At 70.4% G+C, this 115343-nt stretch carries 101 protein-coding genes and 1 pseudogene (2 of these 102 only partly in view); 48 read left to right on the top strand and 54 right to left on the bottom strand.

All coding sequences use genetic code 11. The annotated features are described in order from the left end of the window. Positions 1-90, bottom strand: the 5' portion of a protein-coding gene (gene mshB / locus ACH4SI_RS09490; RefSeq protein ID WP_398294483.1) for an N-acetyl-1-D-myo-inositol-2-amino-2-deoxy-alpha-D-glucopyranoside deacetylase. The gene continues 801 nt to the left of window position 1, outside the view; the window shows 90 of its 891 coding nt (coding positions 1-90); it begins with the start codon at positions 88-90; the stop codon falls past the left edge of the window. Positions 91-153: 63 nt separating this feature from the next. After that, positions 154-348 (bottom strand): hypothetical protein, encoded by a 195-nt coding sequence (locus ACH4SI_RS09485; protein ID WP_055548098.1) that lies wholly within the window; start codon positions 346-348, stop codon positions 154-156. Between the two features lie 320 nt (positions 349-668). Between ACH4SI_RS09485 and ACH4SI_RS09480 the strand changes: the two genes are divergently transcribed. Further along, positions 669-2837, top strand: a complete 2169-nt coding sequence (locus ACH4SI_RS09480; RefSeq protein WP_398294481.1) for a prolyl oligopeptidase family serine peptidase — start codon at positions 669-671, stop codon at positions 2835-2837. Positions 2838-2847: 10 nt separating this feature from the next. Here ACH4SI_RS09480 and ACH4SI_RS09475 read toward each other — a convergent pair whose 3' ends face one another. Beyond that, positions 2848-3888: a hypothetical protein gene (locus ACH4SI_RS09475; RefSeq protein WP_398294479.1), complete on the bottom strand. Its 1041-nt coding sequence runs from the start codon at positions 3886-3888 to the stop codon at positions 2848-2850. Between the two features lie 526 nt (positions 3889-4414). Between ACH4SI_RS09475 and ACH4SI_RS09470 the strand changes: the two genes are divergently transcribed. The 10 genes from ACH4SI_RS09470 to gap all read left to right on the top strand — a co-directional run bounded on the left by ACH4SI_RS09470 (position 4415) and on the right by gap (position 14833). Continuing rightward, positions 4415-5428: an ABC transporter permease gene (locus ACH4SI_RS09470; protein WP_398294477.1), complete on the top strand. Its 1014-nt coding sequence runs from the start codon at positions 4415-4417 to the stop codon at positions 5426-5428. Between the two features lie 54 nt (positions 5429-5482). Further along, complete coding sequence (locus tag ACH4SI_RS09465; RefSeq protein WP_398294475.1) at positions 5483-7270, top strand: ABC transporter substrate-binding protein; 1788 nt, start codon at positions 5483-5485, stop codon at positions 7268-7270. 106 nt (positions 7271-7376) lie between these two features. Beyond that, complete coding sequence (locus ACH4SI_RS09460; protein ID WP_398294473.1) at positions 7377-8354, top strand: ABC transporter permease; 978 nt, start codon at positions 7377-7379, stop codon at positions 8352-8354. A gap of 13 nt (positions 8355-8367) precedes the next feature. After that, positions 8368-9405, top strand: a complete 1038-nt coding sequence (locus tag ACH4SI_RS09455; protein WP_398294471.1) for an ABC transporter ATP-binding protein — start codon at positions 8368-8370, stop codon at positions 9403-9405. 13 nt (positions 9406-9418) lie between these two features. Next, complete coding sequence (locus ACH4SI_RS09450) at positions 9419-10498, top strand: ABC transporter ATP-binding protein (protein ID WP_398294469.1); 1080 nt, start codon at positions 9419-9421, stop codon at positions 10496-10498. A 138-nt stretch (positions 10499-10636) separates the two neighbouring features. Then, positions 10637-11650, top strand: coding sequence for a hypothetical protein (locus tag ACH4SI_RS09445; RefSeq protein WP_398294467.1), 1014 nt, complete (start codon positions 10637-10639; stop codon positions 11648-11650). Positions 11651-11810: 160 nt separating this feature from the next. Continuing rightward, on the top strand, positions 11811-12257 hold the full coding sequence (locus ACH4SI_RS09440; RefSeq protein WP_398294465.1) for a hypothetical protein: 447 nt from the start codon (positions 11811-11813) through the stop codon (positions 12255-12257). After that, positions 12245-12787: a hypothetical protein gene (locus ACH4SI_RS09435; protein ID WP_398294463.1), complete on the top strand. Its 543-nt coding sequence runs from the start codon at positions 12245-12247 to the stop codon at positions 12785-12787. Before ACH4SI_RS09440 ends, ACH4SI_RS09435 begins: the two co-directional genes overlap by 13 nt. A 16-nt stretch (positions 12788-12803) precedes the next feature. Then, entirely contained in the window at positions 12804-13760 is a 957-nt protein-coding gene (locus ACH4SI_RS09430) for a GlxA family transcriptional regulator (RefSeq protein ID WP_398294461.1), read from the top strand. A gap of 74 nt (positions 13761-13834) precedes the next feature. After that, complete coding sequence (gap, locus tag ACH4SI_RS09425) at positions 13835-14833, top strand: type I glyceraldehyde-3-phosphate dehydrogenase (protein WP_398294459.1); 999 nt, start codon at positions 13835-13837, stop codon at positions 14831-14833. A 16-nt stretch (positions 14834-14849) separates the two neighbouring features. Here the strand turns inward: gap and ACH4SI_RS09420 are convergent, their stop codons facing one another. Genes ACH4SI_RS09420 through ACH4SI_RS09395 form a run of 6 tightly spaced genes read right to left on the bottom strand, consistent with a single transcriptional unit; the run spans position 14850 to position 21371 of the window. Next, positions 14850-15641, bottom strand: a complete 792-nt coding sequence (locus ACH4SI_RS09420; RefSeq protein ID WP_398294457.1) for a GNAT family N-acetyltransferase — start codon at positions 15639-15641, stop codon at positions 14850-14852. A 29-nt stretch (positions 15642-15670) separates the two neighbouring features. Continuing rightward, positions 15671-16747 (bottom strand): ABC transporter ATP-binding protein, encoded by a 1077-nt coding sequence (locus ACH4SI_RS09415; RefSeq protein WP_398294455.1) that lies wholly within the window; start codon positions 16745-16747, stop codon positions 15671-15673. After that, positions 16686-17756: an ABC transporter ATP-binding protein gene (locus ACH4SI_RS09410; RefSeq protein ID WP_398294453.1), complete on the bottom strand. Its 1071-nt coding sequence runs from the start codon at positions 17754-17756 to the stop codon at positions 16686-16688. The genes ACH4SI_RS09415 and ACH4SI_RS09410 overlap by 62 nt, the downstream gene beginning before the upstream one ends. Positions 17757-17758: 2 nt before the next feature. Continuing rightward, the gene (locus ACH4SI_RS09405; RefSeq protein ID WP_398294451.1) at positions 17759-18820 is read right to left on the bottom strand and encodes an ABC transporter permease; all 1062 of its coding nucleotides are present in this window, start codon (positions 18818-18820) and stop codon (positions 17759-17761) included. Then, positions 18813-19736 carry an ABC transporter permease gene (locus ACH4SI_RS09400; RefSeq protein WP_398294449.1) on the bottom strand — a complete coding sequence of 308 codons (924 nt, stop codon included), beginning with the start codon at positions 19734-19736 and terminating at the stop codon, positions 18813-18815. The genes ACH4SI_RS09405 and ACH4SI_RS09400 overlap by 8 nt, the downstream gene beginning before the upstream one ends. Positions 19737-19739: 3 nt before the next feature. Then, positions 19740-21371: an ABC transporter substrate-binding protein gene (locus ACH4SI_RS09395; protein ID WP_398294447.1), complete on the bottom strand. Its 1632-nt coding sequence runs from the start codon at positions 21369-21371 to the stop codon at positions 19740-19742. A 367-nt stretch (positions 21372-21738) separates the two neighbouring features. Here ACH4SI_RS09395 and ACH4SI_RS09390 point away from each other — a divergent pair, with 367 nt between their 5' ends. Continuing rightward, positions 21739-21951, top strand: a complete 213-nt coding sequence (locus tag ACH4SI_RS09390) for a hypothetical protein (RefSeq protein ID WP_398294445.1) — start codon at positions 21739-21741, stop codon at positions 21949-21951. Between the two features lie 103 nt (positions 21952-22054). Here ACH4SI_RS09390 and ACH4SI_RS09385 read toward each other — a convergent pair whose 3' ends face one another. The 7 genes from ACH4SI_RS09385 to ACH4SI_RS09355 form a co-directional block, all read right to left on the bottom strand. Continuing rightward, positions 22055-23212, bottom strand: a complete 1158-nt coding sequence (locus ACH4SI_RS09385; protein ID WP_398294443.1) for an ABC transporter ATP-binding protein — start codon at positions 23210-23212, stop codon at positions 22055-22057. Then, positions 23205-24263, bottom strand: a complete 1059-nt coding sequence (locus tag ACH4SI_RS09380; RefSeq protein WP_398294441.1) for an ABC transporter ATP-binding protein — start codon at positions 24261-24263, stop codon at positions 23205-23207. The genes ACH4SI_RS09385 and ACH4SI_RS09380 overlap by 8 nt, the downstream gene beginning before the upstream one ends. A gap of 11 nt (positions 24264-24274) precedes the next feature. Further along, positions 24275-25222, bottom strand: a complete 948-nt coding sequence (locus ACH4SI_RS09375; protein WP_398294439.1) for an ABC transporter permease — start codon at positions 25220-25222, stop codon at positions 24275-24277. After that, entirely contained in the window at positions 25215-26141 is a 927-nt protein-coding gene (locus ACH4SI_RS09370; RefSeq protein ID WP_398294437.1) for an ABC transporter permease, read from the bottom strand. The genes ACH4SI_RS09375 and ACH4SI_RS09370 overlap by 8 nt, the downstream gene beginning before the upstream one ends. 89 nt (positions 26142-26230) lie before the next feature. After that, positions 26231-27856: an ABC transporter substrate-binding protein gene (locus ACH4SI_RS09365; RefSeq protein WP_398294435.1), complete on the bottom strand. Its 1626-nt coding sequence runs from the start codon at positions 27854-27856 to the stop codon at positions 26231-26233. Positions 27857-28283: 427 nt separating this feature from the next. Further along, positions 28284-30149: a translational GTPase TypA gene (typA, locus tag ACH4SI_RS09360; RefSeq protein ID WP_398294433.1), complete on the bottom strand. Its 1866-nt coding sequence runs from the start codon at positions 30147-30149 to the stop codon at positions 28284-28286. Positions 30150-30330: 181 nt separating this feature from the next. Beyond that, entirely contained in the window at positions 30331-32325 is a 1995-nt protein-coding gene (locus ACH4SI_RS09355) for an ABC transporter family substrate-binding protein (protein ID WP_398294431.1), read from the bottom strand. A gap of 301 nt (positions 32326-32626) precedes the next feature. On the opposite strand from ACH4SI_RS09355, the gene ACH4SI_RS09350 reads away from it, so the two are divergent. The 4 genes from ACH4SI_RS09350 (at position 32627) to ACH4SI_RS09335 (ending at position 36606) form a co-directional block, all read left to right on the top strand. Continuing rightward, positions 32627-32914: a hypothetical protein gene (locus ACH4SI_RS09350; protein WP_398294429.1), complete on the top strand. Its 288-nt coding sequence runs from the start codon at positions 32627-32629 to the stop codon at positions 32912-32914. Between the two features lie 79 nt (positions 32915-32993). Next, positions 32994-33842, top strand: a complete 849-nt coding sequence (locus tag ACH4SI_RS09345) for a hypothetical protein (protein WP_398294427.1) — start codon at positions 32994-32996, stop codon at positions 33840-33842. Positions 33843-33859: 17 nt separating this feature from the next. Next, positions 33860-35839, top strand: coding sequence for a fumarate reductase/succinate dehydrogenase flavoprotein subunit (locus tag ACH4SI_RS09340; protein WP_398294425.1), 1980 nt, complete (start codon positions 33860-33862; stop codon positions 35837-35839). Beyond that, entirely contained in the window at positions 35836-36606 is a 771-nt protein-coding gene (locus ACH4SI_RS09335; protein ID WP_398294423.1) for a succinate dehydrogenase/fumarate reductase iron-sulfur subunit, read from the top strand. Before ACH4SI_RS09340 ends, ACH4SI_RS09335 begins: the two co-directional genes overlap by 4 nt. A gap of 44 nt (positions 36607-36650) precedes the next feature. On the opposite strand, the gene ACH4SI_RS09330 is transcribed toward ACH4SI_RS09335, so the two are convergent. The 6 genes from ACH4SI_RS09330 to ACH4SI_RS09305 form a co-directional block, all read right to left on the bottom strand. Further along, a complete protein-coding gene (locus tag ACH4SI_RS09330; protein WP_398294421.1) occupies positions 36651-39326 on the bottom strand; it encodes a SpoIIE family protein phosphatase in 2676 nt (891 codons plus the stop codon). Between the two features lie 373 nt (positions 39327-39699). Further along, positions 39700-40119, bottom strand: a complete 420-nt coding sequence (locus ACH4SI_RS09325) for a (deoxy)nucleoside triphosphate pyrophosphohydrolase (protein ID WP_398294419.1) — start codon at positions 40117-40119, stop codon at positions 39700-39702. Positions 40120-40271: 152 nt separating this feature from the next. Further along, positions 40272-40457: an SPOR domain-containing protein gene (locus ACH4SI_RS09320; RefSeq protein WP_398294417.1), complete on the bottom strand. Its 186-nt coding sequence runs from the start codon at positions 40455-40457 to the stop codon at positions 40272-40274. Between the two features lie 148 nt (positions 40458-40605). Beyond that, positions 40606-42258, bottom strand: coding sequence for an APC family permease (locus ACH4SI_RS09315; protein WP_398294415.1), 1653 nt, complete (start codon positions 42256-42258; stop codon positions 40606-40608). A 389-nt stretch (positions 42259-42647) separates the two neighbouring features. Then, positions 42648-44372 carry a purine-cytosine permease family protein gene (locus ACH4SI_RS09310; RefSeq protein WP_398294413.1) on the bottom strand — a complete coding sequence of 575 codons (1725 nt, stop codon included), beginning with the start codon at positions 44370-44372 and terminating at the stop codon, positions 42648-42650. A 159-nt stretch (positions 44373-44531) separates the two neighbouring features. Continuing rightward, a complete protein-coding gene (locus ACH4SI_RS09305) occupies positions 44532-45284 on the bottom strand; it encodes a GntR family transcriptional regulator (protein ID WP_398294411.1) in 753 nt (250 codons plus the stop codon). 201 nt (positions 45285-45485) lie between these two features. On the opposite strand from ACH4SI_RS09305, the gene ACH4SI_RS09300 reads away from it, so the two are divergent. Next, the gene (locus ACH4SI_RS09300; RefSeq protein ID WP_398294408.1) at positions 45486-46874 is read left to right on the top strand and encodes a M1 family metallopeptidase; all 1389 of its coding nucleotides are present in this window, start codon (positions 45486-45488) and stop codon (positions 46872-46874) included. Here ACH4SI_RS09300 and ACH4SI_RS09295 read toward each other — a convergent pair. Then, positions 46831-47199, bottom strand: coding sequence for a hypothetical protein (locus ACH4SI_RS09295; RefSeq protein WP_398294406.1), 369 nt, complete (start codon positions 47197-47199; stop codon positions 46831-46833). The two genes, ACH4SI_RS09300 and ACH4SI_RS09295, sit on opposite strands and share 44 nt — an antisense overlap. Positions 47200-48337: 1138 nt before the next feature. On the opposite strand from ACH4SI_RS09295, the gene ACH4SI_RS09290 reads away from it, so the two are divergent. Both ACH4SI_RS09290 and ACH4SI_RS09285 read left to right on the top strand, forming a co-directional pair. Further along, complete coding sequence (locus ACH4SI_RS09290) at positions 48338-49357, top strand: arylsulfotransferase family protein (RefSeq protein ID WP_398294404.1); 1020 nt, start codon at positions 48338-48340, stop codon at positions 49355-49357. A gap of 30 nt (positions 49358-49387) precedes the next feature. Continuing rightward, a complete protein-coding gene (locus ACH4SI_RS09285; RefSeq protein ID WP_398294402.1) occupies positions 49388-49564 on the top strand; it encodes a hypothetical protein in 177 nt (58 codons plus the stop codon). On the opposite strand, the gene ACH4SI_RS09280 is transcribed toward ACH4SI_RS09285, so the two are convergent. Next, on the bottom strand, positions 49561-50586 hold the full coding sequence (locus tag ACH4SI_RS09280) for an asparaginase (protein WP_398294400.1): 1026 nt from the start codon (positions 50584-50586) through the stop codon (positions 49561-49563). The genes ACH4SI_RS09285 and ACH4SI_RS09280 overlap by 4 nt on opposite strands. A 982-nt stretch (positions 50587-51568) precedes the next feature. On the opposite strand from ACH4SI_RS09280, the gene hsdR reads away from it, so the two are divergent. The 6 genes from hsdR to ACH4SI_RS09250 all read left to right on the top strand — a co-directional run bounded on the left by hsdR (position 51569) and on the right by ACH4SI_RS09250 (position 58399). Further along, complete coding sequence (hsdR, locus tag ACH4SI_RS09275) at positions 51569-54091, top strand: EcoAI/FtnUII family type I restriction enzme subunit R (RefSeq protein ID WP_398295206.1); 2523 nt, start codon at positions 51569-51571, stop codon at positions 54089-54091. A gap of 103 nt (positions 54092-54194) precedes the next feature. After that, entirely contained in the window at positions 54195-54794 is a 600-nt protein-coding gene (locus ACH4SI_RS09270; protein ID WP_398294398.1) for a hypothetical protein, read from the top strand. Next, positions 54791-55447, top strand: coding sequence for a nucleotidyl transferase AbiEii/AbiGii toxin family protein (locus ACH4SI_RS09265; RefSeq protein WP_398294396.1), 657 nt, complete (start codon positions 54791-54793; stop codon positions 55445-55447). Before ACH4SI_RS09270 ends, ACH4SI_RS09265 begins: the two co-directional genes overlap by 4 nt. Positions 55448-55483: 36 nt before the next feature. After that, entirely contained in the window at positions 55484-55732 is a 249-nt protein-coding gene (locus ACH4SI_RS09260; RefSeq protein ID WP_398294394.1) for a hypothetical protein, read from the top strand. A gap of 1 nt (position 55733) precedes the next feature. Next, a complete protein-coding gene (locus tag ACH4SI_RS09255) occupies positions 55734-57248 on the top strand; it encodes an N-6 DNA methylase (protein ID WP_398294392.1) in 1515 nt (504 codons plus the stop codon). Then, complete coding sequence (locus ACH4SI_RS09250; protein WP_398294390.1) at positions 57245-58399, top strand: hypothetical protein; 1155 nt, start codon at positions 57245-57247, stop codon at positions 58397-58399. The genes ACH4SI_RS09255 and ACH4SI_RS09250 overlap by 4 nt, the downstream gene beginning before the upstream one ends. 5 nt (positions 58400-58404) lie before the next feature. Here ACH4SI_RS09250 and ACH4SI_RS09245 read toward each other — a convergent pair whose 3' ends face one another. The 3 genes from ACH4SI_RS09245 to ychF all read right to left on the bottom strand — a co-directional run bounded on the left by ACH4SI_RS09245 (position 58405) and on the right by ychF (position 62216). Continuing rightward, complete coding sequence (locus ACH4SI_RS09245) at positions 58405-59067, bottom strand: RadC family protein (RefSeq protein WP_398294388.1); 663 nt, start codon at positions 59065-59067, stop codon at positions 58405-58407. Between the two features lie 22 nt (positions 59068-59089). Continuing rightward, on the bottom strand, positions 59090-60733 hold the full coding sequence (locus ACH4SI_RS09240; protein ID WP_398294386.1) for a DUF262 domain-containing protein: 1644 nt from the start codon (positions 60731-60733) through the stop codon (positions 59090-59092). A 394-nt stretch (positions 60734-61127) separates the two neighbouring features. After that, positions 61128-62216 carry a redox-regulated ATPase YchF gene (gene ychF / locus ACH4SI_RS09235; RefSeq protein ID WP_398294384.1) on the bottom strand — a complete coding sequence of 363 codons (1089 nt, stop codon included), beginning with the start codon at positions 62214-62216 and terminating at the stop codon, positions 61128-61130. 220 nt (positions 62217-62436) lie between these two features. On the opposite strand from ychF, the gene ACH4SI_RS09230 reads away from it, so the two are divergent. After that, positions 62437-63111: a DUF6542 domain-containing protein gene (locus ACH4SI_RS09230; RefSeq protein WP_398294382.1), complete on the top strand. Its 675-nt coding sequence runs from the start codon at positions 62437-62439 to the stop codon at positions 63109-63111. Here the strand turns inward: ACH4SI_RS09230 and ppgK are convergent. Both ppgK and ACH4SI_RS09220 read right to left on the bottom strand, forming a co-directional pair. Beyond that, positions 63002-63802 (bottom strand): polyphosphate--glucose phosphotransferase, encoded by an 801-nt coding sequence (gene ppgK, locus ACH4SI_RS09225; RefSeq protein ID WP_398294380.1) that lies wholly within the window; start codon positions 63800-63802, stop codon positions 63002-63004. The two genes, ACH4SI_RS09230 and ppgK, sit on opposite strands and share 110 nt — an antisense overlap. After that, positions 63799-64818 (bottom strand): 4-hydroxy-3-methylbut-2-enyl diphosphate reductase, encoded by a 1020-nt coding sequence (locus ACH4SI_RS09220; protein ID WP_398294378.1) that lies wholly within the window; start codon positions 64816-64818, stop codon positions 63799-63801. Before ACH4SI_RS09220 ends, ppgK begins: the two co-directional genes overlap by 4 nt. 53 nt (positions 64819-64871) lie before the next feature. Here ACH4SI_RS09220 and xseA point away from each other — a divergent pair, with 53 nt between their 5' ends. The 3 genes from xseA to ACH4SI_RS09205 all read left to right on the top strand — a co-directional run bounded on the left by xseA (position 64872) and on the right by ACH4SI_RS09205 (position 67240). Continuing rightward, positions 64872-66092, top strand: a complete 1221-nt coding sequence (xseA, locus tag ACH4SI_RS09215; protein ID WP_398294375.1) for an exodeoxyribonuclease VII large subunit — start codon at positions 64872-64874, stop codon at positions 66090-66092. Positions 66093-66102: 10 nt separating this feature from the next. Beyond that, positions 66103-66390: an exodeoxyribonuclease VII small subunit gene (locus ACH4SI_RS09210; RefSeq protein ID WP_398294373.1), complete on the top strand. Its 288-nt coding sequence runs from the start codon at positions 66103-66105 to the stop codon at positions 66388-66390. Positions 66391-66649: 259 nt separating this feature from the next. Further along, positions 66650-67240: a malonic semialdehyde reductase gene (locus ACH4SI_RS09205; RefSeq protein ID WP_398294371.1), complete on the top strand. Its 591-nt coding sequence runs from the start codon at positions 66650-66652 to the stop codon at positions 67238-67240. Between the two features lie 84 nt (positions 67241-67324). Here the strand turns inward: ACH4SI_RS09205 and ACH4SI_RS09200 are convergent, their stop codons facing one another. Further along, positions 67325-67885 carry a DUF4245 domain-containing protein gene (locus ACH4SI_RS09200; RefSeq protein WP_398295204.1) on the bottom strand — a complete coding sequence of 187 codons (561 nt, stop codon included), beginning with the start codon at positions 67883-67885 and terminating at the stop codon, positions 67325-67327. 158 nt (positions 67886-68043) lie between these two features. Here ACH4SI_RS09200 and glpX point away from each other — a divergent pair, with 158 nt between their 5' ends. Beyond that, entirely contained in the window at positions 68044-69075 is a 1032-nt protein-coding gene (gene glpX, locus ACH4SI_RS09195) for a class II fructose-bisphosphatase (RefSeq protein ID WP_398294369.1), read from the top strand. Between the two features lie 84 nt (positions 69076-69159). On the opposite strand, the gene ACH4SI_RS09190 is transcribed toward glpX, so the two are convergent. Together ACH4SI_RS09190 and ACH4SI_RS09185 are read right to left on the bottom strand one after the other, a co-directional pair. Continuing rightward, on the bottom strand, positions 69160-69516 hold the full coding sequence (locus ACH4SI_RS09190; RefSeq protein WP_398294367.1) for a WhiB family transcriptional regulator: 357 nt from the start codon (positions 69514-69516) through the stop codon (positions 69160-69162). Positions 69517-69694: 178 nt separating this feature from the next. Next, positions 69695-70375, bottom strand: coding sequence for a DUF1707 domain-containing protein (locus ACH4SI_RS09185; RefSeq protein ID WP_398295202.1), 681 nt, complete (start codon positions 70373-70375; stop codon positions 69695-69697). Positions 70376-70569: 194 nt separating this feature from the next. Between ACH4SI_RS09185 and ACH4SI_RS09180 the strand changes: the two genes are divergently transcribed. After that, positions 70570-72255 carry a fumarate hydratase gene (locus ACH4SI_RS09180; protein WP_398294364.1) on the top strand — a complete coding sequence of 562 codons (1686 nt, stop codon included), beginning with the start codon at positions 70570-70572 and terminating at the stop codon, positions 72253-72255. 271 nt (positions 72256-72526) lie between these two features. On the opposite strand, the gene ACH4SI_RS09175 is transcribed toward ACH4SI_RS09180, so the two are convergent. Beyond that, positions 72527-73585, bottom strand: a complete 1059-nt coding sequence (locus tag ACH4SI_RS09175; RefSeq protein ID WP_398294362.1) for a chitinase — start codon at positions 73583-73585, stop codon at positions 72527-72529. Positions 73586-73780: 195 nt separating this feature from the next. On the opposite strand from ACH4SI_RS09175, the gene ACH4SI_RS09170 reads away from it, so the two are divergent. The 6 genes from ACH4SI_RS09170 to ACH4SI_RS09145 all read left to right on the top strand — a co-directional run bounded on the left by ACH4SI_RS09170 (position 73781) and on the right by ACH4SI_RS09145 (position 82150). After that, positions 73781-74455, top strand: a complete 675-nt coding sequence (locus ACH4SI_RS09170; RefSeq protein WP_398294360.1) for a hypothetical protein — start codon at positions 73781-73783, stop codon at positions 74453-74455. Further along, complete coding sequence (locus ACH4SI_RS09165) at positions 74452-76683, top strand: bifunctional polysaccharide deacetylase/glycosyltransferase family 2 protein (RefSeq protein WP_398294358.1); 2232 nt, start codon at positions 74452-74454, stop codon at positions 76681-76683. Before ACH4SI_RS09170 ends, ACH4SI_RS09165 begins: the two co-directional genes overlap by 4 nt. 78 nt (positions 76684-76761) lie before the next feature. Next, the gene (locus ACH4SI_RS09160; RefSeq protein WP_398294356.1) at positions 76762-78153 is read left to right on the top strand and encodes a class II fumarate hydratase; all 1392 of its coding nucleotides are present in this window, start codon (positions 76762-76764) and stop codon (positions 78151-78153) included. A 68-nt stretch (positions 78154-78221) separates the two neighbouring features. Then, a complete protein-coding gene (locus tag ACH4SI_RS09155; protein ID WP_398294354.1) occupies positions 78222-78923 on the top strand; it encodes a DUF402 domain-containing protein in 702 nt (233 codons plus the stop codon). A gap of 134 nt (positions 78924-79057) precedes the next feature. Beyond that, positions 79058-79777, top strand: coding sequence for a class I SAM-dependent methyltransferase (locus ACH4SI_RS09150; RefSeq protein ID WP_398294352.1), 720 nt, complete (start codon positions 79058-79060; stop codon positions 79775-79777). 60 nt (positions 79778-79837) lie between these two features. Continuing rightward, complete coding sequence (locus tag ACH4SI_RS09145) at positions 79838-82150, top strand: SpoIIE family protein phosphatase (RefSeq protein ID WP_398294350.1); 2313 nt, start codon at positions 79838-79840, stop codon at positions 82148-82150. A 71-nt stretch (positions 82151-82221) separates the two neighbouring features. On the opposite strand, the gene ACH4SI_RS09140 is transcribed toward ACH4SI_RS09145, so the two are convergent. Continuing rightward, positions 82222-84462, bottom strand: a complete 2241-nt coding sequence (locus ACH4SI_RS09140; RefSeq protein WP_398294348.1) for a transglycosylase domain-containing protein — start codon at positions 84460-84462, stop codon at positions 82222-82224. Between the two features lie 221 nt (positions 84463-84683). Here ACH4SI_RS09140 and ACH4SI_RS09135 point away from each other — a divergent pair, with 221 nt between their 5' ends. The 5 genes from ACH4SI_RS09135 to ACH4SI_RS09115 all read left to right on the top strand — a co-directional run bounded on the left by ACH4SI_RS09135 (position 84684) and on the right by ACH4SI_RS09115 (position 89663). Then, the gene (locus ACH4SI_RS09135) at positions 84684-85625 is read left to right on the top strand and encodes an SPFH domain-containing protein (RefSeq protein ID WP_398294346.1); all 942 of its coding nucleotides are present in this window, start codon (positions 84684-84686) and stop codon (positions 85623-85625) included. Beyond that, complete coding sequence (locus tag ACH4SI_RS09130) at positions 85622-85918, top strand: hypothetical protein (RefSeq protein WP_398294344.1); 297 nt, start codon at positions 85622-85624, stop codon at positions 85916-85918. Before ACH4SI_RS09135 ends, ACH4SI_RS09130 begins: the two co-directional genes overlap by 4 nt. A gap of 75 nt (positions 85919-85993) precedes the next feature. Beyond that, positions 85994-86518, top strand: a complete 525-nt coding sequence (locus ACH4SI_RS09125) for a PadR family transcriptional regulator (RefSeq protein ID WP_398294342.1) — start codon at positions 85994-85996, stop codon at positions 86516-86518. Beyond that, positions 86515-87201, top strand: a complete 687-nt coding sequence (locus ACH4SI_RS09120; RefSeq protein ID WP_398294340.1) for an ABC transporter ATP-binding protein — start codon at positions 86515-86517, stop codon at positions 87199-87201. Before ACH4SI_RS09125 ends, ACH4SI_RS09120 begins: the two co-directional genes overlap by 4 nt. Next, positions 87198-89663 (top strand): ABC transporter permease, encoded by a 2466-nt coding sequence (locus ACH4SI_RS09115; RefSeq protein ID WP_398294338.1) that lies wholly within the window; start codon positions 87198-87200, stop codon positions 89661-89663. Before ACH4SI_RS09120 ends, ACH4SI_RS09115 begins: the two co-directional genes overlap by 4 nt. A gap of 142 nt (positions 89664-89805) precedes the next feature. On the opposite strand, the gene ACH4SI_RS09110 is transcribed toward ACH4SI_RS09115, so the two are convergent. Then, positions 89806-90762, bottom strand: coding sequence for a hydrogen peroxide-inducible genes activator (locus ACH4SI_RS09110; RefSeq protein ID WP_398294336.1), 957 nt, complete (start codon positions 90760-90762; stop codon positions 89806-89808). 136 nt (positions 90763-90898) lie between these two features. Here ACH4SI_RS09110 and ACH4SI_RS09105 point away from each other — a divergent pair, with 136 nt between their 5' ends. Beyond that, positions 90899-91453: a peroxiredoxin gene (locus tag ACH4SI_RS09105; protein WP_398294334.1), complete on the top strand. Its 555-nt coding sequence runs from the start codon at positions 90899-90901 to the stop codon at positions 91451-91453. 11 nt (positions 91454-91464) lie between these two features. After that, positions 91465-92004 (top strand): alkyl hydroperoxide reductase, encoded by a 540-nt coding sequence (locus tag ACH4SI_RS09100; protein ID WP_398294332.1) that lies wholly within the window; start codon positions 91465-91467, stop codon positions 92002-92004. A 78-nt stretch (positions 92005-92082) separates the two neighbouring features. Here ACH4SI_RS09100 and ACH4SI_RS09095 read toward each other — a convergent pair whose 3' ends face one another. The 5 genes from ACH4SI_RS09095 to ACH4SI_RS09075 form a co-directional block, all read right to left on the bottom strand. Continuing rightward, the gene (locus tag ACH4SI_RS09095) at positions 92083-93549 is read right to left on the bottom strand and encodes an AI-2E family transporter (protein WP_398294330.1); all 1467 of its coding nucleotides are present in this window, start codon (positions 93547-93549) and stop codon (positions 92083-92085) included. A 132-nt stretch (positions 93550-93681) separates the two neighbouring features. Beyond that, complete coding sequence (locus ACH4SI_RS09090; protein WP_398294328.1) at positions 93682-94395, bottom strand: lytic transglycosylase domain-containing protein; 714 nt, start codon at positions 94393-94395, stop codon at positions 93682-93684. 432 nt (positions 94396-94827) lie between these two features. Then, positions 94828-96165, bottom strand: coding sequence for a PhoH family protein (locus ACH4SI_RS09085; protein ID WP_398294326.1), 1338 nt, complete (start codon positions 96163-96165; stop codon positions 94828-94830). Positions 96166-96561: 396 nt separating this feature from the next. After that, positions 96562-97323: an isoprenyl transferase gene (locus ACH4SI_RS09080; protein WP_398295200.1), complete on the bottom strand. Its 762-nt coding sequence runs from the start codon at positions 97321-97323 to the stop codon at positions 96562-96564. Positions 97324-97681: 358 nt separating this feature from the next. Further along, the gene (locus ACH4SI_RS09075) at positions 97682-98452 is read right to left on the bottom strand and encodes a prepilin peptidase (RefSeq protein WP_398294324.1); all 771 of its coding nucleotides are present in this window, start codon (positions 98450-98452) and stop codon (positions 97682-97684) included. 90 nt (positions 98453-98542) lie between these two features. Between ACH4SI_RS09075 and ACH4SI_RS09070 the strand changes: the two genes are divergently transcribed. Together ACH4SI_RS09070 and ACH4SI_RS09065 are read left to right on the top strand one after the other, a co-directional pair. Beyond that, entirely contained in the window at positions 98543-98932 is a 390-nt protein-coding gene (locus ACH4SI_RS09070; RefSeq protein ID WP_398294322.1) for a DUF192 domain-containing protein, read from the top strand. A gap of 53 nt (positions 98933-98985) precedes the next feature. Beyond that, on the top strand, positions 98986-99396 hold the full coding sequence (locus ACH4SI_RS09065) for a cold shock domain-containing protein (protein ID WP_398294320.1): 411 nt from the start codon (positions 98986-98988) through the stop codon (positions 99394-99396). A gap of 14 nt (positions 99397-99410) precedes the next feature. Here the strand turns inward: ACH4SI_RS09065 and ACH4SI_RS09060 are convergent, their stop codons facing one another. The 13 genes from ACH4SI_RS09060 to ACH4SI_RS09000 all read right to left on the bottom strand — a co-directional run bounded on the left by ACH4SI_RS09060 (position 99411) and on the right by ACH4SI_RS09000 (position 111356). Beyond that, positions 99411-99899, bottom strand: coding sequence for a universal stress protein (locus ACH4SI_RS09060; protein WP_398294318.1), 489 nt, complete (start codon positions 99897-99899; stop codon positions 99411-99413). A gap of 7 nt (positions 99900-99906) precedes the next feature. Next, the gene (locus ACH4SI_RS09055) at positions 99907-101163 is read right to left on the bottom strand and encodes an SLC13 family permease (RefSeq protein WP_398295198.1); all 1257 of its coding nucleotides are present in this window, start codon (positions 101161-101163) and stop codon (positions 99907-99909) included. Between the two features lie 626 nt (positions 101164-101789). After that, complete coding sequence (locus tag ACH4SI_RS09050; protein ID WP_398294316.1) at positions 101790-102419, bottom strand: OmpA family protein; 630 nt, start codon at positions 102417-102419, stop codon at positions 101790-101792. An 8-nt stretch (positions 102420-102427) separates the two neighbouring features. Then, positions 102428-103024: a hypothetical protein gene (locus ACH4SI_RS09045; RefSeq protein WP_398294314.1), complete on the bottom strand. Its 597-nt coding sequence runs from the start codon at positions 103022-103024 to the stop codon at positions 102428-102430. Positions 103025-103045: 21 nt separating this feature from the next. Next, positions 103046-103729: a pilus assembly protein TadG-related protein gene (locus ACH4SI_RS09040; protein ID WP_398294312.1), complete on the bottom strand. Its 684-nt coding sequence runs from the start codon at positions 103727-103729 to the stop codon at positions 103046-103048. 8 nt (positions 103730-103737) lie between these two features. Then, positions 103738-103887 carry a hypothetical protein gene (locus ACH4SI_RS09035; RefSeq protein ID WP_398295255.1) on the bottom strand — a complete coding sequence of 50 codons (150 nt, stop codon included), beginning with the start codon at positions 103885-103887 and terminating at the stop codon, positions 103738-103740. A gap of 288 nt (positions 103888-104175) precedes the next feature. Continuing rightward, the gene (locus ACH4SI_RS09030) at positions 104176-105069 is read right to left on the bottom strand and encodes a DUF5936 domain-containing protein (RefSeq protein ID WP_398294310.1); all 894 of its coding nucleotides are present in this window, start codon (positions 105067-105069) and stop codon (positions 104176-104178) included. 22 nt (positions 105070-105091) lie between these two features. Further along, the gene (locus ACH4SI_RS09025; protein ID WP_398294308.1) at positions 105092-106030 is read right to left on the bottom strand and encodes a type II secretion system F family protein; all 939 of its coding nucleotides are present in this window, start codon (positions 106028-106030) and stop codon (positions 105092-105094) included. 5 nt (positions 106031-106035) lie between these two features. Further along, positions 106036-107409, bottom strand: a complete 1374-nt coding sequence (locus tag ACH4SI_RS09020; RefSeq protein ID WP_398294306.1) for a CpaF family protein — start codon at positions 107407-107409, stop codon at positions 106036-106038. Further along, a complete protein-coding gene (locus ACH4SI_RS09015; RefSeq protein ID WP_398294304.1) occupies positions 107406-107912 on the bottom strand; it encodes a TadE/TadG family type IV pilus assembly protein in 507 nt (168 codons plus the stop codon). Before ACH4SI_RS09015 ends, ACH4SI_RS09020 begins: the two co-directional genes overlap by 4 nt. A 14-nt stretch (positions 107913-107926) precedes the next feature. Further along, positions 107927-109687 carry a CpaE family protein gene (locus tag ACH4SI_RS09010; RefSeq protein ID WP_398294302.1) on the bottom strand — a complete coding sequence of 587 codons (1761 nt, stop codon included), beginning with the start codon at positions 109685-109687 and terminating at the stop codon, positions 107927-107929. Positions 109688-109721: 34 nt separating this feature from the next. Continuing rightward, positions 109722-110426: a Flp pilus assembly protein CpaB gene (gene cpaB / locus ACH4SI_RS09005; protein WP_398294300.1), complete on the bottom strand. Its 705-nt coding sequence runs from the start codon at positions 110424-110426 to the stop codon at positions 109722-109724. Between the two features lie 27 nt (positions 110427-110453). Then, entirely contained in the window at positions 110454-111356 is a 903-nt protein-coding gene (locus ACH4SI_RS09000; protein WP_398294298.1) for a hypothetical protein, read from the bottom strand. 396 nt (positions 111357-111752) lie between these two features. Between ACH4SI_RS09000 and ACH4SI_RS08995 the strand changes: the two are divergent. Next, a pseudogene (locus tag ACH4SI_RS08995) lies at positions 111753-112370 on the top strand (glycosyl hydrolase family 18 protein); the annotation flags it as partial. 1151 nt (positions 112371-113521) lie between these two features. Here the strand turns inward: ACH4SI_RS08995 and ACH4SI_RS08990 are convergent. Beyond that, positions 113522-114367 carry a serine protease gene (locus tag ACH4SI_RS08990; protein WP_398294296.1) on the bottom strand — a complete coding sequence of 282 codons (846 nt, stop codon included), beginning with the start codon at positions 114365-114367 and terminating at the stop codon, positions 113522-113524. Positions 114368-114492: 125 nt separating this feature from the next. On the opposite strand from ACH4SI_RS08990, the gene ACH4SI_RS08985 reads away from it, so the two are divergent. Beyond that, positions 114493-115343: the 5' portion of a M14 family metallopeptidase gene (locus ACH4SI_RS08985; RefSeq protein WP_398294294.1), read on the top strand. It continues 508 nt past the right edge of the window; the window shows 851 of its 1359 coding nt (coding positions 1-851); the start codon lies at positions 114493-114495; its stop codon lies beyond the right edge, outside the window.

The raw sequence follows: 115343 nt of genomic DNA, 5'->3' as shown, positions 1-115343 counted from the left end.
GTACTTGGCCATGGTCGCGCCGTTGTTGATCGACTCGTCATCCGGATGCGCGTGCACCAGGAGCAGACGACGGGCGGGAAGAACGGTCATGGCCACAGCCTACGATTCGCCCACCGGTGCCCGCGGACCGCGGGCCGGGGGACTCCCCGTGGGTCAGAGCTTCACATCACCGATCATGTTCGCCACGTTGGTGGTGAGGTCGTCGATGGTCGGTGCGACCGACGAGCTGGCCAGGTAGAAGCCGAGCAGCACACAGATGAGCGCGTGCGCGGTTTTCAGCCCGGCTTTGTTGACGAGCATGAATACGATGATCAGCAGCAGCACAGACAACGAGATCGAGAGCGCCACAGCGACTCACCTCCAGGAACACGCGCTCGGACAGACAACATATTGATGCCACACGGGGCCTACCCACTATGCGCAATCGATCATAACTATCGGCGCGTGCGCACGAGTCGGTGCACGGGAGCATGACAGGGGCGCATGCCTGATCGCACCAACTGGCGCTTGGCCAGGGCGTCTTTTCGCTGGTTATCCGCCATCTCACCGACTGAGAAGCTGGCTTGTTCTGGCCGCCGGACGGCCGGACCGTGCCCCTGGCAATGCCCCTCGACGCGTGTACCGATCAGTACGCCTCTCGTGATCTTCCGGACCCGTACGCTCGCCCTATGACCGGACAGCTCTCCTTCCCTCGGCAGCACGCGCGCACCCAGCGCTTCACGCTCGGAGCGCCCCGGGCCTTCGGCGTGGCCCCCGACGACTCCCGCGTGGTCTTCCTGCGGTCCCGCGGCGGCACCGACCGGGCGGGCCTGCTGTGGGTGTACGACGTCGCCGGGCAGCGGGAGTACCCGGCCGCCGATCCGGTGGCCCTGCTCGGCGGCGCGGACGAGGAACTGTCCGCCGAGGAGCGGGCGCGCCGCGAGCGCAGCCGCGAGGGGTCGGCCGGGGTGGTCGGCTACGCGGTGGACCAGGCCGTCGAGACGGCGGCCTTCGCCCTCTCCGGGCGGCTGTTCGTCTCCGACCTGATCGGCGGCGAGGCCCGCGAGCTGCCCGTTCCGGGCCCCGTCGTGGACCCCCGCCCCTCCCCCGACGGCCGCCAGGTCGCCTATGTGGCGGGCGGCGCGCTGCGCGTCACGGGCGTCGGCGGCGAGGACGACCGGGCGCTCGCCGAGCCGGAGGACGGCACCGTCACCTACGGTCTCGCGGAGTTCATCGCGGCCGAGGAGATGGACCGCACGCGCGGCTTCTGGTGGTCCCCGGACAGCGACACCCTGCTGGTCGCCCGCGCCGACGACGCCCCCGTACGCCGCTGGTGGATCGCCGACCCCGCCCACCCCGGCCAGGCGCCCGCCGAGGTCGCCTACCCGGCCGCCGGCACCGCCGACGCCGAGGTGCGGCTCGTCCTGCTGGGCCTGGACGGCTCCCGTACGGAGGTCGAGTGGGACCGGCAGCGCTACCCGTACCTCGCCCGGGTGCACTGGTCGGCCTACGGTCCGCCGCTGCTCCTCGTCCAGGCCCGGGACCAGCGCAGCCAGCTCTACCTGGCCGTGGACACCGCAACCGGACGGACCAGCACCGTGCACGCCGACGAGGACGCGGTATGGCTGGATCTTTTCCCCGGCGTGCCCGCCTGGACCCCCGACGGACGGCTCGTCCGGATCGCGGACGAGGGCGGCGCCCGGGTCCTGATGGTCGGCGACCGCAAGCTCACCTCCGGCGCCCTCCAGGTGCGCGCCGTCCTCTCCGTCGGCGAGGACGACGTGCTGTTCTCCGCCTCCCCCGGCGCCGAGGCCGCGCTGCCCGACCGGCCCGGCGAGATCGACGTCCACCGTGCCTGGTTCCGCGGGAGCGGCGACCAGGGCGGCTGGGTGCCGGTCGGCAAGCGGCCCTTCCCCGCCGTCCACTCCGCCGTGCGCGGCGACCGGCTCATCGCGCTCGCCTACGCCGGGACGGACCGGCCCGGCGCCCGGGCGGAGCTGCTGCGGGCCGCGGACCACGGCGCCGCGGAGACGGTCGCCGAGATCGCCTCGTACGCCGAGACCCCCGTCATCACCGCACGCCCGCAGCTCACCTTCGCGGGCAAGCACGACATCCCCTGCGCGGTGCTCCTGCCGACCGGGTACACCGAGGGCGACGGGCCGCTGCCGGTCCTGATGGACCCGTACGGCGGACCGCACGGCCAGCGCGTGGTCGCCACGCACAACGCGTACGTCACCTCGCAGTGGTTCGCCGACCAGGGCTTCGCGGTGGTCGTCGCCGACGGGCGCGGCACCCCCGGGCGCTCCCCCGCCTGGGAGAAGGCCGTCCGCGACGACCTCGCGGGCGTCACCCTGGAGGACCAGGTCGAGGCGCTCACCGCGCTCGCCGGGCGCTACCCGCTGGACCTCGGCCGGGTCGGCATCCGCGGCTGGTCCTACGGCGGCTACCTCGCCGGGCTCGCCGCGCTGCGGCGGCCCGACGTCTTCCACGCGGCGGTGGTGGGCGCGCCGGTCACCGACTGGCGCCTGTACGACACCCACTACACGGAGCGCTACCTGGGCCACCCCGACGAGCAGCCCGCGGTGTACGCGGCGAACTCGCTGGTGACGGACGAGGGACTGTCCGGCGCGGCGGAGGGCCCGGCCCGCCCGATGATGATCATCCACGGGCTGGCGGACGACAACGTGGTCGTCGCCCACTCGCTGCGCCTCTCCTCGGCGCTGTTGGCCGCCGGCCGCCCGCACGAGGTGCTGCCGCTGTCCGGGGTGACCCACATGACCCCGCAGGAGCAGGTCGCCGAGAACCTGCTCCTGCTCCAGGTCGACTTCCTGAAGCGGTCGCTCGGGCTCCCCGGCTGAGCCCGCCGGTTCACCAGCCCGGCGGCGGGGACGGCGGAGGCGGCGGGGCCGTGGGCGGTCCGGCCGGCGGAGGCGGGGCGTAGCCCGGCGGAGCGGCGGGCGGCGGGGCATATCCGGCGCCGCCCGCCTCGCCGTAGCCGCCGTACGCCCCGGAGCCGTACGCCCCCGCCCCGTACGCCGGGGCCGGGGCGTCCGCCTCGCCGCGCCGGGCCAGCGCGAGGAGCGCGACCAGGCCCACCAGCAGCTCGAAGAAGGCGGTCAGCACCGACAGCACCCCGGCCGTCGGCAGATCGTCGAGGTGCTCGACGTACTTCATCTTGCTGTAGAGCGAGACCTCGCTCGCCCCGGTCGCCAGCACCAGCACCGCGGCCACCATCCCCAGCGGCCGCGACAGCGGCGCCCGCCCCAGCGCGGCCGCGGCGGCCACCAGGCAGAGCGCGACGAGGGCCCAGACCTCCCAGGCGGCGGGCGGCGAGAGCAGCGTGACCAGGGTGTGCTTGCCGGTCAGCTGGTACTTGTAGATGTCCCAGTCCGCCTTCTGCGCCCAGTAGATCTGCCAGGCCCCGAGGACGGCCGCGGCCGCCCCCAGCAGCAGCGCCCCCGTCACCGCGGCGCCCGGTCCCGGCCGCGCGGGCGGCTCGGCGGGCGGGGCGCCCGGCCCGGCGGGATACCCGTCGGCGGGTCGCCGGGCCGCGGCGACGGTGGCCAGCAGCAGCGCCGCGAGCACCACCCCGGCCCAGGCGCTCAGCGTGGCCCGCGTCTTGAGGTCGTCGGGGATGCCCTGCATCCAGTCCGCGTTCAGGTTCCACAGGCTCGGCAGCCGCAGGACCAGGGTCACTGCCGCGACCGCACCGAGCGCCCCCGCGGCGGCCGGTGAGCGCAGCGCGGAGATCCCGACCACGACGCAGAGCACGAGCAGGACCAGATCGAAGAGGGACGAGCCGAAGAGGCTCCCCGAGGCCCGGAACGGCATTCCGGACCATGTCCACCACAGATGGCTCGCCTCGTCCGCCTTGTCCAGGTCCCGGACGATCCACGCCAGCGAGATCATTCCGAGCACCGCGCAGACGAGTGCGCCGAAAACACGCGCTCCGCGTGTGAGTATCCGTCCCTGCCCCATAGCCGTAGGTTTCCCCCACCGCACACCCCGGGCAATCGTCGCGAGGCGAAGAAGCACAAAGAAATCTGAAGAAGTGCGCGGATCGTGACCAACCGGATGCCGGCCGGGGCGACATGGCGCGCCCCGGCCGGTTTACGGCACCCGCACGGCCGTACGCAGCTCAGCTTGGCGCGTCCGTATATCGGTATGACGTCGGTCGAGTTGCCTGTGCGTTAACGCGATTTCTCCACAGTGGTCACGCTTTGTGGCCACTTCGCGATCACTGTCAAGCACGCCCGGACCTCGATCTGCCAAATGTTCGCTCAAGACTCCGAAGCCGGGCACATCCGCCCTTGCCCGCCCCTTGACCCGGCTGTGAATCCGTTGCGAAAGTCCGCTCAACCCGCCACAAGGCGGGTAGATAAACCGAGTTGACGGTTCGTGCGACGGGGCGGATCACCATGGGGGGCGCTACGCGATGACGACTCCATCCCAGCTCACCGTGGCCGGGAAGACCGCGCCGGCCGGGGAGGGCGGGCAGGGCGGACAGCCGGACGGCTTAAGCCCCCGTCAGCTGATGTGGCGGCGCTTCAAGCGCGACCGGACGGGCGTGGTCTCCGCCTGGATCGTGCTCTTCTTCTTCGTCGTCGCCGTGCTGGCCCCGGTGATCTCCTCGCTGTACGGCAAGGACCCGTACACGACGTACGGCCTCGACCGGCCCGAGCTGCTGGATCCGCTCACCGGCTATCCGATGAAGCCCAACGGCGGCATGGACGGGGAGTTCTGGTTCGGCATCGAGCCCAAGCTCGGCCGGGACGTGCTGACGCAGCTGGTGTACGGCATCCGCACCTCGCTGCTGATCGGGCTGGCCGCGACGCTGCTCTCGACGCTCACCGGCATCGTCGTCGGCGTCGTCGCGGGCTATCTGGGCGGGCGCACGGACTACTTCCTGGGGCGGCTGATCGATCTGCTGCTGTCCTTTCCGCAGCAGCTGTTCTTCGTCGCCTTCATGCCGGTGGTGACCGCGCTGTTCGTCAGCCCGCAGAAGGAGACCCCGACCTATTTCCGGGTGACGGCCCTGGTCACGGTGTTGTGGCTGCTGGGCTGGATGCAGTTGGCGCGGCTGCTGCGCGGTCAGGTGCTGTCCCTGCGGGAGCGCGAGTTCGTCGAGGCCGCGAAGGTGACGGGGGCCTCGCCGTGGCGGATCGTCCGCAAGGAGCTGCTGCCCAATCTGGGCACGCCGATCCTGGTGCAGTCCACCCTGATGCTGCCGAACTTCGTGACGACGGAGGCGGCCCTGTCGTTCCTCGGTGTCGGCGTGGTCGAGCCGACCCCCGACTGGGGCCGGATGTTCGCCAAGGGCGCCAACTTCTACGAGGGCGACATCACCTACATGTTCTTCCCCGGCATCGCCATGGTGATCTTCGTCGTCGCCTTCAACCTGCTCGGGGACTCGGTCCGGGACGCCATGGACCCGAAGACCACGCGTTGACCAGCACCACCCTTCCGTCCGACGAGGTCCAGCGAGGCAGGTGCATTCACCACCATGACGTTCAACAGCAGGCGCAGAGCACGTACCTACGCCGTCGCCCTGGCCGCCGGCGCGCTGGCGCTCTCGGCGTGCAGCAGCGGGGGCGGCTCGGGGACCGATGACTCCAAGGAGCCGAAGATGAAGGCCCAGGGGATCACCCTGGGCAGCGCCGCCGACTCCACCGGGCCCGCCGAGGACCTGGCGGGCGCGAAGAAGGGCGGCACGGTGTCGGTGCTCCAGCGCGACGCCTTCGAGCATCTGGATCCCGGCCAGATCTATGTCAGCGATGAGCTGATCATGCAGACCCTCTACAACCGGACGCTGACGAACTACCGGATCGACGACAAGACCGGGAAGGTCACGCTGGTCGGCGATCTGGCGACCGATACCGGCAAGTCCTCCGACGGCGGCCGTACGTGGACGTACACGCTCAAGGACGGGCTGAAGTTCGAGGACGGCTCGCCGATCACCTCCAAGGACGTCCGGCACGCCGTCGAGCGGCTCTACGCACCGTTCGAGACCAGCGGCCCGACGTACCTTCAGCAGTGGCTGTCGGGCGAGGGCCAGAAGTTCCGCAAGGCGCTGCCGGACGGCCCGTACAAGGGCAAGCACCTGCCGAAGTCGGTGCTGGACACGCCGGACGAGAAGACGGTCGTCTTCCACTTCGACCAGCCGCGCGCGGAGGTGCCGTTCGCCGTGGCGATGCCCAACATCGGCGCGGTGCCCGCGGCCAAGGACACCAAGGAGAAGTACGACAAGGCGCCGGTGGCCAGCGGCCCGTACAAGATCAAGAACTTTAAGCCGGGCAAGGGCATCCAGTTCGTCAAGAACGATCAATGGGACCCCAAGACCGATCCGATACGCCATCAGTACGTGAACACCTTCGATGTCTCCTTCGGCCATCAGTGGGTGGACTCCACCCGCCGGCTGGTGGCCGACAAGGGCGCCGACAAGACCGGCATGAGCTGGACCAACGCGGTCGACCCCTCGCAGATCTCGGCGGTCCTCAAGAACAAGGACGCGATGGCCCGGTCGATGACCGAGACCCAGCCGTATGTGGACGTCGTCTCGATCAATACGGACCGGGTCAAGAACAAGAAGGTGCGCGAGGCGATCGCCTGGGCCTTCCCCAGCGGTCAGTACCTCCAGCAGTTCGGCGGCCCGAAAGCCGGTGAGATCGCGGGCGGTCTGGTCGGCCCGACGCTCAAGGGCTACAACCCCGACTTCGATCCGTTCCAGAAGAAGAAGTACCCCGGCGGCAACGCCAAGAAGGCCAAGGAGCTGCTGAAGGAGGCCGGCGAGGAGGGCTACGAGCTGGTCTACGCGTACGGCAACGGCGACACCCACCAGGACGCCTCGGTCGTCGTCCAGCAGGCTCTGCAACGGGCCGGATTCAAGGTCCAGAAGAAGGAGATCGACCAGACCACCTACTACACCCAGATCGGCAAGGTGAACAACAAGTACGACCTCTACCGGTCCTCCTGGTCCGCAGACTGGCCCTCCGCCTCGACCGTCGTCCCTCCGATCTACGGCGGAAAGAACGTCTACGACGACTCGGCGAACTACAGCCATCTGAACGTCCCGGCGATCAACAAGGAGATCGACCGGGTCGCCAAGGTCGGCGACCTCAACAAGGCCACCGCGGAGTGGATGAAGCTCAGCGAGAAGGTCCTCACCGACGAGGTACCGGCGGTCCCCACCTTCTACAACCGGCTGTTCACCCTCTGGGGCTCCGGCCTCGACGGGATCAAGTGGAACCCGATCTACGGGGCCGTGGACCCGACGGCCGTCTTCGTCAAGTAGCCGCTGGTCCCAGCTCGATCAGGAGCCCGGCCGCGCCGCACGCCGCCGTAACGTCCGGCGCCGCGGCGCGGCCGGTACCCGCCCCGACCGGAAGATCCATGACGCCATGTTGAGATTCCTCGCCCGCCGGTCCCTCGGCGCGATCGTGATCCTCCTGCTGATCAGCGCGATCACGTTCTTCCTCTTCTTCGCCCTGCCCGCCGAGCCCGCCCGGCTCGCCTGCGGCAAGAGCTGCGACCCCACCTCGCTCGCGATCATCAACAAGAACCTCGGCCTGGACCAGCCGGTCCCGGTGCAGTACGCGAAGTTCATGGCCGGGATCGTCGCCGGGCGCGACTTCGCGGTCGGGCACTGCTCCGCGCCCTGCTTCGGCTACTCCTTCGTCAGCCAGGAGCCGGTGTGGGGCACCATCGTCGACCGCTTCCCCACCACCCTCTCGCTCGCCCTCGGCGGCGCCGCGGTGTTCCTGGTCGGCGGGATCGGCATCGGGATGGTCGCGGCCTGGCGGCGCGGCACCTGGATCGACAAGGTCTTCAGCTCGCTGTCGCTGCTGGGCGCGTCCCTGCAGATCTACTTCGTCGGCGTGCTGTGCCTGGCCTGGTTCGTCAGCGGCCTGGGAATCATGGAGCAGCCCACCTACCACCCCTTCACCGACAATCCGGCGAGGTGGTTCAGCGGGATGCTGCTGCCCTGGCTGGTGCTGTCGCTGATCTTCATGGCCAACTACAGCCGGATGACCCGCTCCCAGATGGTCGAGCAGTTGCAGGAGGACCACGTCCGCACGGCCAGGGCCAAGGGGCTGTCCAGCCGGACGGTCTTCTTCCGCTACGCCTGGCGCGGTGCCATCGCCCCCATCGTCACCATCTTCGGCATCGACCTCGGCTCGCTCTTCGGCGGGGCGATGGTGACCGAGTACACCTTCACCCTGCACGGCATCGGGCGGCTCGCCGTGGAGTCCGTCCAGCTGACCGATCTGCCGATGCTGATGGGCGTGATGCTGGTCAGCGCCGCGGCCATCGTGGTGTTCAACATCCTCGTCGACGCCGCCTACGCCGTCATCGACCCGCGCGTACGCCTCGCCTAGAAGGACGTCCGAAGTGACCCCATCGACCAAGCCCGACGGCGCCTTTCTGTCGGTGCGCGACCTGCACGTCCACTTCGCCACCGAGGACGGCACCGTCAAGGCCGTGGACGGCCTCTCCTTCGACCTCGAACGCGGCCGGACGCTCGGCATCGTCGGCGAGTCCGGCTCCGGCAAGTCCGTCACCAACCTCACCGTGCTCGGCCTCCACGACCCGCGCACCACCACGGTCACCGGCGAGATCCACCTCGACGGGCGGCGGCTGACGGGCGCGCCCGAACGCACCCTGGAGAAGCTGCGCGGCAACACCATGGCGATGATCTTCCAGGATCCGCTGACCGCCCTCTCCCCGTACTACACGGTCGGCCGCCAGATCGCCGAGCCGTACCGCAAGCACACCGGCGCCTCCCAGCGGGACGCCCGGCTGCGCGCGATCGAGATGCTGGAGAAGGTCGGCATCCCCAACGCGCGGCTGCGGGTGGACGACTATCCGCACCAGTTCTCCGGCGGGATGCGACAGCGCGCCATGATCGCCATGGCGCTGGTCTGCGACCCCGATCTGCTGATCGCCGACGAGCCGACCACCGCGCTCGACGTCACCGTCCAGGCGCAGATCCTGGACCTCCTCAAGGAGCTCCAGCAGGAGTTCGGCTCCGCGATCATCCTCATCACCCACGATCTGGGCGTGGTCGCCAACACCGCCGACGACCTGCTGGTGATGTACGCGGGCCGGGCCGTCGAGCGCGGTACGGTCCGCGAGGTGCTGCGGGCGCCCCAGCACCCGTACACCTGGGGGCTGCTGGGCTCCATGCCACGGCTGTCCTCCGCCCTCGACGAACCGCTCAGCCCCATCCCCGGCACCCCGCCGAGCCTCCTCGCCCCGCCGCCCGGCTGCCCCTTCCACCCACGGTGCGGCTACACGGGCGAGGTGGACGGCGAACGGTGCGGTCGCGAGCGGCCCGCGCTCCCGGACGGCCGGGGCGCCGCCTGCCACCTCGCGGCCGAGCGGAAGCAGACCCTCTTCACCGAGCAGATCAAGCCCCGGCTGGTCTAAGGAGCGGCTTCAGATGAGCATCGAGTCGGGCACCCCCGAACCCCTCCTGGTCGCCGAGAAGCTGACCAAGCACTTTCCGATCATGGGCGGCTTCCCCTTCCGGCGGAAGGTGGGCGCCGTCCAAGCCGTCGACGGCATCGACCTGACCGTGCACGCGGGCGAGAGCTTCGGGCTGGTCGGCGAGTCGGGCTGCGGCAAGTCCACCACCGGACGGCTGCTGACCCGGCTGCTGGAGCCCACCGCCGGGCGGATCACCTACCGGGGGCGGGACATCACCCACGCGGACCGCAAGCAGCTCGCCCCGGTCCGCTCCGAGATCCAGATGATCTTCCAGGATCCGTACTCGTCGCTGAACCCCCGGCAGACCGTCGGCACCATCATCTCCGGGCCGATGGAGATCAACGGCATCCGCCCGCCCGGCGGCCACGAGGCCCGGGTGCGGGAGCTGCTGGAGACCGTCGGCCTCAACCCCGAGCACTACAACCGCTTCCCGCACGAGTTCTCCGGCGGCCAGCGCCAGCGCATCGGGGTCGCCCGCGCCCTCGCCCTCGAACCCCGGCTGATCGTCGCCGACGAGCCGGTCTCGGCGCTCGACGTCTCGATCCAGGCCCAGGTCGTCAACCTGCTCCAGCGACTCCAGCGCGAGCTGGGCATCGCCTTCCTCTTCATCGCCCACGACCTCGCCGTCGTACGGCACTTCTCGCAGCGCGTCGCGGTCATGTACCTCGGGAAGATCGTCGAGGTCGGCGACCGCGACTCCCTCTACCGCCGCCCCCGCCACCCGTACACCCACGCCCTGCTGTCCGCCGTCCCGGACGCGGCCGTGGTGATGGCCGACGACGAAGCGTCCTCCGGCCCGGGCCGCGAACGCATCCGCCTCGCCGGCGACGTCCCCTCCCCCATCGCCCCGCCCTCCGGCTGCCGCTTCCGCACCCGCTGCTGGAAGGCCCAGGATCTCTGCGCCCAGCAGGAGCCCCCGCTGCTGCGCATCGAGGGCAACCGCGAGGGCCACCTGTCCGCCTGCCACTTCCCCGAGGCCCCCACCACCGAGGCCCGCGACCAGGACATCGTCCTGGACCCGGCGCTGTCCTAGGAGGTGCCCAAAGCCGGAATCCCCTACAACTGCCCCCAGGGGACCGTGAGTTTCTTGACGTGAACGCGAGGCCGCGCATCTAATGAGCTGCCCGCTGCAGGACGTATGCGGGGCGGCTCTCAGGAATACGGTGGGAAGTTGACTGTCGGCAAGCACGACGCGTCCGGCGCGGGAGACGCGGCCGCCGCGGCGGCGGAGCCCGCCGCGCGGGAGGCCCCGGCCGCCCCCGCGCCCCGGGAGGCCGAGGCCGAGCCCGTGGCGGACAAGGGTGCCGAATCCGCCCCGGCTCCGGCTCCGGCAACGGCAACGGCATCCGCTCCGGAAGCTTCCCGCGTCTCACGTACCGAGGAGCACGAGGGCGCGAACATCGCGGAGACCGCCACCGCGGGCGGCCCGGGACCGTCGGCCGGGACACCGGGGCCGGCGCGGCCGCCGGGCGGTCCGCGACGGCCGGTGCTCGCGGGGGCCGCGATCGTCGGGGCGCTCTTGCTGGCCGTGCCGCTGCTCGTGGTGGCGGGGAAGCTCGGCTCCTCGGAGAAGGACGGCCGGGACGACTCGAAGGCGGCGACGAAGGTACTCGAACACGAAGGCGCGCGTGCCGGGGAGTACGAGGCGGCCTCCCCGGAACCCAGCCGGAGCCCCCAGGAGAAGCCGAAGTCCAAGGAGTCCACGGCGAGCGCGCGGCCCCCTGCGGCCCGCTCCCCGCTCCCGTCCAAGGGCCCGAAGTCCGCCAAGCCGACCAACGCCGCACACAAACCGTCCCCCCAGCGGACGTCCGCGAAGCCCAAGGACAACAAGAGCGTCGCGGGGAGCACGGGAGACGCTGCCTGGGGACCGAACAGCGAACTCTGCATGGGTGCGAGCTGGCCCTCGCGCGACGGGCGTACCGAGCTGCGGATGCAACAGGACGGCAACCTGGTCGTGTACCGGGACGGGCAGCCCGTCTGGGCCGCTCCGGACGCCCTGGGCCGCGGCAACTGCGCCACCTTGCAGACCGACGGAAACTTCGTGCTCTACGACCGCGACCACAACGCTGTCTGGGCGACGGGGAGGGATCTGCACGCCACAAGCGTGAAAATCCAGAACGACGGCAACTTCTGCCTGTACAACGACGCGGGCGCCCCGGTGTGGGCGAGCCGCACACAGCGCTGATCCATGCGGCTTCCACAGCGGATGGGTCTTCCCCACGTCCTCGACCCCACTCACCGACTACGTCCCCGGCGCCCGGCCACACCACGACGGGACGGTCTGGGACAAGGATCCGTACGGCTTCGGGGGCGCGGCGCCGGGCACTCTCAGGCTGAACCTCACCGTGTCGGGGAGAAACGGCCACGCCATCGTCCTCAAGGCTTTCACCGTGCGCATCATCAAGCGCGCCGAGCCCATGAAGGGCGCAGTGCTCGACCCGTCGAAGCCGACCGAGGGATGTGGCGGCGGGGGCGACTCGCTCGACCTCTGGTACGGCAAGAAGGATCTCGACGCCAACCCGCCCCACTGGGTTCCGCACGCCAAGAGCGCGGAAGGGAACGAAACGGGCAGCCTGCGGTTCCCCTACAAGGTGACGGCCTCGTCCCCCGTGCAGCTCGAAATCGATGTCTCGACACGTCACTGCGACTGCACCTGGGTCGGCCGGCTGGACTGGTCGGACGGAGCCACCTCCGGCACTTCGACGCTCACGGACAAGGGTCGCCCCTTCCGTACCACTCCCACAGCCGGTCTGCCCAGTTACCGGTGGGACGGCCACACATGGCGAAAATGATCAGGGCGGGCCGTCTGGGACTGGTCATGGCCTGCGTTCTCTCGGCGGTCATCGGCTACGCCATGGTGCGGCTCTGGCCGTTCGGCGCGGACGGTGGGGGACGTCCCGCCGGAGCGGCGAGCACCGCGGTTCCCTTACCGCGGAAGACGGCACCCGGCCCGAAGGAGTGGACCTTCAACGCCTCCGTCCATTGGGTGGCACACAGCGGTGGCCTGACCGTGCGCGGGGACCGTACGTTCGAGATCGACGCGCGCACGTACCGCGACTGCGCGGAGGACAGCCGACCTCCCTGCGACGACCTCAGGGGCGGGAAAATGGGCATCGTGGTGCACGGCGTCATCACCCAGGTCTCCGGCGTACGGGCGACCGGGCGCATCACCCGCACCACCGCCCCCACGCGGTACCCCCTCGGCCCCATCACCTTCACTCTCGATCCGCCCCACGACGCCGTCAGCGCCCAGCCGCGCCACGTTCAGGGGGTGGCCAACTTCTGCGGGCCGACGGCGCCACCGATGTGGTGCGGTGCCTGACCCGTAGCCTGGTCCCGTGCCAGCCTCCCGCCTGCGTCGCGTAGCCGTCCTCGTGCTCGACGGCGCCAAGCCGCTCGACGTCGGCATTCCCGCGCAGGTGTTCACGACCCGGGCGAGCATGCCGTACGAGGTGCGGGTGTGCGGCGCGGCGCCCGGGCTGGTGACCGGGGGCGACGGGCTGTCGTACCACGTCGCCCAGGGGCTCGACGCGCTCGCGTGGGCCGACATCGTGTTCATCCCGGGCTACCGGTTCCCGGACCGCGACGATCCGCCGCGGGCCGTCGTCGACGCGCTGGTGGCCGCCCACGACCGGGGCGCGCGGCTCGCCGCCATCTCGACGGGGGCCTTCGCGCTCGCCGCCACGGGCCTGCTCGACGGCAGGCGCGCCACGACGCACTGGCACTACACGCGGGCGCTCGCGGCGAAGCATCCCCTCGTCCAGGTCGACGAGAACGTTCTGTTCGTCGACGAGGGCAGCGTACTGACGTCGGCCGGTGCGGCCTCGGGGATCGACCTGTGTCTGCACATCCTGCGCGGCGACCTCGGGGTGGCCGCGTCGAACCACGCGGCCCGGCGGCTCGTCGCGGCCCCCTACCGCAGCGGCGGTCAGGCGCAGTACGTGCCGCGCAGCGTGCCCGAGCCGCTGGGTGAGCGGTTCGCCGCGACCCGCGAGTGGGCGCTGCACCGGCTCGGCGAGCCCCTCAGCCTCGAAACCCTCGCCCAGCACGCGGCCGTCTCGGCGCGCACCTTCTCGCGGCGCTTCGCCGAGGACACCGGATACACGCCGATGCAGTGGGTCATGCGCGCCCGCATCGACATGGCCCGCGAGCTGCTGGAACGCTCGGAGCGCAGCGTCGAGCAGATCGCCGCCGACGTCGGTCTCGGCACCGGTGCCAATCTGCGGCTCCACTTCCAGCGCATCCTCGGCACCACTCCGCGCGAGTACCGTCGCACCTTCACGCTGGGCGAATAGCCCTGGCGCGATCCTTGTGGAGTGTGGCGCTCACGCCACTGCCCCGGCGGATGCCGCGCACGAATCCTGGTGGCATGACTCGCATCGCCATCAACGGATTCGGCCGCATCGGACGCAATGTGCTGCGCGCCCTGCTCGAACGCGACACCGACCTCGAGATCGTCGCCGTCAACGACCTCACCGAGCCCGCCACCCTCGCCCGGCTCCTCGCCTACGACTCCACGGCCGGCCGGCTCGGCCGCCCGGTGACCGTCGACGGCGACACCCTCGTGGTCGACGGCCGACGCATCAAGGTGCTCGCCGAGCGCGACCCGGCGCAGTTGCCCTGGGCCGAACTCGGCGTCGATGTGGCGCTGGAGTCCACCGGCCGCTTCACCTCGGCCAAGGCCGCCCGCGCCCACCTCGACGCGGGTGCGAAGAAGGTACTCGTCAGCGCGCCGTCGGACGGCGCCGACGTCACGCTCGCCTACGGGGTGAACACCGACGCGTACGACCCGGCCGTGCACACGATCGTCTCCAACGCCTCGTGCACGACCAACGCGCTCGCGCCGCTGGCCGCGGTGCTGGACGAGCTGGCCGGTATCGAGCACGGCTTCATGACGACGGTGCACGCCTACACCCAGGAGCAGAACCTCCAGGACGGCCCGCACCGCGACGCCCGCCGCGCCCGCGCCGCAGGTGTCAACATCGTGCCGACCACGACGGGCGCCGCCAAGGCGATCGGCCTCGTGCTGCCGAACCTCGACGGCAAGCTGTCGGGCGACTCGATCCGCGTGCCGGTTCCGGTCGGTTCGATCGTCGAGCTCAACACGACCGTCGCCCGCGACGTGACGCGCGACGACGTGCTGGCGGCGTACCGGGCGGCGGCGCAGGGCCCGCTCTCCGGTGTCCTGGAGTACTCGGACGACCCGCTCGTGTCGTCCGACATCACCGGCAACCCGGCCTCGGCCATCTTCGACTCGGCCCTCACCCGCGTCGACGGCCGCCACATCAAGGTGGTCGCCTGGTACGACAACGAGTGGGGCTTCTCGAACCGCGTGATCGACACGCTCGGGCTCCTCGCCGGCCGCTGACGGGCGGCGCAGGCCGTCAGCGGAAGCGCGAGAAGACGTGGGCGCGGCCGACGGGGACGAAGCCGCGGCGGGCGTACCAGAGCCGCGGCCAGTCCTCGCCGTCGGCGACCAGGAAGCGCAGGGCGCACCCCGCGTCGGCCGCCCGCCGCAGGGCGCCGGACAGCACCGCGTCGGCGTACCCACGCCGCCGCGCGTGCTCGGCCGTGGCCACCTCCTCGATCTGGGCGATGCCGTCGGCGGGCTCCAGGTAGAGGTCGGCCCAGGAGGCGACGTCGCCGCCCTCGTCGTGCACCCCCAGGAACCACACCTCCTCGGCCCCGTCCCGCCGGGCCGCCCGGCGCCCCACGAGCTGACGCACCGTCTCCTCGTCCGCGTCGGGCATCCACAGCCGCTGCTGGTTCGCCAGCGCCCGCCACAGCGGCCCGTACGGATCGGGCCCCAGGTCCAGCTCCACGACCTCCCGGCCACCGGGCGGCGGCTCCGGCACCGGCCCGGTGTGCGTCATCACCAGCTCGACCCCGTGCTCGTACCCCGCGAGGGTCATCGAGGCCGCGCACGCGAGCCCGAGCCGGTCGTCGTACACGGTCACCCGGCGGTGCGGCAGCCCCGCCATGGCCGCGTCGGCGACGGCCGGAAGCTCCGTCGGCTCGACGGGTCCGTCGATGTGGATCTGGTTGTGCTCGTGCGAGCGCGCGTAGCGGTCGTGGCGCACCAGGAACCCGCCCGGCACGGGACTGACCTCGGCGGACTGCCGACGGGCGAAGAGGAGCCGGAAGTCGATGGCGCGCTGGAGGTCGTTCTGCGGCATGCTGCGGATCGTAGGCGTCCGGCCCCGTGCTAGCCGACTGCGGCCCGCTCCTCCGCGAAGTGGCACGCCGACGGGTGCGCGGCTCCGCCCCTCAGTCCCGGCGGCACGACCAGCGCCGGGGCCTCCGTAGCGCAGCGGGGCTCGGCCCTCCAGCAGCGGGTGCGGAAGCGGCAGCCGGTGGGCGGGTCGGCCGGGGAGGGGACGTCGCCGGTCAGCAGGATGCGCGTCCGGCCCTCGCGCGCCGCCGGGTCCGGGACGGGGACGGCGGACAGCAGGGCCTGGGTGTACGGGTGGGTGGGGTGGTCGTAGATCTCGGTGCCCGTGCCGGTCTCCGCGAAGCGGCCCAGGTACATCACGGCGACCCGGTCGCTGATGTGCCGGACCACGGACAGGTCGTGGGCGATGAAGACGTAGGCGAGGCCGAACTCGTCCTGGAGGCGTTCCAGCAGGTTGACCACCTGGGCCTGCACCGAGACGTCCAGCGCCGACACCGGCTCGTCCGCGACGATGACCTCGGGGCGCAGGGCGAGGCCGCGGGCGATGCCGATGCGCTGGCGCTGCCCGCCGGAGAACTGGTGCGGATAGCGGTTGATGTGCTCGGGGTTGAGGCCGACGACGTCCAGCAGGTCCTGGACCGCGCGGCGGCGGTCGCCCTTGGGGGCGGCCTCGGGGTGGATCTCGTACGGCTCCCCCACGATGTCGCCCACCGTCATCCGGGGGTTGAGCGAGGTGTACGGGTCCTGGAAGACCATCTGGATGTTGCGGTGGACGGCCCGCAGGGCGCGCCCGGACAGCCGGGCGATGTCCTCGCCCCGGTAGCGGATCGAACCGGCGGTCGGCCGCTCCAGGCCGACCAGCAGCCGGGCGAGGGTGGACTTGCCGCAGCCGGACTCGCCGACGACGCCGAGGGTCTCGCCGCGCCGCAGGTCGAAGGAGACCGTGTCGACCGCCCGGACCGCGCCGGTCGCCCGCTTGACCAGCACGCCTCGGGTCAGCGGGTAGAGCTTGGCGAGGCCGCGGACCTCGAGGACGGGCGGGGCGGGGTCAGCCGCCGAGGGGGCCGACGGTACCGGCGGTGCCGAGGGGGTCGAGGGGGTCGAGGCCATGCAGCTCCTCCTTCCAGAAGTGGCAGGCGCTGGCCCGCCCGCCCGCGCCGGGGTCGGCCCCGGCGTCCGTCACCTCGTACAGCGGCGGCCGGTCGGTGCGGCAGATGTCGCGGGCGCGCGGGCAGCGGGGGCTGAACGGGCAGCCCGGGGGGAGCGCGAGCGGGCTGGGCGGCAGCCCCTTGATCGCGTACAGCTCGCCGCCGCGGTGACCTGCCCGGTGGTCCACGCGCGGGATGGAGTCGAGCAGTCCGCGGGTGTACGGGTGGGCGGGGCGCCGGTACAGGTCGCGCACCGGCGCGGTCTCCACGATCCGGCCCGCGTACATCACGGCGATGGTGTCGGCGACGTCCGCGACCACGCCCAGGTCGTGGGTGATGAGGATGAGCCCCATGGCGTACTCGGCGCGCAGCTCCGCCAGCAGATCCATGACCTGGGCCTGGACGGTGACGTCGAGCGCGGTGGTCGGCTCGTCGGCGATGATCAGCTCCGGCTCCAGGGCGATCGCCATCGCGATCATGATGCGCTGGCGCATCCCGCCCGAGAACTGGTGCGGATAGTCCCCGGCCCGCGCCGCCGCGGCCGGGATGCGGACCCGGTCCATCAGCTCGACGGCCCGCGCCCGGGCGTCCTTGCGGGACATGCCGCGGTGCACCTGGTACATCTCGGCGAGCTGGGCTCCCACCGGGAGCACCGGGTTGAGGGCGGACAGCGCGTCCTGGAAGATCATCGACATCTTGGCGCCGCGGATCCGGCGGCGCTCCTCGCCGCTCAGGGTCAGCAGATCGCGCCCCTGGAAGAAGACCTTGCCGCCGGTGACGAAGGCGGGCGGGGTGTCGAGGATGCCCATGATCGCCTGGGCGGTCACGGACTTCCCCGACCCCGACTCGCCCAGCACGGCCAGCGTCCGCCCGGCGTCGACGGCGTAGCTCACGCCGCCGACGGCCTCGGCGACGCCGTCCCGGGTGTGGAAGGCGACGCGCAGGTCCCGTACGTCCAGCAGGCGGGTCACGGCTAGCGCAGCTTCGGGTCGAGGGCGTCACGCACCGCGTCGCCGAGCATGATGAACGCGAGGACGGTGAGGCTGAGCGCCCCGGCGGGCCACAGCAGCATGTGCGGGGCATTGCGGATCTGGGTGGACGCGGACGAGATGTCGATGCCCCAGGAGACGGTGGGCGGTTTCAGCCCCACGCCGAGGAACGACAGGGTCGCCTCCAGCGCGATGTACGTGCCGAGCGCGATGGTCGCGACGACGATCACGGGGGCGACGGCGTTGGGCGCGATGTGCCGCACCAGCATCCGGCCGTTGCCCGCCCCGAGAGAGCGCGCCGCGAGCACGTAGTCCTGCTGTTTGACGGTGACGACCGTGGCGCGGGCGATGCGGGAGATCTGCGGCCAGCCCAGCAGCACGATGAAGCCGACCACCGGCCACACCGAACCGCTGGTGACCACAGACAGGAAGACCAGCCCGCCGAGCAGGATCGGGATGCCGAAGAAGACATCGGCGATCCGCGAGAGCAGCGCGTCCCACCAGCCGCCGAAGAATCCGGCGAGGCCGCCCAGCACGCTGCCGAGCAGCGCGGCGCCCGCGGTGGCGCAGATGCCGACGGTGATGGAGGCGCGGGCACCGTAGACGGTGCGGGTGTAGACGTCCCGGCCCTGGAGGTCGAAGCCGAAGGGGTGGCCGGGGGCCGGGCCGTCCTGCGCCTTGGCCAGGTTGCCCTGGTACGGATTGCCGTCCGCGATGAGCTGCGGCCAGACGGCGATGGTGACGAGGAAGAGGATGACCAGCGCGGAGAGGACGAAGACGGGGTTGCGGCGCAGGTCGTGCCAGGCGTCCGACCACAGCCCGCGGGAGCCCTGCCCCGGGTCCGGGGAGCCCCGGCGGCGCGCGACGAGGCCCGGGAGCAGGCTCAGGCGCAGGCGCGGGAGGGGGCGGCGGTGCCACGGCCGGCTCCGCGGCCCGCCCTCCAGGGTCGCGGTGCCGGTGGGCGCGAGGTCCACCGGTGGGTCGGAGGGCGAGGGCGTATCGGACCGCGCTTCAAGGGGCTCAAGGGGCTCAAAGGGCTCAGGCATACCGGATCCTCGGGTCGAGCACGGCGTAGAGGAGGTCGACGAGCAGGTTGGCCAGCAGGAAGACGATCACCAGGATGGTGACGAAGCCGACCACGGTCGGTGAGTTCTGGCGCAGGATGCCCTGGTAGAGCTGGTAGCCCACGCCATGGATGTTGAAGATCCGCTCCGTGACGATGGCCCCGCCCATGAGTGCGCCGATGTCGGTGCCGATGAAGGTCACCACCGGGATCAGGGAGGTGCGCAGCAGATGCCGGACGACGATCCGGCGGCGCGGCAGCCCCTTGGCGACGGCGGTGCGGACGTAGTCGGCGCGGGCGTTCTCGACGAGCGAGGTGCGCGTGAGGCGGGTGGTGTACGCGAGGGACACAAGCCCCAGCACCACCCCGGGCAGCAGCAGTTCGGTGAACGGCGCCTCGGGGGCGACGGACGGCCGGGCCCAGCCCCACCGCACGCCGAAGACGTACTGGAGCACGGTGCCGCTGACGAACGTCGGGATGGACACCACGACCAGGGTGAGCAGCAGCACCGAGGTGTCCAGGCCCCGACCGCGGCGCAGTCCGCTGAGCACACCGAGGGTGATGCCGAGCGCCATCTCGAAGACGACGGCGACGATGGTGAGCCGCAGGGTGACGGGGAAGGCGCCGGCCATCAGCTCGGTGACGGGCTGTCCGTTGAAGGCGGTGCCGAAGTGGCCGCTGAACACCTGCCCCATGTAGTGGACGTACTGGCTCCACAGCGGTTCGTCGAGGTAGAGGTCCTTGCGGATGCGGGCCGCGGTGGCGGGGTCGGGGGCCTTGTCGCCGAACAGGGCGGCGACCGGGTCGCCGAGCGCGTAGACCATGAAGAAGATCAGGAAGGTGGCGCCGAGGAAGACCGGGATCATCTGCAGCAGCCGCCGCAGCACATAGCGGCCCATGGCTCAGCCGACCCTGATCTGGTGGTAGACGGGCACGCTGAACTGGTTCAGCGTCACGTCGCTGAGCCGGGAGGCGTAGCCCGCGCTGCCGTTCTGGTACCACAGCGGGATGGCGGGCATCTGCCGGGCGAGGATCTTCTCGGCGTCCTGGAAGGCGGTGATGGCGGCTCGGTCGGCGGGGGCGGCGTTGGCCTGGTTCACCAGCCGGTCGAAGCCGGTGTCGCTCCAGTGGCCGTCGTTGGAGGAGGCGTCCGTGTAGTACAGCGGCTGGAGGAAGTTCTGGATCAGCGGATAGTCCATCTGCCAGCCCGCCCGGAAGGGGCCGGTCATCCGCTTCCCGGCCATCTTGTTGCGGTAGTCGGCGAAGGTGCCGACCGGTTTGCCGACGCACGCCCGGTCGCTGCGCAGCACGGTGTTGACGCTGTTGCAGACGGCGTCGACCCAGTCCTTGTGGGAGCCGGTGTCGGCGTTGTACGTGATCGTCATCCGGCCGCCGGGCAGCCCGCCGCCCTCCCGGATCAGCTTCCGGGCCCGCTCCGGATCGTATGAGCAGGCGTCCCCGCACAGCCCCGGCTGGTAGCCGCCCTGGCGGCGCAGCACCGGGGAGGTCCAGTCGGTGGCGGGGGTGCGGGTGCCGCGGAAGATCCGGTCGGTGATCTGCGCGCGGTTGATGGCCATGGAGATGCCGCGCCGCAGCTTCGCGTGGGCGGGCCCGCTCCATGCCCGGTCGTACATGGGGAAGGTGAGGGTCTGGATGATCCCGGCGGGCTGGTTGATGTAGCGGTTGCCGAGATCGGAGCGGACGAACTTCAGCTGCTGGGCCGGGACATCGTCCACCAGATCGAGATTGCCCGCCTGGAGATCGGTGTAGGCGGTGTTGCTGTCGGTGTAGACGCGGAGGTCGACCCCTTTGTTACGGGCCTTGTCGGGGCCCTGATAGCCGTCCCAGGCGCGCAGCTTCATGACCGAGCCCTTGTCGTAGGACCGCACCTGGTAGGGGCCGTTGCCGACGGGCTTCTTCAGCCAGGCTGCGTGGTGGGTGAAGAACGCCCGGGGCAGCGGCGCGTAGGCGTTGTAGCCGAGCGTCTTGGGCCAGGAGGAGAACTTCTGGGTGAGCCGGACGGTGAAGGTCCGCTCCCCCGTCACCCGCAGCCCGGAGAGGGTACGGGCGGTGGGGCGGCCGGAGACGGGGTGGACCTTGTCGTACCCCTCGATGTACTCGAAGAAGTACGCGTTGCGCTGCTTGTTGTCGAGCAGGGCCCCGTAGTTCCAGGCGTCCGTGAAGGACTTCGCGGTGACCTTCTCCCCGTTGCCGAACCGCCGGCCCTTCTTGATGGTGACGGTGTACGTGCGCTGGTCGTCGGTGGTGATCCGGTCCGCGAGCGCGTCCTTGGCCTCGCCGGTCGCCGGGTCGTACCGCTTGAGCCCCCGGAAGATCATGTCGAGGACCTTGCCGCCCTGGACGTCGTTGGTGTTGGCCGGCTCCAGCGGGTTGGGCGGATCGCCCCAGGAGGAGCGGATGATGCCGTCGGACGAGCCGGAGTCACCGCCGCAGCCCGCGACGGCCGGGGCGACGGCCACGCAGAGGGCGCACAGCACGCACCGCACCCGCATGACGCGCAGGGCTCCGCGCATGGCGCCTCCCGAGGGCCCGGTCCAAGATCAGCCTTAGGCCCTCATCACACACCGGGGCAGGGCGGCGCGCACGCCGGTGGCCGCTGTCCGTGGCAGCGGCCCGGTGGCACCGCGGGGAAAGCGCTATGGGTAAAGCGCGAGCCGAGCGGTCCGTCCCGCGCTCGGCAAGCGCTTTCTACACCACTGTGGCCCACCAGTCCCCCCGTGGCAAGCCTCTGTACCGAAACTTTAATCGATTCAATTCCGAACCCTGGGTTGGTGCGGGTGTGACGCGTGGGGGACGCGGGGCGCAGTCAGAGTGAGGCAGACCGCGGTTGTGGTCCCGGTCGCCTGACACAAGAGATCACTGACGAAGGAAGCGTGCCTTATGAGCTACAACACCCAGATCGAGACCCGCGAGATATCCGACGCCGACCTGAACGGCGTTGCCGGCGGCGCGGCCGGTCTGGCCCTGCAGGGCGGCACCCCGGGCCAGCTGGAGGGCACCGGCGGCGCCGAGCTGGCCGGCCACAGCGTCATCGTGGACGGTGCGGCGGACCTGCGGACCGGCCAGGCAGGCCTCAGCGTCAACGCCACCTGATCAGCCGTAACGGCTGAACATTCTCGATGCCCGAACCCCCCTCGGCCGCACTGTCGCCGAGGGGGGTTCGTCATACGCGGGCGCCTCGCCGCGCAGGGCGCGGTTATGCGTGCACCACGTCCTTCTCCTCCGCGAAGTGGCACGCCGACTCGTGCGCCGCGAGGGAGTCCGTACCGGCGAACCGCTCGGGGATGGCGAGCAGCGGCACCTCCTTGGCGCACTTGTCCTCCGCCTTCCAGCAGCGGGTGCGGAAGCGGCAACCGGAGGGCGGGTTGGCCGGGGAGGGGACGTCGCCGGTGAGGATGATCCGCTCCCGGCCCTCCCGCGACTCCGGGTCGGGCACCGGGACGGCGGACAGCAGGGCCTGGGTGTACGGATGCGTCGGGTGGTCGTAGATCTCGGCGTCGGTGCCGATCTCGGCCATCTTGCCCAGGTACATCACGCCGACCCGGTCGGAGATGTGGCGGACGATGGACAGGTCGTGGGCGATGAAGATGTAGGACAGGTTGAACTCGTCCTGGAGCTTCTCCATCAGGTTGATGACCTGCGCCTGCACGGACACGTCCAGCGCCGAGACCGGCTCGTCGCAGATGATGATCTCCGGGTTGAGCGCGAGGCCGCGGGCGATGCCGATGCGCTGGCGCTGGCCGCCGGAGAACTGGTGCGGATAGCGGTTGAGGTACTCCGGGTTGAGGCCGACGACGTCCAGCAGCTCCTGGACCTTGCGCCGCCGGTCGCCCTTGGGCGCGACCTCGGGGTGGATCTCGTACGGCTCGCCGATGATGTCGCCCACCGTCATGCGGGGGTTGAGCGAGGTGTACGGGTCCTGGAAGACCATCTGGATGTTGCGGCGGACGGCCCGCAGGGCGCGCCCGGACAGCTTGGTGATGTCCTGGCCCTTGTAGAACACCTCGCCCGCGGTGGCGGTCTCCAGGGTCATCAGCAGCTTGGCGACGGTGGACTTGCCGCAGCCGGACTCGCCGACGATGCCGAGCGTCTCGCCCTGGTAGAGGTCGAAGGAGACGCCGTCGACCGCCTTGACCGCGCCGACCTGCTTCTTGAAGAGGATGCCCTGGGTCAGCGGGAAGTGCTTGACCAGGTTGCGCACCTGGAGGATCGGCTCCCCCCGGTCGACATGTGCGTCGAGGGCGGCCACGGCCTCGTCCTCGTTCGCGGCGTCGACCGTCGTCACCTCGGAGACGTTCGGGGTGGCCGCTTCCGCTGCGTCCACGGCCTTGTCGTCCTTCTCCGTCTCAGCCATGGATCGTCTCCTTCCAGAAGTGGCACGCGCTGCCGCGGCCCGGCAGCGCGGTGCCGTCCTGCTCGGTGACCGCGGCCAGCGCCGGGACCTCGGTGGTGCAGATGTCCTGGGCCTGGGGGCAGCGCGGGTTGAAGGCGCAGCCCGAGGGGATCTTGAGCAGATTGGGCGGCAGGCCCTTGATCGCGTACAGCTCCTGGCCCTTGTGGTCCAGCCGCGGGATCGAGTCGAGCAGCCCCCTGGTGTACGGATGGGCGGGGCGCTTGTACAGCTCGTGCACGGGGGCGGTCTCCACGATCCGGCCCGCGTACATCACCGCGATCTTGTCGGCGACGTCCGCAACCACGCCCAGGTCATGGGTGATCAGGATCAGGCCCATGTTGTACTCGCGCTGAAGCTCCGCGAGCAGGTCCATCACCTGGGCCTGAACGGTCACGTCGAGCGCGGTGGTCGGCTCGTCGGCGATGATCAGGTCCGGCTCCAGGGCCAGCGCCATGGCGATCATGATGCGCTGGCGCATACCGCCGGAGAACTGGTGCGGGTAGTCGCCCACCCGCTCCTTGGCGGCGGGGATGCGGACCCTGTCCATCAGCTCGATGGCCTTGGCCTTGGCGTCCTTCTTGGACAGCCCCTGGTGGACCCGGAACATCTCGCCGAGCTGATAGCCGACGGAGAGCACCGGGTTCAGCGAGGACAGCGCGTCCTGGAAGATCATGGCGATCCTGCGGCCGCGGATCTTGCGACGGTCCTCCCCGCTCATGGTGAGCATGTCCTCGCCGCGGAAGAGGATCTGCCCCTGCGGGATCTTGCCGGGCGGCATGTCCAGGATGCCCATGATGGCCTGCGCGGTCACGGACTTGCCGGAGCCGGACTCGCCGAGCACGGCGAGGGTCTCACCGGCGCTCACGGAGTAGTTGACGCCGTTGACGGCCTTGGCGACACCGTCGCGGGTGTGGAACTCCACGTGCAGGTCGCGGACTTCCAGCAGCGGCCCGCCGTTGTCGTCCCCGTCGCGCGCGGAGGGGACGGCGCTGGTCTTCTCGATCGTGGTCACGTACGCCTCCCTCAGCGCAGTTTGGGGTCGAAGGCGTCGCGTACGGCGTCGCCGAGCAGGATGAACGCCAGCACGGTCAGGCTCAGGAAGGTGGCCGGGACGAGCAGGACGTGTGGGGCCTCCCGCAGCAAGTCGTTGGCGTCCGAGATGTCCACGCCCCAGGAGACCGTCGGCGGCTGGAGGCCGATACCCAGGTACGACAGGGTGGCCTCGGTGGAGACGAAGCCGCCGAGCGCGATGGTCGCGACGACGATCACCGGGGCGAGGGCGTTGGGCAGGATGTGCCGGAACAGGATCCGGGTGGTGCCCGCACCGAGCGCGCGTGCCGCCGTCACGAAGTCGGCCTGCTTCTGGGTGATCACGGCACCGCGCATCACCCGGGCGAGTGGCATCCAGCCGAACGCGATGAGGGCAAGCGTGACGGTCCAGATCGTGCGGTGAGTGAACGCCTGGAGCAGCACCAGACCGCCGAGCAGCAGCGGGATGCCGAAGAAGATGTCGGTGAGCCGGGAGAGCAGGGTGTCGAGCCAGCCGCCGAAGTACCCCGCGAACATGCCGATCAGACCACCGACGAGGGTGACCCCGAGGGTCACGCAGACGCCGATGATGACCGAAGCACGGGCGCCGTAGATGGTGCGGGCGTAGACGCTCTGGCCCTGGCCGTTGTAGCCGAACCAGTCCGCCTGGAAGATGTGCCCCCAGTTCGGCTTGCCCAGGTAGTGGTTGCGCAGATCGGCGTGACGCGGATCGACATCCGTGAACAGCCCGGGCAGCGCCGCCATGAGCAGGAAGAGCACGAGCAGCACGGCGGAGAACCAGAAGATGGGGTTGCGGCGCAGTTCGCGCCAGGCGTCCTGACCCAGGCTGCGTGCCTTGGTGACCTCGCCGCTCGCCGGCGGCGTGACAGCGGGGCCTGACGGCGCGGGGCCGGCCTCGGGAGCCAGTGTGTTCTCAGGCATAGCGGATCCTCGGGTCCAGGACTGCGTACAACAGGTCGACGACCAGGCTGCTCACCAGGTAGATGAGGACGAGCACGGTCACGATGCCGACGACGGTGGGACCCTCACTCGTCTGGATGGCCTTGAAGAGGGTGTTGCCCACGCCCTGGATGTTGAAGATTCCCTCGGTGACGATGGCGCCGCCCATGAGCGTGCCCAGGTCGGTGCCGAGGAACGTGACGACAGGGATGAGCGAGTTGCGCATCAAGTGGACGCCGATGATCCGGCGTCGGGGCAGGCCCTTGGCGAGCGCGGTGCGCATGTAGTCGGCGCGGAGGTTCTCCACCACGGTGGTCCGGGTCAGACGCGACACATAGGCGAGCGAGAGGGCGCCCAGCACCAGGGCCGGTACGAACAGCTGCCCGAGGTCCATGGAGTCCTGGACGGTCGGGGTGATCCACTTCCACTTGACGCCGAGCAGGAACACGGCGAAGAAGCCGATCACGAACACCGGGATCGAGGTCACGATCAGGGTGAACACCAGGACGAACTGGTCCAGGAACTTGCCCCGCATCAGGCCCGTCACCACACCGAGCGCGACGCCGACGACCACCTCAATGGCGAAGGCGAAGAGCGCGAGCCGGATGGTGACCGGGAAGGCGTCGGCCATCAGCTCGGAGACCGGGCGGCCGGTGAAGCTCTGTCCGAAGTCGCCCTGGAAGAGCCCGGTGAGGTAGTCCCAGTACTGGGTCAGCAGGGGCCTGTCCAGCCCGAACTGGTGGCGCAGTCTCTCGACCGTGGCGGGGTCGGCCGCCCGGGAGCCGAAGAGCGCCTTGATGGGGTCGCCCGGGAGCGAGTACACCATCAGAAAGATGAGCAGGGTGGTCCCGATGAAGACCGGGATCATCTGGAGCAGTCGCCTCGCGACGTAGCGCCCCATGGGTGTCCTCCTGTCGCCGACGCACCCAGCGACCGCCCGTCCGGGTGGGACGGGCGGTCACTGGGCTCGCGTCACTGCAAGCCGTACGACTACTTCTTGACCTCGACCTCGGTCCAGATCGCCTGGCGGAACGTGTCGAACTTGACGTTCTGGACGTTCTTGGAGTAGCCGGCGTTGGTGTGGTCGAAGAAGAGCGGGATGGACGGCATGGTGTCCTTGAGCTTCGCCTCGGCCTCGGCGTAGAGCTTGTTGGACTCCTCGATGGTCTTGGCCTTGTCGGCCTCCTCCATCAGCTTGTCCAGCTTCTTGTCGCTGAAGCCGGAGTCATTGGCGCCCGCACCGGTGCGGTACTGCTCCGAGATGAAGTTGGAGATGTTCGGGAAGTCCTGGACCCAGGCCATCCGGAACGCGCTGTTCATCTTCTTGTCGGTGATCTCGGTGCGCAGCTGCTGGAAGGTCGCGCGCGGCTCGGCGACACAGGGCACGCCGGCGTTCTGCTTGATGTCGTTGCAGACCGCCTCGGACCATTCCTTGTTGCCGCCGTCGGCGTTGTAGGCGATGGTCATCTTGCCGCCGGGGACGCCGCCGCCCTCCTTGATGAGCTGCTTGGCCTTGCTCGGGTTGAACTTGCAGTACTCACCACAGGCGTTGGGCTTGTAGCCGTCGACGACCTTCGGGGTCCAGCCGTCGGCCGCGTCCTTGGAGCCCTTGAGCGCGGTCTTGGCGATGGTCTCACGGTCGATCGCCATGGACAGGCCCTGGCGGACCTTGGCCTTCTCCGGCTTGCCCCATGCCTTGTCATACATCGGGAAGGCGATGGCCGTGTTGCCGCCATACATCTGGTCGACCGAGCGGTCACCCAGGTCCGTCTTGTAGACGTTCACCGCCGACGGCGGGACCTGGTACATGATGTCCAGCTTGTCGGAGACCAGGTCGTTGTAGGCGCTTTCTTCCTTGTTATAGAACTTGAAGGTGATGCCGCCGTTCTTGGGCTTGTCCGTGCCCTTGTAACCGGCGTACTTCTTCACCTTGAACTGGACCTTGTGCTCCCACTTGCCGTCGACCTCGTAGGGGCCGTTGCCGATGGGGGCCTCGCCGAACTTCTTGGGGTCCTTGAAGAACGCCTTGGGCAGCGGGTAGAAGGCGTCGTAGAAGAGCCGGTCCTTGAAGGTGGAGACCGGGTGCGACAGCTTGATGGTGAACTCGGTCGGGCTCTTCACCTTCAGACCGGACATCTTGTCGGCCTTCGGGTCACCCTTCTCCGGGTGGACCTCGTCGTAGCCCTCGATGTCGGCGAACCAGGAGGAGTTGAGCTGGGCGTTCTTGACGTTCGCCGCCCAGTTCCAGGCGTCCACGAAGGAGTTGGACGTGACCTCTTCCCCGTTGTGGAACTTCCAGCCCGGCTTCAGTTTGACCGTGAAGTTCTGGTTGTCCGGGGACTCGACGCTCTGGGCGACCTGGTTCACCAGGTTGCCCTTCACGTCGTAGCCGACCAGACCACGAAAGAGGTTCGCCAGGATGTAGTGGCCGCCGACCTCGTTGGTGTTGGTCGGGATCAGCGGGTTCTGCGGCTCGACGTCGTCGTAGGTGTACACACCGTTCGGGTCGACAGCGGCCTTGCTGTCGCCCTTGTCACCGCCGCCGCCACAAGCGGTCGCGGCCAGTGCCACGACCGCGGCCATCGCGACCCACTTGGCGCTCTGGGCACCACGCATGGGTTTGCCTCCTCCGGAGTCCTCTGCTGCTTCGAGAGGGGTGTCCGGATGACACGCTGACACCCCTGACAGCGAAAGGGACCGGACCCCCCAGATGTGCTCGCAGGCCCTCGCTCCCCACAGCGTGCGACCCGTTGACCCGAGCTCAATGGACCCCATGATTGAGCACGCCAGCCTCGTAAACCACACCTTATGGGTCTCGCTTTGGTCACATCATCTACGCGCGGAGCCTCGAAATCCGGACAAAACTGCCGCAGACAGACACACGCGAAACGGACTGTTAACACATCATGCGGAGCCTCAACACCGATATCCGGACACCCATCGCCGGATAACCGCTTGACTGGCAGCTTCCTGAAACGGCGACGGCCCGGGCCCCGCCATGGAAGCGGAAGCCCGGGCCGTCAGTGGCGCACAGAGGCGAAATTCAGCGCTTGGCGCGCGACGCGGCGCGGCCGCGCTCCTTCTGGTCCAGTACGACCTTGCGGATGCGGACCGTCTCCGGGGTCACCTCGACGCACTCGTCGTCGCGGCAGAACTCCAGGGACTGCTCCAGCGACAGCAGCCGCGGCGGCACCAGGGATTCGGTCACGTCCGCGGTCGAGGACCGCATGTTGGTGAGCTTCTTCTCCTTGGTGATGTTCACGTCCATGTCGTCGGCGCGCGAGTTCTCGCCGACGATCATGCCCTCGTACACCTCGGTGCCGGGCGAGGTGAACAGCACGCCGCGCTCCTGGAGGTTGGTCATCGCGAACGCGGTCACCGCGCCCGAGCGGTCGGCCACCAGGGAGCCGCTGTTACGGGTGCGCAGCTCGCCGAACCACGGCTCGTGGCCCTCGAAGATGGAGTGCGCGATACCGGTGCCGCGGGTCTGGGTCAGGAACTCGGTGCGGAAGCCGATGAGGCCGCGGGACGGCACGATCCACTCCATGCGGATCCAGCCGGAGCCGTGGTTGGTCATGGTCTCCATGCGCCCCTTGCGGGTCGCCATCAGCTGGGTGATGGCGCCGAGGTGCTCCTCCGGCGCGTCGATGGTCAGGCGCTCGATCGGCTCGTGGAGCTTGCCGTCGACCTCCTTGGTGACGACCTCCGGCTTGCCGACGGTCAGCTCGAAGCCCTCCCGGCGCATCGTCTCGACGAGGATCGCCAGCGCCAGCTCGCCGCGGCCCTGGACCTCCCAGGCGTCGGGGCGCTCGGTCGGCAGCACGCGCAGCGAGACGTTGCCGATCAGCTCCTTCTCCAGGCGGTCCTTGACCAGCCGGGCGGTGACCTTGTGGCCCTTGCCGCCCTTGCCGACCAGCGGCGAGGTGTTGGTGCCGATGGTCATCGAGATGGCCGGCTCGTCGACGGTGATCAGCGGGAGCGCGATCGGGTTCTCGGGGTCGGCCAGGGTCTCGCCGATCATGATGTCCGGGATACCGGCGACCGCGCAGATGTCCCCGGGCCCGGCCACCTCGGCGGGCTTGCGGGTGAGCGCCTCGGTCATCATCAGCTCGGTGATGCGGACGTTGGAGATCGTGCCGTCGCGCTTGATCCAGGCGACGGTCTGGCCCTTCTTCAGCTCGCCCTGCTCGACGCGGAGCAGCGCGATCCGGCCGAGGAAGTTGTCCGCGTCCAGGTTGGTGACGTGGGCCTGGAGCGGGGCGGCCGCGTCGTACTCGGGCGCCGGGACGGTCTCCAGCAGGGTGACGAAGAACGGCCAGAGGCTGTCGCTGTCCGCCGGGACGGTGCCGTCCTCCGGCTTGGTCAGCGAGGCGATGCCGTCCCGGGCGCAGGCGTAGACGATCGGGAACTCGATCTGCTCCTCGGTCGCGTCCAGGTCCAGGAACAGGTCGTACGTCTCGTTGACGACGTCGTCGATCCGGGAGTCCGGGCGGTCCGTCTTGTTGATGCACAGGATGACCGGCAGCTTGGCCTGGAGCGCCTTGCGCAGCACGAAGCGGGTCTGCGGCAGCGGGCCCTCGGAGGCGTCCACCAGCAGCACCACGGCGTCGACCATGGACAGCCCGCGCTCGACCTCGCCGCCGAAGTCGGCGTGGCCGGGGGTGTCGATGATGTTGATGGTGACGGGGTCACTGCCGTCCGCCGGGTGGTACTTCACGGCGGTGTTCTTCGCGAGAATGGTGATGCCCTTCTCGCGCTCCAGGTCGTTGGAGTCCATCACCCGGTCGTCCACCTGCTGGTGCGCGGCGAACGCACCGGCCTGCTTGAGCATGGCGTCGACGAGGGTCGTCTTGCCGTGGTCGACGTGGGCGACGATGGCGACGTTACGAATATCGTGGCGCGTGGGCATACGAGCGCGCTTCTCCCGGTTTCGTGGGTGGCAGCGCGCTCCTTTGTCCGGCGCGCCTTTCTGCCGGGCTGCTTACGCCACGGCCTCACCCCATGGTAAGGGGACGGCGTGGGGACGGATGCCGCCACCCGTCCCCACGCCGTCCGCACACCCTCGGGCCCGCGCCCGCACGCTCTCGCGGCTACTTACGGAAGCCGATGTCCTGGTAGCGGGGGGTGGCGAAGCCGAACGCCCCGGCGTTGCCCACCGTCTTGCGGACCGCGACCAGCTGCGGCGGCTGGAAGAGCGGAATCGATCCGGCGGCCGCCCAGATCCGGGCGTCCGCCCGGCCGACCAGGGCGCGCGAGGCGCCGCCGTCCAGCTCGGAGAGCGCCTGGTCGAAGAGCTGGTCGATCTGGTCCGTACCGACCCGGGTGTAGTTCTGCTCCACCACCAGCGAGCCGTCCGCGGCCGGCTGGGGCTTGGCGTAGATCGGGCGGCCGTCGGTCGCCGGGTAGGCGGAGGCGGGCCAGGAGTAGAGGGCCAGGTCATACTTGCCGGTGGCGATGTGGTCCTTGAAGAAGGCGTCGCTCTTCACCTTGGTGATCTCGGTGCGGACGCCGATCCCCTCCAGCATCCGGCCGATGCGCTCGCCGACGGCGGGCAGCGAGCCGGCGCCGGAGTCGGACGGGACGACGAAGCGCAGCACGAGCGGCCGGCCCTTCTTCCGCACGACGGCCGGGCGGGAGCGTCCGGACCGGCCCGCGTCACCCGCCGCGGGGGCGGGACCCGCTGACTTGTCCGCCTTCGCCCCACCCGTGGCCGGGCTCGGCTCCCGTCCCCGGTCGTCCGTCTTGCCGTCGACCGACTTCTGGCGGGCGGACGAGCCGCTGGAGTGCCAGCCGGCGTCGGCGAGCAGGGACTGCGCGGCCTGGGCGTCGGTCCCGCCGAGGGCGCCGCTGTGGTCCTTGTACCCCTTCTGCTCGGACATCAGCAGATGGTTGCCGAGCGGCTCGGTGGGCAGCCCGAACGGCTTCAGGACCGACGTGGCGAGCGCGTCGCGGTCGATCGCGCGGGCCACCGCGCGGCGCACCCGCTCATCCGCGAGCGGGCCCTTGGTCCCGTTGATGGCGAGCTGGGTGTACGCGGGATCCAGCGCCTTGCGCAGGGTGTAGCGGCGCAGGGCCACCGTCTCGGACCGCCGGGTCCCCGGGGCCTTCTCGGCCTCCGCCCGGTCGCGGGTGGCGTCCGCGGCGTCCTGGGCGTGGGTCTCCAGCTTCGGCGCGCCCGCCTTGCCCGAGGGGTGCAGCTTGGCGCCGGCGGCCCCCTTCCCGGCGGGCGTCGCGGCCTGGATGCGGCGCGCCGTCGACCGGTCGACCTCGGCCATGTCGAGGGTCCCGTCGATCAGGGCCGCGGCCCGCTTCCTGGCCGGGACGGCCTCGAAGACCAGCCGGTTCAGCCGGGCCCGGTCGCCCCACCACCTGGGGTTCCGCACGAGGGTGACGGAGGTGTCCTTCACCTCGCGGACCGTGAAGGGGCCGGAGCTGACGGCGAGCCCCTTGCCGGCCCCCGCGTTGAAGACGGCCGGGTTGCTCATCACGCTCTTCGGGTACAGCGGCGTGAACAGCGACCGCCAGTCGGTGTACGGCTTGGCGAAGGTGACCTTGACCTCGTGGTCCTTCTCGCCGGGCTGGATCCTGGCGATGCGGTCGTATCCGGCGTTACGAGCGGTCCAGTAGGCGTTCTCCGTGCCGCGCAGCGCCTTCCACTGGGCGGAGAAGTCCTCCGCGCCGAGCGGGCGGCCGTCGCTCCACACCGCCTTGGGGTTGAGCTTGTAGACCACGACCTGCTTGGGCTCGCGCGAGACCACCTCGGCGGACTCCAGGTAGTCGCGGTTGAGCTGCGGGCGGCCGCGGGCGTCGAGGGTGTGGAGCGCGGGCAGCACCGCTCCGGCGACCCGCTCGGTGCCGGCGTCGGCGGAGGTCTGGAAGGCGTTGAAGGTCGCGGGCCGGGCGTCGAGCGCCCAGCGCAGCGTGCCGCCGGGGGCGGTCTGCATACGGGAGGCCGGGGCGATGTCCCGGGCCGCGGGCGACGGCGGGGCGTCGTCGTCATCGGAGCTGCACCCGATCAGCACGGGCAGCGGCAGCAGCACTCCCGCGGCGAGCAGCACGGCGCAGCGTCTCTTGTCGATGGACATGGCTCGTGACCTCCGGGGTGTGCCGGTATTAGGCGCATTTCGCACATTTTGACGCCTGTCGCATATACTCCTTACTCAAAGCGACGGATCATGAGACAGCACCCTCGGGACGGCCATGGAGGGGACAGGATCACCCGACCGGCTCCATTCGACCGGCGCGCACTCCGGCGCACGGCGGCGTGATCACGCCGGTGACTCCGCGAATCGCGGCAGATCCCTTCCCAACCAGGACTGTGACGCGTAACACTCGCTGTCTCGCATGAGCGCCGCCAACCGCAACCGCGGAAGTGAGGGCAAGTCAATGTCCTTGAACGACGACTTGACGGCCGTCCAACGCTGTCTCGACGACCTGGTCCGCTCCGTCACCCGGCTGGAAGACCGGGTCGGCGCCGGCGGACTGGAGATACGACGGGTCCGCACCGACGCGGACCACCTGCGCGAGAGTCTCGCCCTGCTGCGCGATACGGCCCCCGGCGCGGAGCGGCCGCGCCCCGAGATGGTTCCGGTCCCCGACGCGCCGTACAACAGCGCGCTGTGGTCGGACGTCGACGACGAGGGTCTCGGCGCGCGCGACCGTCACGCTCCATAAAAGGGGTCGCCCGGCGCGCGCCCGTACCGACGGGTCCGCACCCGACCGTCCCCCACACCACTCCACCGCGGAGTTTCCCTTGGCCACTGGCACCGACCCCCAAGCCGCCACGCCCCCATCCGACCGGGAAGCGGCCACGAGCGGCGTGCGCGGCCCCTCGCGCGCCGCCATCCCCGCCCGCCATCTGCGGACCGACCGCTGGTGGCTGGCGCCCGCGGTCACCGCCGCCGGGCTGTTCGCGTTCATCGTCTACTCGACCTGGCGGGCCTTCGCCGGGGACAACTACTACGCCGAGCCGTACGTCTCCCCGTTCTACTCGCCGTGCGTCGCGCAGAACTGCGTCCCCATGAAGGGCGGCGCGAACTGGGAGATCTTCGGCGCGTGGTGGGGCCTGTCCCCCGCCCTGCTGATCCTGATCTTCCCGCTCGGCTTCCGGCTGACCTGCTACTACTACCGCAAGGCGTACTACCGGGGCTTCTGGGCCTCACCACCGGCCTGCGCGGTCGCCGAGCCGCGCGCCAACTACACCGGCGAGACCCGCTTCCCGCTCATCCTGCAGAACATCCACCGCTACTTCTTCTACTTCGCGGTGATCGTCGCGGGGATCCTCACCTATGACACCGTCCTCGCCTTCCGGGACGAGCACGGCCGGTGGGGTCACATGGGCCTCGGCACCCTGGTGCTGCTCGCCAACATCGCGCTGATCTGGGCGTACACCCTCTCCTGCCACTCCTGCCGGCACATCGTCGGCGGCCGGCTCAAGCACTTCTCCCGGCATCCGGTGCGCTACCGGCTCTGGGGCTGGGTCAGCTCGCTCAATATGCGCCACATGCAGCTGGCCTGGGCGTCGCTGATCAGCGTCGCCGTCGCCGACTTCTATGTGTATCTGCTGGCGAGCGGCGCCTTCGACGACCCCCGGTTCTTCTAGGAGAGGTGCCTTCAACGATGACGCAAGTCGAACGGCAGGCCTGGGACGTGGTCGTGATCGGCGCGGGGGGCGCCGGGCTGCGGGCCGCGATCGAGGCACGCGAACAGGGCATGCGCTGCGCCGTCATCTGCAAGTCGCTCTTCGGCAAGGCCCATACGGTGATGGCCGAGGGCGGCATCGCCGCCAGCATGGGCAATGTCAACGCGGGCGACAACTGGCAGGTGCACTTCCGCGACACCATGCGCGGCGGCAAGTTCCTCAACCACTGGCGGATGGCCGAGCTGCACGCCCAGGAGGCCCCGGACCGGGTCTGGGAGCTGGAGACCTGGGGCGCGCTCTTCGACCGCACCCCGGACGGGCGGATCTCCCAGCGGAACTTCGGCGGCCATGAGTACCCGCGGCTCGCCCACGTCGGCGACCGCACAGGGCTGGAGCTGATCCGCACCCTCCAGCAGAAGATCGTCTCCCTCCAGCAGGAGGACAAGGCCGAGACCGGCGACTACGAGGCGCGGCTCAAGGTCTTCCAGGAGTGCACGGTCACCCGCATCGTCAAGGACGAGGCGGGCGAGCGGGTCGCCGGGGTCTTCGGATACGAGCGGGAGTCCGGCCGCTTCTTCGCGATCGAGGCCCCTGCCGTGGTGCTGGCCACCGGCGGCATCGGCAAGTCCTTCAAGGTGACCTCCAACTCCTGGGAGTACACCGGCGACGGCCACGCCCTCGCGCTGCTCGCCGGGGCCCCGCTGATCAACATGGAGTTCGTGCAGTTCCACCCGACCGGCATGGTCTGGCCGCCCTCGGTCAAGGGGATCCTCGTCACCGAGTCGGTGCGCGGGGACGGCGGGGTGCTGCGCAACAGCGAGGGCAAGCGCTTCATGTTCGACTACATTCCGGACGTCTTCAAGGAGAAGTACGCCCAGTCCGAGGACGAGGGCGACCGCTGGTACGAGGACCCGGACCACAACCGCCGCCCGCCCGAGCTGCTCCCCCGCGACGAGGTGGCCCGCGCCATCAACTCCGAGGTCAAGGCGGGCCGCGGCTCCCCGCACGGCGGCGTCTTCCTCGACGTCTCCACCCGGATGCCCGCCGAGGTGATCAAGCGGCGGCTGCCGTCGATGCACCACCAGTTCAAGGAGCTGGCCGACGTCGACATCACGGCCGAGCCCATGGAGGTCGGCCCCACCTGCCACTACGTGATGGGCGGGGTGGACGTCGACCCGGACACCGCGGCCGCGAACGGCGTCCCCGGCCTCTTCGCCGCGGGCGAGGTCGCCGGCGGGATGCACGGTTCCAACCGGCTCGGCGGCAACTCCCTCTCCGACCTGCTGGTCTTCGGCCGCCGCGCCGGACTGTACGCGGCCCGGTACGCCCAGGAGACCGCCGAGTCCGGCGCCCGTCCGGTGCCCGACGACGCCCAGCTGGACCTGGCGGCGGCCGAGGCGCTGCGGCCGTTCAGCGCCGAGGACGGCGACGTGCCGTCCGAGGGCGAGGAGGCGGCCGGCGGCCCGGCCGGTCCCGCCGAGAACCCGTACACGCTGCACCAGGAGCTGCAGCAGACCATGAACGACCTGGTGGGCATCATCAGGCGGGCCGGCGAGATGGAGGACGCGCTGCACCGGCTGGCGGCCCTGCGGGTACGGGCGCGGCGGGCCGGCGTCGAGGGCCACCGGCAGTTCAACCCCGGCTGGCACCTGGCCATCGACCTGCGCAACATGCTGCTGGTCAGCGAGTGCGTGGCGCGCGCCGCCCTGGAGCGCACCGAGAGCCGTGGCGGCCACACCCGCGACGACTGCCCCGAGATGGACCGCGAATGGCGCCGGGTCAACCTGGTCTGCCGCCTCTCCGACCCCTCGGCCGGTCTCGCCGCGCCGCCCGACCCCGGGCGCGGGCAGATCCGGCTGGAGCGGCGCGAGACGCCGCCCATCCGGCCCGATCTGCTGAACCTGTTCGAAAAGGACGAGCTGGTGAAGTACCTGACGGACGAGGAGCTGACCCGGTGAGCGCGTACGAGGCCCACTTCAGGGTGTGGCGGGGCGATGTGGAGGGCGGCGGTCTGCGGGACTTCCGCGTCGAGGTCAATGAGGGCGAAGTCGTTTTGGACATCGTCCACCGCCTCCAGGCGACCCAGGCACCGGACCTGGCGGTCCGCTGGAACTGCAAGGCGGGCAAATGCGGATCGTGCAGCGCCGAGGTCAACGGACGACCGCGGCTGCTGTGCATGACGCGGATGTCGGTTTTCGGCCGCGACGAGACGATCACGCTGACGCCGCTGCGGGCCTTCCCGGTCGTGCGTGACCTGGTCACGGACGTGTCCTTCAACTACACCAAGGCCCGTGAGGTGCCGTCCTTCGTCCCGCCGGAGGGGCTGGGGCCGGGCGAGTACCGGATGCAGCAGGAGGACGTGGGGCGCTCGCAGGAGTTCCGTAAGTGCATCGAGTGCTTCCTGTGCCAGGACACCTGCCATGTGCTGCGCGACTTCGAGCAGAACAAGGAGGCCTTCGCGGGCCCGCGGTTCCTGATGCGGGTGTCCGAGCTGGACATGCATCCGCTGGACGCGGCGGGCGAGGCCGGGATCGACCGCAAGCGGGCGGCCCAGGACGAGCACGGGCTCGGGTACTGCAACATCACCAAGTGCTGCACGGAGGTCTGCCCCGAGGGGATCAAGATCACCGACAATGCGCTGATCCCGCTCAAGGAGCGGGCCGTGGACCGCAAGTACGACCCGCTGGTCTGGCTGGGCAACAAGATCCGCCGCCGGGAGGGGTAGCAGTCCGGTCGCGGGCCCGCTTCCTGCGGGCCCGCGGCCGTCCCTCACCAGAGGCTGAGCAGCGCTTCCACCGAGTCCGGGCCCGAGGACTCGCCGTCCGGGAGGGCCAGCTCGAACCAGACCGTCTTGCCGTGCGGGGTGCGGCGGCTGCCCCAGCCGGCGCTGAGGAGGCCGACCAGCTGCAGCCCGCGGCCGCCCTCGTCGGTGTCGCGGGCGCGCCGCCGCCGCGGCTGGACCAGGTTGCCGTCCCAGACCTCGCACACCAGCGTCCGGTCCAGCAGCAGCCGTAGCCGTATCTCGCCCTCCCCGTACCGCAGCGCGTTGGTCACCAGCTCGCTGACCAGCAGCTCGGTGGTGTCGGCCAGGCCGTCCATGCCCCAGGACTCCAGCGCCTCACGGGCCAGTTCCCTGGCCTTGCCGACCGACTGCGGGTCGCTGGGCAGCTCCCAGTCGCCGACCGCGTCGGACGGCAGTCCCTGCACCCGGGCCATGAGCAGGGCGATGTCGTCCTCGCCGTGGTGGGTGTCGAGGCGGCTGAGGACGTGGTCGCAGACGTCCTCCAGCGAGCCGTCCGTCCGGTCGGCGCCCTCGTGCGTGGACAGCGCGGTACGGAGGTCCTGGAGCCCCTCGTCCAGGGCGTGGTCGCGGGATTCGACGAGGCCGTCGGTGTAGAGGGCCAGCAGCGCGCCGTCCGGCAGCTCGACCTCGATCTCCTCGAAGGGCTCGCCGCCGACCCCGAGCGGCATCCCCGGCGGCACCTCCATCAGCAGGGCGCCCTCCCCCGGCTCGACCAGGGCGGGCGGCAGATGGCCCGCGTTGGCGAAGGTGCAGCGCCGGGTGACCGGGTCGTAGACGGCGTACACACAGGTGGCGAGGTAGACCTCGGACAGGTCGGAGGAGCCGTCGGACCGCCCCTTGGCCCGGGCGCCGGCGTTCGAGCCGCCGGGCGCGCCCAGCCCCCGGGCGATCTCGTCCAGCGCGGACAGCACCTCGGCGGGCTCCAGGTCCAGCAGGGCGAGGGTGCGGACGGCGGTGCGCAGCTCGCCCATCGCGACGGCGGCCCGCAGGCCCCGCCCCATCACGTCGCCGACCACCAGCGCGGTGCGGTGCCCGGGCAATTCGATGACGTCGAACCAGTCGCCGCCCACCTCGGTGGCCGCGTTGCCCGGCAGATAGCGGCAGGCGATGTCGAGCCCGGCGGCCTCCGGGTCGCCGGGCGGGAGCAGGCTGCGCTGCAGTATCAGCGCGCGCTCGTGTTCTCTGCGGTAGAGCCGGGCGTTGTCGATGGAGACTGCGGCGCGGGCGGCCAGTTCGACGGCGAGCGCCCGGTCCCGCTCGCCGAAGGGTTCGCTGCCCTTCGTACGGGAGAACTGGGCGAGGCCGACGACGGTGTCGCGGGCGACCATGGGCACCAGGAGGGTGGACTGCAGGATGGCGCCGAGTTCCAGGCTCTCGCCGCTGTCGCGGCCGGTGACGACCCGGACCTGGGCGGTGCGCAGGGCGTGGGCGCACAGCGAGTGGAACGGGTAGCGGTGCACCTCGCCGACCTCGATGGGCTTGGGCAGCTCGCCCTGGCCGCTGTCGTCGGTGCGGTAGACGTCGCCGAAGGCGACGGGGCCGTCCGAGACGGCGCTGGCGAAGGCGACGCGGCGCAGCTCGGCGCTGCCGTCGGCGAGCCCGGGCGGGGTCTCGTCGCCGGACAGCAGCCCCTGGTAGAGGTCGACGGAGGCCAGGTCGCAGAACTGCGGGACGGCCACGTCGAGGAGTTCGCGGGCGGTGGTCTCCAGGTCCAGCGAGGTGCCTATTCGGGCCCCGGCCTCGTTCAGCAGCGCCAGGTTGCGACGTACGCCCGCGGCCTCCTGCTCGGCGCGGCGGCGGCCGGTGACGTCGGTGGCGAGCCCGGCGACGCCGATGGGGCGGCCCGATCCGCTGTGCAGCCGGTACAGCGACACCGACCAGCGGCGGCGGTCGTGGCCGCCGGGGACGGGACCCATGATCGGCATGTCCGTCAGGGACTGTCCGGTGTCCACGACTTGGCGCAGGGCGGCGGCGAGCCGGTCGGCCTCGCCCCGGGGCAGCAGATCGTGCGCGGTCGCGCCGCGGTACTCCTCGACCGGGCGGCCGAAAACCGTCGCAAAGCGCTCGTTGACCCGAAGCATGCGCAAATCTGTACCGAAGAGAAAGAAACCAAGCGGAGATTGACCGAAAACGGCCTGTGAGGCGGCAAGATCCGTTTCCAGCCCGCGCAGGGCGCTCACATCGACGGCGATACAGAGCGCGGTGCGCTCCCCGTCCTCGTCCTGGCTCGGCATCACATACACCTCGGCGATGCCGACTTCGCCGGGCGCCTGGGGGCTGCGGTAGGGGACCAGCCCGGTCCACTCCCGGCCGTCCAGGATGTCGGCGACCTTGCGGCGGCCGGTCTCCCGCAGCTCAGCCGGCATGAAGGCGTCCACCGGGTCCTGGCCGACGGCCTGGGACGCCGTCAGCCCCAGCAGCTCCGCGGCGCGTTCGCTCCATTGCGTGATGCGGCCGTCGGACCCGAGCGAGAAGGAGGCGATGCGGATGTAGTCGTAGATCGATCCGGGCGGACTGCTCTGCCACACATCGGACACCGAGCCCGACACCCATCCCGACATCGATGACATTTGCGACACTGGCGACACCTGCGAACCAACCGTCGACTCGGGGATATCCGCCCCCGCTGGCTTCTCGCTCATGCGCCCGTCCCCTCCGGCTCAGGTGCTCCGACCGGCTACAGATAGCCGAGTATCCAGCACCACGGCCATCCGGAGTACGGTCTTCACGATCACAGCACTATCTCAGCCCGCAATCCGTTTCCGTCCCGGCTTTTGATGAAGCGCTCAAGATCAGCGCTCCCCCTCACTCCTAACCGGGGAGAGGCAGCTCGAACCACACCGATTTTCCGGACCGGTCCCGCCGGGTCCCCCGGCGCAGCGCGGCGCGCCGTTTTCGCGACGGGCGTACACGCGCGGCCCGATCGGGCCACTCGCGTACCGCAGGGCGTTCACCTCTGCTTCAGCTGAGGGAGGGGTCGATTCCCGGCCGCCGCACAGCCGGCGCCGGAGGGGTTCAGCGGGCGCGCGGAGGGAGGTGTTCCACGGCGCGCAGCCGACGGACCGCCTCCGCCACCGCAGGCCGGTCCTCATCCAGCCAGTCGACCTCGTCCACCCGGTCGGGGGTGAGCCAGCGCAGCTCGTCGTGGTCCTCCAGCGGACGCGGCTCGCCGGAGCGCAGCGCGGCGGTCCACACCCGCAGGACATAGCCGGGCTTCAGCGGCCATTCGCCGGGCAGCGGCTCCAACGGCTCGACCTCGACGCCCAGTTCCTCGCGCAGCTCCCGCACCAGGGCCTGCGGCGGGGTCTCACCGGGCTCCGCCTTGCCGCCGGGCAGCTCCCAGCGCCCGGCCAGCTCGGGCGGGGCGCTGCGCCGCGCGGCCAGCAGCCGCCCCCGGTCGAACACCGCTCCGCCCACCACCACGCGCACCGTCATGCCGGCACTCTAGACACCCCTGTTGAGTGCCGCACAGAGCCCGGCGGGCCGGAGTCTCCCGCCCGGACGAACGGGAGACTCCGGCCCGCCGGCAGCGAGGCCTCTTACGTGTCGGGGCTGTTTTTACGTGGTGTACGGGCATACGGGCGGCGTCAGCCGGACTGCCCGGTCGCGGCGGTCCGCTCGACGACGTAGAGCTGTTCCTGCCCCTGGCCGTCGAGCCGGTCGGCGACCTCCTGGGCCTCCGTACGCGTGGCGTAGCGGCCGACGCGATAGCGGTTGCCGTTGCCGTCCTGACGGATGACGAGCCATGGCAGCACGCTGTTGCCGTCACTCATCTCTCCGCCCCCTCCGTTGTGGCGCACCCGGGCACGCGTCTGGGCGACACCGTTAAGGAATTCCCGTTCCGCATATGCCCGAGCCTACGCCCTACCTTCACGCAGCGGATACGTGTTCTCACAACGAGGCACGCATCCGGCCACGCCCTCAACGGCGCGTGGAGACAGCCTCCCGGTCCGCCTCGCCGGTCAGGTCCTCTTCCGTGGTGTCGGCCAGTTCGCGCTCGGCCTGCAGGAGCGAGGGATTGCGCCATGCGCTGCGGACGCCCCAGACGTAGAAACCGAGGGCGATGAGGGTGACGACCAGGATGTCCCAGCCCTCGGGCAGATAGCCCTGGCCGCCGAACTCCTTGCCGCCTGCCCACGACACCCCGGCCATGACCAGCAGGTACGCCACCATCCAGGCACCGGCCAGCAGATGCGGCTTCAGCTCGGCCCACGGCTTGCGCAGCTCGTACCAGGCCCAGATCGGCAGGCCGATCGCCATGATGAAGATGACCTTGCCGGTGAGCGGCCAGCGGGCCCAGTAGAGGACGAGCGAGCCGAAGACCATCGCGATCGGCGCGATGACCGGCATCGTGCGCAGCTTCACCGGACGCGGCAGGTCCGGTGAGAGGCGGCGCAGCGACATCACGGCCACGGGGCCGGTGATGTACGAGATGACGGTCGCCACGGAGACGATCTCGGCCAGCGAGCCCCAGCCGCGGAAGACCGCGAGGAACGCGAAGGCGATCACCAGGTTGAGCACCAGCGCCGGGCGCGGAATGCCGGTCTTCGGGTCGACCTTGCCGAAGACGCCGGGCAGGTGGCCGTTCTCCTGGACGCCCTGGACCATGCGGGAGGTGGTGGCCGCGTAGATCATGCCGGTGCCGGACGGGGAGACGAAGGCGTCCGCGTACAGCAGCAGCGCCAGCCAGTTCAGCCCCCAGGCGAGGGAGAGGTCGGCGAGCGGGGAGTTGTACGACAGCTTGGCCCAGCCGCCGTGCGCGAGGTCGGCCGCCGGAACGGCGGTCAGGAACGCGATCTGCAGGGCTACGTAGATCACCAGCGCGATGAGGATGGAGCTGATGACGGCCTTGGGCAGCGACTTGCCCGGGTTGCGGGCCTCGCCCGCCATGTTGAGCGGCGACTGGAAGCCGTTGTACGCCCAGACGATGCCGGAGACGGCGACGGCGGTGAACACCGAGTTCCAGCCATTCGGCGTGAAGCCGCCGTTGCCGGTGACGTTGCCGGTGTCGAAGTGCGACAGCAGCAGGGCGCCCGCGGTGAGCGAGGGCACGACGACCTTGAAGACGGTGATCGCGGTGTTGGTCTTCGCGAAGAGGGTGATCGCGAACCAGTTGAGGAAGAAGTAGAAGACGAGCAGCACGGACGCGAGCGCGACACCGCTGCCGGTCAGCTCCTTCCCGTCGTACAGCGCCTTGGCCCAGCCGAAGTCCCAGGAGCTCATGTACTGGACGGACGCGGTCGCCTCACCGGGGATGACGGAGACGATCGCGATCCAGTTGGCCCAGGCCGCCAGATAGCCGGCCAGCGAGCCGTGCGAGTACTGGCCGTACCGCACCATGCCGCCGGCCTTGGGGAACATCGAACCGAGTTCGGAGTACGTCAGGGCGATGGTCAGGGCGACCGCCGCGCCGATCACCCAGGCAAAGATGGCCGCCGGACCCGCCAGCGCCGCGGCCCGCGCGGCGCCGAAGAGCCAGCCGGAGCCAATGATCGAACCGAGACCCACCGCGGTGAGGGCCACCGTGCCGAGTGACCGTTTGTAATGCGAGTGGGAACCCTGCTCCGTGCTCAACGCCCCTCACGCTCCTTTCGCCCCCCAGACCTATGCAAACGCGCGCCATCGTACAAGCGAAATAAGGGTGTGCTTTACGGGTTTGAGGTCGATCTGAGCAACCGGCGAGCACATGTGATCTACGCAACACGGCATGGGGTATCGAACGAAGTCTCGCTGGCCAGACGGTACGGATCGACCGGAGGGCGACACCCCTCACCAGGGCCGCCATTCCGCTGTGATATCGCCGAATGCGCCCGATTCGGCATAGCCGTTGGCATCGATTCCGAGGCATGGGTTTTGAATAGCGAGGGACGGGGAAGAAGGCGCCACCAACGAACCGACAAGCTCAAATCCGGCTCAAGTTGGCTGCGGACAAAGAAAGACCGGCCGAATAAATTACCGGCCTTTTACTCGCCACTCGCGCGCACGGTCGACACCGCCGACACCGTCGGTACCGGCAGCAGCACCGGCGCCGCGCCCCGCGGGTCCTTGCGGCAGACGTCGCCGCACTCGGCGTCCAGCGAGCAGCACAGCGAGCAGACCGCCCCGGCCCGCACTGGGCAGTCGGCGATGTCCGGCAGCTCGTACGCCGTCTCACACTCCGCACAGGTGTGGAGGGCGGTGACGTCCGGCACCTCCACCCCCGGCCCGTTCACCGGGTTCGGCCGGGCCAGGTAGTAACGCCCCCGGGTGAGCCAGGCCAGCAGCGGGCTGAGCACCAGCGCCAGGCCGCACGCGATGAAGGTGGAGAACGCCTCGGCCACCTGCCCGAACACCCCGAAGAAGGCGATGATCGAAACCGTCGAGGCCATCACCATCGCGCCGAACCCCGCCGGGTTCACCGGGTACAGATACGCACGCTTGAACTCGATGTACTTCGGGCTCAGCCCCAGCGGCTTGTTGATCACCAGATCGGCGGTGACCGCCGCGATCCAGGCGATGCCGACGTTGGAGTAGAAGCCCAGCAGCTTGTTGAGCGCCGCGAACATGTTCATCTCCATCAGCGCCAGCGCGATGGCGAGGTTGAGGAAGATGTACCAGACCCGGCCCGGATGACGATGAGTCACCCGGGAGAAGAAGTTGGACCAGGACAGCGAGCCGCTGTAGGCGTTGGTCACATTGATCTTGATCTGGGACACCACGACGAACAGCGCGGCGGCCGGCAGCGCTACCGAACCGAGCCAGGGCTTCAGCGCCTCGATCTGCGGGGCGATGGGCTCCAGGGCATGGGTCGTACCGACCGCGCCGAGCGCCACGAAGGCCAGGAACGCGCCGCCGAGTTGCTTGGCCGCGCCGATCACCACCCAGCCGGGCCCGGCGGCCAGCACCGCCAGGTTCCAGCGCCGCCGGTTCTGCTCGGTCTTGGCGGGCATGAAGCGCAGATAGTCGGCCTGCTCACCGATCTGGGCGATCAGCGAGAGCGCCACGCCGGTGCCGAGCCCGTACCCGATCCAGTCGAACCCGGAGCCCGCCCCCTCAGTACCCCCGAAGGAGGCGAAGGAGGCCCAGGCGTCCGGCCGCTCGAAGGCGAGCACCACGAACGGCAGCACCAGCCCGATCAGCCACAGCGGCTGGGTCCACGCCTGCACCTTGGCGAGCGCGCCCATCCCGCGGAACACGATCGGGATGACGATCAGCGTGGTGATCAGATAGCCGATCGGGAGCGGGATGTGGAGGGCCTGATGCATGGCCTGCGCCATGATCGAGCCCTCCAGCGCGAAGAAAATGAAGGTGAAGCTCGCATAGATGAGCGAGGTCAGAGTCGATCCGAAGTAGCCGAACCCGGCACCACGGGTGATCAGATCCATGTCCAGCCCGTAGGTCGCGCAGGCGCGCGCGATCGGGATACCGGTCAGGAAGATGATCGTCGCCGCGGTGAGGATCGAGGCGAGACCGCTGGTGAAGCCGTACGTGAAGACGATGGACGCGCCGATCGCGAAGTCGGCGAGATAGGCGATGCCGCCGAGCGCCGTCGACGCGACCATGGTCGGCGACCAGCGGCGGTAGGAGTGCGGCGCGTAGCGCAGCGAATAGTCCTCGCGGCTCTCGTCGGCGGCGAGCCGGGCGTAACTGCGCCGCGGCGCGCGGGCGTCCGTCGAGCCCGTCTGCTCGGGTGTCACCGTGTCCGTCATGGCGGCTTCCCCTGTCGTTCGGCGCGTGAGCGGTACGCCAGAGGAAGCTAGGCCGGTCACATGTCAGCGCTCGCGAGGCGGCGTTGCCGGCCCGTTACGGCGAAGGGGCGGACGTAAACTCGTGGTCACACCCACTCGTTGGGGCGCCGCGGACCGGCGTCACTTCACCGGCAGGTGGTACGCGACCCGGTAGCGCTCGGCCAGCGTCACCACGTCCGCCGTCTCCACCGGGCGGCCCCCGGCGAAGTACGTACGGGAGATGACGAGCACCACATGGCCCGGCACCCCGCCGAGCGCCAGCACCTCCTCGGCGAGGCCCGGACGGGCCCCGACCTCCTCCGCCACGTTGTCCACCACCACGTCGACGGCCGCCATCCGGTCGACCACGCCGCGCCCGGCCAGCGGCCCGTCCTCGGGCAGCATCACGGGGGTGCGGCCGGTGACGGCGAGCGGCTCCCAGGACGTGGAGAGCATCACCGGCTCGCCCGCCGCCCGGAAGAGATACCGGGTGCGCATGACGCGCTCCCCCGGCTCGACCCGCAGCCGCTCGGCGATCTCCGGGCTCGCCCCCTCCTGCTCGCTCGCGGACTCCCAGGTGGCGCTGACCCGGTCGTCACCCTGCTCCTGCCGGAACGGGCTGGAGTCGCCCCGGGCGTGATAGCCGGTGCGCATCAGACGGCGCGGGACGGGCTGCTCCCGGACGTACGTACCCGACCCGGAGCGGCCCTCGACGAGGCCCTCGGCCATCAGCACCTTGCGGGCTTCGAGGGCGACGGTGTCGGACACTCCGTATTCCTCGCGGATCCGCGCCTGGGAGGGGAGGCGGGCATGCGGTGGCAGATCGCCCGCGACGATCTTCTTGCGGAGCTCGTCGGCGACGCGGAGGTATGCGGGCTGGTCACCAAAGGCCACGTGCACTCCCAGGTGGTTGACAATCAGCAACAGCTTGACAACCGTCGGTTGCCAATCGCAACTGACGGCCAGAGCTTCACTAGAAGTGGTGAACTGCAGTTCGGAGACGTTTATATCGACAGGGATCCGGTTCACCCGTTTTGATGGCGATCATCAGCCCGCACCGGCCCGAATCCGCAGGCCACCCACCCGAGGAGAACCGTGCCCCAGCGACCCGCGCACCTCTTCCTGGGCGCCCTGCTCCTGCTCCTGTCCACGTCTTGCACCGGCCACGACGCCGGAGCGCGACCGGGGGCGGCGGGCGTGGGCGACCCCCTCTTCCCGAAGCTGGGCAACGGCGGCTACGACGTCACCCACTACCGCCTCACCCTCGACTACACGCCCGGCACCCACCGGCTGCGCGGCACCGCCCGGATCACCGCCCGCGCCACCCGGGCGCTCAGCTCCTTCCACCTCGACCTCGCGGGACTGCACGTCCGCGACACCACCGTGAACGGCCGCCCCGCCCGCGCCTCCCGCGACGGCACCGAACTGACCCTCACCCCCGCCACCGCCCTCCCCGAGGACCGCACCTTCACGGCCACCGTCGTCTACGACGGCGAGCCGAAGACCCTCACCGACCCCGACGGCTCCCAGGAGGGCTGGCTCCGGAACGCCGACGGCGCGGTCGGGCTCGGCGAACCGACCGGCTCCATGACCTGGTTCCCCGGCAACAACCACCCCTCCGACAAGGCCGCCTACGACATCACCGTCACCGTCCCCCGCGGCTACACGGCCGTCTCCAACGGCGAACTCACCCGCCGCGACACCCACGACGGCCGCACCACCCACCGCTGGCGCACCCGCGAACCCATGGCCAGCTACCTGGCCACCGTCGCCATCGGCCGCTTCGAGATCCACACCACCACCGCCGGCGGCCTCCCCCAGTACGTCGCCGTGGACCCCGCCGAGGCCGGCGCCTCCCGCAAGGTCCCCGGCCGGATCACCAGGATCACCGCCTGGGAGCGCCGCACCTTCGGCCCCTACCCCTTCTCCTCCACCGGCGCCATCGTCGGCCATCTCCCCCACCTCGGCTACGCCCTGGAAACCCAGACCAAGCCCTACTTCGCCGCCGCCCCCGACCAGCGCCTGATCGTCCACGAACTGGCCCACCAGTGGTTCGGCAACTCGGTCACGCCGCGCTCCTGGAAGGACATGTGGCTCAACGAGGGCTTCGCCACCTACGCCGAGTGGCTCTGGACCGAACAACACCACGGCCGCACCGCCCAGCAGACCTTCGACGACTTCTACGACGGCACGGACGACGAGAGCGACGGCATCTGGTCCTTCCCACCCGCCGCCCCGCCCTCCTCCGGCCGCGTCTCCGACCCACCCGTCTACGGCCGCGCCGCGATGGCCCTCCACCAGCTCCGCACCACCGTCGGCGACCGCACCTTCTTCCGCATCCTCCGCACCTGGCTGAAGGACCACCGCCACGGCAACGCCGACACGAAGCAGTTCACCACCCTCGCCGAGCGCCTGTCCGGCAAGGACCTCGGCAAGCTCTTCACCACCTGGCTGTACGCCAAGGGCAAGCCGCCGAGGCCATGACGCCCCGCCGCGTCCTGGTGAAGTAGATGGTTTCCGCGTTGGCGAAGACGAGCTGGTCCACCTGGTGGTCGGTCGGCGGAAGCCCGGATCGGGCGGCGGTCTCGATGTCGCGCCACAGGATCCTGCTCATGGCGGGGATATCGGGCACCGGGGCAAGAGTGATCGTGCCACGGTAATCAAGGCGGGGATCCGCCTGCTTCGCGGTGCCGGAGTAGTAGGTGGCGGCAAGGGCCGCGAATCCGCCTTCCGACCAGCCGGCCGGGGCCCACTTCCCGGACAGCGCGTCTCCGAGATCTCGCTGGGCGGCGACGGCGGCGTAAATCATCGAGTTTCCCTCAGCAGGCGGCATTGGGTCCGTCGGCCCATTTTCCGTGTTCCTCGAGCTGGACGCTCGGGGCGCATTGTGGCGCCCAACCCACCGTTCCGTGCCCCCACACGAGAAGTGGCCGGCCACCTGCCGGAGGCGCCCCCTTGGGCACGAAGAGCATGGCCGTGGCATTGATCTGCTGCCCCCGGATGCCCGGCATGCGGTAAACGAGCAGGGTGCCGTCGGCCACCGCGGATATCTCCCGGGGCGTATTGCGCAAGGGGGTGGGAGTGCCCACCACGTCTCCATTGCCCGTCGCCCCCGTGGGCCCGTCATATCTCTCCGCGTGGACGGTGATCCCTGCGGTGAGCAGAACCACCAGCATTTCGCAGCAGCACCATTCGGTGGATTCCCCGAGTGCGTCCGGCTGGTTCGGTCATATCCCTGACCCCGCCTCTCGGCACTTTCTGAACGACGGTAGGCATCGGGATTGGGCCGCGCGCCGGAGTGCGGCCCTCTGGGCCATTCGGGCGGCTCCGCCGCGTCCGCCCGGGTGTGGTGGCCGTCCGAACGGCCCACCGGAGTGGCGTCCAGCGGATCCTGTCCGGCCGCGATACCTACCGTCACCGGAGAGCGGATCATCGCGCCTCGCTCCGGCAGGGGCGCCCGGGCACCAGGGAGATCGGCAATGGCGGCGCAGACGATGTGGGATCTCAGCACGAGAAAGGAGATCACCCGCGGCGTGTCGGTGAGCGTGGTCGCCCTGGCATTCCTCGGCGCGAGTTGTCCGCCGGCCCCTACGACGGGTTCGCGCGGGACCACTTCTCACGTGTGCGCGACGGAACCCGCCCCGCCGGCGGGGCATTCCAGCAGGGCGCGCGGTACGACCCCGGGAGGGATGCGTGGAACTTCGTCACGGCGCCACGCCTCCATCCCATGCGGGTCACCGTGACCCAGCGCACACCGGGAACGGCGCCGGGAAAGATCTTCGTCGCGGCCGTACAGCACGGGCACGGTAGTCGGCTAGACGGGATCGCTGATCGTCGACAATCCGGGAAACCCGGTCTGGTTCCGCCCACTCTCCTCCCCACACCTCCAGAACGCCGACTTCAAGGTTCAGACCTATCGCAATCCACGGACCGGGAAGACGCAGCCGGTGCTGACCTGGTGGCAGGGGTCCATCGCCATTCCGCCGACCTATACGAATCTGCCCTCCGGCGCACCCGAACCGGGTGGGTGCTACTACATCTACGACTCCCACTATCGCCTGCTCAGGACGGTTTTCGCGCATCACGGATTTTATCCGGACGAGCATGAATTCCTGCTGACCCGCAGGGGCACCGCACTGTTCCTCGCGTCCAAGCCGGTTCCCCTGGATCTCACCCCCTACGGGGGCCCGAAACACGGAAAAATCCTGGACAGCCAAACCCAGGAGGTCGACCTCACCACGGGAAGGCTGCTCTTCTCCTGGGACGCGCTGCGGCACATCGACCCCGCCGATTCCCACGTGTCGGCCTCCGATACGTCGGCGTCCGGCGGAGTGTGGGACGCCTACCATCTGAACTCGATCGACGAGGATCCGGACGGCCGACTGCTGGTCTCGTCCCGCAACATGTGGGCGGTCTACGACATCGCCAAGAGCACAGGGAAGATCCGCTGGCAACTCGGCGGCAGGAAGAGTGATTTCACCTTCGGCCGGAATGCCCACTTCTTCTGGCAACACGACGCGAGATTCCGGCCGGGGAACCGGATCAGCATGTTCGACGACGGATGCTGCAACCAACCGGGCGGCGCGCCCGAGCAGAAGTCGCACGGCCTGATCCTCGACCTCGACTTCCGCCACCCCAGGGCGAAGGTCGCGAGGGCCTACTACCATCAGCCGCCGTTGTTCGCGGCATCGCAGGGCAACACCCAGGCGCTGCCCAACGGCAACGAATTCGTCGGGTGGGGCCAGACTTCCTACTATTCCGAGTTCGCGGGGGCGGGGAACTCGGAGCGCCACGCCTCGCGCGGCCTGCTCTACGACGTCCGGATGCCGGGCTCGAACATCTCGTACCGCGCCTTCCGCAACGCCTGGGTCGGCACCCCCTACTACCGGCCGAGTGCGGCGGCGCGGACCGCCGGAGGGCACACGGCGCGGACCGCCGGAGGGCACAGCACCGTCTACGCCTCCTAGAACGGATCGACGCAGACGAGAGCGTGGCGGGTGCTGGCCGGGCCGAACTCCCGGTCCCTGTCGGTGGTCGTCGGGCATGCCCGGCGGACCGGCTTCGAGACGGCCGTCACGACGCCCGCCCCGGGTCCGTACTTCCAGGTGAAGTCCCTGGACGCGGCGGGGAAGGTCCTGAGGGCGTCCAGGGTGGTGAAGCGCGACGAGCGCTAGCAGCCGCGCCGGGCGATGGCGGCGAAGGTCTCGGCGATGCGGGTTCGGTCGTGGCAGCCGGTGGCGAGGAGGCGGAGGAGGAGCAGGCGGGCCTTGTACGGGCTGAGGTCGCCGCCGGCGATCAGCCCGCCGGCGAGGAGGTCCCGCTCGGAGCCCGGGTAGCTGTAGGTGCGGGTGAGTACGGGGCCGTTGCCGATGCGGGAGGTGAGGACGACGGGCACCTGATCCGCGAGCCTGCGGAGCCTGGGGACCAGCCATTCGGGAACGTGCCCTGCGCCGAGGGCCGCGAGGACGAGCCCGTCACACCGACCTTCCAGCAGGTCCAGTTGGGTGCCGTCGTCCCCGAAGGCCACGGTGTGCAGCGCGACGCGCACCGGGCGCGGGTCCGCCGTCGCGCCGATGCCGGCGGGGACGACGGTCCTGTGGGGCAGTCGCTGATGCAGCCTCACCCGCCCCTCGGCCACCAGTCCGAGAGGGCCGGAGCCGGGTGAGGTGAAGGCGGCGGGGCTGGTCGTGTGGCTCTTCTGGACCGTTCGCGCGGCGTGCACCTCGTCGCCGAGGACGACGACGCAGCCCGCCCCCCGCAGCCACGGCCCGGCGGCCGCGATGACGGCGGCGTACAGGTTGGCCGGTCCGTCGGGGCCGGCCTTGGTCGCGTCGCGCATCGCTCCGGTGAAGACGACCGGCTCCTCGCCCTGGTGCAGCAGGTCGAGGTAGAAGGCCGTCTCCTCCACGGTGTCCGTGCCCTGGACGACCACCACGCCGTCCACCCGCCCGGAGTCCAGCTCCGCTCCGATCGCGGCATGGAGCGCGTCGAGGTCCGGCAGCGACAGTGAGGCGCTGGGCAGACGCCGGAAGTCGTGGACGCGCAGCTCGACCCCCAAGGCGTCCAGCCCGCTCACGTCTCGCAGGAGCTGCTCCGCCGCCAGGGCGGGGGTCAGCCCACCGGTCAGGGGATCCGCGGTGGTGGCGATGGTGCCGCCGAGGGCGAAGACGGCGACCTTCCGGCCGGTCAGTGACATGGCGTTCCTCAGATCGGTGGCGAAGAGCTGTGGACAGTCAAGCGAACGACGGCCGCTCAGCCGTCACGGGGAGTGCCGGCCCCCAGAAGCAAGGGGATCTCCGTGCGCGCCGCCGCGACGGCCGTGGCGCCCAGGTGTCCGGGCGACCGCAGGGCCGGGTTATCAGCCGGCGGGCGTCGGACAGGTCTCCCCCCCCCTGGCCTGGCGGAGGCGGCGAGCCGTACGGCCGTCGGGCATGAGAAGGGGGTCCGACCCCGAAGGATCAGACCCCCTGCGACCTGCGTGTTCGCCAGAACGCTGACGCGGTGCCACCGCCGTCGTCACACGTTGAAGCGGAACTCCACGATAAGGCTCTGACCTGCGGAAATGTGTGGGCATCCAGCACCGATCCAGCACCGTCGAAACCTATCCAGCACATCCAGCACGTCACGCTGCGGAGTCGAAGTCACTGCGAGTCTGTCACGACCGGGCACAACGATCCCACGCCTCGGGGACCAGGTGGCCGCAGATGTCCACGGTTGCCTTGATCGACTTATGACCGAGCCAACGAGAGACCTCGTGGCTCGGGACACCATTTGCTCTTGCCGGTGTTCGAGCGGGACGAGACTCTTCTTGCAGTCCTCGCGGTTGGCCTTCGCACTGATCTGCCAACGGACACGGATGAAGTCATCACGTAGGCAGCCGACGTGGGAAGCAAGCGCCTCGCTGATACCAAGGCTCGTACCGGCCTACAGAGGGATCGTCAGCTCGCACTGAGGAGAGATTCGTCGGTGAGTTGACGGTTGCACATGGCCACACCCGGACTGACCTGGAGGCCGTCCGCGGCGCAGACCGCGGGCGCGGATGACCACCGCCGGTCAGCCCGGTTACGGACTCCCGTGATGCTGCCAAAATGGCAGTTCCAAGGGCAAAACCGGCCGGAGCGATGACTGATTCCGCTCTCCCGGCCCAACTGTCAGAGGCATGCAGTAAATCTGGTCCCATGACCTTCGGTTCGAATCAGTTGACCGAGGACGAGACGTGCAAGCGGTTCGTCCTTCCGGCACTCGCGGCCTCCGGGTGGGCCAGTCGGCAGATCAGATCGCAGTACGGGATCAACAACGGACAACTCGTGCCGACCAAGAGGCGTCACCGCAAGGGAAGGCCGTTGGTCGCCGACTACGTCCTGGAGTACGTCGCGGACGTTCCGATCGCCGTAGTGGAGGCCAAGCGATACCGGCTCAGCGCGGAGAACGGGGTCGAGCAGGCGCGGCGGTACGCGCGCAAGTTGGGGCTGAGATTCGCCTACGCCACTAACGGCCGCGAGATCGTGGAGATCGACTTCAGCGACCTGAAGCGGCCGGTTATCCGGGACATTCAGGAGTTCCCCTCCCCGCAGGAGCTCTGGGGGCGGTTCCTTCAGGACCAGGGTGTGAGTGACACACCGCTCGGCGAGCGACTCCTCTCGACCCCATACGACTACACGCTGCGCAACTCCGACAGCACCTCCCAGCGGCCGCGCTACTACCAGCGGGTGGCCGTGACAAGGGCCTTGGCCGCTCTGGCCCGCGACGAGCGGCGCATCTTGCTCGTCCTAGCGACGGGCACGGGCAAGACCATGCTCGCCCTCCAGTTGGTGGCGCGACTGATGAACGCGCCCGAGGTATTCGGCGGCCGGAAGCCACGTGTGCTGTACCTCGCGGACCGCAACATGCTCGTAGACGATCCCAAGGACCGTTACTTCCAACAGGTATTCGGCAAGGACGACGTCCACAAGATCACGGGAGGCGAGGCCAAGCGCGGACGGAAGGTCTACTTCGCCCTCTACCAGACCCTGGAGCAGGGCGCGCCGGGAGAGGAGCTGTACCGGCGGTACCCGGAGGACTACTTCGACATCGTCATCGTGGACGAGTGTCATCGGGGGAGCGCCGCCAGTGACGGTCGCTGGCGGAGGATCCTCCAGCACTTCTCGCCGGCTGTGCAGATCGGCCTCACGGCTACGCCGGTCGCCGATGACAGGCGGAAGACGGACACGTACGAGTACTTCGGCAACCCCGTCTTCACGTACTCGCTCAAGGACGGCATTGAGGACGGATTCCTCTCGCCATACCGACTGCGCAGGGTCCGGCTGAACGTGGACGTAGAGGGTTACCGGCCGCAGCCGGGTGAGAAGGACGTCTACGGCCGGGAGATCCCTGACGATCTCTACGGCCCCAAGGACTACGAACGGGTCATGGTGATCCTCGAGCGGACCGAATTGGCGGCGCGGTACCTCCTCGACCATCTGCGCGCCACTGCCGAGGAGGGGCGGCTCGGCAAGACCCTCGTCTTTTGCGAGAACAACGACCACGCGGCCCGTATGCGTACCGCGTTGTTCAACTCCGCCCCGGAGGAGGTCGCCGCGCTTCCCGACTTCGTGCGGCGCATCGTTGGAGATGACGGTTCGCACGGTGGCGAGGCGCTGGAGGAGTTCCGCAAGGCGGACAGCAACGAGCCAGTCATCGCGGTGACGTCGAAGCTGCTGTCGACGGGAGTGGACATGCCGCCGGTGCGGAATGTGGTGCTGTTCCGGCGCATGGCCTCCATGCCGGAGTTCAAGCAGGTCATCGGCAGAGGCACTCGACTTTGCCCGGAGATCGGCAAAGAGTCGTTCGACATCATCGACTTCGTCGAGGCGTCGCGACTCTTCGACAATCCGGCCTTCGACGGACCGCCGCTCAAGGTGGTCCGCGACTGGACCGACGATCAGGGTGAGGTGGTGGACTCGGAGGATCTGACCCCTGCGTCTGAGTCAGGGCCGGATGCGGACGCCGAGTCCGCCGCTGAGCCGCAGGCGGAGTACACCCAGCAGGACGGCGGTGTTTTCGACGCTGATGGCGACTCCGTGGCCGGGGCGCAGGAGGGCGACATCACCGACGACGAGGAGATCGACAGGATTCTTTCCCGCTCCAAGAACCGGTTCACGGTCAAGGGTGTCGACGTCTACAAGGTGGGTGAGCTGCGGTACATCCTCAAGGACGACGGAAAACGACTCCAACTGGTAACCGTGCAACAGTGGGTGCACGACCGAGTGCTGGAACTCGATCTCGATCCGGCCCAGTTGCGCACCCAGTGGGCGCAGGCGAGGAGCCGTGCCGTTCTCATGGAGGCTCTGAAGTCGGCACAGATCGACGTGGAGGCTCTGCCCGAGGAGTTGGGCATGCGCGAGGTGGACCCCGTGGACCTGCTGGTATCCGTGGCCTGGGAGGGGCTCGCCGTCGTGAGCCGGGACGAACGGCTGACGTGGTTCCGCCGGGAGCACGCGGAGTTCCTCGACTCCTTCGGGCCCCGGGCCAGGGAAGTGCTCGAAGCGATGCTCCTGAAGTTCGAGGAGTCGGGGTCGCCGCAACTAAAGGTGGAGACGCTCAGGGTGCCGCCGTTCACCGAGATGGGACGGGTGGCGGAGCTGACCAGCCGGTTCGGAGAGCCAGGCAAGGCACATCAGGCCATCGACGAGCTGGCGGCCCGGCTACTCACCGCGGTCTGACCTGCGACGAGGCGTAAAAATATAAGCAAGCTTTACTTTGATGTTGGCCCGGCACATTGAAGTAAAGCCAGCTTTGTGTTTTCAGTGCTGCTACGCTGGGGAGGTGCTCAGAGATCGTACGGACACCCGCGCTACGCTCTGGCGGATCGCCGCCGGACAGCGGGGGTATTTCACCGCCGCTCAGGCCCGGAAGGCGGGGTACTCGTACCAGGCTCAGCGCTACCACGCGCAGCACGGCAACTGGCTTGCGGTCGACCGGGCCATCTACCGCTTCCGTGAGTTCGCGGACCTACCGAGCGAAGGCGACGAGCAGTTCGTCCGCTGGTCGCTGTGGAGCAGGGGACGCGCGGTGATCTCCCACGCCAGCGCACTGGCGGCCCATGATCTGGGGGTGGCCAACCCCTCCCGCATCCATCTCACCGTGCCGCGCGCCTTCCGACAGACCACGGACGCGGTGATCATGCACCATGCCGATCTCGCCGACGGAGACAGTGAGGGGCGTACCGGATACCGGGTGACGACGCCGCTGAGGGCGCTGGCGGAGAGTGCTGCCGACGGGGAAGACCAGGACGTGCTCGAATCCGCGGTGTCCGAGGCCCTAGAGCGCGGAATGATCACCCGTCGGAAGCTGCTGCACGCAGCCCAGCTCTGCGGACCACGGTCCGAGCTGGGCATCGAGCGCGCGCTCGGAGCTCTCTCGTGACCGGGCGGTACCGGGATGCGGCGGACCTGAGGAGGGCGCTGGAGGCGCGACTCAAGCAGGAGGCCGCCGAGACCGGCGCGGACCTGGCGCGCCGTCGGCGGCTGGTCGTCTTCGACCGCCTCGCGGCGCGGCTGGCCGAGGACCACGCCGGCGGCTGGGTACTGAAGGGCGGTGCCGTCATGGAGTTCCGCTTCACCGGGCGCGCACGCACCACCAAGGACCTCGACCTGGCCGTACGGCCTGACCCGGTCAACGGAGGTCTTGACGGGGATGCGGTCCGCGACCTGCTCATCGAGGCTCTGGACCGCGTTCTCGACGCCGACGGATTCCGGTTCCGTGTCGCCACGCCGGTGGCCCTGAAGGCGGACGTCGCCGAGCGGGGTGGGTGGCGCTTCTCCGTCGAGGCGCACCTGGCGGGGAAGGTCTTCGCCGGTGTCAGGGTGGACGTGGTTGACCGTGGCGAGGAGATCACACTCACCGAGCGGCTACCTCTCCCCAACACACTGGAGTTCGCCGGAGCACCATCGCGTGCGATCGAGGCGGTCGACCGGCGTCAGCACTTCGCGGAGAAACTCCACGCGCTCACCCGCGATTACGGTGATCGGCCCAACACCCGGGTCAAGGACCTGGTGGACCTCGTGCTCCTGATCTAGAGCGGGCTCTCCGGCGACACGGACCTACTGAAGGCCGTGCTACACGTGTTCGCGGTACGAGCCACGCACGATGTTCCCCTCGCGCTTCCTGACCCGCCGCCGCGATGGCGGGACGACTATCCGGAGATCGCCGGGGAGTTGACGACCGGCATTCCACCGACCCTCGACGCCGCGATGGCCTTGGTCCGCGAGCTGTGGGCCCGGACGCTCGCCAACGACGCGGGGAAAGACGACAGAGACACCGAAGTTCCGGGAAAGAACGAACAGAAGGACCGACTGAACTGACATGGCAGCGACCAGAAGGAAAGCGGCGGAGAAGGCACCCGTCACCACTCAGGCCCGCCTCGCGTCCCTGATCAAGTCCGCGCGCGACACCATGCGCAAGGACGCCGGCATGAACGGCGACCTGGACCGGTTGCCGCAGCTGTCCTGGCTCCTGTTCCTCAAGGCGTTCGAGGAGCGCGTCGAGGAAGAGGGCGAGGCGCTGGACCCGGGCGGATACCGCCGGGCGATTGAGAAGCCCTACCGCTGGACGGACTGGGCAACGGACGAAGACCTCAGCGGCAACGAGCTGAAGACCTTCGTCAACGACGAGCTCATCCCCTACCTGGCCGGCCTGGACAGGGAGGCCGACCGGGGAGCGGAGGACCCGCGCAACGTCGTCTCGCTGATCTTCAAGGACGTCGTCAACCGCATGCAGTCAGGAACGCTGCTGCGTGACCTCGTGAACATCGTCAACAAGATTCACTTCATCTCGCACGACGACATCCACACCATGGCGTTCGTCTACGAGTCGATCCTACGGGAGATGCGCGACGCGGCCGGCGACTCCGGCGAGTTCTACACACCGCGTCCCGTCAACCGCTTCATGGTGCGGCAGTCGTTCCTCGAACTCGGCGAGACGATCCTCGACCCGGCCTGCGGGACTGGCGGATTCCTGGTCCAGGCACACGAGGAACTGGAGGGGAGGGTCAAGACCGAGACGGAGCAGCGCGAGCTCCACGCGAATCTCAAGGGCATCGAGAAGAAGCCGCTGCCATATCTGCTGGCCTCGATGAACCTGCTCCTCCACGGCGTGCACGCCCCCCGCCTCCGCCGCGAGAACGCGCTTCTCACCATGCGGAACGCGCAGGCGGCGGACAAGGTGGACGTGGTCCTCACTAACCCGCCGTTCGGCGGGGAGGAGGAGTCGTCGGTCGTGACGGCCTTCCCGTCCGCCTTCCAGACACAGGAGACGGCCTGGCTGTTCCTGTACTCGATCCTGGACCAGCTGAAGCTGGGCGGCCGGTGCGCCATCGTCCTGCCGAACGGTTCGCTCTTCGCCTCCGGCGAGAACTCGATCGGCGCGAAGATCAAGAAGAAGCTGATGAAGGAGTGCAACCTGCACACCGTCGTCCGCCTCCCGCAGGGCGTTTTCGCGCCGTACACCCAGATCCCGTCCAACATCCTCTTCTTCGAGAAGACCGGCCCTACGCGGGACGTCTGGTTCTACGAAATCCCCCTCCCGGAAGGGCGCCGCGGCTACACCAAGACGAAGCCGCAGCGGCTGGAGGAGTACGACGACTGCGTGGCCTGGTGGGGTGGCAAGGCGCGCGAAGGCCGCGAGGCGGGGGAGCGCGCGTGGTCAGTCCCGGCCGCGGAGATCATCGCGGCCGGCTACAACCTCGACCGCGCCAACCCGCACATCGGCGACGAGCTGTCCCACCGCACTCCGGAGGAGCTGGTGGATGAGCTGGTGAAGACGGAGTCGGCGATCCTCAAGACGCTTGAGGATCTGCGGGCGAAGCTGGAGAAGAAGTGACCGAGCTGACTGAGTATGCGGTTGAAGACGTCATCACGCTGGTGCGCAGGCCAATCAGGCCCGTGGCAGGGGAGACCTACCGCGAGATCGGCCTTCGCTCGTTCGGAAAGGGGATTTTCCACAAGGATCCCGTCGCGGCCGAGGCGATCGCCGGAAAAAAGGTCTTCAAGATCCAACCAGGCGACCTCATCTTCAGCAATGTCTTCGCCTGGGAAGGGGCCGTAGCGATCGCCTCCGATCAGGAGAGGGGCATGATCGGTTCGCATCGTTTCATGACGCATGAGGTGAACGCGGAAGTTGCCGATGCCCGCTATTTGCTTCACTATTTCTACGGTGGGCCGGGGCTGGATGTAATTCGCGGCGCGTCCCCGGGGTCGGCAGGGCGTAATAGAACACTTGGGACGCGCGCTTTCGCCGCAAAACGCATCCTGCTGCCCAGCCTAGTTGAGCAACGACGCATCGCCCACAAGGTAGACCTTCTGTTGATGGCGCAAACCAAGGCGGCCGTTCAGTCTCCGAACGTCGGGGATGCCCAAAACCTGGCGGCGTTGGGGCTCGATAAGGTGCTTGGCCGGTGGGCGAAGGGATCTGTTCGCGTCGATGGCGTTTGCCGACTGGTCAGCGACACCGTCCATCCTGGAGCTGATCGAGGCGAGGCCACGCAATTCGTAGGGCTCGAGCACATCGCTCCGCACTTCGGTGAGCGCATCGGCTCCCGTCCGCTTGGCGAGGAAAAGGGGCGGAAGTTCCGATTTGCGCCCGGAGATATTCTGTACGGGTACCTCCGCCCGTACCTCAACAAGGTATGGCTTGCCGACCAGCACGGCTTGTGCAGTGTTGAACAGTACGTCTTGAGGCCCACAGGTGTAATGCCTGCAGAGCTGATTGCAGCCAGTCTTCGCAGCAAGAGAATCCTGGATGAGGTGCTCGGCGCGACTCACAACCTTCAGTTGCCCAGACTGCGCTCAGGTCTACTGCTCGCGATGGAAATCCCATTCATCCCACCAGCACATCAAGCCCAAGCCCTTGCGGATCTGCGCGAGTTTGACGAGAAAGTACGCAAACTCGCTCGCACACAGCAGCATCGGGACGAGGTGCTGGCAGCGCTGAGCCCCGCCATTCTTGACGCCGCCTTCTCCGGGCGCCTGTAGCGGGGTCAGTCGGCCGGGACCGTGCGCCATCCCTCGTCCGTCACCACCACGTGGTCAAGGAACCGCAGGCCGACCGCCTCCGCCCCCGCCGCAAGGCGGGATGTCGTGAGGCGGTCGGCCTCGCTCGGCGTCAGGCGGCCGGTGGGATGGTTGTGGGCGACGCCGAACGCGGCACCGCCGAGGGCGAGAACACGCGCCAGGGTGTCGCGGACCGGGACGAGAGTGCGGTCGGACGCGCCGTCGGTGAGGACGGAGGTGCGGAGGACCGTGCCCGCCCCGTCGCAGGTCACCAGAACCGCGCGTTCATGGCGCAAGCCACGGAGGAGAGGGCTCGAGACGGCTGCCAGGTCGGCGGAGCCGGAAACCCGCCGCAGGCCGGGAGCCTGCTGCACCGCCGCCCGCCGTCCCAACTGAAACGCCGCCGCGACCCGCGCCGCCTTCGCCGGGCCTACACCCGGCAGGCTGGCGGCGAGCTCATGAGCGGGGACGCGCGATAGCGCATACAGCCCGCCGTGCCGGGCGATCAACCGACCCGCCAGTTCCACGGCGTCCTGGCCGGCCAGGCCCGCCCCCAGCAGCAGTGCGAGAAGCTCTCGGTCGGACAGTGCCTCCGCACCCCGGTCGAGCAGCCGCTCTCTTGGCCGATCCTGCGCTGGCACCTCATTCATGCGCATGTCGATCAGACCCGGCTCAGTCGGCCGAGTCGCGGTCGAACGGCTCCGCGTCGTCCGTTACGAGGTCGGGCTCCGCAGACTCCTCGGGGCCCACCGACGTGACGTCCGGCCTCGAGCCGTCGCCGCCCTCCGCCGCCGATCCGATCAGGCCGATCAGGCGCGCGTGCAGGGTCCTGGAGCGAGCTCTCAGGAAACCCTCGTAGTCATCCCGCAGCGCGGCCTGATAGGCGTCCTCCTCGATGAGGCATGTCCGCAGCCGCGCCCGAAGGGTGTCCTCACCGTGCCAGTCGATCAGGTCCTTCAGATACACGGAGGGCGGAGAGTCGGAGACGTTGTTGTTGGTGATCGCGCTGAGCATGATCAGATTCCCACACACGTTCGCCCGAGCCGCGCTCACCCCGCGTCGTTTCAGAAAGGCGCGCGGGAAGAAGTGGTGGAACTGCTTGTCGTTCTGCCCGGCCAGGGCCTTGTCGGTGTCGATGGCCTGGCCAGTGTTGAGGTCCACCGGCTTCTCGTACGACATGAGCAGGATGTGCAGCTTGGTTGGCGCGTTGGCGCGTGAGAACTGCGTCCGCTGCCAAAGCACGTCGCGCGGCATGGCCGCCCCTGTGTCGATCTCCGTCGCCTGGCCGGCGGCGAAGGCGCTCACCGCGTCGAGGTCGGCCGTCATCTGTGACGCACGCCAGCCCTTGAAATACTCGCTGCTCGCCGTCAGCCAGAACCATCGGCCGATCGCCGCGTATTGATCGGCGGACGGCTTGGGGAGTTGCCGGAACAGCTCCACCAGGACCGCGAACTGGTTGTAGTACGGCAGAGCCTCGGCGCGAGGGGTACGGATCTGAGTGAAGAGGAAGTCGACCGCTCGAGCGGCCGCCTTGCCGGCCTCGGTAACCGCGTCCTGCAACTCTGCGCGGTCGAGACGCCGCAGGTCCTGGATGGACTTCGTGGAGAACCCCAGGCCGGCGGCTGCGGAGATCGTGCGGAGCATCGTCTTGGTGTCGACCCGGCCGTACCGCTTGCGGTCGAGGACCTGCAGCAACTGTTCGATCTCCTCTTTGAGGTCGAAGTCGCTCGACCAGGTACCGGCGCGCACAAGATCGACGATGTCCATCCTCGTGCCCGTGCTGTTGATCCGCTCGAAGATGCGGGCCGAGTCCTCCTCGGTGACCTCGAGCATGGTTACGACCGGTACCTGGTACCCGCGGAGCTGATCGCTCAGTGCCTGAGCGCGCAGCACGTGCTCGTCCGTCGGTCTGTCCCTCAACACCCATGCCATCATCGAGCCCGCCGAGTCCAGGTCGCGCACGGGAATGACGTGCGCACCGGCCGGGGTCTCCTCCGTGAGGTACAGGAACTCCTCACGGGCCAGGTCGAATCCGATCCTCCACCGTGCCCCCTCGCCGTGCATCGCGCCCACGAGGCTCGCCAGCCGCTGCTGTCCATCGATGACGTACTGCACCGGAGCCCCGGACACCTGCGGGACAACGGTCAGTCCAGCAATCTCGTGACCGCTGGCCAGCCTCCGGTCGGACGTACGCCACATCAGCAAACTGCCGATGGGATAGTTCCGGCGGACCGAGTCCAGCAGATAGAGCACCTGTTCCGGCTCCCAGACGAACGCCCGCTGGTACTTCGGCAGAACGATCTCTCCGGACAGCACACGGTGCGCGAGCGTCGAGATCGGCGCAATCGTCGGTTCGGGCGCTGTGACGCGCCCGGAGCCCTGAGATGACCCCATTCCGCCCCTCCACTGCTGTGCCTGCTCGCCGGTGCATCTTTCGAGACGATCCTAGAAGTCGGCACTGACAATCCGCCGACCACGTCAGTGGACCGCCGCGCAGGGACGCAGTCCCACTGCACGCCAGCGGGCCGCGCACAGACATCCAGCACGGATCCAGCACGGTACAGATATGAGGGGTGATGACAGGTGACGAGAGGTCAGAAAATCCAGCACATATCCAGCACGGTAAAAATCAAGGGGCCTGACCCCGAAGAGTCAGCCCCCTGTTGAACTGCATGTTTGCCAGATCAGCGAAGTGGTGCTATGTCACCCACTACACGTTGAAGCGGAACTCCACCACGTCGCCGTCGCGCATGACGTAGTCCTTGCCCTCCATACGCGCCTTGCCCGCCGCGCGGGCCTCGGCGACGGAGCCCGTCTCGACCAGGTCGTCGAAGGAGATGACCTCGGCCTTGATGAAGCCCTTCTGGAAGTCGGTGTGGATGACACCGGCCGCCTCGGGGGCCGTGGCGCCCTTCTTGATGGTCCAGGCGCGGGATTCCTTGGGGCCTGCCGTGAGGTAGGTCTGCAGGCCGAGGGTGTTGAAGCCGACGTGGGCGAGGGTGGCGAGGCCGGGCTCGTCCTGGCCCACGGACTGGAGGAGTTCGAGGGCCTCCTCGTCGTCCAGTTCGGCGAGGTCCGCTTCGAGCTTGGCGTTGAGGAAGATCGCCTCGGCGGGGGCGACGAGGGAGCGCTGCTCGGCCTTGAAGGACTCGTCGGTCAGCTCGTCCTCGTCGACGTTGAAGACGTAGAGGAACGGCTTGGTGGTGAGCAGGTGCAGGTCGTGGAGGAGGGCGGCGCGGTCGCTGCCCTGGACGATGCCGGCGGAGAAGAGGGTGCGGCCCTCGTCGAGGATGGCCTTGGCCTCTTCGACGGCCTTGACCTGGGCCTGCTTGTCCTTCTGGATCCGGGACTCCTTGACCAGGCGGGGCAGCACCTTCTCGATGGTCTGGAGGTCGGCCAGGATCAGCTCGGTGTTGATCGTCTCGATGTCGCTCTTGGGCGAGATCTTGCCGTCGACGTGGACGACGTTCTCGTCCTTGAAGGCGCGGATGACCTGGCAGATGGCGTCGGACTCGCGGATGTTCGCCAGGAACTTGTTGCCCAGGCCCTCGCCCTCCGAGGCGCCCTTGACGATCCCGGCGATGTCGACGAAGTCGACGGTGGCGGGCAGCTTGCGGGCCGAGCCGAACAGCTCGGCGAGCTTGTCGAGGCGGGGGTCGGGGACGCCCACGACGCCGACGTTGGGCTCGATGGTGGCGAACGGGTAGTTGGCCGCCAGCACGTCGTTCTTGGTCAGGGCGTTGAACATGGTCGACTTGCCGACATTCGGCAGACCGACGATTCCGATCGTGAGCGACACGTTGGCGACTTCCCGTAGCTTCCCGTAGCGGGATCGAATGCGAGGACAGGGACACGGCCCCGCGGGGGCCGGTCCACCAGTCTACGGGGCCGCCCCGCATCACCCGTCCGGGCGGACCGTCACCCTCCCGGACTGACAATCAGTCGAACAGACTGCCAAGGTCCCGCGAAGGGCGTGTCCCAGTCCGGATTCCAGCCCTCCGCCCACCTACGTTGGTCTGGTGGAGCACTACAGGACACGTACGCCCCGCCGGGCGGCCGCCCCCTCGCCCCGCCCGGCCGCGGACGACACGTACCCGGGCAGGAGCAGGAGCGGGGGAAACGGCGGCGCGGGCGGCGCGGCGCGCGGCGGCCGTCCGGCGGCGCGTGGCGGCCGCGGCGGGCCGGGCGGGCTGCGGGGTGCGGTCGGCGCGCTGCGCGACCGTCCGATCAGCGTGCCCAGCGCCCGGCTCACCGCGTTAGGCGCCGGACTGCTGACCGCGCTCGCGATGTTCGTCTTCGGCTGCCTGGACGCGCTGCTGCTGTCCGGGTCGCCCACCGCGTACGGGGTGTTCTTCCTGCTGGCGTGCACGGGCTGCGGGATGTGGGTACGGCCTGCCGACCTGTTCCCGGGGGCGATCGGCGTGCCGATCGCCTTCACGGCCGGGCTGCTGCCGATCAACAACGGCAGCGAGGGGTTCGCGGGCCAGGCGCTGGGCGTGTTCACCGCGCTCTCGCTGAACGCGGGCTGGCTCTACGCCGGCACGCTGCTGACCGCCGTGATCGTCCTCGTCCGCAAGATCGCCCTCATGGGGCGGCAGCGGCGGCGCCGTCAGCAGCAGCGGCAGCAGCGGCCATCGCGGCACCCACGATCCCCGCGTTGTTCTGGAGCTGAGCCGGGACGATCTCGGCCCTGATGTCCTCGATCAGCGGCAGGAACTTGTGCGCCTTCCGGCTCACTCCGCCGCCGATCACGAACAGCTCGGGCGAGAACAGCATCTCCAGGTGCGCCAGGTACTTCTGCACCCGGTGCGCCCAGTGCGGCCAGCTCAGGTCGTGGTCCTCGCGGACCTTGGTGGAGGCGCGCTTCTCCGCCTCGTGGCCGTCCAGCTCCAGATGGCCCAGCTCGGTGTTGGGCACCAGCCGGCCGCCGGTGAAGACCGCGCTGCCGATGCCGGTGCCGAGGGTGAGCACGATCACGGTGCCCCTGCGGCCGCGGCCCGCACCGAAGGTCATCTCGGCGACACCGGCCGCGTCCGCGTCGTTGAGCACGGTGACCGGTGCGCCCAGCCGCTCGGCGAGCAGCCCGGCCAGGTCGGTGCCGATCCAGCTCTTGTCGACGTTCGCGGCGGTACGGGTCGTCCCGTCCGTCACCACGCCGGGGAAGGTCACCCCGACGGGCCGCCCGGACCAGCCGAAGTGCCCGGCGACCTCCACCACCCCGTCCACGACCGCCTCGGGCGTGGACGGGTGCGGGGTGAACACCTTGTGGCGCTCCTCGGCCAGGTCGCCGCGGTCCAGGTCCACCGGCGCGCCCTTGATTCCGGACCCGCCGATGTCCACGCCGAACACGCGCGCGGCCGGACCGCTGTCGCTTCCGTGCGTCACCGCTCCGCGCCGTCCGCGTCGGCGGCCCCGGCGGTGGCGGCGGTGGCGGCCTCGGACCGCAGGTCCCGGCGCAGCTCCTTGGGCAGCGAGAAGGTCATGGTCTCCTGCATCGGCTGGACGACCTCCACGTCCCCGTAGCCGCGCTCGGCCAGCCACTCCAGGACGCCCTCGACCAGTACGTCCGGTACGGAGGCGCCCGAGGTCACGCCGACCGTGCTCACGCCCTCCAGCCAGGCCTCGTCGATCTCGCTCGCGTAGTCGACCAGGTGACCGTCCTTGGCGCCGGCGCCGATCGCGACCTCGACCAGCCGCACCGAGTTGGAGGAGTTCTTGGAGCCGACGACGATGACCAGGTCGGACTCGGCGGCGACCTGCTTGATCGCGATCTGACGGTTCTGGGTGGCGTAGCAGATGTCGTCGCTGGGCGGGCTGATGAGCTGCGGGAAGCGTTCCTGGAGCGCGTCCACGGTTTCCATCGTCTCGTCGACCGAGAGGGTGGTCTGGGACAGCCAGACGACCTTGGACTCGTCGCGGACCTCGACGTTCTTCACATCGTCCGGGCCGTCGACCAGGGTGACGTGGTCCGGCGCCTCGCCGCTGGTGCCGATGACCTCCTCATGGCCCTCGTGACCGATCAGGAGGATGTCGTAGTCCTCCTTGGCGAACCGGACGGCCTCCTTGTGGACCTTGGTGACCAGCGGGCAGGTCGCGTCGATGGTGGCCAGCTGACGCTTCGCGGCCTCCTCGTGGACGACCGGGGCGACGCCGTGCGCCGAGAAGATCACGATGGAGCCCTCGGGCACCTCCTCCGTCTCGTCGACGAAGATCGCGCCCTTCTTCTCCAGGGTCTGGACGACGTACTTGTTGTGGACGATCTCCTTGCGCACGTAGATCGGCGCGCCGTACTGCTCCAGGGCCTTTTCGACGGCGATCACGGCACGGTCGACGCCCGCGCAGTAGCCACGCGGGGCAGCGAGCAGGACCCGGCGGGCGGAGGTTGCAGTCATGTCCCCCATGGTAGGGGCGATGACGACGGGCTCTGTCGGCGGTGGCCGATACCCTCGCGGTCATGGCTGTCAACACGTCCGCGGAAGCGCCGATCCCGGTCGGCGAGGTGTCCCGGCTGATCGGGGGTTGGATCGACCGGCTCGGGGCGGTGTGGGTCGAGGGGCAGATCACCCAGCTGTCCCGGCGGCCGGGCGCCGGGGTGGTCTTCCTGACCCTGCGCGACCCCAGCTACGACATCTCGCTGACCGTCACCTGCTTCCGCGCCGTCTTCGACAAGATCGCGGACACGGTCTCGGAGGGCGCCCGGGTCGTCGTGCACGCCAAGCCCGAGTGGTATGCGCCACGCGGCCAGCTGTCCCTGCGGGCCGCCGAGATCCGGCCGGTGGGCGTCGGTGAACTGCTGGCGCGGCTGGAGCAGTTGAAGAAGGCGCTGGCGGCCGAGGGGCTGTTCGCCGCCGAGCGCAAGAAGCCGCTGCCGTTCCTGCCGCAGCTGATAGGGCTGGTCTGCGGCCGCGCGTCGGCCGCCGAGCGCGACGTGCTGGAGAACGCGCGGCTGCGCTGGCCCGCCGTCCGCTTCGCGGTGCGCAACGTCGCGGTGCAGGGCACGCACGCGGTGCCGCAGGTGATCGAGGCGGTCAAGGAGCTGGACGCGCTGCCCGAGGTGGACGTGATCGTCGTCGCGCGCGGTGGCGGCAGCGTGGAGGACCTGCTGCCGTTCTCGGACGAGCAGCTGGTGCGGACGGTCGCGGCGTGCGTCACGCCGGTGGTCTCCGCGATCGGCCACGAGCCGGACTCCCCGCTGCTCGACCTGGTCGCCGACCTGCGCGCCTCCACGCCCACGGACGCGGCGAAGAAGACCGTGCCGGACGTGGGCGAGGAGCTGGTGCGCATCCAGCATCTGCGCGAGCGCGCGCTGCGCAGTGTGAACGGGCTGCTGGACCGCGAGGAGCGGGGGCTGGAGGCCGCGCTCGCCCGGCCGTGCCTGCGGCAGCCGCACCGGATGGTGGACGAGCGCGAGGAGCAGATCGCGTCGGTCCTCGACCGCGCCCGCCGCTGTCTGGGGCATCTGCTCGACCGCGCGGACTCGGAGCTGGCGCACACCCAGGCCCGGGTAGTGGCCCTCTCCCCCGCCGCGACACTGCGGCGCGGCTATGCGGTGCTCCAGCACGCCGACGGCTCGGTGGTGCGGGCGGCGGCCGAGGTATCGGCGGACGAGGAGCTGCGGGCGCGGGTCGCCGAGGGCGAGTTCACGGTGCGGGCCGCTGTCGGACCCACTGAATAGGCTGAGAGACATGGCGAAGACGGACGAGAAGACCGACGACACGAAGACCGGCGAGCGGACCGGGGCGGCGGAGACGACGCTCGGCTACGAGCAGGCGCGGGACGAGCTGGTCGAGGTCGTGCGGCGGCTGGAGGCGGGCGGCACCAGCCTGGAGGAGTCGCTGGCCCTGTGGGAGCGGGGCGAGGAGCTGGCCACGGTGTGCCGCCACTGGCTGGAAGGCGCCCGAGCCCGGCTGGACGCGGCCCTGGCCCAGTCGCCCGACGGCGCCGGCGCCGCGGAGAGCGGCGACGAAGGCTGATCGGGGGCGCCTGCGGCGGGCCTTCCCCACCCCGCCCCTTCCCGAACCGGGGGCAAGCCCCCGGCCCCCGCCGGGGCTCCGCCCCTGGACCCCGCTCCTCAAACGCCGGAGGGCTGGGATGTGCCGACCGGGGCTGGGCGGGCTCGGCCGTTGTGATTCGGCGCACCGTGCTCCGCTTTTAGTTGAACATTAACCTAAACCTCGTACAGTGGGGGCATCGCATATCGCATAGCACCGCTGTGATCAGGAGGTTTCTTCAATGACGCTCGCACTCGACCCCGCCGCCCAGGACCTGCTCTTCCGTGAGGCCCACACCGCCAACACCTTCACCGACGAGCCGGTCTCCGAGGAGCAGGTGCAGGCCATCTACGACCTCGTGAAGTACGCCCCCACGGCCTTCAACCAGTCGCCGCTGCGCATCGTCCTGGTCCGCTCCGCCGAGGCGCGTGAGCGTCTGGTATCGCACATGGCCGAGGGCAATCAGCCCAAGACGGCCACCGCGCCGCTGGTCGCGATCCTCGCCGCGGACAACGAGTTCCACGAGGAGCTGCCCGCACTCTTCCCGCACGCCCCGCAGATCAAGGACATCTTCTTCAGCGAGCGCGGCGCCCGTGAGCAGGCGGCTGCCTTCAATGCCTCGCTGCAGGCCGGTTACTTCATCGTGGGCGTCCGCGCCGCCGGTCTGGCCGCCGGCCCGATGACCGGGTTCGACCCGGCCGGGGTCCAGAAGGAGTTCCTGGACGACAACCACACCCCGCTGATGGTCATCAACATCGGCAAGCCGGGCGAGGACGCCTGGAAGCCGCGCAGCCCGCGCCTGGACTACAACCAGGTGGTCACCACCGTTTGATGCGTTCGACGCGTTCCGGGTCCCGCGGTCGAGACGCCACCGCGCCCCTTCGGCCGGCACGCCGGAGGGGCGCGCGCTGTTCGATCAGCCCTTTGCGGTCTTCTCGGCCTTGTCGGCCTTCAGCGCGGCGGCCATCCTCGCGAGCTGCCCGTACGACGCGGTGCCGGTCACGACCGTGGTCACACCAGGTTCGCGGCGCACCAGGGCGTCGTACTTGTCACCCTCGTAGCGGACCCACTCATGGCCGCCGATCTTCTGCTTGGCCTTGGTCGCCCGCGCCTGCTGGGTGACGTCCTCGATGAAGGGGACCGGCTTGCCGTCGCTCTGCTCGATCGCGATGTACTCCTCGTTCTGGTCGAGGAAGCCCAGATGCCAGGCCGCGCCCTTCTCCTCGGTGGTCCCGGGCTGGTACGTCACCGAGGTCGCCCGCCACCCCTTGGGCAGGCTGCCCTTCTCGGGGGCGGCGACCGGGTACGGCGCCGCGCGCCGGGCCGTGTCCACCTCCACCCGGTAGTCGACCGTCTTGACGCCCTTGCCCTTGTCACCGTCGCCGTGCGGAATGCCGAAGACGTAGATGGCCGCCGCGACGACACCAATCACCGTCAGCGACAGGACCATGTCCCGCACCGTCTCTTTGCCACGCATACCTGCCACGCCCCCTATCGTCCCTCATCGCCTCCCGGCACCCGGCAACAGGGCCGTGCTCATGCGTGGGGTCCTCTGCTCACTTTCGCAATGAGCGGATAAGGTCATGAGCACCCTCACTTTTTGCGGTTCGTCGCCGTACAGAAAGGTGCGCTCCGATGACCGAGCATCATCTCCCGTCCCAGCTCGAGGTCAGTCCCGCGGCTCCCGACCGCAACCTCGCCCTTGAGCTGGTCAGGGTCACCGAGGCGGGGGCCATGGCATCCGGCCGCTGGGTGGGCCGCGGCGACAAGAACGGCGCGGACGGCGCCGCCGTGAAGGCCATGCGTTCCCTCGTCCACACCGTGTCGATGAACGGCGTCGTGGTCATCGGCGAGGGCGAGAAGGACGAGGCGCCGATGCTCTTCAACGGGGAGCGCGTCGGCGACGGGACCGGCCCCGAGTGCGACGTGGCCGTGGACCCGGTGGACGGCACCACACTGACCGCCAAGGGCATGGCCAACGCCGTCTCCGTGCTCGCCGTCGCCGAGCGGGGCACCATGTTCGACCCGTCGGCCGTCTTCTACATGGACAAGCTGGTCACCGGCCCCGATGCCGCCGAGTTCGTCGACATCACCGCGCCGCCCGGGGTGAACATCCGGCGGATCGCCAAGGCGAAGAAGTCCAGCCCCGAGGACGTCACCGTGGTGGTGCTGGACCGCCCCCGCCACGAGGGCATGGTCAAGGAGATCCGGGAGGCGGGCGCCCGGATCAAGTTCATCTCCGACGGTGACGTGGCCGGTGCGATCATGGCGGTGCGCGAGGGCACCGGCGCGGATCTGCTGCTGGGCATCGGCGGCACACCGGAGGGCATCATCGCGGCCTGCGCGATCAAGTGCCTCGGCGGCACGATCCAGGCCAAGCTGTGGCCGAAGGACGACGAGGAGCGGCAGCGCGCCATCGACGCGGGCCACGACCTCGACCAGGTCCTCCAGACCGACGACCTGGTCAGCGGCGACAACGTGTTCTTCGTCGCCACGGGCATCACCGACGGCGATCTGCTGCGCGGGGTGCGGTACCGCGCGGAGACCGCCACCACCCAGTCGCTGGTGATGCGGTCGAAGTCCGGGACGATCCGGCAGATCGACTCCACCCACCGGCTGTCCAAGCTGCGCGCCTACGCCTCGGTCGACTTCGAGCGCCCTCGCTAGGGCCTGTTCCCGGACCCCCGGGGCGTACGTACGACACGGGCCGGACCCCGCCACCCGGCGGGCCCGGCCCGTGACGCGAAGAATTCACCCGGCGGCGGCGACGCGCACGGCGCGCTGCAACTCCGCCTCGCGGCGCCGGCGGCGGGCCAGCACCACCCGGCGCTCGGCCGCGGTCAGCCCGCCCCACACCCCGTACGGCTCGGGCTGGAGCAGCGCGTGCTCCCGGCACTCGACCATGACCGGGCAGCGCGCGCAGACGCGCTTGGCAGCCTCTTCCCGCGACAGCCTGGCAGCCGTGGGCTCCTTGGACGGAGCGAAGAACAGCCCGGCCTCGTCCCGGCGGCATACCGCCTCCGAGTGCCAGGGGCCGGCCTGTTCCCGAGCGGGACTGCGCTGCGGGGGCACGGCGGCGTCCAGCAGGGGCTGATGCGGTTGCAGCACGGTCTACTCCTGACGACGGCTCCGGTGTTCACCCTTGCCCGTCTCCCGCCATGCGGCCCCCTGTGCACCCCCATCAGCCGCGCGGGAGACGATGCACCAAGCCTTACCCGCTGTGCGCACGCTTATGCACACGGTTGCCCCAGCCGGAAATTCCGTATGCACAGCGGCTGTTCAGCCCTTATGACCTCAGGTTCTTCACACGTTTCCCCCGCTTCGGCTTGGCCTCGATGCCGCCGAAGAGCGCGAATCCGCTGACCCGGATCACCGGCGCTTCGGGGGCCGGAGCCTCGCGTTCCGCGACATCCACGCCGCCGAATACGCCGGAGCCCGAACCGTGCAGCGAGACGTTCTCCGGGACCTTGATCTCCACCGCGCCGAACACGGCCCACGCCTGGATGACGATCTCCCGCTGCTCGAAGACCGCCTCGGTGAGGTCGATCTCGACGCCGCCGAAGACCGCGTAGGCGTGGGTGCGGCGGCGGGGCCGCCAGCGGCCCTTGCGCACGGCGCCGCCGAAGACCGCGATCAGGTTCTCCGGGCCGGCGTCGGGGCCGGACGCCGCACCGGAGGGCGGACCCGCCGCGGCGCGGGCCGGGCCCGCGGGCACGTCCCGGACCAGGGGCTCCAGCTCGCCGAGGGTCTTGGCGCGGTAGACCGCGTCGATCCGCTCGGCGTGCTCCTCGGGTTCGAGCCGCCCCTCGGCCAGGGCCTCCCGCAGGATGTCCGCGATCCGGTCGCGATCCGCGTCGGACGCGCGGATCTCCGCCTCCGCGACGGGCGCCGGGGCCGATGCCGGGGCGGGGGCCGTTTTGGTCAAGGGGACCGGCTGCTGCGACTGCTGCTCATCCACGCCCGTCAGACTACCCACTCGCGATAGATCGCGACTAGGGGTGTGCGGCAACACGATATGCGGCGCGATACGCGGTGGGCTGTACGCGGCGGGCTGTACTGAGCCTTACCTCACACGCCGCCGCACCCCGGCCCCGTTCTAGGCTTATGCACGCGCTGTCGACGAAGTCAGCCGTAGCCCCCGTCGAGTAAGGAATGGCCGCGATGCCCGCCGCTTCCCACCCAGCCCACCCGGCGTTTGCCTATTCGGACCTGCTGCCCCTGGGAGAAGACCGGACGAAGTACCGTCTGGTGACCTCCGAGGGCGTGAGCACCTTCGAGGCCGACGGGCGCACCTTCCTCAAGGTCGAGCCGGAGGCGCTGCGCAAGCTCGCGGCCGAGGCGATGCACGACATTTCGCACTACCTGCGCCCCGATCACCTCGCCCAGCTGCGCCGCATCCTCGACGACCCCGAGGCCAGCCCGAACGACCGCTTCGTGGCGCTGGACCTGCTGAAGAACGCCAACATCGCGGCGGCCGGGGTGCTGCCGATGTGCCAGGACACCGGCACCGCCATCGTCATGGGCAAGCGCGGCCAGAACGTGCTGACGGAGGGTGGCGACGAGGAGGCCCTGTCGCGCGGCGTCTACGACGCGTACACCAAGCTCAACCTGCGCTACTCCCAGATGGCCCCGCTGACCATGTGGGACGAGAAGAACACCGGCTCCAACCTGCCCGCGCAGATCGAGCTGTACGCGACCGACGGCGGCGCCTACAAGTTCCTCTTCATGGCCAAGGGCGGCGGCTCGGCGAACAAGTCCTTCCTCTACCAGGAGACGAAGGCGGTGCTGAACGAGGCATCGATGATGAAGTTCCTGGAGGAGAAGATCCGCTCCCTGGGCACCTCCGCCTGCCCGCCGTACCACCTGGCGATCGTGGTCGGCGGCACCAGCGCCGAGTACGCGCTGAAGACCGCGAAGTACGCCTCCGCGCACTACCTGGACGAGCTGCCTTCCGAGGGCTCCCCGACCGGTCACGGCTTCCGCGACCAGGAGCTGGAGGAGAAGGTCTTCGAACTGACGCAGAAGATCGGGATCGGCGCGCAGTTCGGCGGCAAGTACTTCTGCCACGACGTACGGGTCGTCCGGCTGCCGCGGCACGGCGCGTCCTGCCCGGTCGCGATCGCCGTCTCCTGCTCGGCCGACCGCCAGGCGCTCGCGAAGATCACGCCGGAGGGCGTCTTCCTGGAGCAGCTGGAGACCGACCCGGCGCGCTTCCTGCCCGAGACGACGGACGAGCACCTGGACGAGAGCGACGTCGTACGGATCGACCTGAACCGGCCGATGGACGAGATCCGGGCCGAGCTGACCAAGCACCCGGTCAAGACGCGGCTCTCCCTCACCGGCCCGCTGGTCGTCGCCCGCGACATCGCGCACGCGAAGATCAAGGAGCGGCTGGACGCGGGCGAGGAGATGCCGCAGTACCTGCGCGACCACGCCGTCTACTACGCGGGCCCGGCCAAGACGCCCGAGGGATACGCCTCGGGCTCGTTCGGCCCGACCACGGCGGGCCGGATGGACGCGTACGTCGAGCAGTTCCAGGCGGCGGGCGGCTCGATGGTGATGCTGGCCAAGGGCAACCGCTCGAAGCAGGTCACCCAGGCGTGCGATGCGTACGGCGGCTTCTACCTGGGCTCGATCGGCGGCCCGGCGGCGCGGCTGGCGCAGGACTGCATCAAGAAGGTCGAGGTCCTGGAGTACGAGGAGCTGGGCATGGAGGCGGTCTGGAAGATCGAGGTGGAGGACTTCCCGGCGTTCATCGTGGTGGACGACAAGGGCAACGACTTCTTCACGGATCCGGGCCCCGCCCAGCCGTTCGTGAGCAGCATCCCGGTCCGCCCCGGCGCCTGACGCGACAGCCCAGGCGGAGGACTGATGCGGCACCTGGCTCGACGGACGGAGTCCGGCGCAGACGCCCGAAGCTTGGGAGGCCCCCAGGGGCCGAGCAATGCGAGGGCGGCCATCGAAACAGGTGTTCCGGGTCCGGCCCAGCCCTTCGTGAGCAGCATCCCGGTCCGCCCCGGCGCCTGACGCGACAGTCCAGGCGAAGACTGCCCCGGCGCCTGACGCAGCTCGCACGTCTCTGGCGGCCCCGGCTTTCGGCCGGGGCCGTCCTGGGCCGTCAGCCGGACAGGGTCGCCTCGAAGGCGCCCGGGCGCTGGGGGACGCCGCTGCAGGAGGCGCTGGGGGTGGTGGCGGCGGGTGACTCGGGGGCCGCGGCGCCGTCGTCGGCGCCGGCCTTCTCGGGGGCGCACGGGCGGTCCCGTTCCGCCGACCACATCGACAGCCGCCCGATGCCCTTGCGGGCCGCGAAGCGGGCGAGTCCGGCCGCGTCCTCCAGGGTGAAGACCTCGCCGGTGACGTCGTTGACCCCGATCATCGGCGTCACGGCGAGGGTCTTCCACGCGGCGGCGTCGGACAGCCCGAGCACACTGCGGACCTTCTCATGGGCGGCGGTGGCCGCCTGGATGGCGTAGCGGCCCATGTCGCCCGTGTGGTCGCCGCTGTAGTTCATGGCCATGACGTTCACCGACGAGACGACGACGCCCGCCTGCCGCGCCGCGGTCAGCTGGGCGAGGGCCGTGGGCGTCAGCCCGTCCGGCATGGCGGGCAGTGTGAAGGAGACGTTCAGCCCCTCGTGGGTGCGCTGGACCATGGTGATGGCCTGGGCCCGGCGGGCGGTGGCGTCGGCGTCGGCGAGGGCTTCGCCCTCGATGTCGAAGTCGGCGCGGATGATCCCGTAACGCTCGATCACCTTGGTGTACGCGGCGGCGAGTTGTGAGGCGTCCTCGCAGGCGGTCGCCAGCTCCGTGCCGTCGGCGCCGCCGAAGGAGATCCGTACGTCGCCGCCGGCCCGCCGGGTGGCCTCGATACGGGCCGTCAGCGCCTCGTCGTCGAACGGGATGCCGCTGTCCCACGCCGGGGTGCAGCCATCACCCGATACGACGAAGCCCAGGGTGAATTCCTTGATGCCGCGCGCCGCCGCCGCGGGCATGTCGTAGCCCGAGCCGGCCCAGGCGCTGACGTACGGCACGAAGTCGACGGGAGGTGGCGCCTCTGCCGCCGGACGGGGGGTGGCGGGGGGCGAGGCCGCGATATGGGGCCCGGACGACCTCTCGCTGCCCGCCCAGACGGCGATGGTGGCGCAGAGCACGGCTCCGGCCATGGCGATTCCGCTCATGCGGGGGCTGGCCCTCAATCGCACGTGCTCTTCCTTCCGCTCCGGGGTGAGGGGTGAGGGAGGCGAGGGCCGGGGCGGGCCCCGGACCGGCCTCCCCGCCAACCTCGCACATCCAATGAAAAGACACGAACTATGACACACCGCATGTTTGACACATAGGTTGTATGTCGTATTTCCTGGTCTAGCCTCTGCCGCATGGATCCTCAGTCAGATGTGGCCGAGCGTGCGTCCTCGCGTCCCGTCCGCTCCGACGTGGCCAGGAAGGGCCCCGTGTTCGTGGACCTGTCCGGGCGCCGCGGCCGACTGGTGCGGCACGCGGGCGCGCTCGCGGGGGCCGTCTGCTTCGGCTATTCGGCTGTCCTCGGAATGGGTTTCGCGGGTGGTACGGCCATCGCTCCCGAGACACTGATCCCGGGTCACCCCGTCACCACCGAGGCGTTCGGGCGGGAGCCGAAGAGCGCCGTGGAAGGGCATTCCGGCGGACGTTCCGGCGGGCATGAGCACCCGTCGGAGGGCCGGTACCGCGGGGGCGGCCCGGACCGCCCCCGGCCGTACGCCCGGGGGGACGTACGCCCCGCGAGCGCCCGGAGGCCCACCGCGCTCGCGCGCCCCGCGCCGTCCCGGCCGCACCGCGCCCCGCGGCATCAGCGGTCCCAGGTCCACCGGCCGGGCCATGCGCGGCAGCACAAGCCCACCTCGTCACCTGCGCGTCCGGCGCCCCACAAGCCGCACCGGAGGCAGGCGGACCCGGCGCCCGGTCCGGCGAGAAAGCCCCCGGCCGTCAAGCCCGGGACGCCGGTGTGGGGGTCGACCACGCCGGGCGGGTTCGACTGGCAGTCGCTCACGCCGTTCCGTGGCGGGGTGTCGTGAGCGGCGGCAGACCGCTGAAGCTGCCGGGACCGCGCGGCCGCAGACCCGGCAACACCTCACCCGAGCACCGGACATCGCGCATCCGAGGGCGCATCCGAGGGCGCCTTCGGCTGCGCACCCGCACCCGCACCCGCACCCGGATGGTCCTCGCGTCGGCCACGCTGCTCGCGCTGGTCTGCGCCCTGCTGCTGGACGGCTATCTGCACGCCGAGATCGGCAACGACGCCCGGGTGCACGCCTCGCATGCGTACCGCAGCGTCCCCGAGCAGCTGCGCAAGGGCGGGCCGGTCATCACCTTCGACCGGAAGGGGAGGGCGACCGAGCACTCCATCCCCGCCAGGACCATCGCGCTGACCTTCGACGACGGCCCGGACCCGCGCTGGACCCCGGAAATCCTCGCCGTGCTGCGCAAGCACCGCGTACCGGGGACGTTCTTCGTGCTCGGCCAGATGGTGATCCGCCATCCCGGGCTGGTGCGCCGGATGGTGGCCGCCGGACATGAGATCGGCGTGCACACCTTCTCCCATGTCGACCTGTCCTACCAGGACAAGCGGCGGATGGACCGCGAACTGGCCCAGTCGCAGCTGGCGCTGGCGGGCGCGGCGGGTATCACCAGTTCGCTGTTCCGGGCGCCGTACGCCTCGGAGGTCTCCGCGCTCGACGACCGCACCTGGCCGGTGCAGCGGCACGCGGGCGCCAAGGGCTACGTCAGCGCGTTCGTGGACGCCGACAGCGAGGACTGGCGGCGACCGCCGGTCAAGGAGATCGTCCAGAACGCCACCCCCCGTGGGACGAAGGGCGCGTCCGTGCTCTTCCACGACGCGGGCGGCAACCGCTCGCGGACCGTGAAGGCCCTGGAGCGCTACATCCACCGGATGGCGGAGCGCGGCTACTCCTTCACCACCATCACCGGCGCGCTCGGCGCGGGGAGCGCCAACCACCCGGCCCCCGCCGTCCGGGTGTGGGAGGGCCGGGCACTGATCTGGGCCGCGCTGGCCACCCGGTACGCGCTGCCCGTGCTCATCGCGATGCTGGGGGTCGTCGGCCTCGCGGTGTTCGGGCGGCTGCTGCTGATGCTGGGGCTGGCCTGGTGGCACCGCCGCTCCCGGGCCCGGCGCCGCTACACCCTGGTGCAGGAGGTGCACGATCCGGTGAGCGTCGTCGTGCCCGCGTACAACGAGAAGGAGTGCATCGCCCACACCCTGCGCTCGCTGGCCGCCTCCACCCACCCGATCGAGATCCTGGTGGTGGACGACGGCTCGACCGACGGCACGGCGGACATCGTGGAGGCGCTGGGGCTGCGACACGTGCGGGTGCTGCGCCAGCCGAACGCGGGCAAGCCCGCCGCGCTGAACAACGGCATCGCCAACGCCCGCCACGAGCTGATCGTGATGATGGACGGCGACACCGTCTTCGAGCCCACCACCGTCCGCGAGCTGGTCCGCCCCTTCGCCGACCCCCGGGTCGGCGCGGTCGCGGGCAACGCCAAGGTCGGCAACCGGGGCCGGCTGATCGGCGCCTGGCAGCACATCGAGTACGTGATGGGCTTCAATCTCGACCGGCGGATGTACGACCTGCTGCGCTGCATGCCGACCATCCCCGGTGCGATCGGCGCCTTCCGCCGCAGCGCGCTGCTGGACGCCGGGGGCATGAGCGCCGACACCCTGGCCGAGGACACCGACATCACCATCGCGCTGCACCGGGCCGGCTGGCGGGTGGTGTACCAGGAGCACGCCCGCGCCTGGACCGAGGCGCCGGGCACCCTGGGCCAGCTGTGGAAGCAGCGCTACCGCTGGAGCTACGGCACCATGCAGGCGCTGTGGAAGCACCGCCGCTCGCTGATCGACCGGGGGCCCTCGGGGCGGTTCGGCCGGGTGGGGATGCCGCTGGTGGTGCTGTTCCAGATCGTCACGCCGCTGTTCGCGCCGCTGATCGACGTGTTCACGCTGTACGGGGTGGTCTTGGTGGACCCGGTGCGGTCGCTCGCGGCATGGGGCGCGCTGCTGCTGGCGCAGCTGCTGGGCGCGGCGTACGCCTTCCGGCTGGACGGCGAGCGGTACCGGGCGCTGGCCGTGCTGCCGCTTCAGCAGATCGTCTACCGCCAGCTGATGTACCTGGTGCTGCTGCACGCGTGCGCGACGGCGGCCACCGGCGCCCTGCTGCCCTGGCAGAAGCTCAAGCGCACCGGTGAGGTGGAGGCCCCGCGCACCCCGGAGGCCGTACGGTGACCCACCTCACCGCTCCGCCCCCGGCGGGGCGGGAAGACGGCGTGGCAGGACGACGCTGTCCTGAACGGAGGTGTCCTGATGACCGAAGAGAGCTACCGGATCGAGCACGACTCCATGGGTGAGGTGCGGGTGCCCGCCCACGCCAAGTGGCGCGCGCAGACCCAGCGTGCGGTGGAGAACTTCCCCGTCAGCGGGCAGCGCCTGGAGCGGGCGCACATCGAGGCGCTGGCCCGGATCAAGGCCGCGGCGGCGCTGGTCAACGCCGAGCTGGGCGTGGTGGAGAAGGACATGGCGGCGGCGATCGCGGAGGCGGCCGCGGAGGTCGCCGAGGGCCGCTGGGACGACCACTTCCCGGTGGACGTGTTCCAGACCGGCTCCGGCACCTCGTCCAACATGAACACCAACGAGGTGCTGGCCACGCTCGCGGGCGAGCGGCTGGGCCGCCCGGTGCACCCCAACGACCATGTGAACGCGAGCCAGTCCTCCAATGACGTCTTCCCGTCCTCCATCCACGTCGCCGCCACCGCCGCCGTCACCGCCGACCTCATCCCGGCGCTCGACCATCTGGCCGAGGCGCTGGAGCGCAAGGCGGACGAGTTCGCCGAGGTGGTCAAGGCGGGGCGCACCCATCTGATGGACGCCACGCCGGTGACGCTGGGCCAGGAGTTCGGCGGCTACGCGGCGCAGGTGCGGTACGGGGTGGAGCGGCTGCGCGCCGCGCTCCCCCGGCTGGCGGAACTGCCGCTGGGCGGCACCGCCGTGGGCACCGGCATCAACACCCCGCCCGGCTTCCCGGCCGCGGTCATCGCCGAGCTGGCCCGGGCCACCGGGCTGCCGCTGGCCGAGGCCCGCAACCACTTCGAGGCGCAGGGCGCCCGGGACGGGCTGGTGGAGACGTCCGGTCAGCTGCGGACCATCGCGGTCGGCCTCACCAAGATCGCCAACGATCTGCGCTGGATGGCGTCCGGCCCGCGCACCGGGCTCGCCGAGATCGCGCTGCCCGATCTCCAGCCCGGTTCGTCGATCATGCCGGGAAAGGTCAACCCGGTGATCCCCGAGGCCGTCCTGATGGTCGCGGCCCAGGTCACCGGCAACGACACGACCGTCGCCACGGCCGGGGCCGCCGGGAACTTCGAGCTGAACGTGATGCTCCCGGTGATCGCCAAGAACCTGCTGGAGTCGATCCGCCTGCTGACCAGCGCCTCCCGGCTGCTGGCCGACCGCACCATCGACGGGATCACCGCCGACGCGGAGCGGGCCCGGGAGTACGCGGAGTCCTCCCCCTCCGTCGTCACCCCGCTCAACCGCTACATCGGCTACGAGGAGGCGGCGAAGGTCGCCAAGAAGTCCCTCGCCGAGCGGAAGACCATCCGCGAGGTGGTGCTGGAGTCGGGCTATGTGGAGCGCGGTCTGCTGACCCGGGAGCAGCTGGACGAGGCGCTGGACGTGCTACGGATGACGCATCCGTAAGCCCTTGTTATACGGCCTGTGCGGCATAGGTCACGGCACGGCGGCCCCGTCGCACCTAAGATCTGCTCATGACAGCGGACATCGTGGAGACGACGGGCATGGCGGGCGGCGCCAGATGGGCGCCAGGGGATCACATCCTCTGGCGTTATCGCGCCAACGCCTCCGACGCCATCCACATCTGCCGTCCCGTGACCGTCGTCCGGGACACCCCGGACCTGCTGGCCGTCTGGCTGGCACCCGGCACGGCGTGCGTCAAGCCGCAGCTCGCCGACGGTACGCAGGTGCACCGCGAGCCGCTGTCCACGCGCTACACCAAGCCGCGCACGACCGCGCTGTCCCAGTGGTTCGGCACCGGGGTGCTCAAGCTGGCCAGGCCCGGTGAGCCCTGGTCGGTGTGGCTGTTCTGGGAGCGCGACTGGCGGTTCAAGAACTGGTACGTGAACCTGGAGGAGCCGCTGGCCCGCTGGAGCGGCGGGGTGGACTCCGAGGACCACTTCCTGGACATCGCGGTCTACCCGGACCGCAGCTGGGAATGGAAGGACGAGGACGAGTTCGCGCAGGCACAGCGGGCCGGCCTGATGCCCGGTGAGCAGGCCGAGCGGGTACGCGCGGCGGGCCGGGGCGCCGTGCGGCTCATCGACGCCTGGGACGCTCCGTTCCGGGAGGGGTGGGAGGAGTGGCGTCCGGACCCGTCGTGGACGGTCCCCGTCCTCCCGGCGGACTGGGACCGTATCGACAGGGGGCGTACGTCGGCGCACTCGAGGTCCTGAACCTCTTGCTGTGTCCCCATGTTTCAAACGTAGGATCGTCGTCCGGAACACTGCACATGCGGGAAACAAGACATAGGCGCAACTCACGGACGATGCGCATGATCTGACGCAATGTCACAGGAGGGGCGGGAGTCGTGAGCGGTGAGGACGACTACGGCGACGGGTATACGGGCTACGAGGACTTCGACCGCCTGGCGCTCGACCGCAGCGGTCAGGCGGAGGCGTTCGACGCCATAGGAGACCGCTACGACGAGGCCTTCCCCCACAAGGAAGGCCAGGTCGCGGCCGGTCAATGGCTGGCCGACACGCTGCCGCCCGGGTCCCGTGTGCTCGACGTCGGCTGCGGTACGGGGCTGCCCACGGCCCGTCAGCTGACCGACGCCGGACACCGGGTGACGGGCATCGACATCTCCCCCGGGATGCTGAAGCTGGCCCGGGACAACGTGCCGGACGCCGAATTCCACCAGCTCGACATCGTCGACCTGAGAGTCGGCGGCCGGTACGGCCCCGGGGGCTCCCGGGAGCTCGGCCCCTTCGACGGCATCGCCGTGTACTTCTCGCTGCTGCTGCTGCCCCGCCCGGAGATCCCGTACGCGCTGCGCGCCCTGCACGCCAACCTGAGACCCGGCGGGCTGCTGGGCCTGGGCATGGTGGAGGCGGACGTCGACGACTTCGCCATCCCGTTCCTCGGCAACTCGGTCCGGGTATCCGGTTATCTGCGGGAAGAACTTCGACAGGTCGTGACGGATGCGGGCTTCGAGATCACCGGGGAGGACTCGCACGCGTACGCCCCGGCCAGCACGGACGTACCACCCGAGATCCAGCTCTATCTGAACTGCCGACGACGTGCCTGACACTCGGTGCGCCCCCGACGAGACGCGGGCGCACGGCCCCGGACGGATGGAAACCCACGCGTGACGGAGCACCCCACCTCCCACAACAGGCGACAGGCCGCCACCCCTGCCGCCGCCTCGGGCGCGCCCGAGGACACGCACGGCGCGGTCCCGGACCCGCGGACCGCCGTGCGGCAGACGGCCGCCCCCGGCCAGGAGCCGGGCGGTGGCCGGCCGCGTCCCGCCTTCCCCGCGGACGGCCCGGCGGCCGCCCCGGGCTCCGGCGGCGCCCCGGCCCCCGAGCCGGACGGCACCCCGGCCGAGGGGGACGCCCGGCCGCGGCCCGGGCGCCGTGGCGGCGGCGGAGGGACCAAGCGCGCCGGCGGAGGGACGAGAGCCCGCAGCTCGGCGCAGAGCGAGCAGCCGGAGCACGGCACACCGGAGGGCGAGCCTGTGTGGGACGCGGACCGCAATGCCGCCAGAGGCGCGGCGCGCCGACCCGGGACCCGGGACGACGCCCCCAGCACCACAGCGGGCGAACACCCGGCCCCGGCGCGGCCCGGCGCGGCCACCTCGGCGGGCGAGGTCGCCGCCGCCGGAGAGGTCGGGTACACCACCCCCGAGGGCGGAATGCCCGCCGTGCCGCCCGCGAACGCGCCCGGCGCCGACGGCACCGCCGTGCGGGACCGGAGCGGGGACCGGCTGCGGTTCGTCGGGGCGGCGACGCGGCGCATCGCGCGCGGCATCGACCTCGACGAGATCGTGCTCGGCCTGTGCCGGGCCACCGTGCCCACCTTCGCCGACGCGATCCTGGTCTATCTGCGCGACCCGCTGCCGGTCGGCGACGAGCGCCCGGTCGGCCCGGTGGTGCTGCGGCTGCGCCGTACCGACCGGATCCCGCAGGACCCGGACACCGAGAGCGGACGGCTGCCGCTGATGTCCTCGCAGCCCGACCTGGCGCCTGCCGTGGGCGGCGGACCCGCCGCCGAGCTGTGCGAGGTGGAGGCGGGCGGCCCGCTGGCCGAGGTGCTGCGCGGGGTGCGGCCGGTGTTCGGCGACTCGCAGGCCGCCCGCGCCGCGCTGCCCGAACTCCTCGGCGAAGGACCGTCGGTGGCGACCGGTCAGCGCACCATACTGGCCCCGCTCCGCGGGCGCCGCCGGGTGATCGGCGCGGCCGTCTTCGTACGCCGCCCGGACCGGCCGTCGTTCGAACCGGACGATCTGCTGGTCGCCGCCCAGCTCGCCACCCACACCGCGCTCGGCGTCGACAAGGCGGTGCTGTACGGGCGCGAGGTCTACATCGCGGACGAGCTGCAGCGCACCATGCTGCCCGACTCCCTGCCCCAGCCCACCGGCGTCCGGCTGGCCAGCCGCTATCTGCCCGCGGCCGAGACCGCGCGGGTCGGCGGCGACTGGTACGACGCGATCCCGCTGCCCGGCAACCGGGTGGCGCTGGTGGTCGGCGACGTCATGGGCCACTCCATGACCTCGGCCGCGATCATGGGCCAGCTGCGCACGACCGCCCAGACCCTGGCCGGGCTCGACCTGCCGCCGCAGGAGGTGCTGCACCACCTCGACGAGCAGGCCCAGCGGCTCGGCACCGACCGCATGGCCACCTGCCTGTACGCGGTCTACGACCCCGTCGCGCACCGCATCGTGGTCGCCAACGCCGGCCACCCGCCGCCGCTCCTGCTGCACCGCGGGGGCCGCGCCGAGGTGCTGCGGGTGCCGCCGGGGGCGCCGATCGGGGTCGGCGGCGTCGACTTCGAGGCGGTCGAGCTGGACGCGCCCGCCGGGGCCACCCTCATGCTCTACACGGACGGCCTAGTCGAGTCGCGGATGCGCGACGTGTGGACCGGCATCGAGCAGCTGCGCGAGCGGCTGACCGCCACCGCCCGGCTCACCGGCCCCAACCCGCCGCCGCTGGAGCCGCTGTGCGACGAGGTGCTGGACATGCTCGGACCCGGCGACCGCGACGACGACGTGGCGCTCCTCGCGGCCCGCTTCGAGGGCATCGCGCCCAGCGACGTCGCGTACTGGTTCCTGGACCCGAAGGCCCAGACCGCCGGGCAGGCCCGCCGCCTGGCCCGCCGGGCGCTGGCCCGCTGGGACCTGGAGGATCTGACGGACGCGGTGGAGCTGCTGGTCAGCGAGGTGGTCACCAACGCCGTACGGTACGCGGAGCGGCCCATCACGCTGCGGCTGCTCCGCACCGACGTGCTGCGCTGCGAGGTCGGCGACGACGTGCCGCAGCTGCCGCGGCTGCGCCAGGCCCGGCCCTCCGACGAGGGCGGCCGCGGGCTGTACCTGGTCAACCGGATGGCCCGGCGCTGGGGCGCGACCCGGCTGTCCACGGGCAAGGTCGTCTGGTTCGAACTGGCCATGCCGGACTGAGCCGCCCGGCACGGAAGGTGCCGGGCGGCTCAGGAGGATCGGCCGGTGCCCGAAGGCCGGGGCCGGGACGGTCAGCCCAGGCTCTGCCCGGTGTCGCCACCGCCGTCCTCATTGCCCGGCAGGGTGGCCGGCGGGCTGAGGGTCGGCGAGGACGGCGGCGTGGACGGCGGGGTCGACGGGGTCGACGGCGTCGTCGGGGCGGTGGGCGAGTCGTCCGGGGTCGGGCTCTTGCTCGGGGTCGGGCTCTCGCTCTCCGTGGGCGGGGCCGATGTGGTCGGCGCTTCCTCGGACTCCGTCTCGGACGGCGTCGTCGGCGCGACGTTGTTCAGCTCGGTGTCCAGGTCGAACTTCGTGGTCGACTTGTCGCCCAGGGTGCTGCCCATGTACGCGGACCAGATCCTGGCCGGGAAGTCACCACCGTTGACCCGGCCGCCGCCGGCCGTGCCCTTGAGCGAGACCTGCGTGCCCTTGCCCGCCCTCTCGCCGAACATGCCGACCGAGGTGACCAGGTCGGGGGTGTAGCCGGTGAACCAGGCGGACTTGTTGTCGTCCGAGGTACCGGTCTTGCCCGCCATCTCCTGGCCCTTGGTGCGCACGGCCTGGCCGGTGCCGTCGTCGACCACGCCGGTCAGCACCTGGGTGACGGAGTCGGCAGCGCCGCGGCTGATCGCCTGGCCGTTGGTCGGGTCCGGCAGGTCGGCCTGCTGGTCCTCGCCCTTCTCGGCCGACTTCACGAACGCCGGGGTGACCTTCTTGCCGTGGTTGTCGAGGGTCGCGTAGACCCCGGCCATCTCCTTGGGGCTGGCGCCCATCACGCCCAGCGACATCGCGGGGCGCACGTCGAAGCCGTTCTTCACGTCGCCGACCATGCCGAGGTCCATGGCGGTGTTCTTGACCTTGCTCAGGCCCACATCCACCGCCATCTGCGCGAAGACGGAGTTGACCGACTTGTTCATCGCCTTCTGGACGTTGATCGAGCCGTAGGACTTGTTGTCCTCGTTCGGCGGGGCGAAGGCGGTGTCGCTGCCCTTGACCGGCCGCCTGCTCGTGCCGTCGTAGAGGGTGCGCGAGGTGATGGGCGAGCCGTTCTGCGTCGTCGATCCGTTCTCGTAGGCCGAGGCCAGGATGAGCGGCTTGAAGGTGGAGGCCGGCTGGTAGTCCGAGCGGATGGCGTTGTTGAAGAAATGTTTGGTCGCACCGGCGCCGCCGTACATCGCCACGATGCCGCCGGTCTTGGGGTCCACCGAGATCGCGCCGACCTGGGCGTCCTTGTCGACCTGGCGCTTCTTCGGGTCCAGCTTGTCGGTCAGCTCGGTCTTGACAGCCTTCTCCAGCATCTTCTGCTTCTTCTTGTCGGCGTTGAGGGTAACCGTCCAGCCCCCGGCCGCGAACTCGTTCTCACTCACTCCGGCCTTGAAGAGTTCCTCCTTGGCGGCCTTGATGAAGTAGCCGGTCTGGCCGTCGAGCCCGGCGATGGGGCGGGGCGCGATGGGCTTTTCGAACTTCAGCCCGTCACGCTCGCTCTTGGACAGCCAGTCCTTCTCGACCATGTTGTTGAGGATGTAGTTCCAGCGGGCCACGACCAGCTTCTTGCCGATGGGGCCCGCCGTCGCATAGTCGTACTGACTGGGGGCCTGGAGCAGGGCCGCGAGATAGGCGCCCTGCGCGACCGTCAGCTTCTCGACGTCCTTGTTGTAGTACGCGCGGGCGGCGGCCTGGATGCCGTAGGCGCCGCGGCCGTAGTAGCTGGTGTTGATGTAGCCCTGGAGGATGTAGTCCTTGGACTGGTCCTGGTCCACCTTGAGGGAGATCACCAGTTCCTTGAGCTTACGGCTGACCGTCTGCTCCTGGCTGAGGTAGTAGTTCTTGACGAACTGCTGCGTGATGGTCGAGCCACCCTGCTTGCCCCGGCCGAGGGCGGTGTTGATCAGACCGCGCGCGGTGCCGGAGAAGGACACACCGGAGTCGGTGTAGAAGTCCTTGTTCTCGGCGGCGACGAAGGTGTGCTGCACCTTCTTGGGGACCTTGGACAGCGGCACCGACTCGCGGTTGACCGCGCCCTCCTTCGCCATGATCGAGCCGTCGCTGTACTTGTAGATGTTGGCTTCCGCCTGCGCCGCGGCGTTGGCCGGGGGCACCTTCACCATGAAGTACAGGATGGCGAACGCCCCGACACCCAGGACGCCCAGCCCGACGAAGTAGCCCAGCACCTTCTTCCAGGTGAAGAACCGGCGTATACCCCCCTGCTTGGCGGCCTTCTTGGCCCTGCGTGCGCCCTTCTGCCGCGCCCGCCGCTCGTCCGCTCTACCCATCTCTCCCGCCGCTCCAGTCCATCCGCCCCCCGCACCCAAGCCAGCTCATGAAGCTAGCACCGCATCAACCGCCAAATACTCATCGATCAAGCTTTTTCCGTACGTGACAAAGAGCACGTCTCTCACGGGAACTTGACGGACCAGTACGGCCGAGGGTTGCACAGGAACCAAAATGTGTTATCACTTTGCTAGACGGCTTCGAGGAGAGAAACGGGGATCCCATGACCGACACCACCACCGCCACCGCCGACATACCGGCATTCCAGGAGCCACAGGTACGGGAGCGTCCCGCGAAGAACATCAGCGGCGGCCTCGCCCTGCTGCTGGGCCTGATCGGGCTGGCCGCCGGGGTCGGGCTGATCCTCGCCGGGGCGGCCGTCGCCGCCGAACACAAGGGCGCCGGCTCCACGGCGCTGATCGTCGCGGGGATCGTGGTGATTCTCACCGCCATCATCACGATGTGCGGGCTGAACATGGTCGCGCCGGGCGAGGCCCGGGTCGTGCAGCTCTTCGGCCGCTACCGCGGCACCATCCGCACCGACGGGCTGCGCTGGGTGAACCCGCTGACCAGCCGGGAGAAGATCTCGACCCGGGTGCGCAACCACGAGACCGCGGTACTCAAGGTCAACGACGCGTACGGCAACCCGATCGAGCTGGCCGCCGTCGTGGTCTGGAAGGTCGAGGACACCGCGCAGGCGATGTTCGAGGTGGACGACTTCCTGGAGTTCGTCGCCACCCAGACCGAGGCGGCCGTGCGCCACATCGCCATCGAGTACCCGTACGACGCCCATGACGAGGACGGCCTGTCGCTGCGCGGCAACGCCGAGGAGATCACCGAGAAGCTCGCGGTCGAGCTGCACGCCCGGGTCGGAGCGGCCGGGGTCCGCATCATCGAGTCGCGCTTCACCCATCTCGCGTACGCCCCGGAGATCGCCTCCGCGATGCTCCAGCGGCAGCAGGCGGGCGCGGTGGTCGCCGCCCGGCGGCAGATCGTGGACGGCGCGGTCGGCATGGTCGAGGCGGCGCTGGCCCGCATCACCGAAGAGGAGATCGTGGAACTGGACGAGGAGCGCAAGGCCGCGATGGTCAGCAATCTGATGGTGGTGCTGTGCGGGGACCGCGCCCCGCAGCCCGTCCTCAACACCGGCACGCTCTACCAGTGACGGAACAGAACGAAGAGGGCGCGTCCGGCCGGCAGCCGCGGCGGCAGCGCAAGCAGACGCTGCTGCGGCTCGACCCGGCGGTCTACGACGCCCTGGCCCGCTGGGCGGGCGAGGAACTGCGCAGCGCCAACGCACAGATCGAGTTCCTGCTGCGCAAGGCCCTGGCGGACGCGGGCCGGCTGCCCGGCACCGCCCGCCCGATCCCCCGCCGCGGCCGCCCGCCGCGCGGGACGGGCGGAGCGGACGGAGACGGGGCCGATGACGGCGACTCCGGGGGCCGCACCGCGCAGTAGCCCACTGACCTGCGTGAACACAGCACTCACCGCAGCTATACACACGAGGTATACGCGTCGTGTAGAGTGCCGCGCATGTCAATCGGCCATACCCTGCTCGGGCTTCTGGAGTCCGGTCCACGACACGGCTACGACCTCAAGCGCGCCTTCGACGAGAAGTTCGGGCACGACCGCCCGCTGCACTACGGGCAGGTCTACTCGACCATGTCCCGGCTCCTGAAGAACGGCCTCGTCGAGGTCGACGGCATCGAGCACGCGGGCGGTCCCGAGCGCAAGCGCTACGCGATCACCGACGCGGGCATCACCGACGTCGAGCACTGGCTCGCGCAGCCCGAGAAGCCCGAGCCGTACCTCCAGTCGGTCCTCTACACCAAGGTCGTCCTCGCGCTGCTCACCGGGCGCGACGCCGCCGATCTGCTCGACGTCCAGCGCGCGGAGCATCTGCGGCTGATGCGCGAGCTGACGCAGCGCAAGCGCGGCGGCGACCTCAGCGACCAACTCATCTGCGACCACGCCCTCTTCCACCTCGAGGCCGATCTGCGCTGGCTTGAGCTCACCGCGGCCCGCCTCAGCCCACTCGCCAAGGCGGTGCGTTCATGACTCCGGCGGGATCCCTGCTGATAGCCGACGGCCTGCACAAGTCGTACGGCTCCACCCCCGCGCTGGACGGCGCGGACTTCTCCATCCACCCCGGCGAGGTCGTCGCCGTCATGGGCCCCTCCGGCTCCGGCAAGTCGACGCTGCTGCACTGCCTGGCCGGGATCGTGCGACCGGACTCCGGCGCGGTCCACTACAGCGGGCGCGAGCTGTCCGCCATGTCGGACTCCGAGCGCAGCGGCCTGCGCCGCGGCGAGTTCGGCTTCGTCTTCCAGTTCGGCCAGCTCGTCCCCGAGCTGACCTGCGTGGAGAACGTCGCGCTGCCGCTGCGGCTGAACGGCGTCAAGCGCAAGGAGGCCGAAGCCCGGGCGCTGACCTGGATGGAGCGGCTGGAGGTCGCCGATGTGGCGGCCAAGCGGCCCGGCGAGGTCTCCGGCGGTCAGGGACAGCGCGTCGCGGTCGCCCGCTCGCTGGTCACCGGGCCGCGGGTGCTGTTCGCCGACGAACCGACGGGTGCGCTGGACTCCCTCAACGGCGAGCGGGTGATGGAGCTGCTGACGGAGGCGGCCCGGGAGACCCGTACCGCCGTCGTCCTGGTCACCCATGAGGCGCGGGTCGCCGCGTACTCCGACCGCGAGGTCGTGGTGCGCGACGGCAAGGCGCGGGACATGGCGGGCATCCGATGAGCGGCGACGGCCACACCGGCCGCGACGAGGGCCGCACCGGCGGGGCGACCCTGACGGCCGTGAAACCCATGGCCCCGGCCCCCGAGCCGCCGCGCCGCGCCGGCATCGCCCGCTGGGCGGCGGACCTCGCCATGGGTGCCCGGTTCGCGGTCAGCGGCGGACGGGAGAGCTGGGCCAGGACGATCATGACGGCCGTCGGTGTCGGGCTCGGCGTCACGCTGCTGCTCTTCGCCTCCTCGGTGCCCAGCATGGACTCCGCGCGCAACGAGCGGAACAACGCCATCGCCGCGAACGGCTTCGGGGAGGAGCCGGAACCCGGCCCCGGCACGGTCCGCCTCGCCCAGGCGAACACCGACTACCACGACGACGACATCCAGGGCCTGGTGATGGCGCCCGACGGCGACCGTCCGCCCCATCCGCCGGGCATCAGCGGCGTTCCGGCCGCCGGGGAGATGTATGTCTCGCCCGCGCTGAAGAAGCTGCTCGACTCCGACGAGGGCAAGCTGCTCCGGGACCGCCTCCCGTACCGCACCGTCGGCGTCATCGGCGACAACGGGCTGTCCGGCCCCGCCGAACTCCGCTACTACGCGGGCATCACCCAGAAGCAGTTCGGCCACGTCATCTCCGACTACCGCCTCGAGCGCTGGGGTGCCACGGACACCAGCGGGGACGACTTGGACCCCGCGCTGGTGCTGCTGGTCGTCGTGGGCTGTGTGGTGCTGCTGCTGCCGGTGCTCATCTTCGTCGCCACCGCGGCCCGCTTCGGCGGCGAGCGGCGCGACCGCAGGCTGGCCGCGCTGCGGCTGGTCGGCGCCGACACCCATATGACCCGCCGGATCGCCGCCGGGGAGTCGCTCGTCGGATCGGTCCTCGGGCTCGCCGTCGGTGCCGCGCTCTTCCTGCTGCTGCGGGAATCCGTCAGCGGCGCGTCGATGGGGAACCTCAGCTTCTTCGCCTCCGACATCACGCCCGCCCTCCCGCTCGCCGTGGCGATCGCGGTGATCGTGCCCGCCTCGGCCGTCGTCGTCACGCTCATCGCCCTGCGCGCCATCACCATCGAGCCGCTCGGCGTCGTACGGAACGCCACCCCCAAGCGGCGGCGGCTGTGGTGGCGGCTGCTGCTGCCGGTCCTCGGCATCGGGCTGCTGCTGCCTCTCGCGGGCGGTTTCGGGGCGGGCAGTTCAGGCGGCGACCTCCAGACGTACCAGGCCGCGGCCGGTGCCGTGCTGCTCCTCATCGGCCTCACCGCGCTGCTGCCCTGGCTGGTCGAGGCCGTGGTGGAGCGCTTCGGCAAGGGCCCGGTGCCGTGGCAGCTCGCCACCCGCCGGCTCCAGCTCAGCAGCGGCACCGCCGCCCGCGCGGTCAGCGGCATCACGGTGGCGGTCGCCGGGGCCATCGCGCTCCAGATGCTCTTCGCGAGCGTGGAGGCCCAGAACACCAAGGAGACCGGCCAGGACCCGAACCGCGCAGAGCTGATCGTGAACGCCAAGGTGGACAACGGGGCCCAGGCCGACGACGCCTTCGCGCGGCTCCGCGCGACCGAGGGCGTGGGCAGCGTGCTCGGCATCACCCTGGACATCGTCTCCGACGCGCGCGGCAAGAAGAAGGACCCGGCGGACATCCCGACCGACTCCGTCACCGTCGCCGACTGCCCCGCGCTGCGCGAGGTGGCCCGCATCACCAGCTGCCGGGACGGCGACGTCTTCGTCATCGACGGCGACGACAGCTACCTGGCGCCCGAAGACGACTTCGTGAAGCCGGGCGCACAGGTCAATCTGAGCTTCCGCGAGGACGGCCTGCCCTCGCCCGGCAAGAAGAAGCTGTGGACGATCCCCGGCTCGGCCACGAAGGTACAGCCCCGGGAGGACCCGTCCGGCGCCACGGCCAGGGGCTTCCTCGCCACCCCCGGCGCCTTCGCCATCGCGGACCTGCCGAATCCGCAGGCGCAGGCGATGATCACGCTGGATCCGAAGGTGCCGGATGCCGTCGAGCACGTGCGCAACGCCGGCGCGGAGATCGACCCGGCGCTGGACGTGATACAGCTCACCAGCACCTCGCAGTCGTCCGAGTTCCAGACGATCCGCAACGCCCTGTTCATCGGCGCCACCGGGACGCTGCTGCTCATCGGGGCCAGCATGATCGTGACCACCCTGGAGCAACTGCGGGACCGCAAACGGCTGCTGTCCGTCCTGGTCGCCTTCGGCACCCGGCGTACCACGCTGAGCTGGTCCATCCTGTGGCAGACCGCGGTCCCGGTGGTGCTGGGGCTCGCGCTGTCGATCGCGGGCGGACTGGCGCTGGGCGCCCTGCTGCTGAAGATGGTCGATCAGGGATTCGCCGTGGACTGGGCCGGACTCGGCGCGATGACCGGCATCGGCGGGGGTGTCATCCTCCTGGTGACCCTGGCCGGCCTGCCCCCGCTGTGGCGCATGATGCGCCCCGAGGGCCTGCGTACGGAGTAGACCCGCAGCGGTCCGAGACGCGCCGTCGCGGCGGGGAGGAGCCCCCGCCGCGGCGGCGCGTTTCAGGGGGTGTCTTGTCCGCCGCGGCAGCGGCTGATGTCACAGCGGCGTCGGGAGCCCGGCATGATCGGCACGACACCCCCTAACGCGCGACCCGCACCGGCAGCGGCCGTACCGCCTCGCGGAGCGTGGCGGCCAGGGCTTCGAACTCCTCCGCCCGCGCGGCCCCGGCGCGCATGGCCAGGGCGATGCGGCGGGCGGGGGCCGGGTCGGCGAAGTCGCCGGTGGCCAACTCGTCGTTGCGGCCGGTCTCGACCCGTAGCGCGGTACGCGGCAGCAGCGTCACCCCGAGCCCGCCCCCGACGAGTTGGACCAGCGTGGAGAGCCCGGCGGCGGTCGTGGTCACCGGGGTGCCGTCGGGGCGGCCGGCCTCGCGGCAGATGTCCAGGGCCTGGTCGCGCAGGCAGTGGCCCTCGTCCAGCAGCAGCAGATCCAGCTCCTTGAGCGCCTCGCGGGGAATGTCCGTACGCCCGCCCAGCCAGTGGTCCCGCGGCGTGACCAGCACGAAGTCCTCATCGAAAAGCGGCAGTTCCACCACCCCCGGCGCGCCGAGCGGGACCGCGAGCAGCAGCAGGTCGAGCCGCCCGTGGGCGAGCCCGTCCAGCAGCGAGGCGGTCTGCTCCTCGTACACCTGGAGGTCGAGACGCGGATAGTGCTCGCGCACCAGCCGCAGCACGGTCGGCAGCAGATACGGGGCCACGGTCGGGATCACCCCGAGCCGCAGCACACCGGTGAACGGCGCCCGCGCCGCCTCGGCCTCCTCCAACAGCGCTCCCACCTCCGCGAGTACGGAGCGTGCCCGCGCGGCCAGCCGCTCCCCCGCCGGGCTGAGCAGCACCTTGCGGGTCGTACGTTCCAGAAGCTGCACTCCGAGCGTGTCCTCCAGGGCGGCGACGGCGCCCGAAAGGGCGGGCTGGCTCATCCCGATGGCGGACGCCGCGTCCCGGAAGTGCAGATGCTCGGCGACCGCGGCGAACGCCTTGAGCTGGGACAAGCTCGGCTGCCGCTGCTTTCCCGACGGTATCGCTGTCGCGGCCACTGATAGCCACCTCCAATCAACCGCAGCGAGTGTAGCTATTTCACTGATCAATGTGCCATGTGCCAAGGTAGAGATCGTCCAACCCCGGGAAACCCCCACAAAGGGTCCCTCCCACGCGAAAGCTGCAAGGAGAAACGTGCTCACTGTCGGTGACAAGTTCCCCGAGTTCGACCTGACCGCCTGCGTCTCGCTGGAGAAGGGGCAGGAGTTCGAGCAGATCAACCACAAGACCTACGAGGGCAAGTGGAAGATCGTTTTCGCATGGCCCAAGGACTTCACCTTCGTGTGCCCGACCGAGATCGCGGCCTTCGGCAAGCTGAACGAGGAGTTCGCCGACCGTGACGCCCAGATCCTGGGCTTCTCGGGCGACTCCGAGTTCGTCCACCACGCCTGGCGCAAGGACCACGACGACCTGCGTGACCTGCCCTTCCCGATGATGGCCGACTCCAAGCACGAGCTGATGCGCGACCTGGGCATCGAGGGCGAGGACGGCTTCGCGCAGCGCGCCGTCTTCATCGTGGACCAGAACAACGAGATCCAGTTCACCATGGTGACGGCCGGTTCCGTGGGCCGTAACCCCAAGGAGGTCCTGCGGGTCCTGGACGCCCTGCAGACCGACGAGCTGTGCCCGTGCAACTGGAGCAAGGGCGAGGAGACCCTCGACCCGGTCGCGCTCCTCTCCGGCGAGTGAGGTGATTCACGATGGCACTCGATGAGCTGAAGTCCGCCCTGCCGGACTACGCCAAGGACCTGAAGCTGAACCTGGGTTCGGTGATCGGGAACTCCGAGCTTCCGCAGCAGCAGCTGTGGGGCACCGTGCTGGCCTGCGCGATCGCCTCGCGCTCGCCGCGCGTGCTCCGCGAGCTGGAGCCGGAGGCCAAGGCCAACCTGTCGCCCGAGGCGTACACCGCCGCCAAGTCGGCGGCCGCCATCATGGCGATGAACAACGTGTACTACCGGACCCGGCATCTGCTGTCCGACCCGGAGTACGGCAACCTGCGTGCGGGTCTGCGGATGAACGTCATCGGCAACCCGGGCGTGGACAAGACCGACTTCGAGCTGTGGTCGCTCGCGGTCTCCGCGATCAACGGCTGCGGCATGTGCCTCGACTCGCACGAGCAGGTGCTCCGCAAGGCGGGCGTGGACCGCGAGACGGTCCAGGAAGCCTTCAAGATCGCCTCGGTGCTGCAGGCGGTCGGCGCCACCCTGGACGCCGAGAGCGTCCTGGCCGAGAACGGCTGACGCCGCTCTCACCCCGCAAAGACGAAGGGGCGCCCCACCGAACCGGTGGGGCGCCCCTTCGCGTTGTGGCCACGGACGTCACGTACCGCCCTCGTCCGGCGGCTCAGGGCGCCGGACCGGGGCGGTGGCCACGACGGTCGCGCCGTGCGGGCCCGGGGCATCGCGCGGGGCGTTCGCCCCGCTGTACGAGCGCAGATAGCCGACCACCGTGTTGACGACCGCCACCAGCGGTACGGCCACCACCGCGCCGCCGATGCCGCCGATCATCGAGCCGCCCGCGACCGAGAGCACCACCGCGAGCGGATGGACCCGCACCGCGCGGCCGAGGATGAACGGCTGCAGCACATGCCCCTCGATCTGCTGCACCGCCAGCACCACCACCAGCACCATCGCCGCCGTGAAGACGCCCTGGGTGACAAGTGCCACCATGACCGCGAGCGCGCCGGAGACCACCGCGCCGACCAGCGGGATGAAGGCGAAGAGGAAGATGAAGACGGCGAGCGGCACGGCCATCGGGACGTCGAGGAAGAAGAGCCCGACGCCGATGAAGATCGCGTCGATGAGGGCCACCAGCACCGTGCCCCGCACATAGGAGGTCAGCGTGGCCCAGGCGCGCGGCCCCGCGCCCGCCACGCCCGGCCGGGCCGCCGCGGGGACGAGCCCCAGCGTCCAGCGCCAGATCCGCGGCCCGTCGTACAGCAGGAACAGCGTGCTGAACATGGTCAGCAGGATGCCGGTCAGCACCTCCACGACGACCGTGACGCCTTCGAGCCCGGCCGAGGTGATCTCCTCGGTGTTGGCTCCGACGGCCTCGCGCAGGCTCTTGGCGACATGGTTGATCTGCTTCTCCGTCACATGGAACGGGCTGTGCAGCAGCCAGCGCCGGAGATCGTCGATACCCGCCTGGAGCTTGTTGGACAGCTCGTCGACGTTCTCCATGACCTGCCACACCACGAACCAGACGACCAGCCCCATGATGATGAAGCCGCCGATGAAGGTGATGGTCGTGGCGAGCCCGCGCGGGACGCGCCGGTTGCGGAGCCGGGTGACGGTGGGCTCCAGCAGGGCCGTGATGAGCAGGGCGATGGTGAAGGAGAACACCACCAGCTGGACGGAGCTGATGACCTGCATCAGCACGTAGAGCGTGCCGGCCAGCACCAGCAGCCGCCATCCGGCCTCGGCGGCGACGCGTACGCCCCAGGGGACGGCGTCGACCGGTGCGGGCCGGGGCGCGACGGCGGGGGCGTAGGCGGGCGGAGCGGGCACCCTGGGCGCCTCGGACGGCTCGGACGGCTCCCGCGACTCGTCCGACGCGGGCGGCGGGTGCGGCTCGTGCGGCCCGCGCGCCTCGGACGGCTCGGGCGGCTCCTGCGGCGGCTCCGGCCGGTGCGGTGGCGGCTCCGGGACTCCGGCAGGCGCGGGCGGCCGGCCGGCCCCTCCGCCGCCCTCGTCACCCCGTGCCGCGGCCTCTTCGTGTTCGAGCCGCACGGCAAGCCGGGTCAGACCGGCCCCCAACCTGCCGACCCACTCTGGCAATCTGGACATTCAGCTTTCCCTACCCCCGGTTCCCCCGTGGTCGTCGGGATGACGTTACCGGCTCCCGACGCGCGAAACCCCCGACCTGGCGGACGGGGGTTTCGCGAAGCTCTGGCTGAGCGGCCGGGTGGCCCGGACCGATCAGTAGTAGTTGTTGGCCTGCCAGAACGACCATGCCTCACACGGGCTGCCGTAGCGGTCGTTCATGTAGCCAAGCCCCCACTTGATCTGGGTGGCCGGGTTGGTCTTCCAGTCGGCACCGGCCGACGCCATCTTGGACGCGGGCAGCGCCTGCACCAGACCGTAGGAACCCGAGGACGGGTTGGTGGCCTGGTAGTTCCAGCCGCTCTCGTGGTCCACGATGTTGCTGAAGCACTGGAACTGGTCGCTCGGCATCATCTGCCGGGCCATGCCCTGGACGTCGGCGATGGAGTACGACGCCTTGATCGGGAAGCTGCCGGAGTCACGCGATGCCGAACGGCTCGCGATCTCCTGCTTCTTCTTGGCCTCGCGCTCCTTGGCCAGCTTCTCGGCGGCCGCCTTGTCCGCGGCGGCCTTCTTGGCCTGCGCGTCCTGGGCTGCCTGCTTGCGGGCCGCCTCCTCAGCGGACTTCTTAGCCTCCGCGTCGGCGGCGGTGGACTGAGCGTCCGCCTGCTGCGTCAGCGATGCTGTCTGCGCCACGGCCTGCTGGCCGGCGGGTATGTCCGCAAGGAGCGTCGAGTCGGCGGCGGTCGCCTCGATCGGGTCGGACGAGCTCTGCTGCTCGCCACCCGCGGCGACACCGACGACGGCGCCCACAGTGGTGACCGCGGTGGCCGAGGCCACTGCGAATCCCCGGACCGAAATCCGGCTCACTCGGTTTTTCCTTCCAGCGTCGCCCGCTTAGGTGACCTCGCGGGCGCAATCGTGCCCCTGTGCGCTGGCCCCCCCTTGTTCCGTCCCCGGTGCTGCTCAGTGGGTCTGGCTGGTCACGGGAGGCACTGGCCCGGTGCGTCCTCCCGCAGGAGGGATGCGAGGTGCTCGGGCGGCATACGGCGAACGCTCTTCAGTTCTGGTACTGCTGTGGTTCTGTACCGCTGGCGGTACTGGTGTGCCGTATGCGGGGCCTGACAGAACCCACACACTGCCGGACACGGATGCCGGAAGGCAATTCCCCGGGAGGTGCGAAAGCTCACATGCCGTTTACGCCCTGGGCTTTCTGGAAATCCACGCGCGAGAACGCGCCGCACAGCTAGGCTCTTTGGCCTTTCCGTGCGGCGCGTTAACGGCGAACCGGACTCAACCGGCTCAGATGTGGCCGTCCTCCAGCATTTCGGTCACCAGGGCCGCGATCGGCGACCGCTCCGAGCGGTTCAGGGTGATGTGCGCGAAGAGCGGATGTCCCTTCAGCTTCTCGACGACCGCCACCACCCCGTCGTACCGCCCGACGCGGAGGTTGTCGCGCTGACCCACGTCGTGGGTGAGCACCACGCGGGAGTTGGCGCCGATCCGGGACAGAACGGTCAGCAGGACGTTCCGTTCGAGCGACTGCGCCTCATCGACGATCACGAAGGCGTCATGCAGCGACCGGCCACGGATGTGGGTGAGCGGAAGCACTTCCAGCATGCCGCGCTCCACCACCTCCTCGATGACCTCGGAGCTGGTCACCGCGGACAGCGTGTCGAAGACGGCCTGAGCCCAGGGGCTCATCTTCTCCGCCTCGCTGCCGGGCAGATAGCCCAACTCCTGGCCGCCCACCGCGTACAGCGGACGGAAGATCATCACCTTGCGGTGCTGCCGCCGCTCCAGGACCGCCTCCAGGCCCGCGCACAGCGCGAGCGCCGACTTGCCCGTACCGGCCCGGCCGCCCATCGACAGGATCCCCACCTCGGGGTCCAGCAGCAGGTCCAGCGCGATGCGCTGCTCCGCGCTGCGGCCGTGGATGCCGAACGCCTCGCGGTCGCCGCGCACGACCCGCACCTGCCCGTCCGGGGTGACCCGGCCCAGCGCCTTGCCGCGCTCGGACTGGAGGACCAGTCCGGTGTGCACGGGCAGTTCGGACGCCTCGGGGATGTACGCGGTCTCGGCGGCGAACAGGTCGTCCACCTGCTCGGCGGAGACGGTCAGTTCCGCCATCCCCGTCCAGCCCGAGTCGGTGATCGCCAGCTCCGCGCGGTACTCCTCGGCGAGCAAGCCCACCGAGGACGCCTTGATGCGCAGCGGCAGATCCTTCGAGACGACGGTGACGTCGTACCCCTCGGCCTGCAGGTTCCGGGCGACCGCGAGGATCCGCGCGTCGTTGTCCCCCACCCGGCCACCGTGGGTCAGGAAGGCCGCGGGGAGGATTCCCGGGTCGGAGTGGTTGAGCTCGACGCGCAGGGTGCCGCCCAGGTCGCCGATCGGGATGGGAGCGTCCAGGCGGCCGTACCGGATGCGGTACTCGTCCAGCAGGCGCAGCGCCTGCCGGGCGAAATACCCCAGCTCGGGATGGTGTCGCTTGGCCTCCAGCTCCGTGACCACGACGACCGGCAGCACGACTTCGTGCTCGTCGAAGCGGGCCATGGCGTTGGGGTCGGCCAGCAGGACGCTGGTGTCGAGGACATAGGTGCGCCGGTCGTGCTCGCGGCGTTTCTTGCTGGTCACCACGGGTGGACGAACCCCCTCGGGAGAGGTTGGGGTGCGACGGCGTCGCGGGAGTGAGGTGTCCCCGCCGTAGACGGGGAGCGGACCGGGCTCAGGCCCACGGAGCGGGCCGAGCGCCGGCCCTCCGCGTCATACGCACGATCCGCACAGTCGTCCGTGTGCAAAGGGCCTCCCGGGCGGACGACCCGATGCCGTCCGCTGGCAGTTCAACGCCCGACTGGACAGGTGGAACAGGGCGTCGACCTGGAAGGGATATTCCCTCGAAGGTGCGGAGCCATGCAACGGCATATGACGGCCCGTACATGAACGTTGTGGAACCAGCGTGCTACACGGCGGCCGGGGCCGGACGCGGTGTCGCGTCCGGCCCCGGCCGGTGAACTGCTTTGTGGGATAAGGCGATCAGTTGCCGTAGCGGCGGTGCCGCGCCGCGTAGTCACGCAGGGCGCGGAGGAAGTCGACCTTGCGGAAGGCGGGCCAGAAAACTTCGCAGAAGTAGTACTCCGAATGGGCACTCTGCCACAGCATGAAGCCCGACAGCCGCTGCTCGCCGCTGGTGCGGATCACCAGGTCCGGATCGGGCTGGCCACGGGTGTACAGGTGTTCGGCGATGAGGTCGATGTCGACGACCTCGGCCAGCTCCTCGAAGGACGTGCCCTTGGTGGCGTGGTCCAGGAGCAGCGAGCGCACCGCGTCGGCGATCTCCTGGCGGCCGCCGTAGCCGACGGCGACGTTGACCAGTATTCCGTCGATGTGGTCCGTGTCCCGCTCGGCCTCCTTGAGGACCGTCTGGGTGCGGGAGGGCAGCAGGTCCCGGTTCCCCACGTGGTGGACCCGCCAGCGGCCGTCGGAGGCCAGATCGCGCACGGCGCCCTCGATGATGTTCAGGAGCGGCTTCAGCTCCTCCTCGGGGCGGTCCAGGTTGTCGGTGGAGAGCATCCAGAGCGTGACGACCTCGACATCCGTCTCGCTGCACCAGCCCAGCATCTCCTGGATCTTGCTGGCGCCCGCCTGGTGGCCCTGCTCGGTGGTGCCGCCGGAGGCGCGGGCCCAGCGGCGGTTGCCGTCGAGGATGACCCCGATGTGCTTGGGCACCTGGTCGTGATCGAGGCGGCCCTCCACCCGGCGTGCGTAGAGCCCGTACACCAGGTCGCGCAGTTTCACGTCTTCCAGCCCCTCAGTGCTTTGCATGGCTCGCCATGGCTGTCCGCCCCAAGGGCAGAACCCTACTGCGGGGCGGCGGGGGTGGCTAACTGAGCCGGTCGGACGGGGTATCGAGACACCGCACGGACGTCCGGGCCCTCGCGGGCCCCCTCTGTCGTCACGTTGTGTGATGGCCCGTGCGGGCTGGGTGGTGCCGTCGCGACGCGCTGACCCGTGGATGACCCCGTAATAGAGCGGGCCGGTCCGTGGGGGGGAGTACGGACCGGCCCGAGGGGGGGTTTCCACCATAACCCTTCGTGAGCGGTTGTCCATGCATTGGCGGGGGTGAGGATGTGCGCGGCGCCGGCGCCTTGACGCGTCAGCCGGTGCCGAGCGCCCCCAGTACCAGCCCCGCGCCCGCCCCGAGGATCATGAACGGGCCGAACGCCAGCGGCGTCCCGCGGCCCGCCCGCCGCGCCAGGACCAGGGCCGTCGCGTACAGGGACCCCAGCAGCACCCCGGCGAATCCGCCCCAGAAGAGCACCGCCCAGCCGTACCAGCCGAGGGCGACACCGAGGGTCAGCGCCAGCTTGACGTCGCCGAAACCCATCCCGCGCGGGCTGATCAGGAAAAGCACCAGATACGCCCCGCCCAGCACCACTCCGCCCAGCAGCGCGCGCGGCCAGGACCCGGCGCTGTGCGGCAGCAGCGCGGCGCCGCCGAGCAGCGTTGCCGCGGCGCCCGCCATCGGCAGGGTCAGCACGTCCGGCAGCCGGTTCACCGCCCGGTCCACCCCGGCCAGCAGCACCGCGGGCGGGGCGAGCAACAGCCACACCGCCAGCTCGGGCCGTACCCCGGTGGCCGCCGCCAGGGCCGCGCACACCAGCGCGGTGAGCAGGGCGGGGAGCAGCGGTCCGGGCCCGTACCCCGGTTCTCCGTCGCCTTCGGCCGCCTCTTCGTCCGCCTCGCAGCGCGGACAGCGGGCGGGGCCCAGCCAGCCGCGGGCCGGGCCGGTGAGCGCGTGCCCGCGCGGGCACTCCGCGCGCCACGGCTCCCCGGCGTCGACGGCCAGCCGGTACAGCGGGCGCGGCACCAGCAGCCCGGCGGCGGCGCCGTACGCGGCGGCGAGGGCGATCAGCAGCGGTTGCACGGCCCGAGCCTACGGAAGCGGCGGGCCCCGCGGACCCGTCGGTGGAACACTCATCCCAAGGGTGGACGGCGGGTGGTGAAGGGGACACGCATGGGGCGCTGGCGGGACGGCACCGGAACGCTTCACATCCTGCGGGATGTTCCCGTCGACGTACCGCTGGAGATCGCCGCCTCCTACCGCGCCCGGGCCCGTGGGCTGCTCGGCCGGGACGGGGTGACCGGCGCGATCCTGCTGACCCCCGCGAGCGGGGTGCACACCTTCCGGATGCGCTTCGCCATCGACGTCGCCTATCTCGACCGCCGGCTGACCGTGCTCGCCGTCACCACCCTGCGCCCCGGGCGGCTCGGGCTGCCGCGGCCGCGCGCGCGGCACGTTCTGGAGGCCGAGGCGGGGGCAATGGAGCGCTGGGGCCTGCGGCGGGGCGCTCAAGTCGCCGTCGACCCCGGCCCTTCTTCGGCTCCAGCGCCTTATGTACGCTGAACGCGCTGTTCATGAGGTACATGAGGTAGAGGTACAGGGGTAGGGGTGGCACGTTGACGACGACGGGCAAGATTCTGCGGTTCGACGAGTTTCGCGGTTACGGATTCATCGCCCCGGACGACGGCGGCGAGGACGTGTTCATGCACGCGAACGACCTACTGGACGAGAAGCACCTGTTCCAGCCCGGTTCGAAGGTGCGGTTCATCCCCGAGTACGGCGACAAGGGCCCCAAGGCGTCCGAGGTCCGCATCCTGGAGCGCTCCGCGGCCCCCATCGTCCGCTCCTCCCCCGCACCGGACTCGGGCGACGACACGATGTGCGACGTCCTCTCCGTGGCCGAGTTCCGGCAGGAGCTGACCGAGACGCTGGTCGACATGGGCGGCAGTCTCACCGCCGACCAGATCAAGCAGGTGCGCCGGCGCGTCATCGAGCTGGCCCAGGCGCACAACTGGATCGAGTCCTGAGTCTCCCTGTTTGATCAGGGCGGCGGTGGCGGCAGCGACTCGATGCCGGGCGCGGCCGCGGGCCACACCAGCAGGACCGCGCAGGGTGCGTGGTCCACCACGAAGCGCGCCGCGGGCCCCAGACTGTGCGGCCCCAGCCGGTCGCGGTCCCCGTCGCGGGCACAGACGAGCAGATCCACGCCGTCCGCCTCGCGCACCACCTCGTGTTCGACCCGGCCGTGCCGGTGCAGCCGTGTCACGGGCCGGTGCAGCCGCTCGGCGGCGGCGTCCAGCAGCTCGGACGCGGCGGTCTCGGCCAGTTCCTCCAACCGGTCGCCCGGGTCCCGTCCGGACCGGCCCCGCCCCAGCAGCCCGGCGAAGGCCCCGTGCGCGGCGCCCGCCACCTGGTCGTCGGTGACGTACAGCAGGCGGATCTCGGCGTCGCCGTCGGCGAACAGATGGTCGCGGGCGGCGTCCACGGCGGACTGCCAGGTGCCGTCGGCGATCCAGATGAGCACGATCATGAGTTCCTCATAGCGTCGCCAGCATGGCCCACAGCGCCACCGTCGCCGCCACCAGCGTGGTCGGCACGGTGAGCAGCCCGAGGCGGGTGAACTCGCCCAGCCCGGAGTCGGCGTCCGCCCCGTGGTGGCGGACGATACGCCGCCACAGGAGCGTGGCCAAGGAGCCGACGTAGGTGAGGTTGGGGCCCAGGTTGACCCCGATCAGCACGGCCAGGACCGGGCCAGGGCCGCCCTCGGCGGCGATCGGCAGCAGCGCCAGGGTGGCGGGCAGGTTGTTGACGAGGTTCGCCAGCACCGCCGCGACGGCCGCGATCGCGAGCAGGGTGGGCAGTCCGGTGCCGACCGGCAGCACCCGGGACAGCGCCGCCTCCAGGCCGTTGTCCAGGACCGCCTGCACCACGACGCCCAGGGCGAGCACGAACAGGCAGAACAGCGGGCCCGCCGCGCCGACCACGCCCCGTACCGTCGTCGTCCGCCGCCGCACCGCCCGCGCCGCGAGCACCAGGGCCCCCGCCCCGGCGGCCCATGCGGGCTCCAGCCCGAGGAGCGACGTCACGACGAACCCGGCCAGGGTCAGCGCCAGTACGGTCAGCGCGAACACCGGCACCCGCGGCCACTCGGCGGGCGGCGGCTTCGTGGTCCCGGCGGCCAGGTCCGCGGCGAAGAAGCGGCGGAAGACCAGGAATTCGATGCCGATGGACACCAGCCAGGCCGGGGCCATGACCAGGGCGAACCGGGTGAACGAGAGCCCGCTCGCCTCCAGGGCGAGCAGGTTGGTGAGGTTGGAGACCGGCAGCAGCAGCGACGCCGAATTCGCCAGATGGGTGCAGGCGTAGACATGCGGCCGGGAGCGGGCGCCGAGGCGGGTCGCTGTCGCGAACACCACGGGGGTGAGCAGGACGACCGTCGCGTCCAGGCTCAGCACGGCGGTGACCGCCGCCGCCACCGCGAACACCCCGCCCAGCAGCCGGTCCGTACGGCCCCGGCAGGCCCGCGCCACGGCCTGTCCGGCGGCCTCGAACACCCCCTCGTCCGCGCACATCTGCGCCAGCAGCAGCACGGCCGCCAGGAACCCGACGACGGGCAGCAGGCTCCGCGTCTCCTCCCACGCCGCCGCCGGTGTCACGGCCCCGGCTCCCACCACGACCGCGGCGGCGGGCACCGCCGCGACCGCCTCGGGCCAGCCGCGGGGGCGGGCGACGGCGAAGGCCAGCACGGCGAGGAGGAGGGTGACGGAGAGGATCTCGGCGACGGTGGTATTCAGGGGGGACTCCCGCGCGGGGTGGTACGACGCCCCCCATGATGCGGCATGGGGGGCGCCCGGGTTCCCGACCGGCCGCGGCCTGCCCCTGGGCGCCGCGGGGGCCCTTTTCCCCACCCCGCCCCTTCCCGAACCGGGGGCAAGCCCCCGGGCCCCGGTTGGGGGCTCCGCCCCCACACCCCCGCCGGGGCTCCGCCCCTGGACCCCGCTCCTCAAGCGCCGGAGGGGCTGGGTGGTAGGGCATCTCCACCCCAGGACCCCGCTCCTCAAACGCCGGAGGGGCTGGGTGATGGGGCATCTCCACCCCAGGACCCCGCTCCTCAAACGCCGGAGGAGCTGGGGCGTTCGCCCGGAGGGGCTGGATTGTGCTGGTTGTGGGCAATCGTTCCGCGGAGGGGGCACCTTCCAGCGGTAGCTGGGGGAGGGAGGGGTGGGCACAACCCGGCCACCGGCCCGCACCCGGCAGCGAAGTCCCGGGGGCAGGCACCCGGCGGCGCCGCAGCCCCCGCAGCGGGCCCTGGGGCCCGGCCCCGGCAGGGCCCGTGCCCTGCGGCCGGGGCCGGGGCTCGGGGGCTTGCCCCCGGTTCGGGAAGGGGCGGGGTGGGGGACTGGCCCGCCGCAGGCGTCCCCTACGCGCCGCGCGGGAAGCTGACCTCTACTCGGCGGTTCTTCTTGCGGCCCTCCTCCGTCGCGTTGTCCGCGATCGGGTACTGCTCGCCGTAGCCGCGGATCTGGTACGCGACGGACGGGTCCAGGTGGTCCGCGAGCCGCTGCTGCACCGCGTTGGCCCGCTTGCGGGACAGGGTGAGGCCGTGCCCGGCCGAACCCAGATTGTCGGTGAAGCCGAAGACCCGGACGCTCTTCGCGTCCTGCCGCTTCGCCTCGTCCGCGATGTCCTGGATACGGGCGTTCGCCTCGGGGCCGAGCTTCGCGCTGTCCTTGCCGAACAGCACCTCGGCCTGGAGGGCGAAGCTGACCTTGGTGTTGGTGTCCTCGCGCCGCTCGTCGCCGTCGTCCGTCTCGACGACCGACTTGATGTCCAGGACCCGCCCGGCCGCGAGCTTGGCGCCCTCGGGCATCCGCAGATCGGGGTCATCGGCGTCGATCTTGAGAGGTGGCCGGGTGTCGGCGGGGGCGCCGGGGCCGCTGTCGGCGCGGGCCGGGGGGCTGAGAACCGGAGTGGTGAGCACGAGCGCGAGGGCGGCCAGGACCGGGCCGTACCGTACGGCACGGCGAGCAGGCGTACGTGTCGACGTCATGGCGGGGCTCACCCGGACAGCTTGATGCTGACGGACGGCATCGTCGGGAGCTGGAAGTCGACCTCCGTGACGCCCTTGGGCGGGGCCGGGAACTGCGCGAAGAACGGCCGGCTCTCGTTCTGCTTGATCCCGGAGAGCCCCGTGGTGCACAGGCACTGCCCATCGGTGTCCCGGAGCACGAGATACCGCTTCTTGCCCTTCGCGTCGACGAGGGACGCACCCGACACGGACGAACGGGACTTGGCCAGCTCCACCTCCGAGGAGCGCCAGTCGACCGGGTTGAACAGCATGCTGCCCTTGTTGGTCACCGTCCCGTTCACGGTGACGAATCCGCCGCTGTCGCGCTCCGCGGAGTGGAGGGTGACGACGATGTTCTTCGGCCCCTTCATCTCGCCGATGACCTTCTTGGAGTCCGAAGCGGGCTCGGTCTCCCCCTGCCCGTCGTCCGTCCTGGCCGCGTTGGACTTCTGCGGGGAGCCGTCCCCCTTCCCGTCCTTCCCGCCGTCGTCGCCGCTGCCGCACCCGGCCACGGCGAGGGCCAGGGCCGCTCCGAGCGCCACCGCGGCAGCCCCCCTCCGGGCCTTCGTCGTGTGCCGAATGCTCATCGCTCGCTGTCCTTTGCTCGTCTACTCGTCAAGGTGCACGGAGAACAGGTCTTTGACGTCCGGGAAGAGCTCCGGGTGCGCCGGGTCGATGGTCACGTCCCTGCCGTCGCATTTCAGGTCGACGGCAGGCTTCTCGTCATCGCCGCCGCTCCCACCGCCGTTGCCTCCGTCCTCGTCGCCCGTCGGAGTCGGCAGCGGGGTGGCCGTCGGCCCGTCGGGCGGCTGGAGCGTACAGCGCGGACCTATGACCGCCTTGGCCGTCGCCACCGCGTGCTTGCTCTCCGTACCGGGGATGACGGTCTTGCCCACCGGCTTCTGGGTCCTGACCTTCACACTGAAGGAGGTGGGCAGATAGCCCGGGACGCAGCGGTCAGGGTCACCGGTGAGGTCGGCGCCGTTCTCCTGCGCGAAGACCTCCGCCTGCGCGCACGCGTCACCCACGCCGATGCCCCGCCCGTTCAGCAGGTCCTCCAGCGCGCTGCCGTCCGTCACGGCCTTCAGCAGCGCCGTGCCCAACGCGTCGCGGTAGTCCTGGGCGGCGGCGAGGGCGGCCGCGTCGGCGGCGGTCTGCCCGCCGTTGCGGGTGGCCCCGGCCTGGCCCACGGCGAAGAAGGCGAGGGCGAGGAAGAGCAGGGCCGCGACCGCGGTGAGGTAGATCGGAAAGGCCTGCCCGGTATCGCTGTTGCGGTATCCGCGAGCCTTCACGCGCTCGCTCAGATGCCGACGACCTGAGAGATCTTGTCGGAGATCGCGTTTGCGATCATGCTTCCGAAGTCCGTCGTCGACAGCACCAGGACGATGGCGACCACCACGGCAATGATTCCCAGGTACTCGATAGAGGTCTGTCCCCGGTCGTTCCCCATAACGCGCTTCCCCATCGTGTTCCCCTCCATGGGTGGCCGTCCCACTCTGGTCCGGCGACTCAACCCCCGTGGTGCCGCTCGCGACACGAGCAAAGTACGCCGAAACAGCCGCCACGGAACAGTGTCCCAGGGGGCATTGCCTTCCCGATACACGGTGTTCGAACCCTGTACGCGGATGTCCGGCGCCGCCGCCCATCCGTCTCACCCCCTCCCGCCGCCGAGGAGTCCACCGTCGACGACTGTCCCACACCCGATTGCGATCGCGAAGAATATTCGCCCAAATGGCCGTCAATCTCCCGTGACCGAACCGAAGTCCGTGCCGGATCCGATGAAGAACCCCGCCACGAGCAGCACCATCGTTCCCGGCACCATGAAGGTGGTGATGACCATGGTCGCCTTGGGGACGGCGCGGGCGGCGCGGCGCCGGGCGTTCTGGGCGTCCGTACGGCGCATGTCGTTCGCGATGGCGATCAGCGTCTCGACGATCGGAGCGCCCAGTTCCTCGCCCTGCTGGAGCGCCGTGACGAACTGCGCGACCTGTTCGGAGTCGTTCCGCTTCCGCAGTTCTTCGAACGCCTGCCGCCGGCTGACCCCCATGTCCATTTGCCGAAGTGTGATGCGAAGTTCATCCGCCCAGGGACCCTCGTACTTCTCCGACACCCGGTCCAGCGCCTGCCGGAAACCCAGCCCGGCGCTCACCACGACCGCCAGCACGTCCAGGAAGTCGGGCAGGGTCCGGTCGATCGCGTCCTTGCGCTCCCGCACCGCCGCCCAGATGCCGACCTCGATCCAGAACAGGCCGAAGACGATCATCAGCAGGGCCAGCAGCAGCTGGCCCTTCATCAGCATGACCAGCGCGCCGACGAAGCCGAGCAGCCCGTACACCGCACGGCGGGCCGCGTACCGGTCGACCGTCAGCCCGCCCGGATGGCCCGCCAGATCGATCCGGCGGCGCACCCGGGCCACCCGCTTCTCGCCCATCAGCCGCAGCACCAGCGGGGCGTAACGCATGCCCAGCCGGTCGACGGCCGAGCCGACCGCGTTCGTACGGGTCGCCCCGACCTCCAGCGCGACCGCGAGGTCGCTCGGCAGCTTGGCCTCGCTGCGGTACAGCGCGATGCCGTAGGCGATGCCCGCCACCGCGAGCCCGGCCGCCAGCGCCAGCAGCACTCCAAAACCCATACCCACTACCCCGGTACCTCGGTCAGACGTCGATCTTCGACATGCGGCGGATGAGGAAGAAGCCGATCCCGTACAGGACGAACGCCGCGATCACCGCGGCCTGCCCCCAGATGGAGGCGGTCATGCGGTCCAGCGAGCCCGGCGCGATCCGGTTCATCAGCAGCAGCGTCCCGATGCCCATCAGCGGCACCACATAGGCGGTGACGGTCACCTGGGAGAGCTGGGTGCGGACCTCGCGCCGGGTCTCCTTCCGCTCCTCCAGCGTGTGGGTGAGGTTGCGCAGCGAGCTGACCACGGTGCCGCCCGCACGGTTCGACAGCACCAGCGTGGTGACCAGCACCACCAGCTCCCGGGACGGCAGCCGCTCGGCCAGCTCGCCGAGCGCGTCGTCGATCGAGTGGCCGACCGCCAGCTTGGCGGAGACCTTGGACAGTTCCTCGCCCGCCGGTGCCTCCATCTCGTCCGCCGCCATGCTCAGCGCGGTGCGCAGCGCCAGCCCGGCCTGGGTGGCGTTGGCCAGGATCCGGGACAGCTCGGGCAGCTGGTTGATGAACCGCTCGATCCGCTTCTGCCGCTGCCAGTTGAGGAACCCGAACGCCGACCAGACGGCGACCACGGCCGCGATCGGGCCGAAGAACGACGCCAGCAGCGACGCCGCCAGCAGCCACAGCCCGGCCGCCGCGGCGGCCGTGTAGACGAAGAACTCGCCGGGGGTGAGGTCCAGGCCGGTCGCCGCCAGCCGCAGCTCCAGCCGGCGCCCCAGGGAGGTGGTGCGCAGCCGCCGGTCCACGCGGGCGAAGCGGCGCGACCGCCCGGACGGTGCCGCCGCCCCCGACTCCGACAGCCGGTCGATCAGCGCCCGCTGACGGTCCGTGCCCCGGGCGTAGGTGTGCACCCCGGCGACGCCCAGCGCGCCGCACACGAGCGTCGTGCCGAGCGTGAGCACCGCGAGCCGGTCCATGCGGTCTACCTCCGTTCCCGCGCGCCGTACGCGCCCGTGTCGTACGCGGCGCCCCGCGTGGTCAGCTGCGCCGGGAAGGCGGCCACCCCGAAGGCGGGCGGCACCGCCTCGCCGGCCAGCCGCAGCCGCTCCGCGACCCGCTCCGGGAGCGGGAAGTACGAGAACTGCCCGTGCACGATCCGGTCCGCGCCCATGGGCTGGGCGTCGAAACGGCAGACGGTGGCGATGCGGTACTCCTCGTGGCCGTGGCTGTCGAGGAGCGCGATCTCGCTGATCCGGCGGGAGCCGTCGGCCTGCCGGACGAGCTGGACGATGCAGTCCACGGCGCTGTTGATCTGGTCTTTCAGCGCCTCGTACGGGATCGCCACGTCGGACATCGAGGCGAGCGTCTGGAGCCGCATCAGCGCGTCCTCGGCGCTGTTGGCGTGGACGGTGGCGAGCGAGCCGTCGTGGCCGGTGGACATGGCCTGGAGCATGTCGAGGGTCTCGCCGCCGCGCACCTCGCCGACGATGATGCGGTCGGGGCGCATGCGCAGCGAGTTGCGGACCAGGTCGCGGATGGTGATCCGGCCCTTGCCCTCGACGTTGGGCGGCCGGGACTCCAGCCGGATCACGTGGGTCTGCTGGAGCTGGAGTTCGGCGGCGTCCTCGACGGTGATGATCCGTTCGCCGTCGGGGATCAGCCCGGAGAGGGCGTTGAGCAGCGTGGTCTTCCCGGAGCCGGTGGGTCCGGAGACGACGACGTTGAACTTGCCCCGCACCAGCGCCGCCAGCAGCATCAGCATCTGCTCGTCCAGCGTGCCCATGCCGATCAGCTCGCTGAGGGTGTAGGCGCGCGGGAAGCGGCGGATGGTGAGCGTGGCGCCGGTGAGCGCCAGCGGCGGGATGATCACGTTGACCCGCTCACCGGAGGGGAGGCGGGCGTCGACCATCGGATTCGACTCGTCCACCCGCCGGTTGACGGTGGAGACGATGCGCTCGATGGTCTGCATCAGCTGTTCCTCGGACGCGAACCGGACGGGCACCAGCTCGACCCGGCCCGCCCGCTCCACGAAGATCTGGTCCGGCCCGTTGACCATGATCTCGGTGATGGAGGCGTCCTCCAGCAGCGGTTCGAGCACGCCGAGGCCCAGCGCCTCGTCCACCACCCGGCGGATGAGCTGGGCGCGTTCGCCGGTGGACAGCACCGGGCCCTCGCGGCTGATGATGTGGCCGAGGACGCGCTCCAGACGGGTCCGGCGCTCGGCGGCGGCCAGCGAGGACATCTCGGCGAGGTCGATCTCCTCCAGCAGCTTGGCGCGGTAGACGGCGACGAGATGCCCGTCCTGGCGGCCCTCCGCGGGCCCCTCGGGCGCGTTGATGCGGGACCGCAGGCTCATGGTCGACCTCCCGCCTGGAGCTGTCCGTCGTCGCACGGCATGGTGGCACTCCTCTTCGCGCTGCCGAAGTCCGTGATGCCGGGGAAGACCGAAGGAATCTTCACCCTCGCGGTCGCGTGTGCCTCGCCGCCGCCGCAGTCGCCGCCGTTGATGTTGGTCTCGTCCGCCAGCCAGCCGCTGATGGCCGCCGTCCCGGCGGCGGCCGGGGTCCCCGGTTCGTCCAGCGAGCCCGTACGCGCCGCCGCCCGCGCCGCCGTGCCCGCCTGCTGGACGGCGTACGCGGCGATCCCCAGCTGGACGGCGGCCAGCGCGACGAGGATCAGGATCGGCAGGAAGCCGAGGAACTCGATCGACGCCGAGCCCGTGTCGCCGCCCCGGCCGGATCCGGCGCCGCGGGACGGGCCGGGCGTGGTCCGGCCGGCGGGCGGCTCGGCGGGGCGGAGAGCCGCCGGGCCCGTCGTCGCGTCCGCCGGCGGAAGGGCGCGGCTCGTCGCGTGGCTCATCGGTGCGTCTCCCCTCACTGCCCCGGGCCCGCCACGGTCTCCGACTCGTCCGCCGCGCCCGCCGAACCGGTCACCGTCCACGGGAAGTCGGCGGCTCCCGGGAACAGGATCGGGACGCTCAGCCGCACCGTCGACTTGTAGACCGTGCCGTCGCCCGACCCCGGGCAGTCGATGTCGGCGCTCCACGCTCCGGGGATGTCGTCCTGCGCCGCGGCCTGGCAGGCCCCGGCTCCCCCGGCCGCGCCCGCCCTGGCGCCCTTGTCCGCCGCGTTGCCCGCGAGCGAGTACGTGTAGCCGACGAGCACGAGCTGCCAGATCACCGCGAGCACGATGAGCGCCAACGGCAGGACGCCGATGAACTCGACCGTGACCTGCCCGCGGTCGCCGCCGCCCCGCTTGCGCAGGAAGCGGCCGGTGGCGGACGGGGGGATCTCGTTCAGCGCGTCCGTCCCCGGGCCCGCGTCGCCGCCGTCACCGTCGTCGGGCTGCCCCGCTCCTATGGCACGGCGCCGCCGCATCCCGGGCAGGGAGCGGTCCCCGCCCGGGGTGTGCCCGCCGCCCCGATGGGCGGCGCGGCGGCCGGGCGGGGGCGTGCCCTGCGGACCGTTCACCAGGCCCAGTTCCCCGGCGAGCCCCCACAGCGCCTGCTTGACGGCGGACTTGGCGTCCAGGTCCTGCATCCGCCCCGAGTCGACGGCGGGTTGCAGCTCCTTGAACCCGGCCGGGATCGCGGTGCGCGCCACCGCCGTGCCCGTGGCGCGCGCGACCAGCTGCGGCTGGATCTCGGCGCTGCGGGTGTGCCGGTTGACGACGGTCACGGTCTCCTCGGCCTTACGGATCTGGAGCCGGTCCCACAGCCGCACCATCCGCTTGGCCGCCCGCACCGCGACCACGTCCGGGGTGGTCACCAGCAGCGCGGTGTCGGCCTGTTCGACGATGGCCGCGCCCGCCGAGGTCATCTGCGTACCGCAGTCGACGACCACCAGCTCGAACCGGGTCCGCAGCGCGCCGACGACCTGCCGGGCCGCCCGGTCGGTGACCTCCTCGCCGCGTTCGCCCTCCCCCGGCGCGAGCAGCAGCCCGAGCCCGGTGTGGTGGGTGAAGACCGCGTCCTGGAGGACCCTCGGCGAGATGTCGGTGATCTGGGCCAGGTCGGCGATGGAGCGCCGGAACTGGACGTCGAGGTAGGAGGCCACGTCGCCGGACTGGAGGTCCAGGTCGACCAGCGCGACCGTGCGGCCCGCCGCCCGCGCGGCCAGCGCGAGCTGGACGGCGGTGACGGTCGTACCGACCCCGCCCTTGGCGCCCGCGACCGCGACCAGCGTGCCGCCGGGACCGGTGGCGGCCACGTCGCCGCCGCCCCCGAGGTGGCGCCGTACGCCGGTGGCCCACTGGGCGGCGGCCTGGACGCGGGCCGCCAGCTCGTCGTACGACAGCGGGAGTCCGGCGATGCCGCGCGCACCCGCGTCCATGGCGGCCGAGTACAGGGCCGGTCCCGCGTCGCCGGTGACCAGCACCACGCCCACCGCCGGGAAGCGCAGCGCGACCTCGCGGATCAGCTCCAACGCGGGGGCCGGGCCGATCCGCTCATGGACGAGGACGACCTCCGGCAGCTCCTCCAGCGAGGCGGCGGCCAGCGCGGCGAGGGTGTCCAGCAGCCGGGTCGAGTCGCCCACCGGCGCCGACGGTTCGACGCCGGGCAGCTGGCCGAGCAGCCCGCCGATGGCGCGGGCCGCGTCGGGGTCGCCGACGGCCGGGAGGATTCTGATCGTCACGCGGCACCTCCTCACTCACTCAGGTTCACGGGGGTCATTTGTCGCCGTCGAGGGTGTAGGTGCGGTCGCGCGGCGAGACGGGGCTGTCCGCGCCGGGGCCGATCAGGGCGAGCCGTACGTGCTCGGCGAAGGACTCGGCGTACGCGACGCGCTGCGCGTCCTTGGTGTCGAGCGCGAAGGTGATCGGCACGGCCTGGTCGACGCGCCGGTTGTCGTCCTCGTCCGGCTTCAGCGCGGACAGCTTGCCGACGTCGATGACCTCCGCGTCGTCGACGATCAGCTGGGAGACCGACTTCTCGCCCTGGGCCTTGCCCTCGAAGGTGGCGTAGATGTTGACCTTCGCACCGGGGGTGATCTTGCCCGCGACGCCCGTCGCGGCGTCGATCATGATGGCGATCTCCTGCTGTCCGGCCTTCAGCGCCGGGCGCTTGGCGATCATGTCCGTCTGGAGCAGCGACCCCTGGCTGAGCTTGGTCGCCGCTATCCTGCCGCGCACCTCGGCGAGATCGGTGACGGCGGTGGAGGGCACCCAGCGCTCGGGCATCGACACCCTCTCGAAGTCCCCGGCGTTCAGGGCCTGGTAGGCGTCGATGTTCCCCTTCAGCTTGTACGCGGTCGTCTCGGGGCCGACCTTCGATTCCACGTCGTTGACGACGGAGAGCACTCCGGCGAACGCGCCACCGGCGCACAGGACCGACAGGACCAGCAGGATGACTCCGCGGCGCTGGCGAGAATTCATGGACGGGCAACCTCGTGAGTGGGACGTTTACCGGCTGGTCAGGGCGGGGCGCTCGGCGGACTGCGTCAGGGCGGGAATCTCATCGCCGCGCGGCACCGGACAGGAGCAGAAGGCGCAGCGGTCCCCGATGAGTTCGAAGCCGCACCAGTGGCACTCCTCTCTCCGTACGGACGCCACGAGCTGGTAGAGCACGGAGAGGTCCGGGATGGCCGCCGCGAACTCGATCAGCTTCGGGGTGCCCCACCAGCGCGCCGACTCGGCGGGCAGCGGCACCTCCTGGACCTCCCCGACGCCCCAGGAGGGGGCGAGCGCCCCGCTGACCCAGTCGTCGCGCGGGGCCGTCCCATGGCCGTGGCTGATGAGCTGGCCGCGCGCGACGGTCATGTGGGTGGCGTACGCGGGCCCGGGCAGCGCGCCGCCCCCGCCCACCTTCACCAGCTGCGGGTCGGGGTGCGCGAGCACGGCGAACTGGGCGCCGGGCATCCAGGACTTGACGTGCGAGGTGAGGCTCACCGGCACCCGGTCCAGCTTGGCGACGCTGCCGAGCAGCGCGCCCGCGTGCACGTAGTGCGCCAGCAGCCGGGCGGAACAGGCCAGCACACCGGGGCTGAAGTCGGACACGGACAGCCGGCGCAGCTGACGGGCGATGACGGCGACGGCCAGCGGCGGCAGTTCGAGCGGGCACAGCGCCATCCGGTCGCTCTCCAGCACGGAGCGCACGGTGTGCAGCCTGCGGATGAAGGGCGGCGGGGTGGCGGCCGGATAGAGCGCCACCAGATAGCCCTGGGCGTCGAGGAGCGCGCCGACCTCGGCGAGCGCGTCGTCCAGCGACTGCTCCTCCGGCGGCCGCAGCACTACGGCCGACGGGGTCTGCCCGTCGGGCGGTGGAAGCACCAGCTCACGGCTGGTGACTGCTATCGCGGTGGGCACGTCGGCTACCCCGTCTCACGTCGTCGCCGAGCGGCGGCGGCCGCAGTTCGTTAACTGCCCCTGGCTGGTGCATCGTCACTTTATCCACGAAAGCCGCGTGAGAGAACAGTTCCTCTGAGTTACCCACTCCTGGTCGCCGAGCGGGCCCGCGCGGCCCCTGTTCAGCCATATACGTCATGGGCTTGACGACCGTATTGGTCTGGACCACCTTGGTCGCACGCCTCAGGGGCCCCTGGACGCGCACAGGCACCACCTCCCTTTCCCCCACGCTCGGAGGCTGTCGTGGTACGCGCACGGATCAGGAAGAAGCTGCTCGGAGCCGCGGCGGTCGCCGCGCTCGCCGCCGGTGGACCGATATCCGCCGGCACCGCACAGGCAGCCCCCACCGCCGTACCGGCGCTCTCGGTCAGCGACGACACCTCGGCGAACGCCTTCGCCACCTCCCTCACCGGCCTCATGGACGAATACGGCTTCGACGGCGTCGACATCGACCTGGAGAACGGCCTCAACGCGACCTATACGACCAAGGCGCTGAAGGCCGTTCACGCCAAGAAGAGCGACGTGATGGTGACGATGGCACCGCAGACGATCGACATGCAGTCGCCGTCCACCGAGTACTTCAAGACCGCCCTGGGCATCAAGGACTTCCTGACCGTCGTGAACATGCAGTACTACAACAGCGGCTCGATGAACGGCTGCGACGGCAAGGTCCACGCCCAGGGCTCGGTCGACTTCCTCACCTCCCTCGCCTGCGTCCAGTTGGAGAACGGCCTCGCCCCGTCCCAGGTCGGCATCGGCGTCCCCGCCTCGCCCAGCGGCGCGGGCTCCGGCTACGTCGCACCGTCCGTCGTGAACGCGGCCCTCGACTGCCTCACCGAGGGCACCGGCTGCGGCAGCTTCAAGCCGGGCAAGACCTACCCGGGCCTGCGCGGCGCGATGGCCTGGTCCACCAACTGGGACGCGGCGAGCGGCAACGCCTGGTCGAAGGCGGTCGGCCCCCGCCATGTACAGCCGCGGCGCCCAGTCGGCGCACACGCGCCCCGCCGTCCGCAGCGCCGCGGCGAACTCCCCCGTCGGGTGTTCGAGCAGCCGCCATCCCTCGTCGGTGAGCAGGTCGTCCAGCGTCTCCGGGGTGTCGTCCATCAGCTGCCGCCCGGTGTGCTCACCGTCGAACAGCGACTCGATGTGCGGGGCGTAGTCGCCCTCGAACACCCGCTCAGGGCTGTCGTACACATGGTGCAGCCGGTTGAAGGCGACCAGCGTGTACGCCGTGTAGATCACGCTCGGCTTGGGTTCCAACCGCCCGTCGAGCAGCGCCTTCAGCTCCGTTCCCCCGAAGTCGTACGCCCCGCTCACCGGCGCCGGCGCGCCCAGCCGGAACCAGCGGTCCTCGCCGGCCTGGAGCGAGCGGGCCAGCCCGAGCGCGGCCGAGGCGCCCTGCGAGAAGCCGGTGACCGCCACCTTCCGCTCCAGGGGGACGACGGCGCGGGCGGCGCGCAGCATGTCGAGGGAGGCGGTGGTCTCCGAGGGGACATCCATCCAGGGGTGGAGCCCGGGACCGGTGCCCATGCCAAGGTAGTCGGGCGCGACGGCGGCGAACCCGGCCGACGCGTAGGTCAGCGGCGGCGCGGGCAGGAAGCCGTGGCGCTGCATCGAGGGCGCGTCGCTCTTGTGGACCCCCGTGCCGTGCGCGAAGGACACCGCGCGCAGCCTGCCCTCCTTCCCGCGCGGCAGGACGAGCAACCCGCTCACCGTGGTGGGACGGCCGTGCGGGTCGACGGTCCGGTACACCAGCCGGTACGCGTCGACGCCGTAGCGGACCGCGCCCGCGTCGAACCCGCTGGAGCGCAGTTCGGCGGCGACATCGTCCGAGTCGGCCAGCGTGTACAGCGGTTTCACGGAGACCAGTTCGCCCCGGCCATGGGTGACCGGGGCGACTTCCGCCGTCCGCGGGGTGGTGGCCGCCGTGGCCGGGGCCGCCGCGACGGTCGGAAGCAGCAGTAAGGCGGCACAGGCAGCGGCTGCCACATCCGGCGTCATGCGCGCTCTTCGCATGAGGACCCTCGTTTCTGACACCGTGACAAGGGTCCTCAGCTTTGTGCGAGCGGCCCGGGGGCGCACTGGCGCCTGCCCCCGGACCGTGGTGGGGCCGGCCCCGCCCTACGTCACGGCTTGGGCAGCACGCACCCGGCCAGGCTGAGGTCGATCTTGTTTCCGGTGGTCACGCACTTGGTGATCCCGTACGTCTGCTGGGCGTAGTTGATGCCCTTGCGGACCGTCACCGCCCCGCTCTCGTCCACCTCGCACGGGTTGTTGAGGGTGCACCGCGCCCCGTCCTCATTGCCCGTGTTGTTCACGGCCAGGACCGTGCCGGTCGTGGCGTCGACCACGGGCGAACCGGACGTTCCGCCAATCGTGTTACAGGCGGAGGTGTAACGGACCGAATCCTTCCAGGTCCAGTCGCCTTCCTTAAGGCGATAGGTAAATCCGTCGATATTGCAGGAGTAGATCTTCTTCCAGTAGCCGGAGACCACCTTGATACCGATGCCCTGGGCCGGGCGGATGTCGGACAGTTGCAGGGCCTTGATGCCGTACCTCTGCTGTATTTGCGCGTACGTCGAGGTCAGCTGGTACAGCGAGATGTCGGTGTCGGTCATGGTCGCGTACGCGACCTTGCTCGCCCGTACCGTGCCCGCGCTCCCGCCGGAGCTGTTCAGCAGGGTGAAGCTGCGGCTCGACGCCTGGTCGACGATCACCTCTCCCGCGTCCGGGAAGCCGGTCTCCAGGCAGTGCCCGTTGGAGAGGACGAGCGCGGGGTCGGTATCCGCGGACTTCGCGGTCCGTACGACGGAGCCGGAGCAGTTGCTGAGCGCGACCGTTCCGGCGAAGTCGACCGCCTGCGCGGCCCGGGGGTGGGAGGAGGAGGCTGCCGCCGGGGCGGCGCCGACGCCCACGAGGGTCGCGCCGCCCAGCAAGAGGGCCGAGAGCGCGCCGACGAGAGGTCTGTTCACAGGGGGGTTCCTTCCCTCGATGAGAAGTTCCTTCGGCTTCGACCATTTCCCTCCCTTGACCATGTCATGCGCATGGCCGAACACTGGCGCAGCAGTCGCTCGCCTCTCACCCCACAGGAGCAGTTATGCGACTTCGCACTCGCGGCAGACGGGTTACCGCCCTCGCCGCCCTCTTGTCCCTCGCCCTCGCCGCCCCGATCGCGGCCCAGGCCGACGATCCGGCCCCGGGGCGCGCCACCTCGGCCGATGCCGCATCGGGCACCACGGCCGCCGATGAGAACGTGCGCCAGTACGAGGTCGCGGGCCCGGCCACCCCCGCCGAGCGCTCCGCCGTCGCCGCCACCGGCGTCTCCATCGACGAGACGGACGCCCGCTCCGTCGTCGTCACCGCAGACTCCGCCCAGGTCAGGCGGTTGCGCGCGCTCGGCTACCGGCTCACCGAGCTGCCCGGCCCGGCCGGCCGCGGCGAGGGCCGGGCCGCCAAGCCGTTCGACTTCCCCTCGGCGGACGCGAAGTACCACAACTACGCCGAGATGAATGCCGAGATCGACGCGGCCGTAGCCAAGTATCCCGCCATTCTGAGCAAGCGCGTCATCGGAAAGTCGTACGAGGGCCGGAACATCGTCGCGCTGAAGATCAGCGACAACGTGGCCACGGACGAGGCCGAGCCGGAGGTGCTCTTCACCGCCCACCAGCACGCGCGGGAACACCTCACCGTGGAGATGGCGCTGTATCTGCTCCACCAGTTCACCGACGGCTACGGCACCGACCGCCGCATCACCGACATCGTCAACGGCCGCGAGATCTGGATCGTCCCGGACGTCAACCCGGACGGCGGCGAGTACGACATCGCCACCGGCCGCTACCGCAGCTGGCGCAAGAACCGGCAGCCCAACTCCGGCTCCTCCTCCGTCGGCACCGACCTCAACCGCAACTGGGACTTCAAGTGGGGCTGCTGCGGCGGCTCCTCCGGCTC

Source organism: Streptomyces sp. NPDC021212 (genome assembly GCF_044332925.1).
Taxonomy (GTDB): Bacteria; Actinomycetota; Actinomycetes; order Streptomycetales; family Streptomycetaceae; genus Streptomyces.
Note: the sequence above shows the minus strand (reverse complement) of the source record. Positions and strands in the feature narration are given on the sequence as shown.

Coding starts and splice junctions, on each gene's coding strand:
- ACH4SI_RS09435 (WP_398294463.1), top strand. CDS start 12,245: ATGGCGAAAATGATCAGGGCGGGCCGTCTGGGACTGGTCATGGCCTGC.
- ACH4SI_RS09375 (WP_398294439.1), bottom strand. CDS start 25,222: ATGCCTGAGAACACACTGGCTCCCGAGGCCGGCCCCGCGCCGTCAGGC.
- ACH4SI_RS09460 (WP_398294473.1), top strand. CDS start 7,377: ATGTTGAGATTCCTCGCCCGCCGGTCCCTCGGCGCGATCGTGATCCTC.
- ACH4SI_RS09140 (WP_398294348.1), bottom strand. CDS start 84,462: ATGGGTAGAGCGGACGAGCGGCGGGCGCGGCAGAAGGGCGCACGCAGG.
- ACH4SI_RS09420 (WP_398294457.1), bottom strand. CDS start 15,641: ATGCCGCAGAACGACCTCCAGCGCGCCATCGACTTCCGGCTCCTCTTC.
- ACH4SI_RS09280 (WP_398294400.1), bottom strand. CDS start 50,586: ATGTCACTGACCGGCCGGAAGGTCGCCGTCTTCGCCCTCGGCGGCACC.
- ACH4SI_RS09115 (WP_398294338.1), top strand. CDS start 87,198: ATGAGCGGCGACGGCCACACCGGCCGCGACGAGGGCCGCACCGGCGGG.
- ACH4SI_RS09155 (WP_398294354.1), top strand. CDS start 78,222: ATGACAGCGGACATCGTGGAGACGACGGGCATGGCGGGCGGCGCCAGA.
- ACH4SI_RS09400 (WP_398294449.1), bottom strand. CDS start 19,736: ATGGGCCGCTATGTGCTGCGGCGGCTGCTGCAGATGATCCCGGTCTTC.
- ACH4SI_RS09320 (WP_398294417.1), bottom strand. CDS start 40,457: ATGAGTGACGGCAACAGCGTGCTGCCATGGCTCGTCATCCGTCAGGAC.
- gap (WP_398294459.1), top strand. CDS start 13,835: ATGACTCGCATCGCCATCAACGGATTCGGCCGCATCGGACGCAATGTG.
- glpX (WP_398294369.1), top strand. CDS start 68,044: ATGACCGAGCATCATCTCCCGTCCCAGCTCGAGGTCAGTCCCGCGGCT.
- ACH4SI_RS09255 (WP_398294392.1), top strand. CDS start 55,734: ATGGCAGCGACCAGAAGGAAAGCGGCGGAGAAGGCACCCGTCACCACT.
- ACH4SI_RS09175 (WP_398294362.1), bottom strand. CDS start 73,585: ATGAGCGGAATCGCCATGGCCGGAGCCGTGCTCTGCGCCACCATCGCC.
- ACH4SI_RS09120 (WP_398294340.1), top strand. CDS start 86,515: ATGACTCCGGCGGGATCCCTGCTGATAGCCGACGGCCTGCACAAGTCG.
- ACH4SI_RS09355 (WP_398294431.1), bottom strand. CDS start 32,325: ATGTCCATCGACAAGAGACGCTGCGCCGTGCTGCTCGCCGCGGGAGTG.
- ACH4SI_RS09465 (WP_398294475.1), top strand. CDS start 5,483: ATGACGTTCAACAGCAGGCGCAGAGCACGTACCTACGCCGTCGCCCTG.
- ACH4SI_RS09365 (WP_398294435.1), bottom strand. CDS start 27,856: ATGCGTGGTGCCCAGAGCGCCAAGTGGGTCGCGATGGCCGCGGTCGTG.
- ACH4SI_RS09125 (WP_398294342.1), top strand. CDS start 85,994: ATGTCAATCGGCCATACCCTGCTCGGGCTTCTGGAGTCCGGTCCACGA.
- ACH4SI_RS09070 (WP_398294322.1), top strand. CDS start 98,543: ATGGGGCGCTGGCGGGACGGCACCGGAACGCTTCACATCCTGCGGGAT.
- ACH4SI_RS09295 (WP_398294406.1), bottom strand. CDS start 47,199: ATGATTTACGCCGCCGTCGCCGCCCAGCGAGATCTCGGAGACGCGCTG.
- xseA (WP_398294375.1), top strand. CDS start 64,872: ATGGCTGTCAACACGTCCGCGGAAGCGCCGATCCCGGTCGGCGAGGTG.
- ACH4SI_RS09310 (WP_398294413.1), bottom strand. CDS start 44,372: ATGACGGACACGGTGACACCCGAGCAGACGGGCTCGACGGACGCCCGC.
- ACH4SI_RS09340 (WP_398294425.1), top strand. CDS start 33,860: ATGACGCAAGTCGAACGGCAGGCCTGGGACGTGGTCGTGATCGGCGCG.
- ACH4SI_RS09210 (WP_398294373.1), top strand. CDS start 66,103: ATGGCGAAGACGGACGAGAAGACCGACGACACGAAGACCGGCGAGCGG.
- ACH4SI_RS09450 (WP_398294469.1), top strand. CDS start 9,419: ATGAGCATCGAGTCGGGCACCCCCGAACCCCTCCTGGTCGCCGAGAAG.
- ACH4SI_RS09415 (WP_398294455.1), bottom strand. CDS start 16,747: ATGGCCTCGACCCCCTCGACCCCCTCGGCACCGCCGGTACCGTCGGCC.
- ACH4SI_RS09350 (WP_398294429.1), top strand. CDS start 32,627: ATGTCCTTGAACGACGACTTGACGGCCGTCCAACGCTGTCTCGACGAC.
- ACH4SI_RS09015 (WP_398294304.1), bottom strand. CDS start 107,912: ATGAGCCACGCGACGAGCCGCGCCCTTCCGCCGGCGGACGCGACGACG.
- ACH4SI_RS09200 (WP_398295204.1), bottom strand. CDS start 67,885: ATGCGTGGCAAAGAGACGGTGCGGGACATGGTCCTGTCGCTGACGGTG.
- ACH4SI_RS09325 (WP_398294419.1), bottom strand. CDS start 40,119: ATGACGGTGCGCGTGGTGGTGGGCGGAGCGGTGTTCGACCGGGGGCGG.
- ACH4SI_RS09220 (WP_398294378.1), bottom strand. CDS start 64,818: ATGGGGGACATGACTGCAACCTCCGCCCGCCGGGTCCTGCTCGCTGCC.
- ACH4SI_RS09390 (WP_398294445.1), top strand. CDS start 21,739: ATGAGCTACAACACCCAGATCGAGACCCGCGAGATATCCGACGCCGAC.
- ACH4SI_RS09095 (WP_398294330.1), bottom strand. CDS start 93,549: ATGTCCAGATTGCCAGAGTGGGTCGGCAGGTTGGGGGCCGGTCTGACC.
- cpaB (WP_398294300.1), bottom strand. CDS start 110,426: ATGAATTCTCGCCAGCGCCGCGGAGTCATCCTGCTGGTCCTGTCGGTC.
- typA (WP_398294433.1), bottom strand. CDS start 30,149: ATGCCCACGCGCCACGATATTCGTAACGTCGCCATCGTCGCCCACGTC.
- ACH4SI_RS09395 (WP_398294447.1), bottom strand. CDS start 21,371: ATGCGCGGAGCCCTGCGCGTCATGCGGGTGCGGTGCGTGCTGTGCGCC.
- ACH4SI_RS09135 (WP_398294346.1), top strand. CDS start 84,684: ATGACCGACACCACCACCGCCACCGCCGACATACCGGCATTCCAGGAG.
- ACH4SI_RS09045 (WP_398294314.1), bottom strand. CDS start 103,024: ATGAGCATTCGGCACACGACGAAGGCCCGGAGGGGGGCTGCCGCGGTG.
- ACH4SI_RS09205 (WP_398294371.1), top strand. CDS start 66,650: ATGACGCTCGCACTCGACCCCGCCGCCCAGGACCTGCTCTTCCGTGAG.
- ACH4SI_RS09385 (WP_398294443.1), bottom strand. CDS start 23,212: ATGGCTGAGACGGAGAAGGACGACAAGGCCGTGGACGCAGCGGAAGCG.
- ACH4SI_RS09160 (WP_398294356.1), top strand. CDS start 76,762: ATGACCGAAGAGAGCTACCGGATCGAGCACGACTCCATGGGTGAGGTG.
- ACH4SI_RS09050 (WP_398294316.1), bottom strand. CDS start 102,419: ATGACGTCGACACGTACGCCTGCTCGCCGTGCCGTACGGTACGGCCCG.
- ACH4SI_RS09480 (WP_398294481.1), top strand. CDS start 669: ATGACCGGACAGCTCTCCTTCCCTCGGCAGCACGCGCGCACCCAGCGC.
- hsdR (WP_398295206.1), top strand. CDS start 51,569: ATGACCTTCGGTTCGAATCAGTTGACCGAGGACGAGACGTGCAAGCGG.
- ACH4SI_RS09180 (WP_398294364.1), top strand. CDS start 70,570: ATGCCCGCCGCTTCCCACCCAGCCCACCCGGCGTTTGCCTATTCGGAC.
- ACH4SI_RS09370 (WP_398294437.1), bottom strand. CDS start 26,141: ATGGGGCGCTACGTCGCGAGGCGACTGCTCCAGATGATCCCGGTCTTC.
- ACH4SI_RS09405 (WP_398294451.1), bottom strand. CDS start 18,820: ATGCCTGAGCCCTTTGAGCCCCTTGAGCCCCTTGAAGCGCGGTCCGAT.
- ACH4SI_RS09470 (WP_398294477.1), top strand. CDS start 4,415: ATGACGACTCCATCCCAGCTCACCGTGGCCGGGAAGACCGCGCCGGCC.
- ACH4SI_RS09035 (WP_398295255.1), bottom strand. CDS start 103,887: ATGGGGAACGACCGGGGACAGACCTCTATCGAGTACCTGGGAATCATT.
- ACH4SI_RS09025 (WP_398294308.1), bottom strand. CDS start 106,030: ATGGACCGGCTCGCGGTGCTCACGCTCGGCACGACGCTCGTGTGCGGC.
- ACH4SI_RS09330 (WP_398294421.1), bottom strand. CDS start 39,326: ATGAGCGAGAAGCCAGCGGGGGCGGATATCCCCGAGTCGACGGTTGGT.
- ACH4SI_RS09245 (WP_398294388.1), bottom strand. CDS start 59,067: ATGAATGAGGTGCCAGCGCAGGATCGGCCAAGAGAGCGGCTGCTCGAC.
- ACH4SI_RS09475 (WP_398294479.1), bottom strand. CDS start 3,888: ATGATCTCGCTGGCGTGGATCGTCCGGGACCTGGACAAGGCGGACGAG.
- ACH4SI_RS09060 (WP_398294318.1), bottom strand. CDS start 99,899: ATGATCGTGCTCATCTGGATCGCCGACGGCACCTGGCAGTCCGCCGTG.
- ACH4SI_RS09030 (WP_398294310.1), bottom strand. CDS start 105,069: ATGGGTTTTGGAGTGCTGCTGGCGCTGGCGGCCGGGCTCGCGGTGGCG.
- ACH4SI_RS09100 (WP_398294332.1), top strand. CDS start 91,465: ATGGCACTCGATGAGCTGAAGTCCGCCCTGCCGGACTACGCCAAGGAC.
- ACH4SI_RS09020 (WP_398294306.1), bottom strand. CDS start 107,409: ATGAGCCTGCGGTCCCGCATCAACGCGCCCGAGGGGCCCGCGGAGGGC.
- ACH4SI_RS09170 (WP_398294360.1), top strand. CDS start 73,781: ATGGATCCTCAGTCAGATGTGGCCGAGCGTGCGTCCTCGCGTCCCGTC.